Here is a 106,344-nt window from a genome sequence, read left to right on the forward strand (position 1 = left end):
TGGCCGAAACTTCGGACCATATCCTTTCAGGCGTGCGCGAGATGGTCTATCAGCGCTGCCTGCCGCTCGCGACGCGCAACCTGTCGCTGGCCCTGTCCAAGCATGACCCGCAAGCCGGGGTGCGCGGGGCGGCGCTTTTGATCCGCGAATGGGCTTTCGCGCCCGAGAACACCAAGGCGACGGTCAAGCGGCTGTTTGAAAACCTCCACCCTAAGCCCGCCCGCAAGGACGCCGAGGAGGCGAAGGGGCGCCCGCTGCCCACCGCCCCCTGAGGGGTCTCGCGCCGCGCCCCGCGATCCCCTCGGGCCTTACGCAAAGTTTTTAGCGTTGACGGATCAGAGCGCCTAAGCCGAGTTTTACCGGGCTACAGGCGGGGTGGTCCTGCCTGATCTGGGAGGATAGCACATGAAATTCAGGATCGCCGCTCTGGCGGGCGCCGCCACGCTTGCCATGATCGCAGGCTCGGCTTCCGCCGCCGATCTCGCCTGTCTGATCACCAAGAACAACACCAACCCCTTCTTCGTGAAGATGCGCGACGGGGCCGAGGCTGCGGCCAAGAAGGCCGGGATCGAACTGCAGGCCTTCGCCGGCGAGAAAGACACCGATGCGACGCCGCAGATCACCGCGATCGAGAATTGCGTAACCGCCGGCGCCAAGGGCATCCTGATCACTCCGGCCAGCGACTCGGTCGGCCCGGCGCTGAAAGAGGCGCGCGCCGCAGGGCTTCTGGTCATCGCGCTGGACACGCCGCTCGGCGACAAGGACGCGCAGGACATCACCTTTGCCACCGACAACTTTGAAGCGGGTCTGCTGATCGGCAAATGGGCCGCCGCCACGATGGGCGACACCTCCAAGGCCAAGATCGCGATGCTCGACATCAACAAGGACAATATCTCGGTCGATGTGGCGCGGGATACCGGGTTCCTCAAGGGCTTTGGCATCGAGGTGCCGGATCTGACCGTTCTGGGCTCTGAAACCGACCCCCGCGTCGTCGGCCATGAAACCTCCGAGGGAAGCCCGGCGGGTGGCCAGAAGGCGATGGAGACGCTGCTGACCAAAGACCCCGACATCAACCTGGTCTATACGATCAACGAACCGGCCGCAGAGGGCGCCTTCCAGGTGCTGAAAGCGGCGGGCAAGACCGCGCTGATCGTCTCGGTCGATGGCGGCTGCCCCGGGGTGGCCAACGTCAAGGCAGGCGTGATCGGCGCCACCTCGCAGCAATATCCGCTGAAGATGGCGGCCTTGGGCGTCGAAGCGATCGTGGCCTTTGCCAAGGACGGCACCAAGCCGGTGGCATCGAACGGCCTGACCTTCTTCAACACCGGGGTGAACCTGGTCACCGACAAGCCGGTCGCCGGGGTGGAGTCCATCGACACCGCCAAGGGCACCGAGCTGTGCTGGGGCTGATCTGACCCCGGCCAACGCCTGGTGGCCCGGAGTCCGCAACGGAAGGGCGCGGCAGGCCGCGCCCTTTTGCGCCTGCGCTGTCAGGGGCCGACGCGCCCGGGCCTGAAGCTGCGTCCGGGACCCGACGGAATGTGATCCCGCCGGGAACCAGCCGCAGTTTCGCGGGTTCTCAGCCTGTGGAACCGCAGGAAAGGCGCGAACATGGCCCGCAAGCTGCCAGCACCCTCTGACCCTTCCAAGGGGGCCTGCGTCCTTTGCCCCGCAGTCCCTGCGCGTTGGCGCGTCTGACCATGCTGCCCCCCACCTTCAGCCAACCCCCCCACGCCGGGCCGGTTGCGGCAGAGCGCGCCGCGATGGATGAGGCGGTGACCCGCGCACTTCAGGCGGCGCAGGACAGCGGCAAGGCTGGCATCGCCGCCGCGGTGCTGCGCGACGGGCAGGTCATCGCCACCGGAGAGAACGAGGTTCACCTCCATTCCGATCCAACCAGACATGCCGAAATGGTCGCCATCTCGCGGGCGGCGGCGACGCTGGACCGCACCGACCTGTCCGATTGCACCCTGATCTCGACCCTGCAACCCTGCGAGATGTGCCTGGCCGCCATGCGCTTTGCCAGGATCGGGCGGGTGGTCTTTGCGGCTGCCCAGGCCCATGTCGCCCCCAAATACTTCGTCTTTCCGACCCTCCAGATCGAGGATTTCGGCCGCAGCGGCGGTTTCTCCTGGGTTGGCGGTCTGCAGGAAGACCGGGTGCTGCACCTTTACGCCCAAGGTGCGGAATGATCGCCGGGCCCGCGCAGCGGCAGGGTTTCGCCTCTGGCCAGGACCAGCCGGCCGCCCCGACGCTTCCTTTCCACCGCGACGACCCCCATCAACCGCGCGAGGACCACGCCTTGGACAGTTCCGACATCTGCATCATCATGAACGCCGGAGCCGGCAAACAGGAGGCTGGGACCGGGCCCGATGGCGTAAAGGCCGCCTTCGCGGCGCTGGGCGCCTCGTGCACTGTGAAGCTGATCGAGGACGGCACGCAGATCGAAGCCGAGACCCGCAAGCTGCGCGATGCGGGCTTCAAGACCATCGTGGCCGGCGGCGGCGATGGCACGATCTGCGCCGTAGCCTCGGCCCTGCGTGGCAGCGATGTGGTGATGGGGATCCTGCCGCTTGGCACCTTCAATTACTTCGCGAGGTCGCTTGACCTGCCGATGGAGGTCGAGGCCGCGGCCAAGGTGATCGTCGAGGGCAGGACGCGCCCCCTGCGCATCGCCGAGATCAACGATCGCGTCTTTCTGAACAATGCCAGCCTGGGCGCCTATCCCGCCATTCTGGAGGTCCGCGAGGGCATCTACAAGCGCTGGGGCCGCAGCCAGATCGCGGCCTATTGGGCGGTCATCAAGACCCTGTCGACAGTGCGCGCGCCCCTGCGGCTGCGCATCACTGCGGATGGCGAAACCCGTGACGTGCACTCGCCGCTCGTCTTCGTGGTGAACAACGCCTACCAGCTCAAGGAGATGGCCGTCGAAGGCGCCGAGCTGATCGAGGAGGGCAAGCTGGTCGTCTTCATTGCACCGGACTGCAGCCGGTTTGAAATGCTGCGGTCGGCGGTGAAGATCGGCCTCGGCGGCGGCCTGCCCGATCGCAAGTTCGAAGTGCTGAGCGGCAGGCAGATCACGATCGAGGGGACCGGGCGTCTGGGCAACCGCCAACGCTATATCGCGCGGGACGGCGAGCGGGAGCGGATGGCCTCGCCCTTCAAGATGGAAGTCATCGAGGATGCGCTGACCGTGATCGTCCCCGAATCCGCCGCCGACAGACCGCGATGAGGCGGCTCGTTCATATCTCCGACCTGCATTTCGGGCGCGACCGAGCCGAATTGCTGGACCCGCTGATCCAGTCGGTGAACCGTCTGCACCCGCATTTGGTGGTGATCTCGGGCGATCTGACGCAGCGCGCCACAGCGGCGCAGTTCGCGGCGGCGGCCGGGTTCATTGCCAAGCTGCGCGCGCCGGTCCTGACCATACCGGGCAACCACGACCTGCCGCTGCACAATGTCTTCGTGCGGCTGCTGCGGCCGTGGCGCCGCTATCGCCGCTGGATCAGCCCGGATCTGGAGCCAAGCTTCGTCGATGACGAGATCGTCGTGGTCGGGGTCAACACCGTCAACCGCTTTGCCTGGCAGCAGGGCTGGTTCCGCACCCGCGCCATGCGCCGGATCGCGGCAGAGTTCACCAAGGCGGTCGATGACCGCATCCGCGTGGTGGTGGTGCACCATCCGCTTGAACAGAAATCCGACGACCACAAGAGCCTGATGCGCAATGCCTCGCTTGGGCTTCAGGCCCTGTCCGAGGCGGGGACCGATGTTGTGCTCTCCGGTCATCTGCACAGCTGGCGGGCCGACCCCTTCGCGACGGTGGAGGGCCGGATGTCGGCGCTGCAAGTGCACGCCGGTACCAGCCTGTCGAACCGGCTGCGCGGCGAGGTCAACGATTTCAACCTGCTGGAGATCGAGCCGCAGCGGATCAGCGTTCTGCGCCATGCCTATGACGACGCGAGCGCCAGCTTTGCCAGCGCCGCCGCAGTGACCTTTGTCGCAGGGCAGGGCGGCTGGATCCGGCAACCGCAATCCCCGGCCGATTGAGCGCGCGTCACGGCGCCGGGGCGAGTGTCCCGGCAGGCTCTGGCAGGGTTATGACAAGGCCCTGAAGATTGCGCTGATACAGGACCGTCACCGCCAAAATCGCCACAAGGGCGCAGAAGATCACCGCCCGGGAGGCGAAGCGCCGCTGCGCAAGGGTCAGCGTCGCCGAAGGCCCGAAAGCCCTGCCACGCAGCCCTTCGGTCAGGCCAATGCCGGCAAGGAGCCATAGCCCGCCGACCAGATAACCGCCCAGAACGTCGCTGAGGAAATGCTCGCCGAGGACAAGCCGACTGGCGCCCACCAAGAGGGCAGCCGTGGCACCGAAGGCTGCCGCGAGCGGCCGGGGCAGCAGCACCCTTTCGCGGATCAGCAGATAGGTCAGAAATCCGTACAGCACCGCGCTCGCCGCACTGTGGCCGCTTGGAAACGAGGCGCTGAGCTCGCGGTAGGTGGCAAACTCGGGCCTGAGCCGCGCGAAGTGGGTTTTCATCATCGTCACGGTGATCTGATTGGCCACAAGCGCCAGCCAGAGCCCCGGCAGATAAAACGTCCTGCGGTTCAGCACCATCAGCGTAGACGAGGTGGCGGCGATCAGGAAGACCACGCCCCAATAGCCAAAGGACGTGACCCAGGCGAAAAAGCGCACGACCCAAGGGCTGCGCATCTCGCGCAGGCGCTGGGCAATCTCCAGATCCAGCGGCACCATCAGGCAGCCGCTGGTGCACCCAAGCGCGAGGCTGGCCCGCCACAGGATCAGGACCCCGGTCAAGGCACACAAGGCCGCGAGGGCGATACCAAGAAGAAAGCCGCCCCTCCGACCGCCGCTGCTCTGCATCCGTCACTCCTTCTTTGCGAAACCGGCCTTGTGCGAAACCGGACCGGAAGCCACACGCGCCCGCCAGGTTCCTGAACGCGCCGCAAACGCTTGCGTCATCACAGCTGTGCCACGACGGATTCTTCGGGTGCAACGCCCGGGAAAGCAATACGTTCCCGCGCCAGTCCCTGACAGGACGTGGATGCGACCGCGGAGACCGGGGTCCATGCGGCCCGCTGGCATGGCTTGGGGCAGACCCAGGCCCTCTGGCGGCATATCCCCTTGAGCGCGGCCGCTGCCCGACTGGCCAAAGTGTTACCGTCCTCTTGATGTGGATCAATGCGTTCCCCGCCCGGCGGGGCCAGATTTCACGCTGAGCCGGGCCCTCGGGCCGTGGTGGTTGATGCCCTGCGGCGGTCAGTCTGGCCTTGGTCGCTTGGAAGAGGATGCAGAGGCATGGCCCGCGAATTCCGGCAAAATCGCTTTCCCATCGATGACCAATCCGCCTGGCAGGGCGCGCGCGTCGATCCCGGCCTGCGCCGCTACATGTTGCAGGTCTTTAACACCATGGCCGCCGGTCTCGCCGTCAGCGGGCTTGTCGGGTATCTCGCGGTGGCGAGCGGCCTCTACCAATACCTCGCCGGCACGCCCCTGATTTGGCTGGTTCTGCTGGCGCCGCTCGCGGTCGCTTTCTTCGTGAGCTGGCGGATCGAGCGGATGAGCGCGGGGGCGGCGGTGATCGCGTTCTGGCTCTATGCCGCACTCATGGGCCTGTCGCTGGCGGGGATATTTCTGGTCTACACCGGCACAGGCATCGCCCGCACCTTCTTTGTCAGCGCGGCCACCTTCGCCGCCATGAGCCTTTACGGCTATACGACCAAACGCGACCTCACACAGTTCGGCGCTTTTCTGGTCATGGGTCTGGTCGGGATCCTGCTGGCCAGCCTCGTCAATCTGCTTCTGCAGTCCACGGCGCTGCAATTCGCGATCTCGGTCATCGGGGTCGTGGTGTTCACCGGCCTGACCGCCTTCGACACGCAGCGCATCAAGGCGATCTACCTGGAAAGCGATCCGGGCGACATCTCGACCAAGAAGGCGGTGATGGGGGCCCTGACGCTGTATCTCGATTTCATCAACCTGTTCCTGATGCTGCTGCAGTTGAGTGGAGACCGGCGCAGGTAACCGGGCGGCGGCAAGGGAATGGGGCAACAAGGGGAAAAGGATGTTCGTCAAGGATGTGATGACAACGCCGGTGATCAGCATCGAGCCTTCTGCCATCGTGGCACAGGCCGCCCGTCTGATGCTGGCGCAACGGATCAGCGGCCTGCCGGTGGTGCGCCGCGACGGGGCGCTGGTCGGCGTGATCAGCGAAGGCGATCTGTTGCGCCGCAGCGAGCTTGGCACCGAGATCCAGCGGCCGCATTGGCTGGAATTTTTCGTCAGCCCCGGCAAGGCCGCGGACGAATATGTCCATGCCCATGGCCGCAAGGTGGATGAGGTGATGACGCGCGCGCCGGTGACGATCGAGCCTTCGGCCCCGCTGGAAGAGGCGGTGGAGATGATGACCCGGCAGCGCATCAAGCGGCTTCCCGTGGTCGGAGAGGGCAAGCTCGTCGGCATCCTCGCGCGCTCGGATGTGATGCGCGCCTTGGCGCGGGCGCTGCCGGGGGCCGGGGCTGTCTCCTCCGGCACGGGCACAGCCAGGGCCGTCAGCGACGCGCAGATCCGCGCCGATGTGCTTGCGGAATTTGCCAAGCAATCCTGGGGCCACAACCTGATCCGCGTCCATGTCGAGGGCGGTGTGGTCGATCTGAGCGGCACGATTCTGGACGAGCGCGAGCGCCTCGCCGCCCGCGTCGCGGCCGAGAATGTCCGCGGCGTGACCGCGGTGGTGGATCACCTTGTCTGGATCGAGCCGGTTTCCGGCATTGTCATCCTTCCGGCCGAGGACAACACGGCCGGGCTGGCCGCCGCCGCAAGCCACGGATGAGGCGATGGCGTGGAGCATGCGGCACAAGGCCTCGCTGATCGCGGTCATCAGCGCCATCGCGAGGCTGGCCGCGTCACCGCGACATCCGAAACCACCGCCCCATCGCGCACGGTCACGACCCGGTCGGTATGGGCGACAATGTCGGGTTCGTGGGTGAGGACCATGATGGTCACGCCGTGGTCGCGCTTCAGGCCTCCATGATTTCATGCGCGGTTCTGGTGTCCAGATTGCCGGTCGGCGCACTGGCGGAATGGAACAGCGGCAGCGCGACATCTTGGAGCGCGCTCGCCCGCGCCAGCAGGTTAAGACTCTGGAACCCGAGGCCCGGCTTCTGCCCGCGGCGGGAGGCAAGCTCCCGTTCGCTGGCCCTTGCGCCATTGACGCCGTTGAACAGGGAGGTGCGGCCGCCCTGGAATTCGATTAAGCGGCCGTCACGTTCCGCGACAGGACCGTGCCATCCAAGGGTAACACGATCTCAGTCTAGCCGAGATTGATCTGCGCCGCATCGTGCGCCGCCTTGCGCTGCGCAATGGTGGCCTGAGCGAAGTGGATTTGCGCCTGTGCCTCGCCATAGACGCTGAGCGCCAGGTCCGCAGCACCCCGGCTGGCCGCCTCCTGCCGGGCCAGTCTGGCGTTGCGATCCGACTTCAGCTTGGCATGGGGGAGGGTCGCCCGGTCCTTGGTCACCCTGGTGCTGAAATCATAAGACATGTCGCGCACCACGCGTGACGCACAGGTGCCGACCCTGAGGGTCAGGGTCGGGTTGACTGTCCGCGTGGCCGAGACCAACCGCGCCACCACGCCGCAGTCGACAGGAGCCGTCCTGAAGTTGACAGAAGGGCGCGTCCGCAGGGTCCACCAGCCAAGTGTGGCGGCGAGAAGCAGGATCAGTCCGACCGCGAAGAGCTACCGACCAAGGTGCACGCGGCGCCCGGCAGGCGCTGCGCGGGCAACTGCGGGCACCGGCCTCTGCGCCCCCTGCCTTTGCCCAGAGGATTGATCATTCTTGATCTTTCCGCTTCCTCGGCCCGGGCGAAAACAGATGCTCGCCGGTCTGTTGACCTTGATGTGCGTCGATCGGGCGACCTCCTGCCGCGCGACGCGGGTCCATCTGTTCGTGGCCCATCCCTTGGCGCCCTTCAAGGGGCGGCCGCAGGCTTTTGTGCGTTTCGCCCGCGGGGGCGAAATGCCGATAGAACCATGTCTTAAGGCCCTGAGTGAGGAGGAGATAGGCCGCCGTCATCCCCGCCAGCGCCAGCACCATGTGCCCCGGCAGCGGCACGAACCCGAACCACGCCCCGAAGGGGGAATAGGGCAGCCCCACCCCGACCGCCACCGCAGCAAGGGTCGTGGCGGTCAGCAGCGGATGGGGCCGGCTGCGGAAGGGCTGGCCGCGGGTGCGGATCACGAAGATGACCAGCGTCTGGGTGGCGAGCGATTCCACGAACCAGCCGGTCTGAAATATCGCCTCGCCGCCGTGGAACACCCAGATCAGGAGGCCAAAGGTCAGGTAGTCGAAAGCCGAACTCGCCGAACCGAAGACCAGCATGAAATTGCGCACGAAGCGCAGATCCCAGTGCCGGGGCCGCGCGATCATCACCTCGTCGACCCGGTCCAGCGGGATCGTGATCTCGGAGATGTAATAGATCAGGTTGTTGAGCAGGATCTGCACCGGAACCATCGGCAGGAAGGGCAGGATCACCACGGCGCCCGCCATCGAGAACATGTTGCCGAAGCTCGAACTCGTGCCCATCATCACGTATTTGAGGATGTTGGCGAAGGTCCGCCGGCCTTCGCGCACCCCTTCGGCAAGAACGCCCAGATCGTTGCGCAGCAGGATGATCGCCGCCGCCTCGCGCGCCACATCCACGGCGCCTTCGACCGACATGCCCACATCGGCCGCCCGCAGCGAGGGCGCGTCGTTGATCCCGTCGCCAAGATAGCCCACGACATGGCCCCTGCGGCGCAGGGCACGGATGATCCTGGCCTTCTGCGCCGGATTGACGCGGCAGAACAGCGTGACCTGCGCAAGGCGCGCCGACAGCGCCTCGTCCGACAGGGTGTCCAGTTCGGGGCCGGTCAGGATGCCTTTGATCGTAATCCCAAGCTCTTCGCAGACATGCTGCGTCACCCTCTCGTTGTCGCCGGTCACGACCCGGATCGCCACGCCCAGCTGCCGAAGTGCGGCCAGTGCCGCGCGCGCGCTTTCCTTTGGCGGGTCGAGGAAGGCGGCGAAGCCTGCGAAGGTCAGGTCGGCCTCGTCGGCCTTGCCGGCATGGCCGATGTCGGGCGCGACCTCGCGCCAGGCGACGCCAAGCACGCGGAACCCCGCGGCGCCAAGCTGTTCGAAGGTGGCACGCGCGAGGGCACGGGTGGTAGCGTCGAAGGGCTCCGCCTCGGTCTCGGGGCCGGACTGATACCGGGCGCACAGATCCAGCACGTCTTCGGGCGCGCCCTTGAGCACCAGAAACCGGCGGCCCGCACGTTCGGCCAGCACCGAGACGCGGCGGCGTTCGAAATCGAAAGGCACCTCGTCAATCTTCTTCCAGGCCCCGAGGTCGGCGGGCGCCCGGTCGAGGATCGCATCGTCGAGCGGGCTTTTCAGGCCGGTCTCGAAGGCCGCGTTGACATGGGCCCATTCCAGCACGCTGGTGCTGTCGGCGCCCCGGATGTCGATTTCGCGCACCAGACGGATGCGCGCCTCGGTCAGGGTGCCGGTCTTGTCGCTGCACAGCACGTCCATGCTGCCCAGATCGTGGATCGCGGGCAGGTGCTTCACGATGACATCCTTGCGCGACATCCGGATCGCCCCATGCGCCAGGGTGACCGAGACGATCATCGGCAACAGCTCTGGCGTCAGGCCGACCGCGAGGGCCATGGCAAAGAGGAACGAGTCGAGCAGCGGGCGGTGGAACAAGAGGTTGACCAGCAGCACGAAAAGCACCAGCAGGACGGTCAGCCGGACGATCATCAGACTGAAATCGCGCAGGCCGACCGCGAAGGCTGTCGGCGGTGGCTCTTGCTGCAGGCTTTGCGCGATCGCCCCGATCCGGGTATCGGCGCCGGTCGCCACCACAAGCGCCTTCGCCGTGCCGCTGACGACGGAACTGCGCATGAAGACGGCGGACGTGTCGTCGTCGCCCGGGCCATCGGCGCTTTTCTCGGCCGGGTAGGTCTCGCCGGTCAGGAGCGCCTCGTTCACGAAAAGGTCGCGGGCCGCGATCAGGCGGCAGTCGGCGGGCACCAGGCAGCCCGCCGAGAGGAGGACCACATCCCCCGGCACGAGCGCGGCGGCGGGGATATCGGTCTCAACCCCGTCACGCAGAGCGCGGACCTGCAGCGCCACGCGGTCCCGCAGCATGGCGGCGGCCGTGTCGGCGCGGCGCTCCTGCAAGAAGTCGATCAGGATCGAGACGACGACGATGGTCGTGATGATGACAAAGCTCTGCGGGTCGCGCGTCGCGGCGGACACTGCGGCGGCAAACAGCAGGATCAGGACAAGCGGGTTGCGAAACCGGGCGAGCAGGGCACCCAGCCAGCGGCTGCGCCGGGCATCCTCGATCAGATTGGGCCCGTGGACATCCGCCCGCCGGGCCGCTTCGCCCCGGGTCAGGCCGTCTTCCGATGCGCCCAAGCGCGCCAGCACCGCCGAGAGGGGGCCGCGCAAGGCGTCTGTCGGCGGCAATTGTATCTCTGTCTGGTGCGTCATTGGCAGTTTGTTCAAGGGCATCGCGGTTTCCTCGACGCGGGGGCCTGCACGGGGCGGGCAGCGCGGGGGTTCATGCCCACCTGACCGGGAGGCAGGGTGGCGGTGGGGGGTATCATGGCGTCACCTCCGACCTGATCTCACGCCGGGCCAGCCACAGACCCGGCACCATCGGCAGCCAGAACGTCATCCCGCGCAACAGCAGCGTTCCGGCGGCGGCGCTTTCCAGTGGCACCCCCAGCAGGGTCAGCATCGCCACCGAACCGGCCTCGAAAGCGCCCAGACCGCCGGGCATCGGCGCCACCGTGGCCGCAGCCGAAGCCGTCACCAAACCGGCATAGGCAACCCAGAACCCCAACTCCTGCCCCACGGCGCGAAAGATCAGCCAGAGCGTCAGGGCATCCAGAAGGAAGATCATGCCCTGCAGGGCCCAGGTCCGCAGCAGAAGTCCGGGGTCGCGCAGCAGATCGGTCGGCGCCTCGGCCAGCGTGTCCAGAAGTGCGGTCATGCCGCGCGACTGCAACAGGCGCACGGCACGCAGCCGGTCCCGCCAGCGCCGCAACAGAAGGACCGAAGCCGGAATGGCAATGGAGATCAGGGTCAGCACGGCCGTGGCGCCCAGGGCAGCCGGGTCCGCGTGGTGATACCAGGCAAGAACCGCAAGCCCGCCCAGCGTCGCCGTGATATAGGCCGCGAAGGCCGAAACCATGGCGGCGAGCATGACCGCCATGGCGGCTGGCCCCGGCAGTCCGCGCCGCCGCAGGCCCTCCATCATCAGAAGCGCGCCGCCGATCCCGCCGCTTGGCATCGCCTGATCGGTGAAGAGCTTCGCCACGCTCAGCGGCAGCAACGAGGCCCAGCTTCGGGCATGGCCGGCGCGCAGCGTGGCCACATGCCAGACGGCGGCCTCGCAACCATAGGTCGCCGTCTGCGCCAGCAGCGCGAGCAGCAGCCATTCCGGGCGGGCGGCCTCGGCCAGCGAGGTGAATTCCGTCACCTCGCCGAGGTGAAGGACAACGACGACGAACCCGAAGAAACAGAGGAGCCCAAAGCCCCAGGCGACGATCAGGGCGCGCTTCGATGTCAAAGCCGCGTCGTCGCGCCTTGCGGAAGGCCCGCTGGGTGGCTTTTGCGCCGGTAAAGGCGGTTCCATGGCCGAAGCGCCCCTTCTGCTGTTCCTGACTGGCGTCTCTGCCGATCCATCATCTCCGGTGGCCGGAGGGGCGGCAACTGACGTGATGCCGCAGAGGCGCGGTGACGGCGCCGGAAGGATGTCCTGTGGCGTCATGTTCGATCCCCCCGGCCTTTGCGCCCCGAGATGCGGCCGGATGGCCCTTGCAGGATGGCTTGGGGCAAGGGCGCGCTTTTGGGAATGATGTACGTCAATGCAAACCCAATGGGCGCAGCACAGGCGGTCGCGGTCGGGAAACGTCGATGTGTCACGGGGCGCGAGTCAAATTCCAAGCCAAGAAAGAGCTAAATCACGAAGAAGATCCTGGCCCCCATGGCTGCCTTCGCGCTGCTTGCTGGCACCGGCCTTGCATCCGCTGCGGCAGCCACCGTTACCGGCACGATCAAGTCGACGGACGCGGCCGCGCATACCCTCACCCTTGACACCGGCGTCGTCTACGTCGTCCCCGCCACCATCGTTATGTCGAAGATGAAGGCGGATGAGGAGGTGGAGGTCGTGTTCGACGTGAAGGTCAGCAAGAACGAGGCAACGAAGGTCACGCCCGCCAAATAGGCGCGATCAGGGTGGCGGGCGGTTTTCGGGCCGCCCGCCCGGCTTTGTTTCCCGGCATCAGTCTTTTCAGGTTCGGCTACCCCGCCAGCCCGGCGACCAGCGCGTCAAACACCAGGCTGACGCGGCGCACATGGCGCAGGTTCTCATGGGTGACCACCCAGGTTTCCTGCCCAAGGCGAAAGTCATCGGCCAGAACCGGCACAAGGTCGGGGTCGCGCCGGGCGATGGCGGTCTGGCAGACGCCGATCCCGATTCCGGCCCGGATGGCCGCCAACTGCCCGAGGTCACTGTCCGTCCGATAGGCGAAATCTCCGGGTTGCAGCGTCAGCCCCTGGGCGCGCAGGGCGGCGATCGTCGCCGTTTCGGTCTGGAACCCGATCAGCGCATGACCCTTCAGATCGGCCAGAGTTTGCGGCACCCCATGACGGGCGATATAGCTGCTGTGGGCGTGCAAGCCGTAGGAAATGCGCCCCACGGCCTTGGCCACCAGGGCGCCTTGCGCCGGGCACACCATGCGCAGCGCCACGTCGGCCTCGTGGCGCAAGAGATCGGCCTGGGCATTGGATAGGTCCATCTCGATGACAAGCCCGGGGTGACGCGCGCGCAAGGGCGCCAAAAGCCGGGGAAGCACCTCGACCCCCATAACCTCGCTGGCTGAGATTCTCACCACGCCCGCCGCCGCACCCGCCTCGGCCGAGGCGGTGCGGCCGAAAGCCTCCGCTGCGCGGGCCATGGTCAGGGCATGGGTCTGCAGATCAAGCGCGATGGCGGTGGGCAAAAGACCTGTGGGCGAGCGGGTGAAGAGAACCACGCCATGCGCGGCCTCCAGATCCTCGATCCGGCGGCGGATGGTGGGTTGCGCCAGGCCCAGGGCGCGGGCTGCGGCCGAGAGGCTGCCTTCGCGCAGGACGGCGAGAAAGGCGCGCTGGTGTTCCCAGTCGATCGGTTGGCTCATAAGATTTATACTAGTCGGCTGGAAGATATTGTCAATTTTATGCCAGGCGTGCAGCTGCGATGGTCCGGGGGTGCTGCGAGACAGCAAGCTAACCCTTGAAAAGAGACTGCAATGATCCTTTTGTCAGGTGCCACCGGCGCGGTGGGTTTTGAAATCGCCCAACGCCTTTCATCGGCGGGCATTCCGGCCCGCGCCATTGCCCGCAGTTCTGCCGCAGCCGCCAAGCTGGCCGCCTTGCCGCAGATCACGCCCGTGCTGGCCGACCTGGACGATCCGGCCTCGCTGGTCCCTGCGATGCAGGGCATCACCCGGGCATTCCTGTTGACCAATTCGACCGAGCGGGCCGAGGCGCAGCAAGGCGCCTTTGTCACCGCCGCGGCCCGCGCCGGGGTGGGGCATATCGTCAAACTTTCGCAACTGCACGCCGATGCGGCCTCGCCCGTGCGTTTCCTGCGCTATCACGCCGCGGTCGAGCAGGCGATCCGGCAGAGCGGGATGGAATACACCTTCCTGCGCCCGAACCTCTTCATGCAGGGGTTCCTCGCGATGGCGCCGATGGTCCGCGCCAAGGGGATGATCGTCGCGCCAATCGGTGCGGCAAGGATCAGTCTGGTCGATCTGCGCGACATCGCCGCCCTGGGTTTCGCCGCGCTGACGGAGCAGGGCCATGTCGGCAAGGTTCATGACATCACCGGGCCGGAAGCGTTGAGCCATGCCGAGATTGCGGCCTCCATCGCGGCCCTCACCGGCCAGAAGGTCCAATTCGCCCGGATCCCGGCGGAGGCGATGCTGCAGGCCGTGTTGGACATGGGCCTTCCGCAGTGGCAGGCCGAAGGGCTGATCGAGGATTACGCCCATTACGACCGGAGCGAGGCGGCAGAGGTCAGCCCGGATGTGGCCGCCGTCACCGGTCGCGCCCCGATCAGCTTCGGTCAGTTCCTGGCCGATCACCGGGCGGTTTTCACCCCGCACTGAGGCCCGGGCCCCAAGGGGGCCTAACGCCCGCGCATCCAGTGCTGCAGCTCGGCCTCGGCCTTTTCCAGCGCGCCGTAGTTCAGCAGTTTGCGCAGCATGGCCACGGTCACCGCCCTGGCGCGCAGGTTGTAAGGGCTGTCGTCGCGCGGGCTGTCGGGGGAGGGGTGGACGTCCAGCTTGCTGTAGATCTGCTGCAGACGGTTCTGTACCGACCGCAGCGACAGATGGCGGCGTTCGGAGATCACGCGGTCGGTCATGCCAAGGGCAATGTCCATCAGGATCTCGTATTCGGAATCGCTGAACCCCGAGGTCTGGGCGAAGCTGCGCTGCTGCATGCCGCGCACCTCGTTGTCGATCACGCATTGGTTCTCGATGAAAATGCTGCGCAGCGCCAGTTTCAGCCGCTCTTCCGAAGTGGATTTCAGCACATAGCCATAGGCCGCGCCATTGGGCACGATCCGGCTGACGCCGCGCACATAGGCCTCGTCGGCGTAGTTCGACCAGAAAAGGATGCGGGTGTCGGGCCGCTCGCGCCAGATCGTGCGGGCCGCCTCGATGCCGTTGCGGGCGTTCATCTGCAGGTCCATGACGATGAAGGCGGAACGGTGGGCGCGCGCCAGGATCTCGCCCTGCTGGCCGTTTTCGGCCTCGTGGATGGTGAGGCTTTCCGGCAAGGCGGCACTGACCTGCTCGCGCAGGAAAGAACGGTGCAGCGGGTCATCCTCGACGATCAGCACTTCCATGTCCGTCCTCTTCATTCTGCGATGGCCTGCAGGCCCGGTTGCGACGCCAGCGGCAGCACGATGCCCACGCTGGTGCCGCCGCCACCGATCCCTGTCGCCAGCGTGCAGCGCGCCGAGATCAGGCGCGCCCTTGTCTTCATGTTGTCGATGCCGCTGCCGATCCGGGTGCGCTTCTTGGTGATCCCCTTGCCATCGTCGCTGACGACAAGGGAAATCTGCCCCGCGATCGCCGCCAGCTGCACCGAGATCCGCCGCGCCTCGCCGTGGCTCACGGCATTGTTGATCGCCTCTTGTGCGATCCGGTAAAGCGCGATGCTGACCTGGGGTTCCAGGGCATCGAAAGCCCCTCCGGAATCGTCCTTCAACGTCCAGTGGATGCCCTGACCCGAGTCGCGGATCGCCCGGTCCAAGTGGTGTTCGATGGCATGGCAGAAGCCGAAGAGTTGCAGCAATGAGGGCTTGGCCTGTTCGATGATCTGCCGCAGATCCTGCATGCAAAGGTGCAGTCCCCGGGTGATCGGCTCCACCGCCTCGGCCGGCGCCGTGCCCTCGTGCGGAAGCCGTTCCAGAAGGCGGGTCAGCCGTGTCAGGTCGGCCAAGGTCTGGTCGTGCAGATCCATGCCGATGCGCTGGCGCTCGCTTTCCAAAGCTTCGGTCAGCTTCAGGGCACCCAGCCGCAGGCCCTCCTCGCGGGCGCGGGCCTCGGCCTCGATGATGGCGGAACGCTGCGCCTGTTCAGAGGCGCGCAGGGCGTAGAAATAGGGCGAGAGGAGATCGGCGATATAGCGGGCATTGCGGACATCCTCCGCCCCATAGGCCCCGGCGCGCTGCAAAGAGGCGCTGAAAGCGCCGATCACCTCGCCATGCACCATCATCGGCACATGGATGCGGGCGCGCAATCCGTGGTCGTGGATCGGCTTGTAAAACCCGCCGACGAACTGAAAACGCGGGTCGGTGCAGGCATCCTCGGTCAGAATATGGTCGACCGCGCCCTGCAGCAGCGCGCGGATTGGGCTGTTGGCGATGGGGGCATGGGGCTGCTTGCCCCAATCCGTCTCGATCCCGCTTTCATAGGCAGTGTGAAACAGCCCGTCGGCGCGCAGGATGCAGACATCCAGATGATCATGCGGCAGGATCTGCGCGATCTCGGTCGAGACCGCCTGGATCGCCGACTGGAAATCCAGCTGCCCCGCCAGAAGGCGCGAAATGCTGAACAGGTGGTCCAGCAAGGCCGTCGGGGATGTGTCGACCATCTTGCTATCCTCTGGGGCGTCTACCGCCGCACCTGCGGATCATGGCAGACAAGCCGCGGCGAGCCTACTGCTGCCGGTGCAAAGCGCTTGCGGGAACCCGCAGATTTTTGGGGGAAACCCGCAAATCCCCTGCCTGAAAAACCCTATACAGACTGGCCCTTCTGACCCATCCTGTTGGGACTGAGTGGAGGAACCTCAGCTTCAAGACAAGCAGAAAGCGGCCACCCGGCAGGGAAAGGCCATTACGGCTGCCTGCGCGCAGCACACCTAGGGAGAGAGACATGAATACCAGAACGATATTGCTGGCCTCGGCCACAATTCTTGCCGTGGCCATGCCCGCCTTGGCCGATACTTCCGCTAAAAAGATTGCCTTCTCCAACAATTACGCTGGAAACTCGTGGCGTCAGGCCATGCTGACCAGCTGGGAGAAAATCACCGGCGCGGCCGTGAAATCCGGGGTCGTCGCTTCCGCAGACGCCTTCACCACCGCTGAAAACCAGGCGACCGAGCAGGCTGCCCAGATCCAGAACATGATTCTGCAGGGCTACGATGCCATCGTGATCAACGCAGCCTCGCCCACGGCGCTGAACGGTGCGGTGAAAGAGGCCTGCGATGCGGGGATCACCGTCGTCTCCTTCGACGGCATCGTGACCGAGCCCTGCGCCTGGCGCATCGCGGTGAACTTCAAGGAAATGGGTCGCAGCCAGGTCGAATACCTCGCCGGCGTTCTGCCCAAGGGCGGCAATCTGCTGGAGATCCGCGGTCTGGCCGGTGTTTCGGTCGATGACGAGATCTCCGCCGGGATTGCCGCAGGTGTGGCTCAGTTCCCGCAGTTCAAGATCGTGGGTTCGGTCCATGGCGACTGGGCGCAGGACGTGGCGCAGAAGGCCGTGGCCGGCATCCTGCCCTCGCTGCCGGAAATCGTCGGGGTCGTGACGCAAGGCGGCGACGGCTATGGCGCGGCCCAGGCGATTGCCGCCACCGACCGCAAGATGCCGACCATCATCATGGGCAACCGTGAGGACGAGCTGAAGTGGTGGAAAGAGCAGAAGGACGCCAATGGCTACACCACCATGTCGGTGTCGATCGCGCCCGGCGTCTCGACCCTGGCCTTCTGGGTGGCGCAGCAAATTCTGGATGGCAAGACGGTGCCGAAGGATCTGACCGTGCCCTTCCTGCGCATCGACCAGGACAACCTTGAAGCCAACCTGGCCAAGACCCAGGCCGGCGGCGTGGCCAATGTCGAATACAGCCAGGAAGACGCGATCGCCGTGATCGCCGCCACCAAATAACCCGAACCCTCGTCGGCACGGGGTCTGCGCGCCCCGTGCCGGCAAACGAACCTGCCCCTTGCCCTCTCAGGGGGCAGGTTTCATTACCCCTGACAGACGGAAAGCCGCCATGACCCCGCCCATTCCCCTTCTGGAAGTCGCCAATGCCGCGGTGCGCTTTGGCGAAGTGCGGGCGCTGGACGGCGTGTCGCTGGCGGTGCTGCCGGGCGAGTGCATCGGTCTGGTCGGCCACAACGGCGCGGGCAAGTCGACCATCGTTTCGGTGATCAACGGCGGCCTGACCCCGCATCAGGGCGAGATCTTCAGCGACGGCACGCGGCTCCTCCCCTACGGGATCGGCGTGGCGCGCAGCCGGGGTCTGCGCTGCGTGTTTCAGGAACTGTCGCTTTGCCCGAACCTCAGCATCATCGAAAACACCCGCATCATGCACCGCAGCCTCGGCGGCATTGGCTGGCGCGCCCGGGCTGCGGGCATCATCGCCGCCAGCCTTGATACGGTCTTTCCGGGGCACGGCATTGATGTTTCCGGCCAGGTCGGCGCCTTGTCGATCGCCCAGCGCCAGATGGTCGAGATTGCGATGGCCTTTTCCGACCCCGGCCAGCCGCCGCGCCTTGTGATCCTGGACGAGCCCACCTCTTCGCTGGATGCGGGTCTTGCCGCCCAGCTTTTGGCCCATGTCCGGCGCTTTGTCGCGGCAGGCGGGGCGGTGATCCTGATCTCGCACATGCTGAACGAAATTCTCGATACCGCCAGCCGGATCGTGGTGATGAAGGACGGCAAGATCGTCGCCGAACGCGGGGCCGGTGGCTTTGACCACGCCGGTCTGGTCGAGGCGATGGGCAGCGCCTCCGCCCATCAGGCCGGGGCCCGCCGCAGCAGCCCCGCGACCGAGCCGGTTCTGGACTTGGCCTTGCCGCAGGGCCTGCCCTTCCGGGCCTGCAAGGGCGAGGTCGTGGGCCTCGCCGGTCTGGGCGGCCATGGCCAGACCCGAACGCTGCTGGCGCTGTTCGATCGCCACAGCCCGCAATGGTGGCCCCGCCGCGACCCTGCCGTGACCTTTGTCGCCGGAGACCGTCGCGAGAACGGCATTTTCGAGCTGTGGAGCATTCTGAAGAACATGACCGTGGCTTCCTTGGGGGATCTGTCGCGGTGGGGTCTGCTGCAGGAGGCCGCCGAGGCCAAGCGCGGCGCCGAATGGAAGGCCCGCATCGAGATCCGCACCCCCGACATGGAAAACAAGATCCTGTCGCTGTCGGGCGGCAACCAGCAGAAGGTGCTCTTTGCCCGCGCCCTTTCCACCCGCGCGCCTGTCGTGCTCATGGACGACCCGATGCGCGGCGTCGATGTCGGCACCAAGCGCGAGGTCTACGGCATGATCCGCGCCGAGGCCGAGGCGGGACGCACCTTTGTCTGGTACTCGACCGAGATGGAAGAAATGCAGCTCTGTGACCGCGTCTACGTCTTTCGCAACGGCGCCATCGTCGAGGAACTGACCGGCGACGCAATCAGCGAACAGAACATCCTGCGCGCCTCGTTCGAGGGCGCGGCCCAGGGAGCGGCCGCATGAGAATTTCGACCGACGCCCTGCGTCTCGCCGTCCCGGTGGCCTCGCTTTTGCTGCTTCTGGCCGGCGTCTTCTACCTGCAACCCCGCGCGATGAGCTACAATGGCCTCAACCTGTTGTTCAACCTTGCGGTGCCGATCGCTTTGGCCACCATCGCTCAGATGCTGATCATGGCGGTCAATGATCTGGACCTGTCGATGGGCACCTTCGTCAGCTTCGTCGCCTGCGTGGCGGCGACCTATCTGCATGACACGCCGCTGCTGGGGGCCGCGATCCTGCTCGGCGCCATCGCGGTCTATGCGGTGATGGGGGTGATCATCTACTTGCGCGACCTGCCCTCCATCGTGGTGACCCTGGGGATGAGCTTTGTCTGGGCGGGTCTGGCCGTGCTGCTTCTGCCGGCGCCCGGGGGCACGGCGCCGGAATGGGCGCGGGCGGTGATGACCTCCAAACCACCCATGGTGCCGATGGCGATTGTCGCCAGCGTGATCCTGGCGGTCTTCGCGCATCTCCTGATCATGCGGTCTTCCTTCGGGGTGCTGATCCGTGGGGTGGGCGGCAATCAACGCTCGGTGAGCCGCGCCGGATGGTCGATCGTGGCCGCACGGGCGGGGGCCTATGCCCTTGCCGCCAGCTTTGCCGTCGCGGCGGGCATCTGCCTTGTCGGCCTGACCACCAGTGCCGATGCCAATATCGCCCTGCGCTACACGCTTCTGTCGATTGCCGGGGTGATCCTTGGCGGCGGTGAGTTCACCGGAGGGCGCATCTCACCCGTGGGCGCGGTCATCGGCGCACTGACCCTGACGCTGGCGGGGTCCTTCCTGTCCTTCCTGCGCATCTCGCCGGATTGGCAGATCGGGGCGCAGGGCGCGATCCTGATCATCGTGCTGGCCTTGCGGCTGTCGCTGAACCTTCTGGAAAGCAAAGGCGGTCGGGCATGAAGGCGCTGTTTGCAAAGCCCTGGGTCTGGTCCTTTGTCGCAGCCCTCGCGGTGTGGTTGGCGACGATTGCCGTCACGCGAGGCGCCTCGACCGTGGGCCTGTCGCAGGCAGCCCTGACCTTTGCCGCCTTTTCCGTGCTGGTGGGCATCGGCCAGATGTTCGTGATCACGCTGGGCCCCGGCAACATCGACCTGTCGGTGCCGGCCACCATGACCCTGGCCGGGACGGTTTCGCTGAAATTCATGGACGGCCAGAACGATCTGATCCTGCAGGGGCTCGCCATCGCCCTTGCGGTTGGCGTCGCGGTCGGCATGCTGAACTATGCCCTGATCAAGGCGCTGCGCATCCCGCCGATCATCGCCACCCTGTCGATGAGCTTCATCGTGCAATCCGCCGCGATCTGGACCAACCGCGGTTTGCGGATCAAGCCGCCCCCCGTGCTGGCCGATTTCACGACGCTGACCACCTTTGGCATCCCGAACATCGCTTTGGTGGCGCTGCTGGTTTCGCTCGTGGCCTGGGTCCTCTTGCACCGCACGCCTTATGGCCGCTGGATCGCCGCCATCGGCCAAAGCCTGGCCGCGGCGCGGATGGCGGGCATCGCGGTGGACGGCATGCGCTTCGTGACCTACCTCCTCTGCGCCGTGCTGGCCGCGGCCTGCGGCTATCTGCTCGCCTGTTTCTCGGGCGGGGCGGCGCTCAACATGGGGACCGAGTACCTGTTGATGTCGATTGCCGTCGTGGTGATCGGCGGCACCGCCGTCGCAGGCGGCAACAGCAATGTGCCGGGCATCTGGGGCGCCTCGCTTTTCATGTTTCTGGTCGTGTCGATGCTGAACACCTATGGCCTTGGTGCCGGGGTGCGGCTGATCATGACCGGAGTCATCATCATCACCGTGATCTTGCTGGCCAGTGGCCGCAAAATCGGCGCCCGCTAGGACAAGGTATTGCCATGACTGCCCCGCTGTTTCAGATCGACGACCCGGAATTTTCGCGCCTCATCGTGGGCTCCGCGGCGCTGGAGGTGCTTCATACCGGGTGCCGCTGGGCGGAAGGCCCGGTCTGGTTCGACGACATGCAGTGCCTGTTGTGGAGCGATATTCCCAACCAGCGCATCCTGCGCTGGGCCGCCGACAGCGCGGGGGGCGGCAGCGTGACCACCTTCCGCCAGCCCTCGAATTTCTCCAACGGCCAGACGCGCGACCGGCAGGGCCGCCTGGTCACCTGCGAGCACGGATTGCGCCGCGTGACCCGGACCGAGGCGAACGGCAGCCTCACCGTCCTGGCGGACAGCTTTCAGGGCAAGCGCCTGAATTCGCCCAATGATGTGGTGGTGCATTCGGATGGCAGCATCTGGTTCACCGATCCGACCTACGGCATTCTCTCCGACTACGAGGGGTATCGCGGCGCGCCCGAGCAGCCCGTCCACGGCGTCTACCGGGTGGATGGCACCACGGGCGACATCACCCTCGTGGCGGATGATTTCTGCCAACCCAACGGGCTTGCGTTCTCGCCGGATGAGCGGGTGCTTTATATCGCGGATTCCGGGGCGAGCCATGACGGCAGCAAACCCCGGCACATCCGAGCCTTTGACTTGGACGAGGGCAAACTGACCAGGGACCGCGAATTTGCCGTGATCGACGCGGGCATCCCCGACGGCATCCGCAGCGATCTTGCCGGCAACCTGTGGTCCTCGGCCGCGGATGGCGTGCACTGCTTTGCCCCGGACGGCCACCGATTGGGCAAGATCCTGGTGCCCGAGACCGTCGCCAACCTGACCTTCGGCGGGCCGCGTCGCAACCGGCTGTTCATCACCGCCACATCCTCGCTTTACGCGATCTATGTCACCACCACCGGTGCGCAGCAGCCCTGACGGGGCCGACCTGCGGCGCGCCTCGCAAGGCGTCACACGGGGGGGCATGGCCGGCGCCCGTTAAAGCTACGTTCAATCTTTTGCCGTAAAGCTGGGGCGGAAGAAGGAACCCGCCCATGTCCGTCTATTCCGGCCCGCTCATCATTGCCGTTTTGGGAATGGCCACTCTGACCGGTTTGACCTTCGGGCCAAATGCGCAGTCACGTCAAATCGCCGTCCTGATCCCGCCCTGGCAGGTGGACGGGCTGAGCCGCGCGGCCGCGACCGGGCTCGCGATCATCGCCATGCATTGGCAGCGGCATGTCATTATCCTCGACACCGGGGGCGACCCCGGCGCCCTGGTGCGGCTGCGGCGTCAGGGACTGTGGCTGTTCGATGCAACCGGCACCAGCTTGTGCGGAACCTCAAAGGCAAGGATTTGACATGATCGTGACAATTGGCGATCTGCGGACACGCGCGCTTTCATATGCCGTCATCCTGCTCTGGGCCCATGTGCCATTGCTGGCTGCCCTGGGCTATGTCCTGAACGAGGACGGTTTGAGCTGTGCGGCCTTGCTGGCCGTCATTGCCGGCCTTGTCACCCTGCAGGTGCGGCGTCACGGTGCGGCGCTTTCGGTGCAGATGTCTGCGGCGGCCGGGCTTGCCGTTGCGGTTTCGGCGATCGTCTATCTGCTGCGCGGCCATGCCTGGCAGGCCGACAGCCACATGATCTTCTTTGCCGCCTTTGCGCTGACGGCGGTCTTTTGCGACTGGCGCCCCATCGTGACCTATGCGGCTGTGATCGCCGTTCATCATCTGGTGCTGAATTTCACCTTCACCGAAGCGATCTTCCCGGGGGAGGCCTCGGTTGGGCGGGTGATGCTGCATGCCTTCGTCCTCGTGGTGGAGGCCGTGCCCCTGATCTGGCTTTCCACTGTGCTGGGCCAGTTGTTCGCTTCTTCCGACGCCCTGGTGCGCGAGGCGCGGACCGCTCAGCAAGACGCGACGAGTGTCGCCGAAGCCCAGACCGCCGAGCGCATGGCCCTGGGGCAGGTGGTGAAATCCCTCGGCGGCGGGTTGAAGGATCTGTCGTCCGGCAATCTGACCCAGCCGATCGTGGCGGAATTTGCGCCGGACTATGAGCCGCTGCGCCGCGATTTCAACGCCGCGCTGGAAACCCTGTCGGGGACCATCATCCAGGTGATCGATTCCTCGCAAAGCATTCACGCCCGCTCGACCGAGATCAGCGGCGCGTCCGAGGATTTGTCCCGCCGCACCGAAAACCAGGCCGCGGCGCTGGAACAAACGGCGGCTGCGCTGGATGAGCTGACCAGTTCGGTCAAGCTGGCCGCCGATGGGGCGCGCGAAGTCGAAAGCATCGTGCGTGACGCGCAATGCAAGGCCGAGGAAAGCAAGCTCGTGGTGGAAGCCGCGGTGTCGGCCATGTCCGAGATCGAAACCTCATCGCAGCAGATTTCGCAGATCATCGGCTCGATCGACGATATCGCGTTTCAGACCAACCTTCTGGCGCTGAATGCCGGCGTGGAGGCCGCGCGCGCCGGCGATGCGGGCCGGGGCTTTGCCGTCGTTGCCTCCGAAGTGCGGGCGCTGGCGCAACGGTCGTCCGAGGCCGCGAAGGAGATCAAGAAACTGATCGGCGACTCTGCCCGGCAAGTCAGCCGCGGGGTCGATCAGGTTGGCAAGGCCGGCGACGCGCTGCACAACATGCTGGGCTCGGTCATCGGAATCTCCTCGCTCGTCTCCAACATCGCCGCGGCTGCCAGCGAACAATCCACCGGGCTGGACGAGATCAACCTGGGTGTGACGCAGCTTGATCAGGTGACCCAGCAAAATGCCGCGATGGTGGAGGAAACCACGGCGGCCAGCCTGTCCCTGCGCACGGACGCGTCCGGACTTGCCGAGATCGTTTCGATGTTCAAGGTTCCGCGCAAGGCCGCGCAGCCTGGCCGCAAAGCACCCGCCGCTGATCCGCGCGGCCGGCAGGGGACGGCGGTGGCTGCTCCGGAAGCAGGTGAGTTTTCCATCCTGCAGGACCTTCAACCCGCCAAAGCGGCCGGGGCGGGTCGAAGCCCGAAATGGCAGAATTTCTGAGGGCCAAAGATCTGCGAAACCAGCCTGCCGGTTGTCCCGACAGGCTATTGGTTCCTCCAAGGCTCAGTTCCGGCGCGGCTTTGCGGCCCCGCAGGGAGGCCCTTGCTTCTAAGGCCAGGCAAACGATGCCAGAACGGAGATCCGCCGGGCGCTGGGCCGTGAGGCGATAAGTGCAGCGAACCGCATGACGTCAGGCGATCATGTAGCCGCCATCGACCGGCATCGAGATGCCGTTCACCATGGCCGCCTCGTCTGACAGCAGGAAAAGGACCACCTCGGCCACATCCGCGCTTTCGGCAAAGCGGCCTACGGGGATGCGGTTCATCATGCCGGCGGCCTTGGCCGGATCGCTCCAGGCCTTCACGGCCATGGGGGTCAGCGTCACGGTCGGATGCACGCCGTTGACCCTGATGCCCTGCGGCGCAAGTTCCTTGGCCATCACGCGGGTCAGACCATCCAGCCCAGCCTTCGACGCGCAATAAGAGGCGTGGTCCGGGATGCCGACAAAGGCGGCCACCGAGGAGACATTGACGATCGCCCCCTTCTGGCCTCGCGCGATCAGGTCACGGGCAAATTCCTGCGCCACGATCATCGGGGCGCGGGTATTGACAGCGATCAGATGATCAAAGGCCTCGACCGTGGTGTCAAGGAAGGGCTGCAGCTCAGTGGTGCCGGCGCAGTTGATCAGAAGGTCGGCGGGCAGGGCTTCTTTGGCTGCGGCGCGGGTTGCCGCCGCATCGGCGAGGTCGACCTGAATCGCCGTGCAGCCCAGGGCGCGCAACTCCTCCACATCTCCGGCGCTGCGGGTCAGGGCGATGACATGGGCGCCCCTGGCCAGCAGAATCTCTGCCGTCACCCGGCCGATGCCCTTGCCGGCGCCGGTCAGGATCACTTTTTTGCCTGTGAAATCCATCGCTTGCTCCTCAGATTCTTTGGCCGGTCTTCTGGTCGAAGACATGGACGCGGCGGGTGTCGATGCGGAAGGGCAGGGTCTGGCCCGGCTCGGCGTCGATGCGGTCGCGGACCACGGCGTCGATCGGCACGCCACCGAGGCGACCGAAGATCAGCGTCTCCGAGCCGGTCGGCTCCAGCACCGAGACATCGACCGGCAGACCGCCCTCGCCGATGGCGATATGTTCGGGGCGCACGCCATAGGTCACGGCGCGGCCTTCCTGGTGGCTGGTTCCCTCCAGCGGCAGGTCGATGCCGGCCTCGGTGCGGACAAACTGGCGGCCGTCGCGGTTGACGATCTTGCCGGACAGGAAGTTCATCGCCGGGCTGCCGATGAAGCCCGCCACGAAAAGGTTGTTCGGGCGGTCGTAAAGGTCCAGAGGCTTGCCGATCTGTTCCACCCTGCCATCGCGCATCACGACGATCTTGTCGGCCATGGTCATCGCCTCGATCTGGTCGTGGGTCACATAGATGATCGTGGTCTTCAGGCGGCGGTGCAGTTCCTTGATCTCCACCCGCATCTGGACGCGCAGTTTGGCGTCGAGGTTCGACAAGGGTTCGTCGAACAGAAAGACCTGCGGATCGCGCACGATGGCGCGGCCCATGGCGACGCGCTGGCGCTGGCCGCCGGACAATTGCTTGGGGTAGCGGTCGAGCAGTTTGGTCAGGTCAAGGATTTCTGCCGCGCGGCCCACCTTGGTTGCGATTTCCGCCTTGGGCGCGCCCTTGATCATCAGGGAAAAGCCAAGGTTTTCCGCCACGGTCTTGTGCGGGTAAAGCGCGTAGGACTGGAACACCATCGCGATGTCGCGGTCCTTGGGCGGCACGTCATTGACCACCCGCGAGCCGATCCGCATCTCGCCGCCCGAGATCGACTCCAGCCCCGCGATCATCCTGAGCAGAGTTGACTTCCCGCAACCTGAGGGGCCGACCAGCACGACGAATTCGCCATCGGCAATCTCGACGTTGACGCCGTGGATGACCTTCGCCTCGCCATAGCTTTTCTTGACATCGGTGATTGTGACTTGCGCCATGGTCGGTTCCTTATTGCGGGAGTTCGATCTGCATCTTCACTTCGCCCTTGGGCGCGGAAGCGGCGATCTCGAAGGCATTGACGCTGTCGTCAAAGGCGAAAGTGCGGGTGATCAAGGGCTTGACGTCAATGGCGCCCGAGGAGAGCAGGCCCACGCAGCGCGGGAAGACATGGGCGTAGCGGAAGATATGCTCGACCCGCGCCTCGCGCACCATGGCCTTGCCGAGGTCATAGGTGAAGGGATCGACCGGAATCCCGACATAGACAACGCGGCCGCCGGGGGCGAGGGAGTCGAACACCCCGGTCGCGGCGCGCGGGTTGCCAGAACATTCGAAGACCACCTCGACGCCCCAACCCTCGGTCTCGCGCATCATCTGCGCGTGGGGATCGGATTTGACATTCAGCGCGGTGATGGCGGTGGAGAGGCTGGCGGCGATGGCCAGCTTGGTTTCATCAATGTCGGTGACATAGACGCGGGCGCAGCCTGCGGCCAAAGCGGCCAAGGCGGTGACCAGGCCAATCGGACCGGCACCAGAAACCAGCGCCACATCGCCCGGCTTGATCTGCGCCTTGGTCGCGGCATGGACGCCGACGGCCAGGGGTTCGACCATCGCGGCCTCGGCAAAGGAGACATTGTCGGGCAGTTTGAACGTGAAAGCCTCAGGGTGGACCACGGTGGGGCGCAGGATGCCATGCACCGGCGGGGTGGCCCAGAAGCGCACCGCGGGGTCGATGTTGTAAAGGCCAAGGCGGGTGGCGCGGCTGTTCGGGTCGGGAATCCCCGGCTCCATGCAGACGCGGTCGCCGACTTTGAGGGTTTTGACCTCGGCCCCCGCTTCGATCACGGTGCCCGAAGCCTCGTGGCCGAGGATCATCGGCGCGCGGACGATGAATTCACCGATGCCGCCATGGGTATAGTAATGCACGTCCGAGCCGCAGATGCCGACCGTGTGCATCTTGATGCGGACGTCGTGGGGGCCCATCGCCTCCTCCCGTTCGATCGGGAAATCGCGCAGGGACAGGCTCAGACGTTCCTCAAGAACCAGAGCTTTCATGTTGTTCCTCCAAAGGAATGTTTAGCCGCGCCACAGGATCAACACGCCCAGGATCAGGGCGAGGATGTGGGCGAAGATCAGGGGGATGGCGACTTCGATGAAGCGCAGCCAGAACAACTCCAGCGCCACGAAGAGGTAGATGCCGATGAAGAGCCGGTCGAACCAGTTGGTGACGATGGGCAGGAAGCCCTGGCGCTTGGGTTTGCGGTTCTCGGACGCGATTGATTCAGATACGGGCGATTCAGACATGGGGCGTTACTCCTTCACCGCGCCAAAGGTCAGGCCGGCGACGATATGGCGCTGCACGACGGCAAAGATCACAAGCGCCGGGATCAGCGTGATGATCGAGATCGAGGCCATCTTGCCCCATTCGGTGCCGGTGGTGGTCACATATTCCGACAGGCCGGTGGTGATGGTGCGGGCGTTGAAGCTGGTGAGGGTGGCGGCCAGCAGGAACTCGTTCCAGGCGAAGACCCAGGTCAGGATCAGCGTCACGGCAAGGCCGGGCTTGGCGAGCGGCCACATCACCTGACGGATCACCTGCCAGGTCGAGGCGCCATCGACGGTCGCAGCCTCGTCCAGTTCCTTCGGGATGCCGTCGATCGTGGGGCGCAGGGTCCAGATCGCGAAGGGCAGGTTGAAGGTGCAGTATAGTAGGATCATCCCGATATGGGTGTCGTAAAGCTTCCATGTCCCCCAGGTGAAGACCTGGGTGAAGAGAAGGAAGAAGGGCAGCAGGAAGACCGCCGCCGGGGCCATCCGGTTGGTGATGGTCCAGAAGAAGATATTCTCTTTCCCCGCAAGGTCATAGCGCGACAGGGCATAGCAGGCGAAGAAGGCCAGCGTGGTCACGAGGAAGGCGTTCCCGGTCGAGATGATGACCGAGTTCAGCATGTAGCGCCGCAGCGTCTCGTCGTGGAAAACCTCGACGTAATTGGTCCAGTAGACGGTGTCTAGCAGCAGGCTCGGCGTGGTGAACAGGTCCACCGCCGGTTTGACCGAGATGACGAAGAGCCAGTAGATCGGGAACAGGGTCAAGAGGCTGAGGGCGAGCCACATCACAAGCTGCAGCCAGGGGCGTTTAGCGGTCATAGCTCGGCAACCTTCTTCTGACGGGGGGCGACAAGGGCGACGTAGAGGATCCAGCACATGACCAGCGTGAGGTAGAGCACGATGACCGAGATGGCGGAGCCGTAGCCGTAGTCGGTTTTGGGAAAGACGATCTTCCAGATGTGCAGGCCAAGGTAGCGGGTGGCCGCCCCCGGGCCGCCGCCGGTCAGCATCCAGACCTCATCCACGGTGCGCAGGGCGTCCATCATGCGGATGAAGACGGTGGCGAGGATGGCGGGGCGGATCATCGGCAATGTGATGTGCCAGAAGATCTGCCGCCGGTTGGCGCCGTCGATCTGCGCCTGTTCGAAGGGATCTTTCGGCAGGGCGAGCAGGGCCGCCAGCAGGGTCAACGTGACGAGCGGCGTCCAGTGCCACAGGTCCATGATCACGGTCAGGACGAAGGCCACATTGGCATCGCGGCCGATGTTCATGTCATAGCCGAACCAATTGTGCAGGAAATGCGGGATGATCCCGATCGAAGGCGTCGTCATCAGCCGCCAGACCGAGCCGACCACGATGGGTGCCACGATCAGCGGCAGGGTGTGAATGGTGCGGAACACCGATTTGCCGGGGAAATCCTTCATCAGCAACTGTGCAAGGAAATAGCCCAGCACCACTTCGCTTCCGACGGCAAAGAAGGCGAATTTCAGGGTCAGGCCGACCGAGAGCAGGAATTCCTTGTCAAACACCAGACGGCGGAAGTTCGCGGCGCCGTTGTACACCATCTCATGGCTGGCCCCGAAGGGGTTCCACTGGTGGAAGGACACGAAAAGCACATAGATGAAGGGCACGATGCCGAAGGTGCCCAGGATCAGCAGAGTTGGGGCCAGCATCAGCCAGCCAGTCTTGTTGGAACGCATCGTCCCACCTCCCCGAAGGTCTGTTTCTTCCGTTCCGGCCAGCGATCTTTTGGGTGATCTTTTGCATGCGGGGGCGTTGCCCCATCCTGCGATGTCTCTTTGCCGGGGGTGCGAGGGCCGCCGCTGCTCAGGCGGCGGCCCCCGACTGTCTGGTCAGATTACTTGCGATACCCGAGGTTGGTCAGCTCTTCCTCGGCCTTGGCGGCCATCTGGTCAAGCCCGGTGTCCGGGTCGATTTCGCCCAGAAGGATCTGGTAGAAGATCGGCGCGGTCGCCTCGCGGACCTGGGCATGGAACGGGTAGGGAGGCGCACCCGCAAACAATTTGCCCTGATCTTTCAGCATCGTGTAGTAACCGCCCAGAGTCTTGTCCATCGCGACGACTTTCGGGTCGTCATAGGTCGCGGTGTTGGTGATCCGCGGTGCGGCGACGGCCCAATCGGCCTGCACCTCGTTCTGGCCGATGTATTCCAGGAAGAGGAGCGCCGCGTCCTGGTTCTTCGAGCTGACCGGCAGGCCGAAAGCGCCGCCGTCATAGTAGCCGATATAGCCCTTGCCCGCTTCGGCATCGGCCATCACGCCATCCGACAGGGGCGGCAAGGCGAAGCCGACCTTGTCCACGACCTTGGACTTGGAGGTGTCGGATTCGATCCAGGCGGCGTTTTCGCCATAGACCAGACCCTGTGCCGCACGACCCGCCGCAAAGGTGGTCGCAACTTCGGTCCAGGTCGAGGCCGAGCTTTCCGGCGCTGCGATGTCGCGCAGGTGCAGCCACCACTTCAGCGCCGCCTTGGCCTTGTCAGAGTTCATCTGACCGCCATGTTCCACCGTGGCGCCATAGTTGTTGTTGGCGTCGATGCCCCAGTTGTAGACGCCGAAGGTCGGCGCCACGGATTCGAAATATTCATACCAGGATGCCGCATGGCCGGTGTGGGCCTGCGCGGTGGAGCCCCAGAGCTCCATATTGTGATCCTTGCCCCACTGGGTGAAGAAGTCGGCAATCTCGGTATATTGTTCGTGCGTGGTGGCCGGGGCCAGGTCGTGGCCGGTCTTTTCCTTGAAGGCCTTCATGATCTCCGGATCAGTGAACAGATCCTTGCGGTAGAGATAGAGCTTGATGAAGGCTTCCATCGGAACGCCCATCAGATCGCCGTCGGCATTCTTGAAGTAGTTGGCGAAGGTGGTGAAATTGGCGTCGTCATAGGTCGGCGCCTTCAGCTCCGGCTTGTCCTTCAGGGATTTGGTGATGTCGGTCAGGAAGTTGCGATGCAGGTAGGCATAGATGATGTCCTGCTCGATATAGACCATGTCATAGATGCCGGTGCCGGCCTCCATGTCCTTGATCGCCTTGTCGTACATCTGGTCCCAGGAGGTCGTCTCGATCTCGACCTTGATGCCGGTCGCCTTTTCGAACTGCGGCGCCAGAACATCCTTGATGTACATCGACGGCGGCGAGCTTTCGGTGACGCCGTGCAGGGTCACACCCTTGTATTTCGCACCGGCATCCGACCAGAAGTCGGCATAGGCGGGCAGGGCACAGGTGGCCAGGGCCACGGCCATGGCGGTCAGACGAAATTTCATATTCAAGAACATCCACTCCTCCTTGCATGTTGATTGATTATCGTTTGCCCAGGGGCCATGCGGGTCCCAAGGGCAGGCAACCCAGACCCACCGCCCGCTGGTTTCCTCCCACGGTCGCAGTCTGGTTTCGCCATGCGGATGTCGGGGCTTTCCGGTTCAGGCCCTGGATCCGACGGCGTTCAAGGAGGTTATGCGAGCCGGTTTGACCCCGCCACGCGCAGTTTGCAGAGGACCTATACTTTTCCGCCTGCGACGGCGACGCCGGTCAAACCATCGCGGGTTTCGCGGAAGGGATCGATGCGGGCATCGGTGCCGATCTTCTGCGCGCTGCGCCGGTATTCGGACGGCGTGCGCCCGCAAACCTTGAAGAACTGGCGGTTGAAGTTGGCGATGTTGTTGAAGCCGACCTCGAAACAGATCTCCGTGATCGATTGGTGGCTTTGGGTCAGCAGGGTGCAGGCGGCGTAGACCCGGGTCAGAATCAGGTAGCGGGCAAAGGTGTGCCCGGTCTGCCGCTTGAACAGCCGCGAGAAGGCCTGAGGCGCCAGGCCGCAATGTTCGGCCACGGCGGCGAGGTCGATCGCGTCGGCATAGTTTTCCATCATGAACCGCATCGCGGAATCGAGCTCCGCCGGCAGGTCGGCCACCGCATCGGGGTTGCGGCGCGACAGGCGATGGCGCTCGGCCGGGTTGCGGGCCAGCGCCTCCATCAGGCGCAGGAACAACAGCACCCGGTCGGCGCCGCGTGCGCGGCCAATCTCGGCCAGAAGCCGTTGCCCGGCGAGGGCGGTGGCGCCCTCGAACAGCACGCCATAGGCCGCATCGTCGAAAAGGGTGCGCAGGCTGGCAAGCTCCGGGCAGAATCCGGCAACCTTTTCAGCCCATTCCGCGGTGAACTGGATCAGCATGTCACGGTTCTTCACCACCTCGCCGGGGGTGATGTTGCTGACCCAGTTGTGCGGCACATTGGGCCCGGTCAGAACCAGACAGCCCGGCTCAAAATCCCCCAGATAATCGCCCACCATCATGATGCCCTGGGTCGAGCGGGTCAGGTGCAATTCATACTCGGGATGGTAGTGCCATTTGGCCAGCGAGATCGGGTAATCATGCGTGAACCAACGGAAACTTTCGGTGGGCGGGCAGAGGATGACCTCGTAATCCGGGACGATCCGCAGGTTAGCTTTCATGATTCCCCCCTGAAGCCCGGCTATCCGATCCGGCCTGTCTTTGCCCGGATTGCGCAGCCCAAAACATCCCTCACGTCCTGCCCGATTCTTGTCTGTGGCGGGTCAGCAATTATGTTATTTGAAGTAACAAATTATGGGGTATCACGAAAAAGTCAATGTAGATTCAAAATTGCCCTGATTTAGTCCCGCCCAGTTTGTCGCTTTTGGCCCAATATCGGAGAATTATCCCGGGGGAACCCCTGATTCCGAGGCAGTCCTGCCCGCAGAGTGAACTTGACAGGGAAGGGGATTCTGTATTTGTATGTTTAAACAACATATGTATCAAAACTGGCGGGGAAGATCATGAATCGGCTTGGAATTCACTCCTTTGTCTGGACCGCGGGCACTACGCAGGAGGGGTTGGAGCGGGCGATGGAAGACTCCGCCGCCTGCGGCTATCGGTTGATCGAACTGGCCTATCTGCGCCCCGAGAAGTTCAACCTCGATGCGCTGGCCAGGCGCGCCCAATCGCTTGATGTCGATATTGCCGTGACCATGGGCCTGCCGCTTTCGGCTGATATATCGTCCGAAGACCCCGAAGCCATCCGGGCGGGTGAGGCGATGCTGGCCTCTGCCGTGGCTGCGGTGCGCGACATCGGTGGGTCAAAGCTCGGCGGTATTCTTTACTCCGCCCATACCAAATACAACCGCGCCCCCACCGACCGCGGCCGCAAGAACAGTGTGGCGGCCATTGCCAAGACGGCGGATATTGCCAAGGCCGCCGGCGTCGATCTGGTGTTGGAGGTGGTAAATCGTTTTGAAACCAATCTGTTGAACACCACAGCGCAAGGGTTGGATTTCATCGCCCAGACCGGATCCGATCACGTGCGCCTGCATCTCGACACGTTCCACATGAATATTGAAGAGGCCAATCCCGCCGCCGCCCTGCGGCTGGCCGGCGACAAGCTGGGTTATTTCCACATCGGTGAAAGCAACCGGGGCTATCTGGGCGACGGCACCATCAACTTTGACCTGATCTTCGACGCGCTGCTGGATATCAATTATGCGCGCGACATCACCTTCGAATCCTTCTCGACGGCGGTGGTGGACGAGGGTCTGTCGCTGGCTTGTGCGATCTGGCGCGACACCTGGACCGAGCAGATGCCGTTGGCGCAGCACGCCAAGGCCTTCATCGACCTGAAGCGCGCCGAAGCGCAGCGCCGCCGTACCACCAACGCCCGCCCCTAGGCAAAAGAGCGTTGCCTGCGGCGACAGAGGCTGATTTACAAGATCTGTCGCCAAAAGGGGAAGAAGTGCCAGACCTCACCAAAATCGCCACCACACCCGGACGGATCCGCCAGCGCAACGAATTGGCGGTGCTGCGCGCCTTGCTGGTGCAGTCCCGGCTGAGCCGCGCCGATCTGGCGCGTGAGCTGCGGATGAACCGGTCGTCGTCGGGCAACATCATCCTTGATCTGCTGGAAGAGGGGCTGGTGCGCGAGGTCGAGGAGGAAGGTCTGCGCAGCGCGGGCCGTGCCGGGCGCCCGGGCATCCTGCTGGAACTGGTGCCCGAGGCGGTCTGTTTTCTAGGTGTCGAGATCGGCGTGGAGCACATCGCCGTGGTCGAACTGGACCTGGCCGCGCGGGTCACCCGTGCGCTGCAAGTGCCGTTCGACAGCAAGGCGGCGGGGGTTGAAGCCGCGCTGTCGCAGGCGCTGCATCTGGCTTTCGCGCCGATGCCGCCGGAGACTCTGCGCCGTTGCGCGGGCTTGGGCATCGCGACGCCGTCGCAAATGGACCGCGCCGGGATGATCCGGCTGGCGCCGCTTCTGGGCTGGCGCGATGTCGATCTGGCCGGTCTGGCGCGGCAGTCCCTGCCAATTGCCGTGCCGGTGATGGCAGAGAATGACGCCAACGCCTTCGCCATCGGCGCCACCTATGGGCGCAACGTAGCGCGTAGTGGTGTGACTTTGCTGGTAAATATGGAAAACGGTGTCGGCGGTGGCATCCTGATCAATGGCCGCCTGTTTCGCGGCGGGGCTGGTCTTGCCGGCGAGATCGGCCATCTGCGAATGGGGCTCGACTCGCCCGGCACGCTGGAGGAGCAGATCGGCCTCTCCCGCCTGATGGAGCGCTACCGTGCCCTGACCCGGCGCACGCAGGCCGGCCTGGCCGACCTGTTGCAAGATGTCCGTGACCGTGAGCCGGGCGCCGTGGTGATCGCCGAGGATTGGGCCCGCGCGCTGGCCTTTGCCCTGTCGCAGGTCTGCCGCGTCATTGATGCCGATACGGTTGTGCTCGGCGGTTCGGTGGCGGCCCTTTATCCTCTGGTCTCCGCCCGCGTCCTGACCCATCTGCGCAGCTTTCACGACGACAATCCGACGGTGCCCGCGATCGCCGTGGCCGAAGGTCCGGAGTCCGGTGCGGCCTACGGGGCGGCCTGCATGCTGCACCAGCGCTTCCTTTCGTTGGAAAGCGATCGGCTGACCGCGTCGGAAGCGCCGGTCGAGGCGGAAAATCCAGCAGATATGTTGCGGTAAAGAACAAATATCAGTGGAAATCCGGAAACCATCTCGATATTGACGAGATTGGGGGATTCTGAACCTTTGCAAGCGCGGCAATTTCCTTGGCTTCCGCAGCAATTTGTTCTGCATCGCAGCGTTATAGGGCCTCGGGCCCGGGAGAGGATGGGGAAAACATGTCCGGCAGCGACCTCCCTCGCGGTCTGACCTCCGACGCACCGGACCTCCACGCTCTGGCCCCAGACGCTTTGGGCCCGACCGTGACGATCGGTGAGATTCTGGTCGAGGTCATGGCCACCGAACCGGGGCTTGGGTTTCTGGAACCAATCCAGCTGATCGGCCCGTTCCCCAGCGGCGCGCCCGCGATCTTCATCGACCAATGCGCCCGCATCGGCGGGTCCGCCGGCATCATCGCGGCGGTGGGCGACGACGACTTCGGCCGGGTCAACCTGAACCGGCTGCGCGCGGACGGGGCCGATGTCTCTGCGGTTGCGGTTCTGCCCGACTATCCGACCGGCAGCGCCTTTGTCCGCTATCGCCCGGATGGCGCACGGGATTTCGTTTTCAACATTGCCAGATCTGCGGCCGGTCTGGTCAGCCTGACGCCGCAGGCGCGGGGCTTGCTAGCGCGCGCCGGGCATCTGCATGTGATGGGATCGGCCTTTGCCATCCCGCACCTCTGGTCCATGTTGGAGGAAGCGATTCCGATCGTGCGCGCGCGGGGCGGCAGCGTCTCGCTGGATCCCAACCTGCGCAAGGAACTGCTGTCGGGCGGCCAGATGCGGGACCGTCTGGCCATGGTCGTCGGGCAGGCCCACCTGCTCCTGCCCTCGGGGGATGAACTCTTCCTCACCGCCGGGGTCGAAGGCGAGGCGGAGGCTGTTGCCGCCCTTTTTGCCCGCGGCGTTTCCGAGATCGTGCTGAAGCGCGGTGCTGCAGGTTCGACCTATTTCGCAGCCGATGGCACGCGGATTGACCTGCCGGCTTTCAAGGTGAGCGAGATTGATCCGACCGGCGCCGGGGATTGTTTCGGCGGCGCCTATGTCGCCTGCCGCCGCCTGGGGATGACGCCGGAGGCCGCGCTGACCTATGCCAATGCCGCGGGCGCCCGCAATGTGACGCGGCTTGGCCCGATGGAGGGCGCAGGCACCCGGGCCGAGCTTGACGTCTTCATTGCCGCCACGCCGAGGGGATTGTGATGCAGGTGCTGACAACTCTGGCCGAAGCGCACCGCAAGGGTCTGCCTTTGGGCATCACCTCGGTCTGTTCGGCCCATCCGGTCGTTTTGCGTGCGGCCCTGCGCCGGGGGGCAGCACATGGCACGCCGGTTCTGATCGAGGCGACCTGCAACCAGGTCAACCATCTGGGCGGCTATACCGGGATGCGGCCTGCGGATTTTGCCGCGCTCGTCCGCCGCATCGCCGGGGAGGAGGCGCTGCCGCCTCATCTTCTGATCCTGGGTGGCGACCATCTTGGCCCCAACCCCTGGCGGAAAGAACCTGCCGAAGAGGCGATGGCAAAGGCGGTCGAGATGATCGGTGCCTATGCCGCAGCGGGTTTTGGCAAGCTGCATCTGGATGCCTCGATGGGTTGCCAAGGCGAGCCTGAGGCGCTGGACGATACCACCACGGCGACCCGCGCCGCCCGTCTTGCCGCCGCCGCCGAAACCGCCGCGCGGAGCGCCGGTCTGCCGCCGCCGCTTTATATCATCGGCACCGAGGTTCCGCCCCCCGGCGGTGCCGATCACCTGCTGTCGCAGATTGCGCCGACCTCGCCCGCGGCGGCGCTGCAGACCGTCGCCATCCACCGTGAGACCTTTGCCAAGGCCGGGCTCTCCGACGCTTTCGCCCGCGTCACGGGCCTTGTTGTCCAGCCGGGGGTGGAATTCGGCAATGCCAATGTCATCCCCTATGACCGCAGCCGCGCTGGCACGTTGAGCGGCATCCTCGCCGATCTGCCCTTCGTTTTCGAAGCGCATTCGACCGATTATCAGGGTGCCACCCCGCTGCGGGCGCTGGTCGAGGATGGCTTTGCGATCCTGAAAGTCGGGCCGGAGCTGACCTTCGTCCTGCGTGAGGCGCTTTATGGGCTGGACCTGATTGCGAGTGACCTTTTGCCCGATTATGGCGACCGCCCGCTGAAGGCGGCGATGGAAGCCTTGATGCTGTCCGACCCCGGCGACTGGCAGCGCCATTATCCGGGGACGGCGGCGGAGCAGCGCGTGCTGCGGCATTTCTCTTATTCCGACCGGATCCGCTATTACTGGAACCGGCCGGAGGCGCAGCGGGCGGTCAGCCGCCTGACGCAGGCTCTGGCAGGCCAGCGCCTGCCGGTGACCCTGTTGCGCCAGCATCTGCCGACCCTCACGCGCTTTGCCGATGCGCCGCTTGACCCGCAAGACCTGCTCATCGCGGCGGTGGATGCCGCTTTGGCCCCCTATCATCTGGCCTGCCATCCGGCGCAGGCCGCAGCTTCAGTCTGAAGGAGACGACATGACGAAAGATTTGGACGGCAAGATCATCGCCATCACCGGCGCGGCATCCGGCATCGGCCTCGCCTGCGTGAAACGCTATCTGGCGGGCGGCGCCAAGGTCGTGCTGATCGACCGCGACGAGGCCGCTTTGGCCCGGATCTGCGCCGAGATGGGGCCGATGGCGGTGCCCGTGGTGGTGGACCTGCTGTCGCCTGCCAGCATCAACGGCATGATGCCGGCGATCCTCGCCAAGACCGGGCATCTGGACGTGTTCCACGCCAATGCCGGGGCCTATGTCGCGGGCGAGATCTGGCTTGATGATCCGGACACCTGGGACCGGATGCTCTACCTCAACATCAACGCGGTCTTTCGCACCGTGCAGGCGGTCATCCCGCACATGATCGAGCGGGGGACGGGCGACATCATCTGCACCTCCTCGATCGCGGGGCATACGCCGGTGGTGTGGGAGCCGATCTACACCGCGTCCAAACACGCGGTTACGGCCTTTGTCGCGACCGTGCGGCGCCAGCTGATCAAGCACAAGATCCGGGTGGCCGAAGTCTCGCCCGGCCCGGTGGAAACCGCTTTGCTGAAGGACTGGCTACCCGAACGTCTGGCCAAGGCCAAGGCCGATGGCGCGCTGATGGAAGCGTCCGAGATTGCCGAAGCCGTGGCCTTCATCCTGACCCGCCCGCGCACCGTGACGGTGCGGGACATCATCATCCTGCCCGCAAGCTTTGACATCTGATCCGGAGGAAATTCCATGTATCTGCAACGGTTTCGCGTCGATGGACAGACCGCCGTCATCACCGGCGGCGGGCGGGGCATCGGCTATGCCTGCGCCGAGGCTTTGGGCGAGGCCGGGGCGCATCTGGTTCTGATCGAGCCGGACCTTGCGATTGCCGAAGCGGCGGTCGCAACCCTGCGCGCCAAGGGTTTCGCCGCCGAGGCGATGCAGGCGGATGTCCGCGACGCTGCCCGCATCACCGCCTGCGCCGACGAACTTGCGGCGCGCGGCACCCCGGCGACCATCCTGGTGAATAACGCCGGCGTCGGCAAAAGCGGCATCGACTCGAAGGATTTGGGCGATGCCGACTGGCTCTGGATGATGGACGTCAACCTGAACGGCGTCTTCTGGTGTGCGCGGGCGTTCGGCAAGCATATGGTGGCGGCGGGCAAGGGCTCCATCGTCAACATGGGTTCGATGTCGGGCACCATCGCCAACCGACCGCAGCCGCAGACGGCTTACAACGTCTCGAAAGCGGCGGTGCATCACCTGACGCGGTCCCTCGCCGGGGAATGGTCAGGGCGGGGGGTGCGGGTCAACGCGGTGGCGCCGACCTATATCGAGACGCCGCTCGTCACCGCCATTCCGGAAAACGCACCGCGGATTCCGATCTGGCTGAACGACACGCCGATGGGGCGGATGGGGCAGGCGGACGAGGTGGCCTCGGTCGTCCTGTTCCTTGCCTCCGAAGCGGCCAGTCTGATGACCGGCGCGATCGTCGCGGTGGATGGCGGCTTCACGGTCTGGTAACCGGCGGAAGCGTTCTGGGGCTCCAACGCAGTTTGGGGCCTCAGCTTTGCTGGGTCGACAGGCTGCCCACCAGATTGGTCCGCTCCTTGCCGATCATCAGAACACCACTGTCGGGGGCGAAAAGCGCCGAGAGCGGCAGCATCGCGGCGCCGATCGGCGAGGCGTCGGGGCCAAACTGGCCGCAGACGATGGCGGGGGCCACGATGCCAATCGCGCTCATCTGGTTGAATTGCGCTTGGACGCGGGCGTGAAGCTCGTGGTGGATGGCGCGCGGCAGGATGCTGTCCAGGATGATCGCCTCGAGGTCGATCACAGCGGTGATGGCGATGATTGCCTCGGCCAGAGCGTTGGCGCAATCGTCGACCCATTCGTACACCGGACCCGAGGCATCGGGCGGCATCGGGTCAAGCTCGCGCACACGGGTGATCTCGATCCCGCGCGATTTCAGATGGTTGACCAGCACATAAATCGAGGCGCGATGCAGCAGGCTTTGGTAGCGCCCCGCATGAGCCGCCACCGAATCGAGCTTTGACGGCGACACCGGCAGCGGGCCGAGGGCGGCGCTGTTGCCATGCGGTCCTGCGTTGATCTTGCCGCCCTGCACCAGCCCGCCGCCGATGAAGGTGTCGATCGAAACATGCATGAAATCGCTGAAGCGTTGCCCCGTGCCCTGCAGCAATTCGGCCAGCGCCGCAGCGGTCGCGTCATTTTCGACGAAGACCGGCGTCTTGGCGTCCAGGGCAAAGAAAGTCGTCAGATCAATCGCTTCCCACCGCGCGCCCAGGTCTTCGGGAAAGCCGAGCTCATCGCTCCACAGGCCCAGAAAATAGGGCGAGGCGATGCCGAGGCCGACGATGGTGGCATCGCCAAGGCTGCCCACGATGCGGTTGAAGTTGTCCAGCACGGTATTGCCGGCCCTCCGCACCAGATCGGGGTCGGGATAGCGGTATTCATGCGATTCCCTTGCGCGGATCTCTCCGGCGAAATCGACAAGCACTGCCTCCAGTGCGCGGCGGCCGATCTTGATGCCGACGCTGTAGATCCGTTCGGGGGTCAGACGGTAAAGCGTCGAGGGGGTTCCGCGCTGGCCGAACCTTTTTCCAACTTGCTTTACGAAACCAGAGGCTTCCAGCCCGTCAACGATGACCGCCACGGCGGCGGGGGTCAGATGGGCGGCGCGGGCGAGGTCAGACTTCGACGCCTCCTTCATGCGGCGCAACGCATCAAGGACGAAGCGCTCGTTATACCGGCGCAGAGTGCTGGAATTGCTGCCTTTTCCTTTCATACCGCCATCTCCCCATCCTTGCCGGGCATTTTTTCGACCTTCTGGCACGGCCCTTGGCAAGTCGGCGCCTTTGCGCCTTCCGGCCAGACACTGCCTGCCCGCAGGGGGGATGTCAAATTTTCAGTTGCAATCCAATTTGTGTTCTTATAGCAAATTGAAAAAAGAAATACCTCTGGGAGGAGATATCTCGCTGATGGATCTGGGTGTTGGCACGGCGGGTTTTCTGGCCGAGGATCAGGTTGCGCCGATCGCTTTGGCGCAGGTCACCAAGGTGTTTGGCGGCACGGTTGCCTTGCGCGACGCCTCGTTCGAACTGCGCCGTGGCGAGGTTCTGGCCCTCCTGGGCGAGAACGGCGCCGGCAAAAGCACCTGTGTGAAGCTGCTGGCCGGGGTCCATGCGCCAAGCGAGGGCGGCGTGCTGATCGACGGCCGGCCCGTCACCTTCCGCTCGCCGCATGACGCGCAGGCGGCGGGGGTGGCGGTGATGCACCAGCATCCCGGCCTGTTTCCCGACCTGTCGGTGGCCGAGAACATCTACATCGGCCACATGCCGCGCGACCGCTTCGGCGGGATCGACAATGCCGCGATGATCGCTGGCGCCCGGCGGGTGCTGGAGACCGTGGGGCTTGAGGTCCGCGCCGATGTGCCGCTGGGCCGCTTGCGGATCTCTGAGCAGCAGCTGGTGGAGATTGCCCGTGCCCTGTCGCTCGATGCCCGCGTCCTGATCATGGACGAGCCGACCGCCGCCCTGTCGCAGCGCGAGGTGGAGCGGCTCTTCACTGTCGTGGCCGACCTGCGCCAGCACGGTGTGGCGATGATGTTTGTCGGCCACCGGATGGACGAGATTTTCCGCATCGCCGACCGGATTGCCGTTCTGCGTGATGGGCGCCTGATCGGGGTGCATCCGAAGGCCGAACTGGGCCGGGCCGCCGCGATCGCGATGATGGTGGGGCGCGAGGTCACCGACCTTTACCCCGAACGCAGCGCCACACCCGGCAAGATGATGCTGGAAACCCGAGGTCTGTCGCGCAGGGGCGCCTTTGCCGGGATCGATCTGCAGCTGCATGCGGGCGAGGTGGTGGGCCTTGGCGGCTTGGTCGGATCGGGCCGAACCGAGATTGCCCGCGCCCTGTTCGGGATCGACCAGCCCGACGCTGGGGAGATTCTGATTGACGGGCAGGTCATGCGCATCGGTTCGGCCAAGGCCGCGATGGAGGCGGGGATTGCCTATGTCTCGGAAGACCGGATGGGGCAAAGCCTCGTGATGGATTTCTCGATCCTCGACAATGCGGTGCTGCCCAGCCTTGATGCGGCGGCGCCGGGCGGGGTCTACAAGACCGAAAAAGCCATCAGTCTGGTTTCGGGCTGGCTGGAGCGGATGAAGCTGCGCTTTGCGGGCTATGACCAGCCGGTCAACCAGCTGTCGGGCGGCAATCAGCAGAAGGTCGTGCTGGCGAAATGGCTCCGCTCCGGTCCGCGGATCCTGATCCTGGATGAGCCGACGCAGGGCATCGACGTTGGCACCAAGGCTGAAGTCCATGCGATGATCGCCGATCTGGCGCGCGGCGGCATGGCGATCCTGCTGATCTCCTCCGAAATGCCGGAGCTGATCGGGAATTGTGACCGCATCGTCGTTCTGCGCGAAGGCCGCAAGACGGCCGAGTTTGCGCGGGGCGAGGCGACGCAGGAAAAGGTGCTGGAGGCTGCGACCAAAAGCAGCGAGCAGGAAAGCCACGCGGTGGAACTCGCGCAGGCCAAGCCGCAGAAAGGCCCCTTCGATGTCCTGAAACGGCGCGAGATCGGGCTGGTGGCGGCGATGCTCGCCATTGCCATTCCGGTGACGATCATCAACCCGCGGATGATCAGCGGGGCGAATATCACCGCCGTGTCGATGGATGCGGCGCTGGTGATCGTCGCGGCGCTGGCGCAGATGCTGGTGCTGATCACGCGCAACATCGACCTGTCGATCGCCGCCGTGATCGGGCTTGCGGCCTATATGGCGGCGAGCATGGTACAGGCCTATCCGGGGCTGGACCTTGTGGTGGGCCTCGCCACGGCTTGCGGCGTCGGGCTGGTCGCCGGGCTGATCAACGGGTTGGTGGTGACCAAGGGCAAGATCCCGGCGATCGTCGTCACCCTCGCCTCGATGTCGATCTTCCGTGGCTTCAACTCGATCTGGGCGGCAGGAAATCAGGTCAGCGCGGATGAGGTGACGACGCGGTGGCTGGCGATGACCAGCCTTCGGATCGCGGGCGTCCCCTTCATCGTGGTGATCGCGGCGGTCATTCTCGCGGCGGGCTATGTGTTCCTTTACCGCACCGCGACGGGGCGTGAATTGTTCGCCACCGGGTCCAACCCGGACGGCGCGCGGCTGATCGGCATTCCGGCGGATCGCCGGATCGTGACCGCCTTTGCGATTGCGGGTCTTCTGGGCGGGCTGTGTGGCGCGCTTTGGGCCTCGCGCTATGCCACCGTCGATGCCCGCGTGGCGCTGGGGTTCGAGCTGACGGTGATCGCCTCGGCGGTGGTCGGCGGTGTCGCGATCCGCGGCGGGGCGGGCACCTTGCTGGGCATCGTTCTGGGCGTCTTCACCCTGTTGATCATCAAGAACGGGCTGACGCTGGTCCGGGTCGATCCGCTGTGGCTGCAGGGCGTTTACGGCCTCGTGATCCTCGTCACCGTCGGGATTGACGCCTTCATCGTGCGCCGGGCGCAAAAGGCGCGGGAAAGGAAAATCGGATGACAGTCCTGCGCAAACTGGACTTCTGGGACATGCTGCTGGCGGGTGCCTGCCTTCTGGTGGTGCTTTACGCGGCGATTTTCGTGCCGAATTTCCTGTCGGGGTTCAACCTGTCGCAACTGGCGGCGAGCGCTTCGGAGAAGGCGCTGCTGATCCTGCCGATGGCCTTGCTGATCATCACACGCGAGATCGACCTCTCGGTCGCCTCGATGCTGGCGCTGACCTCGGTGGTTTTCGGCCTGTCGGTGCAGGCGGGGGTGCCGACCTTGGCCGCGATCCCGCTGACGCTGATCGCGGGTGGTGTGCTTGGCGCGTTGAACGGCTATCTGGTCACGGCTTTTGGCTTGCAGTCGCTCGTCGTAACACTCGGCACCATGGCCCTGTACCGCGGGATCGGCTACATCCTTCTGGGCAGCGGCTCGGTCAATATCCTGCCTGATGCCGTGGTCAATTTCGGCATCGACAATGTGCCGGGCACGCAGGTTCCCCTGACGATCCTGCCCTTTCTGGTGCTGGCCCCGATCTTTGCCTTTGCCCTGCAGAAGATGCCGATCGGCAAGCGCATCTATGCGATCGGCGGCAACCCCGAGGTGGCGCGCTATTCCGGGATCAACACCCGGGCGATGATCCTGCGGCTTTTCATCGTCTCGGGCGTCGTGGCCGGTATCGCGGGGATCGTCTACACCGCCCGGCTGTCGAATGCGCGGGCCAACAATGCGCTGGGGATGGAGCTGGACGTCATCACCATCGTGCTGCTGGGCGGGATTTCGGTCTTTGGCGGCAAGGGCAAGCTGACCGGCGTTCTGCTGGCACTCGTGCTGATCGCGGTGATCCGCAACGTGCTGGCGCTGAACCAGATTGGCGGCGACGCGCAGGGCATGATCATCGGCCTGTTGCTCATCGGCTCGCTTCTGGTTGGCAATTACTGGCGCTCTGCCCAAGAGCGCCTGCACAGATCGCGCTCCTTGCGCGGCACCAAGGGGTAAATTCGGGGCCCTGTTTTCAAGCCCGAAGTCAGTGGAGGAAGCAATGAAATCAATTAAACTCGGCCTGCTCACGTCCGTCGTGATGTTTGCTGCAGCGCCTTTCGCCTTTGCTCAGGAATGCGCAACCGCGCCGGTCAAGGTCGGCTTCCTGCCGAAACTTGATACCGACCCCTATTTCCAGGTCGCCAAACAGGGCGCCGAAGAAGCCGCCAAGGAAATCGGCGGCGAGGTGATCCAGGTGGCCCCCTCGCAGGCCACCGCCGAAGCGCAGATCGAGTTCATCAACAGCCTCGTGTCGCAAAAGGTTGGCGTGATCGCGATTTCTGCCAATGACTCCAATGCCGTGGCCCCGGCACTGAAGCGTGCCATGCAGCAGGGCGTTCGCGTCATCTCTTACGACTCGGACGTGGCGCATGATGCGCGGGCGGTCTTCGTCAATCAGGTCAAGGGCGACAGCCTGGCCGAGATGATGCTGGAAAGTGCCTTCGATCTCACCGGTGGCGAGGGCGAATTTGCCATCCTCTCCTCGACCCCCACCGCGACGAACCAGAACGCCTGGATCGACTTCATGAAGGCGAAGATGGCCTCCGAGCCGAAATTCGCCAAGCTGAAGCTGGTGCAGGTCGCCTATGGCGAGGAAAGCGAGCAGGTCAACCAGCAGCAGGCACTGGCGCTGGTGCAGGCCTTCCCCGACCTCAAGGCGATCATCGTGCCGGCCGGTATCGGCCTGCCCGCCGCCGCCCGCGCGCTGGAGGAAGCCGGCATGATGGGCAAGGTCAAGCTGACCGGCCTCGCCCCCGCCACGCTGATCGCCAAGTACATCTCCGACGGTTCGGCGCAGGACATCTGGTGGAATGTGACCGACCTTGGCTATCTGACCTATCAGACCGCCCAGGCGCTGGCGCAGTGCAAGATCACCGGCAAGGAGGGTGAGAAGTTCGCCGCAGGCCGTTTGGGCGACTACACCATCGGCAAGGATGGCGAGCTGGTTCTGGGGCCGGCCAAGATCGTCACCCCGGCGAACCTGAAAGAGTTCAAGTTCTGATCACAGGTTTCGGAGGGGCGGGTTTTGCCTGCCCCTCGTTTTCACCCAAGGACAAAGGGTCTGACTCCGATGAAAGTGCTGCTCGCGGGCGAGACGTTTCTGGCCACCTCTACCGTTGCGGCCGGGGGCGATACGATCACCAGTTCGACCTGGTCGAATGGGGCGCTGGCCTTCAATGCGGCGTTGAGTGCGGCCGGAATTGCCGTGACCCAGATCGGCGGCGAGCATTGCGGTGCGGGCTTTCCCCGCACGCTGGCCGAACTGGCCGCTTATGACGCGGTGATCCTTTCGGATGTGGGCGCCCTGACCCTGCTGGTCACCCCGGAGGCCCGGAGCGGCAAGGTCGGTCCCAACCGGCTGGAAGTGCTGAAGGAATATGTCGCAGGCGGCGGTGGCCTGATGCTGGCGGGCGGCTATATGGGCTTTCAGGGCATGTTCGGCACCGCACGTTTCGCCGATACCGCGGTGGAGGATGTGCTGCCGGTGCTTTGCCAGTCTTTTAGCGACGGGCTTGAGGTGCCCGAGGGGCTTGCCGCGACCCTGCTGGAGCCGTCCCACCCTATCCTTGCCGGCATCACAGAGCCGCTGCCGCCGATCCTCGGCCTCAACAAGTTGGCGTTTCGCGGCGACGACGCCTCGACCCTGCTTGCGGTCTGCAAATACCGCGGCAAGGACTGGCCGTTACTGGCCACCCGCCGTCATGGCGCGGGCCGCAGCCTGATCTGGTCCACCGACATCGGCCCGCATTGGCTGTCGCAGGAGTTTTTGGGCTGGCCGCTTTACGCCACCCTGATGGAGAATATCGTGACCTGGCTCTGCCGCAAGGATCGCGATGCGTAGGGGCACGCAGGCATGACAACGACGGCAACCGCCGTGGCTTTGGCCAACCCATGGTCCGACAATACCGCGGCCTCGGCGCTGATCGAACGGCTGGCCGGGCTGAAAGGCCGCCAGGTCATCGCCATCGCCGGTGCGCCCGGCAGCGGCAAATCCGCCCTCAGCGACCATCTGGCGCGGGCACTGAACCAGCGCCGCCCCGGTTTTGCAGCCATCGTGCCGATGGACGGCTTCCACTACGACGACGCGGTGCTGAAAGAGCGGGGCACCCTTTCCCGCAAGGGCGCACCTTACACCTTCGACGTGGGCGGGATGGCCTCGCTTCTGGCGCGGTTGAAGCAGAACACCGAGGCCGAAATCGCCGTGCCGGTCTTTGACCGCAGCCTCGAAATTTCGCGCGCGGGGGGGCGGCTGATCGCGCAAACGACACCCCTGTTGCTGGTCGAGGGCAACTACCTTCTGCTGGATCAGCAACCCTGGGCGCAGCTGCGGCCGCTCTACGACCTGACGGCTTTCCTCAGCGTGGCCATGCCAGAGCTGGAACGGCGGCTGGTGCGCCGCTGGCTCGACCATGGGCTGGACCCTGAGGCGGCGAGGAAGAAGGCGCGTGAGAATGACCTGGAAAACGCGAAACTGATCGTCGGCCACAGCCTCGCTGCGGATGTCATCCTGACCGAATGACTGCGCCGTGCGGAAGTGGCTTGCGTGCCGACAAATGCGATCCCCTGCGCGCAATGATCGTCGTGGCGGTGGATCCTCACGATATGACGGCCGCAAAGCGGCTGAAGCCAGGGGCGTGCAAGCCAGAAGCCCTAAAGCCCGGCCACATGCCGGGCCGCGGCAGCGGAGGCGGCACGGCAAGCCTGTTCCAGCCCGGCGCCGCAGGCAAGCTCGGCGGCCAGGGTGCCGATGAAGGAATCGCCCGCGCCGTGGCTGCTGATGACCTGGACCTTTTCGGCGGGCAGTTGCAGGCGCTCGTCATGCGCCCCGAAGGCGGCCAGCCCTTTGCTGCCGGCGGTCACGATCACGGTTTCAAACTGATCGGCGAGTGCCTTGGCCGCATCGGCGGCGCTGTGCAGGCAGCAAACCTGTGCGGTGCCCATCATCTCGGCCTCGACCGCGTTGACGACCAGCACATCGACCAGACGGCGGAATGCGGCGCCAAGGTCGCGGTAGGGGGCGGCGTTCAGCACGGTCGGGATGCCGCGCTGGCGCGCCTGGGTGGCGGCGGCAAGGTTGATCGCCTCGGGCACCTCGTTCTGCAGGACGAGAACCTTGACGCCATCCCATAGCGCCTCATCGGCCAGCGTCGCGGCGGCGATGTGCATATTGGCGCCCGAGACGATGGTGGCGGCATAATCGCCCGCACCGTCCTGGATGGCCACGCTCATCCCCGAGCCGACATCGGGCACGGTGGCGACATGACGGTCATCCACCCCGGCCTCGGTCAATTTCGCCCGCAGGAAGCTGCCGAAGTCGTCCGCACCCACGGCGCCGACCATCCGGCTTTGCGCCCCGGCCTTGGCCGCCGCAGCCGCCTGATTGCCGCCCTTGCCACCGAACTTCGGGTACCAGCGGCTGCCGATCGCGGTTTCGTCCTTGCGTGGAAGATGGTCGGCTTCGACCACGATGTCGTAATGCAGGCTTCCGACGGTCAAGACGATAGGCATCTCATTCTCACAATCTGCGTTTGGACTGCACGGCACGCATGGTGCGGTCAAGGTTGGTGTCGGCGGCCTTGCGGTTGCGTTGGGCCACCACGACGAAGAGGGCGTCGAGCAAGTTCAATTGGGCGATCCGCGCGGTGGCATTCTCGCCCAGAAGGGGTGAGTTCTGCGCGGTGGAACACAGGACCACATCGACCATCTTGGCCAGCGGGCTTTCGGGATAATTCGTCACGGCGATGGTGCGGGCGCCGTTCCGGCGCGCCATCTCTGCCGCATCCAGCACGGCGGCGGTCGAGCCGGAATGCGAAAATGCCACCGCCACGTCATCCGGACCGAGCAGGGCCGCCGACATCATCATCATATGCGCATCGTCAAAAACCGAGGTGCGGATGCCGATGCGCAGGAACTTGTGGCTGACATCGCGGGCAATCTGCGCCGATCCGCCCAGCCCGTAGAAATCGCGCTGTTTGGCGCGGGCCAGATAGTCGGCGGCGCGTTCGAAGGCCTCGAGGTCGAGGATGGCGAAGGTCTCCTCAAGCGCCTGCATGGCGGTGCGAAAGACCTTCTGGACGATCTCTCCCGCCGTATCCGCCGCAGCAATCTCGGCGTGCAGGTTGGCGGAATCCAGGCGGTAGTAATCGACCAGACCCTGGCGGAAGTCGCGGAAGCCGTCGAAGCCGAGCTTCTTGGCGACCTTGACCACCATCGCCTCGGACACCGCGGATTTCAGGGCAATCTCGCGCAGCGGCGTGGTCTCGTCGATGTCCTTGCGGGCCAGAATATCGGCGGCCACCTTGCCCTCCAGAGGCGTCAAGCTTGGCAGTTTCGTCCGGATTTGCGCGCCAATTGCCCTTGGATCACTCATGCATCGCCCCTATTTTCCACCACCCGCGCCCGATGCGAACCTGTCGATCAGCATGGCGACAATGATGATGATACCGGTGGCAAGCAACTGGTAGAAGGCCTGCACGTTCAGAAGGGTCAGGCCGTTGCGCAGCGTGCCCAGAATGATGCAGCCGATCAGCGTGCCGGGGATCGAGCCTCTGCCGCCCATCAGCGAGGCCCCGCCGATGGCGGAGGCCGCGATGGCATCAAGCTCCCAGAGCGTGCCCATCGTGGGTTCGGCAGCGCCCAGGCGGCCGATCAGGATCATCGCAGCGACGGCGGCCATGAAGCCCGAGATCATGTAGGCGCTGATCTTGGTCAGGACCACCGGAACGCCGGCGATGCGGGCGGCCTCGGGGTTGCCGCCGACGGCCATGAAATACTCGCCTAGCGGGGTCTTGTTCAGGATCACCCAGGCGACAAGCGCCAAGGTGCCGACGATGAGGACGGGGGTCGGCACGCCGCCCAGGGTGCCGTTCGTCAGGGCGCGAAAGCCGTCGGGCAGGCCAAAGATCGGCTGGCCGCCGGTGTAGATCAGCGCCAGCGCCCGGTAAAGCGACAGGCCGCCCAGGGTGACGATGAAGGGCTGCAACCCGCCCCAGGCAATCAGCGCGCCGTTGACGAAGCCGCAAGCCGCCCCTGCCGCCAAGGCGCCCAGCAGCGCCAGCGGCACCGGCACGCCGGCCACCATCATCGCGGCCCCAAGAATGGCGGTCAGCGCCGCAACCGGCCCGACCGACAGGTCGATCCCGCCCGAAATGATGACCAGCGTCATTCCAAGCGCGATGCAAGCGTTGATCGAGGATTGCTGCAGGATGTTCAGCAGGTTGGGCGCCGTCAGAAAGGTGGCGGACATCGAGGCGAACACCACCGAAATCAGGATCAGCCCGATCAGAGTGCCCGCATCACGGAAGCGGATGCTTTTCATAAGTCCAGACATGGGAACCTCAGGTGGATGGGATGGCGTGGCGGGCGATGTTCGCCTCGGTGATTTGACCCTGGCCGAGGGTGGCGCTGATGCGCCCCTCGCGCATGACCAGCACGCGGTCGGCCAGGCGGATGACCTCGGGCAGTTCTGAGGAGACGAAGAGGACGGCCTTGCCCTCTTTGGCCAGACGCTCGATCAGGTCGTAGATCTCGGCCTTGGCGCCGACGTCGATGCCGCGGGTCGGCTCGTCAAAGAGGAAAACCTCGGTCCCCGCGGCCAGCCAGCGCCCGATGATGGCCTTTTGCTGGTTGCCGCCAGAGAACGCGCCGATCGGCTTGTTGACATCAAAGGGGCGCAGGTTGACCTCGCGCATCAGCGCTTCGGAGCGAGCCTTGAGGGCGGCTTTCCGGATCAGGCCGAAGCGCGAGAAGGCACGCATCGCGGGCAGGCCGATGTTGCTGGTCACCGGGCGATGGCGCACGATGCCGTCGCGCTTGCGCTCTTCGGGGACCAGACCCAGACCAGCCTTGATGCGGGCGCGGGGGCCGCTGGCAATCACCTTGCCGTGGATTTCAACCTGACCGGCGTCTGCCGCGTCAACACCTGCAATCAGGCGCATCAGTTCGGTCCGGCCCGAGCCTACGAGACCCGCGATGCCAAGAACCTCACCGGCCTGCAGCTGAAAACTCGCATCCTGCACCGCCTGACCCCGGCTCAATCCCGAGACTTTCAGGATCGTCCGGTCGGTGGCGAAAGAGTGGTGCGTGGCATGGGCCAACTCGCGCCCCACCATCAGCTCGATCACCTGCGCGACCGGCGTGGCCGGGATCGGCACCCGCGTAATCAGGCGGCCATCGCGCAGGATGGTGGCCGATTGGCAGACCCGGAAAACCTCGTCCATCTTGTGGCTGACATAGATGATCGACACGCCCTGTGCCGACAGCTTGGCGATCACCGCCACCAGCTTTTCGAACTCGGCCGGGGTCAGCGAGGAGGTCGGCTCGTCCATCGCGATGATCCTGGCATTGGCGCGCAGGGCCTTGGCGATCTCGACGATCTGGCGCTGGGCGACGCGCAGGGTGCGGATCGGCGCCTTCACATCAATGCCGGGGTCCAGCGTGGCCAGAAGGCGCGCGGCCTCGGCCTCTTGCGCGGCGCGGGCGACGAAGGGGCCTTTGCGCAGGGCATGGCCGAGGAAGATATTCTGCGCCACCGTCAGTTCAGGCACCTGTTGCAGTTCCTGATGGATCATCGCGATTCCCGCTTCGGTGGCGTCGCGGGGCGAGGCGATGTGGACCGGAACGCCGTCCACCTCGATCCGGCCAGCGTCGGCACGCAGCACGCCGGAGAGGATGTTCAGCATCGTCGATTTGCCGGCGCCGTTCTCACCCAGCAGCCCATGGACCTCGCCAGGCTTAACGGTCAGGGCCACGCCATGCAGAACCTTGGTCGCGCCGAAGGACTTTTGCACGTCAGTCAGGGAAAGGCGGGTCATGATCTCATTCCATTGAAAAAGCCTGCCCGGGGGAGCATTCCGGGCAGGCCAGAGGGTCAGATCACTTCAGCAGGGCGGCGCGCAGGGCGGCCATGTCGGTCGTGGCATAGGTCGCGAGGTTGTCTTTGGTGATCAAGGCTTGCGGCGTTGCCACCACGCGCGGCAGATCCTGCCCGGCCATCAGGCGCAAGGCGACCTCCATCGCGATCTCGCCGGTCAGAACCGGGAAGCTGTCCACGGTGCCGGTCAGATCGCCCGCCTTGATCGCGGCATAGCCATCCGAGATCCCGTCGGTGCCGAAGACCGCAACCTGGTCTTTCTTGCCGGCAGCCTTCACCGCTTCGACTACGCCCAAAGCCATGCCGTCGTTGTTGGCATAAAAGCCGATCAGGTCGGGGTATTGCTGCAGGATGGTCGTGGCGGCGTTGAAGGCCTCTTCGCGGCTCCAGTTGGCCGGTACCGAGGCCACGACGTCGAACTTGCCGGCGGCCTTGATGGTCTCGGTGAAGCCGGCGGTGCGCTGGCCTGCGGCGTAGACGCCCGGCTGGCCCTCGATCACGGCCACCTTGCCGCCGTCCTTGCGGTTTTCGATGAACCATTTGGCAACGTTGACGCCGTTGCCCTTCTGCACGTTGCCGACATAGTGCTCGGCGGTCGGGATCACCGCGTCATTGACGTTCAAGACCGGGATGCCGGCTGCCTTGGCCTTTTCCAGCGCCGGGATCAGGTTGGCGTCGGTCTGGGGCGAGAAAAGGAGCGCCTTGAAGCCCTGGTTGATCAGGTCTTCCGCGATGGACAGCTGGCCCAACTGGTCGCCTTCATTGGCGGCGGCCTGATAGACCAGCGTGATGCCCAACTTGCCGGCGACATTCTGGTAACCCTGACCCAAGGAGCGCCAGTATTCGTTGGTCAGCGTCTTGGACACGCCACCGACCTTGGTCCCCGCGGGGATGGCCGGCAGTGGGCCGAACTTGGCGTCCAGCTCGGACCAGTCCATCCGGTTCGGCTCGCTGTCGGAATTCAGCGGGGCGAGGTCGGCATGGGCAGCACCCATCGACAGGGCGACAGCACCGGCGACGAGGGCGCCTTTCAGAAAGTGTTGCATTTGGATCCTCCCTTTTTCAACACGACTTGATGATTTTCAGTAAAGTCTAAAGCGTCATCGCCCCCTTGGCGGCGGCCAGGCGGGCGATGTCCTGGGCGATGACGGGGTCTTGCGCCGATTGCGCATGGGCGAGCCGGTTGTCGCCTTCCATGGCGTGAACTCCCGCCAGAAGGCGGCGGACGGTGCGGATGTTGGCGGCACATTCGGCCACCGGATCCAGACCCGAGGCATCGGGGAAGGTGTCAAAGTAGATCGCCCCGTCAAAGCCCGCGCGATGCACTTCGCGCAGCAGCTCCAGCGTGGCGAATTCATGGACCGAGGCGACCATCAGCCCGTCATCACGCTTGGCATAGCCGTCGTTGAGGTGCAGGCCCAGCAGTTTGCTTTTCCGCGCGATCAGGGCGGCGGCGAAGGCCGGCTGTTCGTCGGCGTAAAGCGAATGGGCGAAGTCGATGGTGACGCCAAGGTTCGATGCCCCCACTTCGGCAATCGCCAGAAGCGTGGTCGAGGCGTCATTCAGAAGGCTGTAAGACCGCGGCTCGTTCGGCTTATATTCTATTGAAATCATGCACTCAGGATCATGGGCGCAGACTTCGGCGATACCGGCGATCTCGGCTTCCCAAAGCGCGGTATAGTCGCATTGGAAGGCGTAGTCATAGCCGTCCTGCCCGAGCCACAGCGTCATCATCGGCGCCCCCATCTCCCGCGCCGCATCAATGCCGCGCTTGGTCAGGTCGATCGCCTCGCGCCGGACCGCCGGGTCGGGGTTGGTGAAGGCGCCGCGCTTGTAGGCCGGGTTGGTGTAGTAGCGCATCGCAAGGCCGCTGACCGAAAGGCCGGCGTCGCGCACCGCCTTGGCCACTTCGACGGCGCTGTCGCCGACATGATCGGGGTAGTTGAGGTCAAGCTCCGAAAGCCCCTCGACCGTCGCCGCGCGGGCCACCATCTGCTGCAGCGAGGGTTTGCCTTGCTGGTTCGGCCAATAGTCTCTGGCGTTGGATGCGAATGAATTGATCCGCGTGGCGAAGCGTTGTCCCAGCATGTGATTCTGCCCTCTTGCTTTACATTGCTTTACAAATATGCTATAAGTCGTAAAGTTGAGAAGTAAAGTGATTTTATGGAGGGGGCTGAGAACCCGAAGCGCCCCGCGCCTTCGGGCCGCCGCCGGCGCACTTGCGGTGGAACCGGCGCGGGGCCGCAAACCGGGCCGGCTGCGCCCCGCGCTCTGGTTGCGGGGACTGGTCCTGCGGCCCCAGTCTGATATGGAGAGGCAAAAGAGGAGAGCGCCATGGTGCATCTTTGGGTGCGCGCCGAACAACGGCCGCATGAGGAACGTGTGGGCCTGACGCCCGAGGGCGCCGAGGCCCTGATCAAGGCCGGTATCCGCGTCACGGTCGAGGAAAGCCATGTCAGGGCCATCCCGATCGACGGCTATCTGCGCGCGGGATGCGAGATCGTGGCCGAGAACCTGTGGCCCTTCGCCCCCGAGGACGCGATCATCTTCGGGCTGAAGGAACTGCCCGAGGATGGCACGCCGCTGACCCACCGCCACATCATGTTCGGCCATGCCTACAAGGGCCAGCCTGCGGGGCAGGTTCTGCTGACGCGCTTCAAGGCCGGCGGTGGGACGCTTTACGATCTGGAATATCTGGTGAACGAGAATGGCCGCCGGGTTGCGGCCTTCGGATATTGGGCCGGTTATGCCGGGGCGGCTGTCGCCCTGAAATGCTGGGCGGCACAGGCGCGGGGCGAGATCTGCGGGCCGGTCGCGGTCTATGGCGGCAAGGCGGAGCTTCTGGCCGATCTTGGCGCGGAACTGTCCGGGCTCAAGCGGCCTGACGCGCTGATCATCGGCGCCTTGGGTCGGGTGGGGACCGGGGCGACTGATCTTCTGACCGCGATGGGCTCTGCCGTCACCAAATGGGACATGGCGGAGACCGCCTCGGGCGGACCCTTCCCGGAAGTGCTGCAGCATGAGATTTTCCTGAACTGCATCCTCGCCCAGATGGGGTGCCCGGTTTTCGTGCCCGCCTCGGCCAAGACCGATGCGCGGCGGTTGACGGTGATCGGCGATATCGCCTGCGATCCGACCTCGGACTTCTCGCCAATCAAGGTCTATGACCGCGCCACCGACTGGGACGCCCCGGCGCTGCGCGTCGCGGACCATCCGCCGCTGGACGTGACCGCCATCGACAACCTGCCTTCGCTTCTGCCGGTCGAATCCTCGCAGGATTATGCCGCCCAGCTTTTGCCTTCGCTTCTGACGCTGGCCCAACTGGATGCCGGCGTCTGGGGCCGCGCCAAGGCGGAGTTTGACCGCCATCTCGCCTTTATCTGAGGAGAACGACATGACAATTCACTGGTGTGGCACGGGCCTGTCCTCGGCGCCGGGATTGCGGCGGCTGATTGAGGCGGGCCACAAGGTCGTGGTTTGGAACCGCACGGTCGAAAAGGCCGTCGAGGCGGTGGGCGACCTCACGCAAGACATCCGCCCCTATGCGCTCGACGCGCTGACGGCGGCGCTGGAGCCGGGCGATATCGCAATTTCGATGCTGACGGTCGATCACCATGTGCCGATCGCGATGGCTTGCCTGGCCAAGGGGGCGCATTTCGTCTCCTCCTCCTATATCTCGCCCGAGATGCGCGCGCTGGACGAGGCGTTTCGCGCCAAGGGTCTGGTTTCGATCAACGAATGCGGGCTGGACCCGGGCATCGACCATCTGATGGCGCATGACCTGGTGGCGCGCTACCGCGCCTCGAAGGGCTATGACGCGCGCAACATCCTCAGCTTCGTGTCCTATTGCGGCGGCGTGCCGAAGATCCCGAACCCGTTCCGCTACAAGTTCAGCTGGGCGCCTTTGGGCGTGCTGAAGGCGCTGCGCTCGCCCTCGCGGTCCCTGCGCAACTTCTCGGAACTGCGGGTGGCGCGGCCCTGGGATGCGATCACCTCTTACGACGCCCCCTTGCCGATCCCGGAAAGCTTCGAGGTCTATCCGAACCGTGACAGCTATCCCTTCATGGAGGATTACCGCTTCGACAAGGCCTGGCAGGTCAAGGATTTCGTCCGCGGCACCATCCGCCTGAACGGCTGGGCCGAGGCCTGGACGCCGGTCTTCCGCGAGATCGAGACGCTGGAGGGTCCCGCGGGCGAGGCGCGGCTGGCCGAGATGGCGGCAGAGTTCGTCAAGGAGAACTCCTATGCGCCGGGCGAGCCGGACCGGGTGATCCTGTTTGTCTCGCTGAAAGCCGAGCGTGAGGGGCGGATCGTCTTCCACGAGACCTGGGCGATGGATGCCTGGGGCGACCAGCGCGGCACGGCGATGGCGCGGCTGGTGTCCTCGCCCGTCTCCTTCGCGGTGGAATCGCTTCTGGCGCATGAGATCCCGGTGGGCGTGCATGCCGCCCCGCATGACCCCAAGCTGATCGCCAAGTGGTTGGGGCAGGTGCGCGGCCTGGCACAATATATGGAACGTATCGACCATATCGCCTGAAATCGCCGAAGCCTCCTGCCTTGGGTGACAGGGCGGGGGGCTTTCGCTATGCTCTGATCGAAATGACCCGGAAACGGGCAAGAGGCAGGGCAAGGCAGCATGGCCGAGGGCCGCGAACAGACGCGCACATCAGGCGGGTGGCGTGACCGCTGGCTGCTTTGGCGCGCGCGCAAGGCGCATGTCGCCAAGGACTTCCTGAGCCAGCCCGAACCCCGCACCATTGGCCTATATGCCCGGGGCAAGCAGCTGGTCGCGGGCAATTTCATCTCGGGGGCGACGGTGATCGAAAGCCCGGGCGTGCCGATCTGGGATGTGCCCTTCGCCGACCCCGCCCTGCACAACGAAGCGCATGGCTTTGTCTGGCTGGAAGATCTCGCGGCGCTGGGCGATGCGCGGGCGCAGGACCGGGCGCAGGACTGGACCTTTGACTGGATCACCCGTTTTGGCGCGGGCAAAGGCGCGGGCTGGCAGGCCAATCTGATCGGCCGCCGCCTGATCCGCTGGATCAACCACGCGCCGATGCTGATGCAAGACACGGCGGCGGACAAGACCACGACCCTGTTGGCCAGCCTGTCCACCCAGCTGCACTTTTTGGCGCAGCGCTGGCAGACCGCCGCCCCCGGCCTGCCGCGGATCGAGGCGCTGACGGGCCAGCTTGTTGCGGCGCTGGTTCTGGAAGGCATGGGGCATCACGTTGAACCCGCCCAACGCGGTCTCTCTGCCGAGGTCGAGGCCGAGATCGACATGGGCGGCGGCATCGCCACCCGCAACCCCGAGGAACTGCTGGAGATTTTTACCCTTCTGACCTGGGCCGAACAGGCGCTGGGCGAGGCGGGGCGCCGGGCTGCGCCGGAACATCTGGCGGCGATCGAAAGGGTGGCTCCGGTGTTGCGCGCGCTGCGCCACGCCGACGGCGGCCTTGCGCGCTTTCACGGTGGYGGGCGCGGGGCCGAGGGGCGGCTGGATGCGGCGCTGGCCACTGCCGGGGTGCGACCGATGGCCTCTGCCGGGATGGCCATGGGGTTTGCCCGGCTGACCGGCGGGCGCACCACGATCATCCTGGACGCCGAGCCGCCGCCTTCCGGGCCTTTGGCCCATGCCTCGACCAACGGATTCGAACTCACCTCCGGGCGGCGTCCGGTGGTGGTGTCTTGCGGGTCGGGCGCGGCCTTCGGGCTGGAATGGCGGCAGGCGGGGCGGGCGACGGCCTCGCATTCGACGCTGGCGATCGAGGGTTATTCCTCCTCGCGCCTTGGGCGCAGCGGGGCGGGGGAGTTTGTCGAGCGCGCCGATGTGACGACCCTGCGCGTCTTGCCGGGGGAGAATGGCGCGGGCGTCCACATCGCGCAGGACGGCTGGTCGAAGACCCATGGCCTCAGCCATATCCGCGACCTGATGCTGACCAATGACGGCCGTCACCTGAAAGGCATCGACCGTCTGGCCGCGATCAATGCCGCCGAAAAGCGCCGCTTTGAACGGGTGATGAGCACGAGCCGCGAGCAGGGCGTGAAGTTCGCCGTGCGATTCCATATCCACCCGGATGTCGAAACCCGTCTGGACATGGGCGGCACCGCCGTCTCGCTCGCGCTCAAAAGCGGTGAAATCTGGGTGTTTCGCCATGACGGCAGCGCGCGGCTTGCCCTTGAACCGACCATCTACCTGGAAAAGACCCGGCTCCGCCCGCGCGAAAGCCTGCAAATCGTGCTTTCCGGCCTGGCACAGGATTTCGACACCGAGTTGGGGTGGACCTTGGCCAAGGCACAGGATACTCCGCTGGCCATCCGCGATCTGGAGCGGGAGGATCCCGCCAGCCAGATCTGACATCTTGCGAGGGAGTTCCGCCATGACAAATCTCGTCCCGATTGGCCGCGCGTTGATTTCGGTTTCGGACAAATCCGGCTTGATCGAGCTGTGCCGGGTTCTGGCGGGCTATGGGGTCGAACTGATCTCGACCGGGGGCACCTCGATCATGCTGCGGGCCGCAGCACTCAAGGTGCGCGATGTGGCCGAGGTGACCGGCTTCCCCGAGATGATGGATGGCCGCGTCAAGACGCTGCACCCCAATATTCACGGCGCCTTGCTGGCCCTGCGCGATGATGACGAACACCTGTTGGCGATGGCGGCGCATGGGATCGAACCGATCGACCTTCTGATCTCCAACCTCTACCCCTTCGAGGAAACCGTGGCCAAGGGCGCCGACCACGCCACCTGTATCGAGAATATCGACATCGGCGGCCCGGCGATGATCCGCGCGGCCTCGAAGAACCACCGGTTCGTGACGGTGATCACCGATACCGCCGACTACGCGGCCCTGATCGACCAGCTGAAGGCGAATGACGGGGCGACGACCCTGGCCTTCCGGCAGCGGATGGCGCTGACCGCCTATTCCAAGACGGCGGCCTATGATGCGGCGGTGTCGTCCTGGATGGCGGGCGAGCTGAAAGAGCCTTTCCCACGCAACCGGGCCTTCGCCGGCAAATTCGCCCAAGGCATGCGCTACGGCGAAAACCCGCACCAGCGCGCGGCCTTCTACAGCGACGGCACGCAACGCCAAGGCGTGGCCACGGCCAAGCAATGGCAAGGCAAGGAACTGTCCTACAACAACATCAACGACACCGACGCCGCCTTTGAACTGGTGGCGGAGTTTGCCGGGCAGGGGCCCTCGGTCGCGATCATCAAGCACGCCAATCCCTGCGGTGTCGGCAAGGGCGCCACGCTGCGCGAGGCCTATCTGCGCGCCTATCAGTGCGACCAGACCTCGGCTTTTGGCGGGATCGTGGCGCTGAACCAGCCTTTGGACGCGGAAACCGCGGAAGAAATCGTCAAGATATTCACCGAGGTCGTCATCGCCCCCGGCGCCTCGGATGAGGCCAAGGCGATCTTCGCCACCAAGAAGAACCTGCGCCTCTTGACCACCGCAGGCCTGCCCGACGCCAAGGCGCCCGGGCTGGCCTTCAAACAGGTGGCGGGCGGCATTCTGGTGCAGGACCGCGACTTTGCCGGGATCACCGGCGCCGACCTGAAGGTCGTCACCAAGCGCCAGCCGACCGAGGCCGAGATGGCCGACCTTCTGTTCGCCTGGACCGTGGCCAAGCATGTGAAATCGAACGCCATCGTCTATGTGAAGGATGCCGCCACCGTGGGCATCGGCGCGGGCCAGATGAGCCGGGTTGATTCGACCCGGATCGCGGCGCGCAAGGCGGGCGACATGGCCGAGGTTCTGGGTCTGGCGCAGGCGCCGACCGTGGGCTCGGTCGTGGCCTCGGACGCGTTCTTCCCTTTCCCGGATGGCTTGCTGACGGCGGCGGAGGCGGGGGCTACGGCGGTGATCCAGCCCGGCGGCTCGATGAACGACGACAAGGTGATCGCTGCGGCGGATGAAGCCGGCCTCGCCATGGTCTTCACCGGCCAGCGGCATTTCCGGCACTGAGATGAAACTCCCCACCATCCCGCTTGTGGCGCTTTGYGTGCTGGCTCTGGACCAGATCACCAAGATCGCGGTGGTCTTCGGGCTCGATCTGGTCAACCGGGTCGAGATTGACGTGCTGCCGCCCTTCCTCGTCTTCCGTATGGCCTGGAACTACGGGATGAACTTCGGCCTTCTGGCGCAGGGGTCGGACATCGGGCGCGTGCTGCTGATCGTGGTGGCTTTAGTGATCTCGGCCTGGGTCTGGATCTGGGTCCGGCGCGAGAAATCGGGCTGGCGGGCCGAGGTGGCGGCGGGCCTGCTGGTCGGCGGGGCGCTGGGCAACGTGATCGACCGGATCCTTTATGGCGCGGTGGCGGATTTTCTGAACATGTCGTGCTGCGGCATCGACAACCCCTTCGCCTTCAACGTGGCCGATGTCGCGATCTTCTTCGGCGCCCTGGGTCTGGTTCTGTTTACCGGTTTTGCGGGCGGCAAGACGCCCAACAAGATCAAGCCACGCCGAAAGACCCCGTGACGAGGCCGCGTCTTTGCGTTAAGCCCTGTCAGGACGGCAAGATGGATACAACGGTGCAAGGGTCGGGCGGAATGCGGAAGGCACGGATCGGTCTCGCAATGGCGGGCTTGGCACTGGTGGTGCTTGCCGCCTGCGGGGGGGGCAATCGCACGCCACATCTGTACAACCTGCGCTCGACCACCGATGGCCCGGACGAGTTTTCCTTGCTTCCGCCGAAGGCATTGGCCTTGCCGGCTGACCTTACCGCGCTGCCGGAACCCACACCGGGCGGCAGCAACCTGACCGACCAGCACCCGATGGACGACGCCGTGGTGGCTCTTGGCGGCAAGGTCCGTGCGGCGGGCGGCATTCCCGCCTCGGACGCCGGTCTGGTGAACTATGCCGACCGTCACGGCGGTACCGCCAATATCCGCGAATCAATGGCCGCCGACGATCTGGCGCGGCGCAAGCGCCACCCCGGCAAGCTCTTGGAACGGGCCTTTGGCCTGACCACTTATTTCGCGGCCTACAAGGACATGTGGCTGGATTCCTACGCCGAGCAGGCGCGCTGGCGCGCGGCTGGCGTCCCCACGCCCTCCTCTCCGCCACCGGAAAAGCCCAAGCGCTAGGCGTGCGGCGCTAAGCCTCTGAAATCGGCGCGCTTCACCCCATGTCACAACCGCGTGGCTTGGGGTTGCGCCTGCCCCCTTCTGGGATAGCTTGGTCCCAAGCAGGAGGTCGCGATGGTTACAATTTCAATGCGTAGAGGGTTCGACCTCATCACCCGGTGCAAGGTCTGGTATGGGGCGGCGCTGGCGCTGGCACTGACGAGCGGTGCGGCGCTGGCCGACAAGGTCACGACCTTCACGCTCGACAACGGCATGGATGTCGTGGTGATCGAGGATCACCGTGTACCGGTCGTCGTCCACATGGTCTGGTACAAGATCGGTGCGGCCGACGAGAGCCCGGGCCATTCCGGCATCGCGCATTTTCTGGAGCATCTGATGTTCCAGGGCACCAAGGAAGTGCCGCCCGAGCAGTTCTCGAAGATCGTGGCGGCGCAGGGCGGGTCGGACAACGCCTTCACCACGCCCGATTATACCGCCTATTTCCAACGCGTTGCGGCCGACCGGCTGGGTCTGGTGATGAAGCTGGAAGCCGACCGGATGCACAACCTGAACCTCACGGAAAAGGATGTGGACACCGAACGCCAGGTCATCCTCGACGAACGCAACGAACGCACCGACAGCAACCCCGGCGCGCTCTTGAACGAACAGATGAGTGCGGCGCAGTACATGAACCATCCCTACGGCATCCCGGTCATCGGCTGGCGCCACGAGATGGAGCAGCTGAGCCGTCAGGACGCGCTTGACTTCTACCATGCCAACTATGCCCCGAATAACGCCATTCTGGTCGTGGCGGGCGATGTGAAGCCTGAAGAGGTCCTGGCGCTGGCCAAGAAGAACTACGGGCCGATTCCGCCCTCGGACAAGATCCACCCGCGCATCCGCCCGACCGAGCCGCCGCAACTGGCCGAACGCCGCCTGGTGCTGGCCGATACCCGCGTGGCCCAACCCTATGTCGTGCGGACCTACCTCGCGCCCGAGCGCAACCCCGGCGACCAGAAAGAGGCCGCGGCCCTGACCATGCTGGCACAGCTTTTGGGAGGCAGCCGCACGAACTCGGTTCTGGCGCGGGCTTTGGAGTTCGACCAGAAGCTCGCCACCTATACCGCCGCGACCTATGATGGCGTGTCGCTGGACGTGACCACCTTTGGCCTTGTCGTGGTGCCCGCCGATGGCGTGAGCCTCGGCGATGCCGAAAAGGCGATGGACGGCGTTTTGGCCAAGTTCATGAAGGATGGCGTGGACCCCGACGAATTCGCCCGCATCAAGGCGCAGGTGAAGGCGCAGCAGATCTACGACCGCGACAATACCCAGGGCCTCGCCCATGATTACGGCATGGCTCTGGCCTCGGGGCTGACGATCAAGGACGTGCAGGACTGGCCCGCGACGCTGGAGGCCGTCACCGCCGAGGACGTGATGGCCGCGGCGAAAAAGGTGCTCGACAAGCACGATGCCGTCACCGGCTGGCTGACCACAGAGGAGACCGCGCAATGACCTTCGCTTTCAGGATCAAATCCGGGGCCCTGGCGCTGCTCGCCGGATTTCTGCTGCTGGCCTTGCCCGCAGGTGCCGAGATCAAGATCCAGGAAGTCACCTCGCCCGGTGGCATCAAGGCTTGGTTGGTGGAAAACCACGACATCCCCTTCACCGCCCTCTCGATCCGCTTCAAGGGCGGCACATCGCTCGATGCGCCGGGCAAGCGCGGCGCCACCAACCTGATGACCGCCCTGATCGAAGAGGGCGCCGGCGATCTGGACAGTCAGGGCTTTGCCGCCGCCCGCGATGCGCTGGCCGCCGACATCGGCTTTGATTCCGATCAGGATGGCGTCGGCGTCTCGGTCCGCGCCTTGACCGAGAATCGCGACAAGGCGATGGACCTGCTGCATCTCGCCCTGACCAAGCCGCGCTTTGACCCCGACGCGGTGGAGCGGGTGCGCGGCCAGGTTCTGCAGGGCCTCTCCGCCGACGCGAAAGACCCCGATGCGATTTCCGGCAATATCCTGCGCCTGCAGGCCTTTGGCACGCATCCCTATGGCACGGTCGGTGACGGCACGATCGACAGCGTCAAGGCTCTGACCCGCGACGATATCCTTGCCGCCTATCATGGCGCCATCGCCCGCGACCGGATCTATGTGGCGGCTGCCGGCGATATCTCGGCTGCCGATCTTGGGGTGCTCCTGGACAAGCTGCTCGGGGATCTGCCGGCGACCGGCGCCCCGCAGCCCGGCGATGTGGTGGCCAGCACCAAGGGCGGCATCACGGTCCAGCCCTTCCCCGGCCCGCAAACCGCGATCAGCTTCTATCAGGGCGGCGTGAAGTTCGAGGACAAGGACTATTTCGCCGCCACCATCCTGAACGAGATTCTGGGTGGCAACGGCTTCTCCTCTCGGCTGATGAACGAGGTGCGCGAAAAGCGCGGTCTGACCTATGGCATTGACACCTCGCTGGCCAGTTTCGACCATGCCGAGGTCCTGCAAGGTTCAGTCGCCACCGCCAATGCCAAGGCGGCGGAGACGATCCAGGTCATCCACGATGTCTGGGCCGATGTCGCCGCCCATGGTGTGACCCAAAAAGAGCTGGATGATACCAAGACCTACATGACCGGCGCCTATCCGCTGCGCTTTGACGGCAACGGCAGGATCGCCTCGATCCTGGTGGGGATGCAAATCCTCGGCCTGCCGCCGTCCTACCCCGAGACCCGCAATGCCAAGGTGGAGGCGGTGACCCTCGCCGATGTGAACCGGGTGGCGAAGTCCTTGCTGACGCCGGACAAGCTCAGCTTTGTCGTGGTGGGCGATGCGCCGGGGGTCAAAGCCTCGAAGTGACAGAATCTGTGGAAGGGCGGCGGGTGACCTGCTAGACTTGGTGGCATGAACAGCCCCGCCCCCCATATGACGTTAGATACAGCCGAGGCTCGTCCTGTGATCCGCCTGCTGGATGAGGCCGCGATCAACCGGATCGCTGCGGGGGAGGTGGTCGAAAGGCCGGCCTCCGCCGTCAAGGAACTGGTCGAAAACGCGCTGGACGCCGGGGCGCGGCGGATCGCGGTGGACTATTCGGCCGGCGGCAAGCTGTTGATCCGGGTCACGGATGACGGCTGCGGCATGTCCCCCGATGATCTGCCCCTGGCGGTGGCGCGGCATGCCACCTCGAAAATCGACGGCTCCGACCTTCTGAACATCCACTCCTTCGGCTTTCGCGGCGAGGCTTTGGCGAGCCTTGGTTCGGTGGGCCGGCTGACCCTGACCTCGCGCGTGCAGGGCGGGGAGGGAGCGAGCCTTGCCGTCACCGGCGGCCGCATCGGCGCGGTGCGCCCCTCGGGCGCCGCCAAGGGTACGGTGGTCGAACTGCGCGACCTGTTCTACGCCACCCCCGCGCGGCTGAAATTCCTGCGCAGCGATCGGGCCGAATCCTCGGCGATTGCCGATGTCCTGCGCCGTCTGGCCATGGCCGAACCCCATGTTGGCTTCACCCTGTCCGAGGTTTCCGAGGGCGAACCGCCTCGCACCATCCTGCGTCTTGATCCCGAGAACGGCGATTTCTTCAATGCCCTGCAGCGCCGCCTGACCCGCCTGCTTGGCGCCGATTTCACCGCCAATGCCCTCAAGATCGAGGTCGAGCGCGAGGGTCTGACCCTGTCCGGCTACGCTGCCCTGCCGACCTATTCGCGCGGCTCCTCGGTGCAGCAGTTCGTTTTCGTCAACGGCCGCCCGGTGCTGGACCGCATGCTGCTGGGCGCCCTGCGCGTGGCCTATATGGATGTCCTGTCGCGCGACCGGCATCCCGCCGCCGTCCTCAACCTGATCTGCGATCCCGAACGCGTCGACGTTAACGTTCACCCCGCCAAATCCGAGGTCCGTTTTCGCGAACCCGAGGCCGCCCGCAGCCTGATCATCACCGGCCTGCGCACCGCGATCAGCGGGGCAGGGCACCGCGCCTCTTCAACTGTGGCCGATGCCACGCTGGCGGCCCTGCGCCCCGAGCCGCGCGTCTACCAGATGGACCGCCCCTCCGGCCTCAGCCTCTCTCGCGCCTTCACCTTTCAGGCGCCGGACCCGGTTGGCGGCGGTTTTGCCGAAGCCCCGGTGGCACGGGTGGAGGTGGTTAACGAACCCGCGGTTGAGGTTGAGAATTTCCCCTTGGGCGCTGCGCGGGCGCAGGTGCACGAGAATTACATCATCGCCCAAACTGCCTCTGGCATGGTCATCGTCGACCAACACGCCGCCCATGAACGCCTGGTCTACGAACGCCTGAAACGCCAGATGGACGAGACGGGGATCAAGGCGCAATCCCTGCTGATCCCCGAAATCGTTGAACTTTCCGCCAGCGATGCCGCGCGCCTGCTGGAGGCTGCGACAGATCTGGCAGTGCTTGGCCTGACGGTGGAACCCTTTGGCGGGACCGCGGTGGCCGTCCGCGAGACGCCCGCGATCCTCGGCAATGTCTCGGCCAGGGCGCTGTTGCGCGACGTGCTGGATGAACTGGCCGATCAGGGTGATGCGCCCACTTTGCGGGCGCGGCTCGATGCCATCCTCAGCCGGATGGCCTGCCACGGCTCGATCCGGTCCGGCCGTCAGATGCGCGCGGAGGAGATGAACGCCCTGCTGCGCGAGATGGAAGCGACCCCGCTTTCCGGCCAGTGCAACCATGGACGACCGACCTATGTGGAATTGAAATTGGCTGATATCGAACGATTGTTCGGCAGGCGATGATCACCCTCTTCGGCCAGACCTATCCCTGGAGTGCACCAGAGATTCTGATCCCCCTTGGTGGGGTGGTGTTAATCCTTTTCGTCCTTCTCCTGGTGCTCCGCGCCTCAGGCCGGGTGTCACCCCTGCTGATGCAGGAAATGTCCTGGCTCTCGCAACGCGTGCAGGGCTTGTCGGAAGGGCAAGAGCGCTTGGCGGGCGGCCTTCACCACGTTTCCGAAGCGCAAAGCCTGTCGCAAACCGCGATGATCCAGATGATGGAAAACCGGCTGTCGGAGGTGCAAAGGTTCATGGGCGAGTCGCTGCAAGGCAACTCGGTCCGCACCGCCCGCAGTCTGGGCGACTTGCATCAAAGGCTGGAAACCATCGACAAGGCACAGGCCAACATCGAGAAGCTTTCTGGCAATGTCTTGAGCTTGCAGGATATTTTGTCCAACAAACAAGCGCGCGGCGCTTATGGCGAGATCCAGTTGCACGACATCGTGGCCAAGGCGTTGCCCGCAGATGCCTATACGATGCAGGCGACACTCTCCAACGGCAAGCGCGCCGATTGCCTGATCCATCTGCCCAATCCGCCGGGTCCATTGGCCATCGACGCCAAGTTTCCACTGGAGGCTTACGAGGCCCTGCGCCGTGCCGAAAATCCGCGACAGATACAGGAAGCCAACATGTTGTTGAAGGCGGCGGTGCGCAATCACATCAGGGCCATCTCGGACAAATACATCATCGAGGGCGAGACGGCCGATGGCGCGATCCTGTTTTTGCCCTCGGAAGCGGTTTATGCCGAGCTGCACGCGAATTTCCCCGAAATCGTTCGGGAAGGCTTCGCAGCCCGGGTTTGGATCGTCTCGCCCACCACCTGCATGGCGACATTGAACACGATGCGGGCGATCCTCAAGGACGCGCGGATGAAGGAACAGGCCGGTGCGATCCGCCGCGAACTGGGCGAGCTTTACAAGGATATCGAGCGTCTGTCGGACCGCGTCGGCAACCTTGATCGGCATTTTGGCCAGGCCTCTAAGGACATCGAAGAGATCCGCATCAGCGCCGACAAAGCCGGAAAACGGGCGCGTCGGCTGGATAACTTTGACTTCGAGGAGATTGCCTTGCCTGTCATCCCGCCGCGTGCCGCCGAATGATCCGCCATCTGAACGCCAGCAATTTCAAAGAGATGCCCTGGGCCAATGGCAAGGGCACGACGGTCGAGATGCTGCGCATCGACGCGGGCGGGCAGCTGATGTTGCGGCTGTCGCGTGCGGCGGTGGTGGAGGACGGCGCCTTCTCGCTTTTCCCGGGGATCGAGCGGAATCTCACGGTTCTGTCTGGCCCTGGCTTTGATTTGGTGGGCGAGGGGATCTTGTTGCATGCCACGCCACTGCGGTCGGTGGCCTTTGCCGGGGATGTGGCGATTAGGGCGGAAAAGGTTACCGAACGATCGGAAGATTTCAATGTCATGACCGCCCGCAGCCTGCCGCTGCCCGAGGTGCGGGTGGCGCGGGGCGGGGCGATGACCGGCCCGAGTGTCGTTTTGGCGCTTGAGTCGGGCATGATCGGCGGGCATCTTGTTGCGCGCCATGATCTGCTGGTCTCGGATCAGGACCTGTATCTGGAGGTGCCGGCCATTGTCGTGACCTTTCCAGGGTGGCCAGACCGGATCTGGTCCGATCTGGCCTGAGTGTTCAGCAATACCGTTCGATCGCCTGCAGCTGATGGTCGCCGTAACGGTCACCGGAGGCGAAGCCGGGCGGCAGGATACGGTCGATTTCGGCGAGGTCCTCGGCCGTCAAGGTCAGGGCTGCGCCTTGGGCGATCTGCCGCAAATGCGTTGCCGAACGGGTGCCGGGGATCGGGATCAGGTGATCCCCCTTTGACAGAATCCAGGCGAGGGCCGTGGCCGGGGTTGACCAACCGCGCGCGGCGCAAAAGGCGCGGAATGCGTTGATTTTCAGGATGTTTGCCGTGAAGTTCGGCTCCATGAAGCGCGGGTTGGAGATGCGGAAACCGTCGGTGGGCGCCTCCAGCGGTTGATCGCCCAGCATGCCGCGGGCCAGCGGTGAAAAGGGGATGAAGGCAACGCCAAGCGCCTTGCACGCCTGAATCAGGCCGAGTTCGGGTTGCCGTGTCCAAAGCGAATACTCGTTCTGTATCGCGGTGCAGGGGTGGATGGCATGGGCGCGGCGCAGTGTGTCGGGGGCCACCTCCGACATGCCATAGCCGCCGATCTTGCCCTCTTCGATCAGGCGCGAGAGCGTGCCGATCACCTCTTCCAGCGGGCGGGCGTGTTCGCGGCGGTGGATGTAGAACAGCTCGACATGATCGCGGCCCAGACGGCGCAACGACAGGTCCAGCTCGGCCCGCAGATGGTCTTCCGCGTTGCTCACCCGGCGCGGCGTCGTGTTCATGATGCTGGCCTTGGTCGCGATGGTGACCTGCGGCTTACGTGACGCAAGCCATTTGCCGATCACATCTTCGGACACGCCCATGCCGTAAATGTTTGCCGTGTCGATGAAATTCATCCCCTCCTCCAGCATGGCATCCAGACAGGCGAAGCTTTCTGCCTCATCTGTCGCACCAAAAATGCCGCCGAAGGACATGGCGCCCAGGCCGATGGCAGACACCTGCGCGGTGCCGAGTTGACGGGTTTTCATAGGCTTCTCCTGAAAGGGGGAGGGCAATAGACGCTCGCGAATCGGTTGGGTCAAGGGGCTTTCGTCAGGCGAAAGCCGCTTCCAGCGCGACCTCGACCATCTTGCCGAAGGAACGTTCGCGTTGATCGGCGGGCAGGGCCTCGTGGGTCAGAACGTGGTCTGAAATCGTCAGGATGGCCAGGGCGCGGCGCCGGTAGCGGGCGGCGAGGTGGTAAAGCTCCGCCGCCTCCATCTCCACACAAAGGGTGCCGTGGCGTTGCAGCTGTTCCGAATGGTCCGGGCGTTCGTCGTAGAATGTGTCGGAGGAGTAGATCCCGCCGACATGCACCGGCACGCCGATCCTTTGCGCGGCCTTGTGGGCGGCGCAGAGCAGGTTGAAATCGGCACAAGGGGCGAAGTTCAGCTCTTTGAAGATACTGCGCGAGGGCGAGCCGATGGTGGACGCGGTCTGCGCCAGAACCACGTCGCGCACCTTCACATGGTGCTGCAGTGCCCCGGCGCTGCCAATGCGAATGAGCGTTTGGCAACCGTAATCCTGGATGAGTTCATTGGCATAGATCGACAGCGAGGGCATCCCCATGCCAGAGCCGTGGATGGTCACCCGATGCCCCTGCCAGAGGCCGGTATAGCCGAGCATGCCGCGCACCTCGTTCACCAGGACCGGATTTTCCAGATAGGTTTCGGCAGCCCAGCGGGCGCGGTAGGGGTCGCCCGGCAAAAGGACGGTTTCGGCAATCTCGCCGGGCTTGGCACCGATGTGAAAGGTCATGTCGCGCTCCTGTTTGGCGCAACCTAGCCAGCGACATCGGTGAAGGCCAGTCGTCTCAGCAGGCGGGGTGGGCCGCCTGCGCCGCAAAGTTTTCGGCGTTGAGACAGAAGGTCGCCTCGGCCGGAACGGCCAGCGCGCCCTTCGCCAGGACATGGGTGCATTGGTTGCGCGCACGGCAGGAACCGCAGGTGGTCAGAAGGCCCAGATAGGCCTCGTGGTTCATGTGGATCTCGGCGTCCGACAGGCCGAAGACGGCGGCCATATGGGAAACCCGCTCCGAAATGTCGCGCGGCATCCGGGCAAAGGCCTGAACCTGATCGCGCGACATGCCCAGATCATCAAGATCGCGTTCGCTGAGCGCGTTGATTTCCTTGACGTCGTGCCACCGCTCCAGCAGCGCCTTGATCCGTTCGAACATGTCCGTCTCCTTCATTTTGAGGCGACAATGACGGATCGACGCGGCACGCGCTTTGACATGGCGCAAATCAGGCGGCGAGGTCTCCCGGTTCTGCGAGGTCCACGATGTCTGTCATGATCCGGTTCAGGTCGAAATCCTTGGGCGTGTAGATCGCGGCCACGCCAAGGGCCAGAAGCGCTTCGGCATCGGCGTCGGGGATGATGCCGCCGATGATCAGCGGGATCTGCAGGTCGGTGGCGCGCAAGCCGTTCAGCACGTCCTGAACCAGGGGCATGTGGCTGCCCGACAGGATCGACAGGCCGATGACATGGGGGTTCTCCTCTAGCGCCTGGGCCACGATGTCGGCCGGGGTGTGACGGATGCCGTCGTAATGGATGGCCATGCCGCAGTCGCGGGCGCGGGCGGTGATCTGCTCGGCCCCGTTGGAATGGCCGTCGAGGCCCGGCTTGCCGATCAGCAGTTTCAGCCGCCGCCCCAGCCGGGTCGAGACGGCATCGACCGCAGCGCGGATGGGCTCCAGCCCTTCGGTGCGGTTGGAGGGGGATTTCGACACGCCGGTCGGTGCGCGGTACTCGCCAAAGGCGGCGCGGATGGCGGCGCCCCATTCGCCGGTGGTGACGCCAGCCTTGGCGGCGGCGATCGAGGCGGGCATGATATTCTCACCCGACATGGCCGCCTCGCGCAGGTGCAACAGGGCGCGGTTGACCGCCACCCCGTCACGTTCGGCCCGCCAGGCATGCAGGCGGGCGATCTGGTCAGCCTCGGCCGCCGGATCGCATTCGAGGATGGCCGAGATGCCAGAGGTCAGCGGCGAAGGCTCGGCCTCGCGCCAGCGGTTGACGCCAACCACCACCTGCTCGCCACGTTCAATCCGGGCCAGCCGTTCGGAGTTCGCCTCGACCAGACGCGATTTCATATGGGGGATGGCGGCCACGGCCCCGCCCATCGACTCGATCGTGGCCAGTTCTTCCTGGGCTGCGGCTTTCAGCGCCGCGACCTTGGCGGCAATCGCGGGATTGTCGTCGAAGATATCGGCATATTCCAGAAGGTCGGTTTCGTACGCGAGGATCTGCTGCATCCGGAGCGACCATTGCTGATCCCAGGGGCGCGGCAGGCCCAAAGCCTCGTTCCAGGCGGGCAGCTGCACGGCGCGGGCGCGGGCGTTCTTCGACAGGGTCACGGCCAGCATCTCGATCAGGATGCGGGCGACGTTGTTTTCCGGCTGCTGTTCGGTCAGGCCCAGCGAGTTGACCTGCACGCCATAGCGGAAGCGGCGGTGGCGTTCTTCGGTGATGCCATAACGGGTCTGGCACAGTTCGTCCCACATCTCGACAAAGGCGCGCATCTTGCAAATTTCGGTGACAAAACGGATGCCCGCGTTCACGAAGAAGGAAATGCGGCCGACCATCGCGGGGAAATCCGCGGGCGTGACCTTGGCACGCAGATCATCCAGCACGGCGATGGCGGTGGCCAGCGCATAGGCCAGCTCCTGCTCTGGCGTGGCCCCAGCCTCCTGCAGGTGGTAGGAGCAGACGTTCATCGGGTTCCACTTCGGCAGCGCCTTGGCGGTATAGGCCGCGACATCTGTAATCATCCGCAGAGAGGGCGCCGGCGGGCAGATATAGGTGCCGCGCGACAGGTATTCCTTGATGATATCGTTCTGCACCGTGCCCTGCAGGGTGGAGATATCGGCGCCCTGTTCTTCCGCCACCGCGACATAAAGCGCCAGCAACCAGGGGGCGGTCGCGTTGATCGTCATCGAGGTGTTCATCTGGCCCAGCGGGATATCGGCAAACAGCGCCCGCATGTCGCCCAGATGGCTGACCGGCACGCCGACCTTGCCGACCTCGCCGCGCGCCAGGATGTGGTCGCTGTCATAGCCGGTCTGGGTCGGCAGATCGAAGGCGACCGAAAGCCCGGTCTGCCCCTTGGCCAGGTTGCCACGATAAAGCGCATTCGAGGCCGCAGCGGTCGAATGGCCCGCATAGGTGCGAAACAGCCAGGGGGAGTCTTTCTGCGTCTGCATCTTTGGCCCTCGTGAATCATCATCGCAACTTTCTTGCGTCAAGTGCGGCATATCAGCAAGTTTTGGCAAGTGTCAATTCGCTGCATCGCGGCGGAAGCTGAATTTGCGCGGGCTGCGACACCGTGGCATGGTCGCGCCATGACGCAGAATATTCCCGTGCCGCTTTGGCTGCTGATCCTGATCCTGGCCTTTGCCGCGACCTCTTTCGCCTCGAATTTTCTTTTCCCGTCCGTGCGTTGGTTCTTTCGCCGCCGGATGGAACGCTGGCTGGCGCGCTTGAATGAAAAGCTCGACCGGCCGATCGACATCGTAAAACTGGCCGAGCGGCAGGACCGGATTGCCCGGCTGGTCTATGACCCTCATGTGCTGGCGGCCGTCACCGAACACGCAGCAGAGGGCGGGATTCCCCCCTCGGTCGCCTTTCAGGAGGCAAGGGCCTATGCGCGCGAGATTGTGCCCGGCTTTTCGACCACGCTCTATTTCGGCGTGGCGATCAGGCTGGCCAAGGCGCTGACACGCAAGCTGTATCGCGTCCGCTTCGGCAAGATCGAGGGGATGCTGACCCGCGTCGACCCCAAGGCCACGGTGGTTTTCGTGATGAATCACCGGTCGAACATGGATTATGTGCTGGTGACCTGGCTGGTCTCCGGTCAGTCCTCGATTTCCTATGCGGTGGGGGAATGGGCGCGGATCTGGCCGTTTTCCTACTTTATCCGGGCGATGGGGGCTTATTTCATCCGGCGCGGCTCGCGCAACGCGCTCTATCGCCGGGTGCTGGCGCGCTATGTCCAGATGACCACGGCGGAGGGGACCAGTCAGGCGATCTTCCCGGAAGGCGGGCTCAGTCTGGATGGCAGGGTGGGGCCGGCCAAGCTGGGGCTTCTGTCCTATATCCTGACCGGGTTCGACCCGGCGGGGCGGGATGTGGTCTTCGTGCCGGTCGGTCTGGCCTATGACCGGGTGCTGGAGGATGGCGTCCTGACCGAGGCTGCGGCATCTGGCACAAGGCGATTTCGGCTCAACCCGTTCAAGGCGCTGGGGTTTGGCGGGCTGGCGCTGCTGCGGCTCGCCTTTGGCCGCTTTCGCGGCTTTGGCACGGCGGCAGCGGCTTTTGGTCCGCCGATCTCGTTGAGGCAGCACCTGGCCGAGGTGCCCGATGGTTCGACCGAAGCTTTGGGCGCGCGGCTGATGGCGGCGATCGTGCAGACCGTGCCCGTGGTGCCGGTGCCGCTGATCGCTGCGGCCTTGCAGGACGGTGCCGGTGGCCGTGCCGGGGTCGAGGCGCGGACCGCCGCTCTGATTGCCCGGCTGACCGAAGCCGGGGCCGAACTGCGGCTCGCGCCGCAGGGTCTTGCCGCCACGGTGGAGGAAGGGCTGCACAGGCTGATCGCGCGGGGCATCCTCACGCAAGACATGGTTCCGGTTGTGGAGAAGCGCCCCCTGCTCGCCTTCTATGCCGCTTCCGTCCTGCAAAGGCTGGAACATTCCCCTCACGCAGACGTGACAAGAGTTGATTAGCGCCGAGCCGGCTTCTAGCCTCGCCCGACCGGCATTGTGCCGGGAAGAGAAGGAGGAACTCTTGTAATGAAACTTGCTACTGCATTGCTTTGTGGGTTGAGCGCCTTGACCCTGACGGCCTGCGTCGAAGACGGTTCGACCTCGTCCGCCGATCGCCATGTGACCATTGTCAACAACACCAACCTTCCGATCACCCGTTTTTACGGTTCCAACGCCGGTGCGAACACCTGGGAGGAGGACATCCTCGGTGCGGACGTTCTGCCCTCGGGCAGCTCGGTGAATATCAATTTCGATGACGGCTCGGGCTATTGCACCTTCGACTTCAAGGCCGTCTTTTCGAACGGCCAATCGGTCGTGCAGACGAATGTCGATGTCTGCACCACGACGAGAGTGATCTTCTAGATCGGCTCGCTGCAACGCGGCAGACATAAAATTACAAAAGGGCGCTCAGAAGTATTGCAATCTTGCGCGCAACTTTATATCCCAGAGGCATCCCGCCCGTGATTCTGCGGTGCGGCATGGCTCTGGGAGGCCCCGATGGCACTCGATACGCAAAATCCGCTGGCCTATGACGCGCCGGTGAAAGATCTCTACGCCCTGGGCGAAATGCCGCCCCTCGGCCATGTGCCGGCGCAGATGTACGCCTGGGCGATCCGTCGCGAGCGGCACGGCGACCCGGACAAGGCGATGCTGGTCGAGGTCGTGGATACCCCCACCATCGACGCGCATGAGGTGCTGGTGCTGGTGATGGCCGCCGGGGTCAACTACAACGGCGTCTGGGCCGCGCTTGGCACGCCGATCAGCCCCTTTGACGGCCATGGCGCGCCCTTCCACATTGCCGGATCGGATGCGGCGGGTATCGTCTGGAAGGTGGGCGACAAGGTCAAACGCTGGAAAGTCGGCGACGAGGTGGTGATCCACTGCAACCAGGACGACGGCGACGACGAGGAGTGCAACGGCGGCGACCCGATGTTCTCGCCGAGCCAGCGGATCTGGGGCTACGAGACGCCCGACGGCTCTTTCGCGCAATTCACCCGGGTTCAGGCCCAGCAGCTGATGCGCCGCCCGGCGCACCAGACCTGGGAGGAAAGCGCCTGCTACACGCTGACGCTCGCCACCGCCTACCGGATGCTCTTCGGCCACAAGCCGCATGAGCTGCGGCCGGGGCAGAACGTGCTGGTCTGGGGCGCCTCGGGCGGTCTTGGCTCCTACGCCGTGCAGCTGATCAACACGGCGGGCGGCAATGCGATCGGCGTGATCTCGGAAGAGGACAAGCGCGATTTCGTCATGGGGCTGGGGGCCAAAGGCGTCATCAACCGCAAGGATTTCAAGTGCTGGGGCCAGATGCCCAAGGTGAACACGCCCGAATACAAGGAGTGGTTCAACGAGGTTCGCAAGTTCGGCAAGGCGATCTGGGACATCACCGGCAAGGGCAACAACGTCGACCTAGTCTTCGAACACCCCGGCGAGGCGACCTTCCCGGTCTCGGTCTTCGTGGTCAAGCGCGGCGGCATGGTGGTGATCTGCGCCGGCACCACGGGCTATAACCTGACGCTCGACGCCCGCTACCTCTGGATGCATCAGAAGCGGGTGCAGGGCAGCCACTTCGCCAACCTCAAGCAGGCCAGCGCCGCCAACCAGCTGATGATCGAGCGCCGTCTCGACCCGTGCCTCTCGGAAGTCTTCAGCTGGGCGGAAATCCCCGCAGCCCATATGAAGATGCTGAAGAATGTCCACAAACCGGGTAACATGGCGGTGTTGGTGCAGGCCCCCCGTACCGGCCTGCGGACGTTCGAGGATACGCTGGAGGCCAGCCGCTCTCGCTAGACGTATTCAGATCAAGAACAATCTGTTGCACGTCCAATGGGTTATTGCGGTCGGCACGGGAGGATAGCATGAAGGCGGCATTTAATTTGAATGCCACCTTTCCTCGGAGCGTCGATGGGTTACGATTGGATTTTTGATGTGTTGGCGGATCTGAGGTCTTTCGCACAGGCGAATGGCATGACCGGTCTTGCTGCCAAGGCCGACGAGGCCATGAAAGTCGCGGTTGAGGAGGTGGCTGCCCAGAAGGGCACGCCACCGAAAGGACCGCCACGCCGAACCGGGACGACGCATTAGGCCACTAATACGGCTGTTCCACACCAGAGCTATGGCACAGGACGGCGCACTGGCCTAAGGTTGGTGCATGTCGCAAGTTCCCGCTCTCACCTTCTCTGACGATCAGGCCGAGGCCTATGATCGCGTCGCAGCCGACCTTCTGGCCATGGGGGTGGACCTTGCCGAAGGGGTTCTGACCCCGCAGGCCGAGGGCAAAGGCTCGGTTCTGGCCATCCTGGGCAAGGCGGGGTCGGGCAAGACCATGCTTCTGGCCAGCCTCTACCGCGCCTTGCGCGAGGCGGGGATGGACATCGTCTCGGGCGATTATGAGGGAAGGCGGCGCAAGGATCGCCGCACGCTGGCGGTTCTGGCGCCAACCAACAAGGCCGCTTCGGTCCTCCGCCTGCGCGGGGTGCCCGCCACCACGATCCACCGCATCCTTTATACGCCGGTCTATGACCCGCAATATGAACTCATCGCCGAATGGCTGGCAGGGCAGGCCCCGCGCCCCAAGGTCGAGGGTCTGACCGAACTCGCGCTCGACCGCGCTCATGCCTTTTACCAGCAAGTGCCGTCCATACCCGGCGCGCTGGCGGCGGCGGGCCTGCGCGGAAGCGATTTCATCAAGGGCTGGAAGCGCCGCGAAGAGCCGCTGGATGTGGGCTTTGTCGATGAAAGCTCGATGCTGGATGCCCGACAGCTCGACGATTTGCGCGAAATCTTCCCGACGCTGGTGTTGTTCGGCGACCCGGCCCAGCTGGCCCCGGTCGGCCAATCGGGCGAGATGGTGTTCGACAAGCTGGGCGACAGCCGGAAGATGGTGCTGAGCCGCATTCACCGCCAAACCCAGGACAGTCCGATCCTCGACCTCGCCCATGCCTTGGGCGACGACAGCCTGCGCTTTGATGATTTCGAACAGATGGTGCAGGACGCCGCCCGCCGCGACGAGAGGGTGCAATGGGCGGAACGCGTCTCCTCGGACCTGATGGCGCGCAGCCCGGTGCTGGTCTGGCGGAATGTAACGCGGATCAAGCTGATCCAGGCCTTCCGCAACGCCCATGGCGCGCCGGAAGACGCCCTCTTGCCGGGTGAGCCGCTGATCTGCGACGGTATCGAACTGCCGTTGAAGCACCGCAAGAAGCGGATTGATCTGGAGGCGCGCGGTCTGATCAAGGGCGCGCAGGTCATCTACATCGGGCCGGGCAAGAAGGATGGCTTTGCCAAGCTGCACGTGGTGGGCGCCGAAGACCCACAGGTTTCGGCCGCCTGCATCATCAAGATCGAAAAGCCGGATGAGGAAGAGCCCTTCATCCCCTCCGCCGCCACCATGGGGGCGGCTTTCCTGCATGGCGCGGCGGTGACGATCCACAAGGCGCAGGGCTCGCAATGGGAGGACGTGCAGGTCTTCGCTCCCGACCTTTGGGCCGCGGCGCAAGCTGGCCGCAGCGAAGCGGGCATTCCTCTGTGGAAGCGCCTCGCCTATGTCGCGATCACCCGCGCCGAAAAGCGCCTGCATTGGGTGGTGAGGAACCGCCTCGCCCTGCCGAAGACGCCCCTGGGTGTCTCGGACCTCGTGGTGCGGCCGGTGCCCCTCACGCTGCAGGGGCTGGAAGAGGAACAGCCGGTCGGCTAGGCTGGCCGCAATCAGGAGAAAGCCATGATCTGCGTCTTCGTCCAGTTCCGTTGCACCCCCGGCAAGACCTATGCCGTCGCCGACGCCATCTATGACCGCGAGGTTGTCAGCGAGCTTTATTCGACCAGCGGCGAATATGACCTGATCGCCAAGATCTATATCCCGGACGAGGCCGACGTGGGCCACTACCTGTCCGAACGCCTCTTCGACATTCCCGATATCGTGCGCACCCTGACCACGATGACCTTCAAGGCCTTCTGAGGCCTAGTTGCAGCTGCCCATCGCCTGATCAAAGGCCTTGGTCGATTTCTGCAGATGGCCGGAGTCGATTATGATGGGCCGGAACGGCGGGGTTTCCTGCACCGCGGGCTGGACTTGCGTCACGAGGTAGCAGCCCTCGAACACCGTGGCCTTGCCAGCGGTGCTCGTGGCGCGCAGGGCCACTGGCACCTGCGAATGGATCGAACCTGCCGCCCCATCCGACATGACCTTGCCAAGGCGAATCTCGACATGGTCGGTGTCGCCATAGCCTGCCGCGAAGCCTTTGAAATCGGGGGCGGATTCGGGCCGGAAATAGCTCCAGCCACGCAGATATTCGTGCCGGTTGATCGCATTATAAAGCGAGCGGACCACATCGGCGGCGGAAGAGCGGTTGTCGGAATAGGCCGGCTGGCTGGTCTGTGCGGTTGCCTGGGCAGCGATCAGTGCCAGAGCACAGGCCGAGACGAATTTGCGCATGGCATTATCCTTTTCTTCTGCAGTGGCTTAACGGCCAGACGGCGCGCCCGGTTCCCCTAAAGCCAGTCGCCCCGCCGGCTTCCGACGGCGGCACTGACCGTCGCATGGCCGTCACGCTCCAGCAGGCGGTCGAGGCCGCGCGCAAGGTCGGCGGCCAGCGAAAGCCCCTGATAGACCATCGCGGTATAGATCTGCACGGCAGACGCCCCGGCGCAGATCTTGGCATAGGCCTGTTCTGGCGTCGAAATGCCGCCGACGCCGATAAGAGGAATCCGCCCATCGGTCAGGTGCGACAGTTGCGCCAGGATCCGGGTGGATTTTTCAAAAAGCGGCGCGCCGGACAAACCGCCCGCCTCGCCCCTGTGGGGTGATGTCAGACCCTCGCGCGACAGGGTGGTGTTGGTCGCGATGATGCCGGACAGGCCCGAGCCAAGCGCCACCTCGGCCAAGGCTGCCAGATCCTCGGGCGTCAGATCGGGCGCGATCTTCAGGAAGATCGGGATCGGGCGGGGCAGGGTGGCGCGCACCTCCATCACCCCGGCGAGCAGCGCCGCCAAAGCCGCCGGCCCCTGCAGATCGCGCAGCTTTTCGGTATTGGGAGAGGAGACATTGACCGTCGCAAAATCGGCATGCGGACCGCAGAGCGCCAGCACCTTGGCGAAATCGGCCGCCCGATCGGTCGAGGTCTTGTTGGCACCAAGGTTCAGGCCGACCGGCACCGGCCCGCGTTTTCGGGCGGCAAGGCGGGAGGCAATGACCTCGGCCCCCTCGTTGTTGAAGCCAAACCGGTTGATCGCAGCGCGGTCCTCGGTCAGGCGGAACAGGCGCGGCTTGGGGTTGCCGGGCTGCGGCAGCGGCGTGGCGGCCCCCACCTCGACAAAGCCGAAGCCGGCACGGGCCAGCGAGGCCAAAGCCACGGCATTCTTGTCATAGCCGGCCGCCAACCCCACCGGGTTCAGCAAATCCAACCCGGCGAGCCGGGTCGCAAGACGCGGGCTGGTCACCGGGCCGGGCTGCGGCGCCAGGCCCATCCGCAGGGCGGACAGCGACAGCCCATGCGCCGCCTCCGGGTCCACCCGGTGCAGCAGGGCAAGACCCAAAGCCTCGACCGGCTTCAAAACACGCCCTCGGGGAAGATATGGCCGGTGGCGCCCAGGGGCAGGCTCTTGTCCCAGATCACATCCGCCCGGATCAACGCCCGGTAGAGATGCGGGAACAGCGCCCCGCCGCGCGAGGGCTCCCATTTCAGATCCGGCCCGAGGTTGTCGCTGTCCAGCGCCAGAAGGACCAGATCGCTTTCGCCGGCGAAATGCTTGGCGACGGTCTCAGCCACCTGGGCCGCGGTGGAGAAGTGGATATAGCCGTCCTGCAGATCGACCGGCGCGCCATGCGTGGCACCAGAATCGCGGAAGGCCACCCATTCGCTGCGGCGAAAGACTTTGTAGATCAGCATCTTAATTCTCCTCACACAGGCGCGGCGCAAGGCCGCACGGCAGACCGGAGGCTGTGATCCCGCCTGCGACATGCCGATCAAGGATGGTGACGATCATCGCGATCTCCTGAAACTGATCAAAGGGTGATGCCTCAAGCGCGGGTTCTGGTCAACCAAAGGCCGAAGTCGCGGCCCGTCATCGGCTTGTCGCCGAAATGGCGCAGGTTGCGCGGGCCGCCTTTGACAGACTCGGGCCGCCAAGCGCAATGTGACGCCACAACCTTATGGGGAGATGTCCAATGACCATTTCAAAATTCCTTGTCCCGGGCGCGATTTGTGCGCTGCTTGCCACCTCGGCACTGGCGGAGCCGGTCAAGATCACCCTCCTCGGCGTGGGCGACATCTACAACTTTGCCGGTGACGGCAAACAGGGCGGTTTCGCCCGGCTGAACGCGGTGGCCAAGGCGGAACGCGCGGCCAATCCCAACACTTTGTATCTTTTTGACGGCGATATGCTGTCGCCCTCGCTGCTTTCGGGCTTCGACAAGGGGCAGAACACGATCGAGCTGACCAATATGGTGCCCTTCGACCTCGCCGTGCCGGGCAACCACGAGTATGACTTCGGCCCGGCGAACTTTGCCGAGAAGATGAAGGCCTCGAAATACCCCTGGGCCGCGATCAACATCGCCAACAAGGACGGCTCGCCGATCGAGGGTCTGGGCGGCGTCATGGTCAAGGAAGTGGCCGGGCTGAAGATCGCGCTGATCCCGGTGGCGCAGGATTCTTCGCCCGAGGTCGCCAATACCGGCGATCTGGTCTTTTCCCCCACCGTTGACTCCGCGATTGCTGCGGCCAAGAAAGCGCGGGCCGATGGCGCCGATCTGGTGGTGGGCGTGGTGCAGACCGACATCTACAACGACCTGAAACTCATTCATTCCAAGGCTTTCGATGTCATCCTGTCCGGCGATGACCACAATTACGCGACCTACTACGACGGGATCACCGCCTATGTCGAAACCTCGCTGGATGCGCGCCAGCTGTCGCCCATCGACCTGATGGTCGACGTGAAAGAGAAGGACGGCAAGCGCACCGTCAAATGGACCCCGACCTTCCGCTTCATCGACACCGCCACCGTGACGCCGGACCCGGAAACCCAGGCCAAGGTCGATGAATACCAGAAGGGCCTGGACGAACAGCTGAACGTCGTGATCGGCAAGACCGAAACCGCACTCGACAGCCGCCGCAACGTGGTGCGGGCCGAGGAATCGACCATGGGCGACCTGATCGCCGACGCGATGAAGGCCGCGACCGGAGCCGATGTCGCGATCATGAACGGCGGCGGCATCCGCGCCGACCGCACCTATGACGCCGGTGCCACCCTGACCCGGCGCGACATCTTGACCGAACTGCCCTTCGGCAATGTCACCGTCCTGACCGAGATCCCGGGCAGCCAATTGCTCGCCGCCTTGGAAAATGGCGTCAGCCAGGTGGAAAAAGGCGCCGGCCGCTTCCCGCAGGTTTCGGGTATGACCGTGGTTTACGACCCTTCGGCCGAACCGGGCAAGCGGATCACCGAGGTCAAGATCGCGGGTGCCGCGCTTGAGCCGGACAAGCTCTACAAGGTTGCGGTCAACGACTACATCCTCGGCGGCGGCGATGGCTATACCGCGCTGGGCGGCGGCAAGATGATCACGGACACCGGCGCCGGGGCGCTGGTGGCCAGCGACGTGATGGCCTATGTCGAAAAGACCGGCACGGTGAAACCCACGGTCGAGGGTCGCATCAAGCCCATCGGCCAATAAGCGCAACTGGGGGCGGCGCAAGCCCCCCTAACCGCGAATAAGCGCGATATCAGAGGCTTGCAGGTCGGTCGCCCCCAGAACATGGGCGATCGCATGGCCGTTGACGAAGATCGAGGTGCCAGAGCCGTCCTTCATCGGCTCTGTCGTCACCGTGGTTTCCGCGGGTTTGATAGCAGTCATCCCCTCGTTCGCGTGGTGGGTCGTGTAGTCGATAAAGATCTTGTCCTGCGCCGGGTCGTAATCGGTGATCTCGGCCGGGTGGCCGTGTTCGACATCCCAGCTGACGTGGAACGCATCCGCGCCCTTGCCGCCGGTGCCCACGTCGTCGCTGCCAAGGAAGAGCGAATCCTTGCCAAGGCCGCCGTGCAGATGGTCGGCCTGATGATCCTCGATGACGAAGGAGAAATTCCCCGGTTCGTGCTGCACGGTGTAGCCATGCAGGCTGTCATTGCCGCGATTGCCAAAAACGGTGTCCTGCCCGGCGTCGAAGCTGACGAGATGGTCGTTGCCGGCATGACCGATCAGCCTGTCGTCGCCGCCGTTGCCCTCCATCAGGTCGCTGCTGTCCGAACCGTGGAGCGTGTCATTGGCCTCGCCGCCGAAGACCTTGCCGATGGTCCCTGCCGCGGGCGCCTTGACCGCGGCTTCGCCTTGCACGCCGGGTTTGCCCGCAGCCTCCTCCGGGGTCGGGTGGCTCTGGGCGGTGGCTTCGGGATCCCCGGTCGTGTGGCCACCAGTCTTGTGGTCCCCCGTCGCATGGTCGCCGCCGTGATGGTGCCCCTGCGGAGGGGTGCCAGCTTCGGAATGGTGAGGTTTGAGGTGTTCTGCCGGAGAGCCGCCTTCATGCGCGCCATCTTCTTCCGTCGCTTGGGCTTCGGCCTTGTCGGTATCGGAGTGGCCTGCGCCCTTGTCGCCGGCGTGATCCTTGGCGTGATGCGCGCCAAGATCGGCCCAAGGATGCGCCGGGGCGGAGTCTGAAGCGGGCTGATCGTCCGGTGCGGCATGCGCGGCGGGCCAGACGTCCCGCGTACCATGTTCCGGCGCGGTAGGGTGCGCCGATCCGCCCAGCCGACCGTCATCCTCGTGTCCAGCATGCGGGCTCTCCTGCGGAGGGTCAGGCTCATCCAGCAGGGAGCCATGCGGCCCGGCAGGGTTGTGCTCCTCCTCCGTGCCGCTGTGCTCCTCCTCATCGCCGTGATGTTCGGACTCCTTCGGTTGATCGTCGATATGTTCCATCAGGGCCGTGGCCGCAAAGCCAAGACCTGCCATCAAAAGCAGACCCAACATGATCGCTCTCCCACCAGTACACCCGATCGAAAGGGTAAGCGGCGGGCCTTTACAGACTGCTAATTTGGGCCGGGCCACCGCTTCGCGATGACCTCAAGTTCTGGAAATTCCGTCGAAAATGCGAGCTAAACAAAGATCTTCGAGGCGCGGGGGATCTCCTCGGCCGTCTTGGGCGGCGACTGCGACCAGGCCGAGCGCAAAAGTTCAAAATTCTCGCGGTCCTTGCGGTAGACCTGATGGATCCGGTCGCGCAAACCGGCATCAACCACCTGAGTCTTCAGCTCTTTCGAGTTGCTGGCATAGCGTTCCAGCTGGCCGAGGATCTGCCCGATCTCCGGCACGACCTTGCCCAGAAGCAGTGTCAGATTGGCGTCCAGCCCGTTCAGCATCAGCACTTTCATGTCAAAACCGCGGATCGTGTCCATCCGGTAATGCTGCGGCGTCCAGTGCGGGTTGCGGCCGATCTCGTTGCCCTGCGAGAGGTTCTCCTCGATCCAGTCGATCAGGATATGGCAATTGCGGCGGTGATCCTCGGGCGTTTTCGGCTCCACATGCAGTCCGTGGTGATCGTGCAGCGTGCGGCGCAGCGGCACGAATTTGCGGTAGCCCTCGCCCACCACCTTGTCGGAGTAAAGCGAGAGGAACCGGTCGATCGGATCGCGCAGGATGACGAAGCTGTAGTCCTCGGCGCGGACGGCGGCGAGGTCGAGGTCAAAGTCGGCGGCGCGGGCGAAATCGCGGGTCTTTTCATGAATGCGCGGCGGGTTGGCATAGTTTGTGCCATGATCCAGCCGCCAGAGCAGGTTCTTGACGAAGGTGCAGCCGCATTTGGGGATGACCAGATAACGGATTGGAAAGGTGCGGGCGGAAAGCAGGCTCTCCAACCGCAATGCTTGCGTCCCCATGCGTCAGATCCTCTTTCTTTTCCGTATCCTGGCGTTCAAATTCTTGCGCGGCAAGACGGTCAGCCGCTGTGGTGTTCCCGCCAATAGCGGTCAATTTCGACTTGATAAAGGCGCAGACCCGCCTCCAGTGCGGCCGCGAGACGCGGATTTTGGCGGTAGTGGTCTATCAGGGCGGCAACCTCGTCGGCGTAGCGCAGGATCGTGTCATCCGCGACATTGCCCGAGGACATGCGGTGGAAATATTCCTCGGTGTGGCGGTCGTTTGCCTTGCCTTTCGGTGCCGCCCCGCGCCCTCGGTCGCGCCGCAGCGCAAAGGAATCCGCCGTGCGGGTGATATAGTGGTTGATCTGCGCCAGGCGAAAGCTGTCGACCCGTGGTTTGACGGTGCGCAGCGTCCCGAACTCGATGTGCTCCGCCGGCATCTCTTCGACCCAAAGCCCGCCCGCAAAGCTCACCTGTAGTGGGGCGCCGGGTTGATGTTCATAGGGGTGGTGGTTGCTGAAGGCTTTCCAGGCGGCAGGTCTGCGAAACAGGCTTTTGACCAGCCCGACCCCGCTCACCGTGCGCAGCCTTTGCGTGAACCGCCGAGAGGAGGGCTCGTCCGCCCAGGCCCTGTGCCCCCCCGCGCCGAACACCGCCCAGTTGATCAGGATCAGATCGGTTTCTGGCGCCTGCGCCAAGATCAGGTCGGCGACGCGACCCCGCCCGACATGGATGTTGAGCAGCTCGTCCGCATCAAGGATCATCAGCCACGCTGCCGCATCCACCCCAAAGCGGCGGCGAATCTGGGCATAGGCGTGGTGCTGGGCCGTCACCTTGGGCGGTGGCTTGCAGGGCAGGTGGCGAATCACCCCCATGGCGTCCAGCGCATCGAGGATCTCCGCCGTGCCATCGGTGCAGTCGTTCGAGGCGATCAGGATCTCGTCAAAGCCGGCCACCTTGTGATGGGCGACAAACTCCAGCACGAAAGGCGCCTCGTTGCGGAAGCTGGACATAAGCACGGTCTTGCCGGCCATCACGGTCTCATCCGGCACAAGACCCTCCCTCTGCGCTGCGCGGCCAGAGTAGCAGGACTTGCCCCCCGCGCAAGCCGGCCGCCCGGGGCCAATTGCCGCTTTACAGGCCGGCCCCGGTCTTTTATCACCGCGCGCATGATCATGCGCTGCATCCCCTTTCAGCTGCCCCGACGCCGACGCCTGACCGCGTAAGCGCCCGATCTGTCGTGGCCCGTTCATCTTCTGGTGCCACATCCCCCGACCAGACCCCGCCGCCTGCTTTTGGCACCCAACTTGGGCTATTCTCACAGGAGCTGACCCATGATCACCCCCGTTCTGCCGACTTATAACCGCGCGCCCATGGCCTTCGTCAAAGGCGAAGGCTCCTGGCTGACCGCCGAAGATGGCGCGCGTTACCTCGACCTCGGCGCGGGCATTGCCGTGAATGCGCTGGGCCATGCCAATCCTGACCTGGTGGCGGCCCTGACCGAACAGGCGGGCAAGCTCTGGCATGTCTCCAACCTCTACCGGATTCCGGAGCAGGAAAAGCTGGCCGAGGCGCTGGTCGCCAAGACCTTCGCCGACACCGTGTTCTTCACCAATTCCGGCACCGAGGCGGCCGAACTTGCGATCAAGATGGCCCGCAAATACCACTACGAAAAGGGCCAGCCGGAGCGGATCGAGATCCTGACCTTCGAGGGCGCCTTCCATGGCCGCTCCACCGGGGCCATCGCGGCCGCGGGGTCCGAAAAGATGGTCAAGGGCTTTGGCCCACTGATGCCGGGCTTTCGCCAGCTGAAATGGGGCGACCACGACGCGATCCGCGCTGCGATCACCGACCAGACCTGCGCCGTGATGATCGAGCCTGTGCAGGGCGAGGGTGGCATCCGCATCGTTCCGGATCAATGCCTTAAGGGCCTGCGCGACCTTTGCGACGCGACCGGCACTCTGCTGATTTTTGACGAGGTGCAATGCGGCATGGGCCGGTCCGGCAAGCTTTTCGCCCATGAATGGTCGGGAATTGCGCCCGATATCATGATGGTGGCCAAGGGGATCGGCGGCGGCTTCCCCCTCGGCGCCGTGCTGGCCACCGAAGATGCGGCGCGCGGCATGGTCGCGGGCAGCCATGGTTCGACCTATGGCGGCAACCCCCTGGCCTGTGCGGTTGGCGCCAAAGTGATGGAGATCGTCTCGGACGACGCCTTCCTGGCCGAGGTCAACCGCAAGGCCGCCCTGTTCCGCCAGGGGCTGGAAAGCCTCGTCGCCGGCCACCCCAAAGTCTTTGAGGCGGTGCGCGGCGAGGGGTTGATCCTGGGCTTGAAATGCGTGGCAACCAATACCGATATCGTCAAGGCGGGCTATGCCCAAGGCCTTTTGACCGTGCCGGCCGCTGATAATGTGATCCGGCTTCTGCCCGCGCTCAACATTCCTGATGGCGATATCGCCACGGCTCTGACCCTGCTGGACAAGGCCGCCACCATGGTCGAGGCCGCCTGATTCCACAGCCAATCTGTCCGCGAAGCCCTGCGCCTTTCTGCAGGGCTTCGCTTTTTCCGCGTTCCGCCCTATGTTCGGGGCAACCGAAGGAACCATGACCATGCTGCTGCACGATCCGCTCTTCCTCTTTGCCACGGCGCTTTGCCTTGTCGTGCTGGTCATCTTGCTGATCGGCATCGGCACCTTCGCCAAGGGCGGAGAGTTCAACCGAAAATACGCCAACAAACTCATGCAGTTGCGGATCGCGGCCCAGGGTCTGGCCGTGGTGGCCATCCTGATCTTCGCCTGGGTCAAATCCCATGTCGGAGCGCCGTGATGGTCGTCCTGTCGAAGATCTACACCCGCACCGGCGACGCCGGGCAGACCGCCCTTGGCAACGGCGCAAGGGTTGCGAAATATGATTTGCGGGTCACGGCTTACGGCACGGTGGACGAGACCAATGCCACGGTGGGCATGGCCCGGCTGCATGGCATGGATGAGCCACTGGCCCGCATCTCGAACGACCTTTTTGATCTGGGCGCAGATCTGTGCACGCCAGATCTGGAGGGCGACGCGACCGCCCCCTATCCGCGCCTGCGCATCATCGCGGCCCAGACCGACCGGCTGGAGGCCGAAATTGATGCGATGAACGCCGGTCTCGAACCGCTTCGCAGCTTCATCCTGCCCGGCGGCTCGCCCCTGGCAGCACAACTGCACCTCTGCCGGACCACCTGCCGGCGGGCCGAACGCCTGACCGTCGAACTCGCCGCCCATGAGCCGGTCAATCCGGAGGCGGTCAAATACCTCAACCGTCTGTCCGACTGGTTCTTTGTCGCCGCCCGGGTCGCCAATGGCGGCGCGGATGTGCTTTGGGTTCCGGGGCTTACGCGGGGCTGACAAGGCCCAAGCGACCAACATGAACGTGCCGATCCTCTTTTCCCTCCGTTCTGGTGGATTGCTTCCAGCGTCAGGTCCGCGGAATCCATGCCTCCCGTGGCCTGCCGCCTCAGACTAGCGCGCTGATTCGTAAGATCTGGTTAAGGCCGCTCGGATCCCACCGGGCCCTGCGACAATTTTCGTGGCGTCCCTGCGACAAACCCCGTCGATTTTGGCCTGTTGCAGCGCAGCAAGACGGTTTAAACACCCGTTCGAGAGTTTGCCGCGGCCTTTTGGCCCCCTAATGGAGATTTGCGCGATGAAGGTTCTAGTGCCTGTCAAACGTGTGATCGACTACAACGTGAAGGTTCGCGTGCGTGCGGACGGGTCCGGTGTCGATCTTGCGAATGTGAAGATGTCGATGAACCCCTTCGACGAGATCGCGGTGGAAGAGGCGATCCGTCTGAAGGAGAAGGGGATTGCGACGGAAGTCATCGTCGTGTCGATCGGCGTCAAGCAGGCGCAGGAGACCTTGCGGACCGCTCTGGCGATGGGCGCCGACCGTGCGATCCTGATCGAGGCTACCGCCGACGTGCAGACCGATATCGAGCCCCTCGCCGTGGCCAAGCTTCTGGCCGCCGTGGTGGCCGCCGAGGCGCCGGGTCTGGTGCTTTGCGGCAAGCAAGCCATTGACAACGATATGAATGCGACGGGGCAGATGCTTTCGGCACTGCTCGGCTGGGCCCAGGGCACCTTCATTTCCGAACTGGCCATTGCCGACGGCAAGGCCACCGTGACCCGCGAAGTCGATGGCGGGTTGCAGACCATCGCCGTGACGCTGCCGGCGGTCTTGACCGTCGATCTGCGTCTGAACGAGCCGCGCTACGCCTCGCTGCCCAACATCATGAAAGCCAAGGCAAAACCGCTGGCGATCAAGACCCCGGCCGACTTCGGCGTCGATGTCGCCCCGCGTCTGACCGTCTTGAAAACGGTGGAGCCTGCGGGCCGCAAGGCCGGCGTCAAGGTCGGCTCGGTGGACGAGCTGATCGCCAAACTCAAAGACGAAGCAGGGGTGCTCTGATGGCCGTTCTTCTGATTGCCGATGTGAATGACGGCCACCTTGCGACCGACGCCGTGGCCAAGACCCTGGCCGCCGTGACCACGCTGGGCGAGGTCCATGTGCTGGTGGCGGGCACGGGCGGCGATGCGGCGGCGGCCGAGGCTGCGACCCTGCAAGGTGTGGCCAAGGTCCTCTTCGCCGACGACCACGCCTATTGCCACGCCATGGCGGAAGCCATCGCGGCCCTGGTGGTAGGGCTTGCAGGTTCCTACAGCCATATCTGTGGGGCCTCGACGGCGGCCAACAAGAACGTGCTGCCCCGCGTGGCGGCGCTTCTGGACGTGATGGTCCTGTCGGATGTGACCGCCGTGATCGACGCCGAGACCTTCGAGCGCCCGATCTATGCCGGCAACGCCATCCAGACCGTGAAGTCCTCGGATGCGACCAAGGTCTTCACCGTGCGGACCGCGGGCTTCACCGCCGTCGGCGCCGGCAACGCCGCCGCGGTCGAGAAGATCGGCGGCCCGGGCGCCAATGCGCTCTCCGCCTGGGTCGAGGACCGCGTTGCGACCTCTGACCGGCCCGAGCTGACCTCGGCCGGCATCGTGGTCTCGGGCGGCCGTGGCGTCGGCTCGAAAGAGTCCTTCGACCTGATCGAAAAGCTGGCCGACAAGCTGAACGGTGCCGTCGGTGCCTCCCGCGCCGCGGTGGACTCAGGCTATGCCCCGAACGACTGGCAGGTCGGCCAGACCGGCAAGGTCGTGGCGCCGAACCTCTATGTCGCGGTCGGCATCTCGGGCGCGATCCAGCATTTGGCGGGCATGAAGGACTCCAAGGTCATCGTCGCGATCAACAAGGACGACGAAGCCCCGATCTTCCAGGTCGCCGACTACGGTCTCGTCGCCGACCTCTTCACCGCCGTTCCCGAGCTGATCGAAAAGCTCTGACCTCTCCGGTAGGATGGGCAATCTGCCCATCTTCCCTAAGGCGGGCCGCAAGGCCCGCTTTTTTGTTGCACCTGTTGGGCTGGCAGCCCGCGCCCCGCTTTGTTAAGCAGCGCCATGCGTGAGACCCTGCCCGAAATCCTGACCCGCCGCGTTGCCGAAGGCGCGCTCAAGCCCGATCCGCAGCAGATGGCGGTGGCGGAGCACCTTGAGCCGCTGCGCCTGTGGCTGGAAACCCATGCCGCCCGCCGCACCGGGCTGATCGCGAGCCTGTTTGCCAAGGCGCCGGTGCCGCCCAGGGGCCTCTATCTCTGGGGCGGGGTGGGGCGCGGCAAGTCGATGCTGATGGATCTTTTCACCGAAGCGACCGAGATCACCGCCAAGCGCCGGGTGCATTTTCACGCTTTCATGCAAGAGGCGCATCACGCGATCCATCTTGCCCGGCAGAAGGGGCTTGAGGACCCGCTGGCGCCCTTTGCCGCCGGCATCATCCAGGATCTGCGCCTCCTCGCCTTTGACGAGATGCAGATCACCGACATCACCGATGCCATGCTGGTGGGCCGCCTGTTTGAAAAGCTGCTCGCGGGGGGCGTGGTCATTGTCACCACCTCCAACCGCCCGCCGGAGGATCTCTACAAGAACGGCCTCAACCGCGAGGTTTTCCTGCCCTTCATCGACCTGATGAAGACAAAGCTCGACGTGGTGGAGCTGGAAAGTCCCGAGGATTACCGCCAGCACCGCCTGGCCGGCGCCCAGGTCTATTTCTATCCCGCCGGCAAATCCGGTCCGGCGATTGATGCGATCTGGCGCGACATGACGGCGGGGGCGCAGGTCGGCGTCCTGCATCTGATGGTCAATGGCAGGCAGGTCGAACTGCCGCGCTTTGCCAATGGCGTCGCCCGCGCCAGTTTCTGGGAGCTTTGCGCCAGGCCGCTGGGGGCGGCCGACTACCTCGCCATTGCGGGCGCGGTCCGGGTGCTGATCCTGGAGGATATCCCTCAGCTTTCCGCCTCGAACTACAACGAGGCCAAGCGGTTCGTGACCCTGATCGATGCGATCTACGAGGCGCATGTCCGGCTGATCTGTTCGGCCGCCGATATCCCCGAGCGGCTGTATATCGAGGGCGCCGGTTCCTTTGAATTCGCCCGCACCGCCAGCCGCATTCGCGAGATGCAGGATGCGACCTGGGGTGCGGACAGACCTGCAGACTAAGCCGGACTCCCGGCAAAGCTTGGGCTTGCGGCAAGTCCGCTCCGGCCTTATACGCCCCCGGTGGCGTTCCGTGCCACGAGAATCAACAAGAAACGCCGCGTTGCTCCTGTCCGTCGCAGGTGGGGGCCTTCCGGCAAAGGAGAATGCGACATGAAACTTCATGAACTCGCCGACAACGCGGGCGCTGCCAAAAAGCAAAAGCGTGTGGCCCGTGGTCCCGGTTCGGGCAAGGGCAAGACTGCTGGCCGTGGTATCAAGGGTCAGAAATCCCGTTCGGGCGTCGCTCTGGGCGGCTACGAAGGCGGCCAGATGCCGCTGTATCGGCGTCTGCCGAAGCGTGGCTTCTCCAAGCCGAACCAGAAAGAATTCGCCGTCGTCAACCTGGGCCTGATCGAGAAATTCATCGGTCTGGGCAAGCTGGACGCCTCGCAACCGATCACCGAAGACGTTCTGGTGGCTGCTGGCCTGACCAAATCCAAGCATGACGGCATCCGCGTGCTGGCCAAGGGCGCCATCACCTCGAAAGTCACGCTGGTCGTGACCGGTGCTTCGGCCTCTGCTGTCGAAGCTGTGACCGCTGCGGGTGGCACTCTGACCGTGGCTGCGGCGCAAACCGCTGAATAAGGGATTGTGAGCGGTTCAAGGACCGCTTACATCTTCCGTGTTTTCCCGCGCCGCCGACCGGAGAACCCCGGCTCGGCGGCGTTTTCACAGAACTGAACGGAGAAGGTCCGACCATGGCATCCGCAGCAGAGCAAATGGCGGCGAACCTGAGCTGGGGCGCATTGGGCAAGGCAACCGACCTGCGCCAACGCATCCTGTTCACGATCCTCGTGCTCATCGTCTACCGTCTTGGCACCTATATCCCGGTGCCCGGCATCGACGGGACGGCGCTGAAGAACTTCATGGACGGGCAGGGACAGGGCCTTGGCGGCATGCTGTCGCTCTTCACCGGCGGCGCCCTGAAGCGCATGGGCATCTTCGCCCTCGGCGTCATGCCCTATATCTCCTCCTCGATCATCATCCAGCTTCTGGCCTCGATGATCCCTTCGCTGGAACAGCTGAAGAAAGAGGGCGATCAGGGCCGCAAGAAGATCAACCAGTACACCCGTTACGCCACCGTGGGCCTTGCGGCCTTCCAGGGCTGGGCCATCGCGGCCTCGATCGCGGCGGGTGGTCTGGCGCACAACGCCGATCTGTTCTTCAAGGTCTCCTGCGTGATCACGCTGGTCGGCGGCACCATGTTCCTGATGTGGCTGGGTGAGCAGATCACCGCGCGCGGCATCGGCAACGGCGTCTCGCTGATCATCTTCACCGGGATCGTGGCCGAGATCCCGGGTGCCCTGGCCCAGTTCCTGAGCCAGGGTCGTTCGGGCATCTTCCCCTGGTGGGTGATCGTCGGCGCGCTGGTCCTTGTGGTGGCGGTCATCGCCTTTGTCGTCTTCATGGAGCGCGCGCTGCGCAAGATCCATATCCAGTATCCCCGCCGTCAGGTCGGCATGAAGATCTACGACGGCGGCTCTTCGCACCTGCCGATCAAGGTGAACCCGGCGGGCGTGATCCCGGCGATCTTCGCCTCCTCGCTTCTTCTGCTGCCGACGACGCTTGCCACCTTCTCGGGCGCGCAGACCGGCCCGATCATGTCGACCGTCCTTGCCTTGATGGGCCCGGGCCAGCCGCTCTACCTGGTGTTCCAGGGCGCGATGATCGTGTTCTTCGCCTACTTCTACACGGCCAACGTCTCCTTCAAGACCGACGAAGTGGCCGAGAACCTGAAGAACCAGAACGGCTTCATCCCCGGCATCCGTCCCGGCAAGAAGACGCAGGACTATCTCGATTATGTGGTGAACCGCATCCTCGTTGTCGGTTCGGCCTATCTGGCGGCGGTCTGTTTCCTTCCGGAAATCTTGCGCACGCAATTCTCGATCCCCTTCTACTTTGGCGGCACTTCGGTGCTGATCGTGGTGTCGGTCACTATGGACACGATCAACCAGATCCAGTCGCATATGCTGGCCCACCAATACGAAGGCCTGATCGAGCGGTCTCAACTGCGCGGACGCAAGCGCAGCACGACCCCCAAGGCGCCCGCGCGGCGCTGAGGCAATTCGCCACCGCGACGCCGGAATGGAAATGTGCCATTCCGGCGTTGCGCTTTGACGCAGACCAAAAAAGGGAGGGACCCAACCCATGAGCAACATCATTCTTCTTGGCCCGCCCGGTGCCGGCAAAGGCACGCAGGCAAAGCGTCTGGTGGACGAGCGGCAGATGGTCCAGCTCTCCACCGGCGACATGCTGCGTGAAGCCCGCACTTCGGGCACCGAGATGGGCAAGAAGGTGGCTGCGGTCATGGATGCGGGCCACCTGGTGACCGACGAGATCGTCATTGGCCTGATCGACGAGAAGCTGGCCCAGGGCGCGCCCGGCGGCTTCATCTTCGACGGCTTCCCGCGCACCCTGAAGCAAGCCGACGCCCTGGGCGAGCTTCTGGCCAAGCGCGGCCTGAAGCTCGACGCCGTGATCGAGCTTGCGGTGGACGACCGCGCGCTCGTGCAGCGCATCATCCGCCGCGCCGAGGAATCGCAGGCTGCGGGGCAACCGGTGCGGGCCGACGACAATCCGCAGGTCTTTTCGGACCGTCTGCGCGAGTATTACAAGAAAACCTCGCCGCTTCTGGGCTATTACTATGCCAAGGGCCAGCTGGTTTCGGTTGACGGGATGGCCGATATGGCCGCCGTCGCGACCGCGATTTCGAAAGTTCTTGACAAGTGACGAAATGGGCCTTGCGGCCCTTGACGCCTGTCTGAAAAGCCCATATTGCACGGCGTCCCGCTGCGGAATCACTTCGCGGCGGGTTATCGTTTCTGAGGCTCGAGCCTCGGGTTGTGAAAAAAGGTTCTGGCAAGACGGAACCGCAACGTAAAGGAAATCACGCGTGGCACGTATTGCTGGCGTTAACATCCCCACCCAGAAGCGGGTTCCGATCTCGCTCCAGTACATCGCCGGCATTGGCGCCCATAATGCCGAGCTGATCTGCGATGCTCTCAAAATCGACCGCGCCCGCCGCGTCAACCAACTGACCGACGCCGAAGTGCTCGCGATCCGCGAATACATCGACGCCAACTTCACGGTTGAAGGCGACCTGCGCCGCGAAGTCTCGATGAACATCAAGCGCCTCATGGACCTTGGCTGCTACCGCGGCCTGCGTCACCGCAAGGGTCTGCCGGTTCGTGGCCAGCGCACGCACACCAATGCGCGCACCCGCAAGGGCCCGGCCAAGCCGATCGCCGGCAAGAAGAAATAAGAGGGGCGCACAGATATGGCACGCGATACCACCAAGGCTTCGGCCCGTACCAAGAAGAAAGAGCGCAAGAACATCGCCGCTGGCGTTGCTCACGTGAACTCGTCCTTCAACAACACCAAGATCCTGATCTCCGACGTGCAGGGCAACGCGATCTCCTGGTCGTCCGCCGGCACGATGGGCTTCAAGGGTTCGCGCAAGTCGACCCCCTATGCCGCCCAGATGGCTGCTGAGGATGCTGGCAAGAAAGCGCAAGAACACGGCGTGAAAACGCTGGAAGTCGAAGTTCAGGGCCCGGGTTCGGGTCGTGAATCGGCCCTGCGCGCCCTGGCCGCAGTCGGCTTCAACATCACGTCGATCCGCGACGTGACCCCGCTGGCACACAACGGCTGCCGTCCGCCGAAGCGCCGCCGCGTCTAAGCTATTCACAATAAAGTCGGGCCGTGCCTTCGCGCGCGGCCCGATTTCGTCGTTTCAAAGATCCTCGGGCGTCGTCTGCCGATCGGACCATGGGCAGAGGGCAAGTATGGAGGCGAAAGCATGATCCACAAGAACTGGCTGGAACTGATTAAACCGCAACAGCTGGCTGTCAAAGCCGGCCCGGATGCGCAGCGGACCGCGACCCTGGTCGCCGAACCGCTGGAGCGTGGCTTCGGCCTGACGCTCGGCAACGCGCTGCGTCGCGTGCTGCTCGGCTCGCTGCAAGGCGCGGCCATCACCTCGGTGCAGATCGACAACGTGCTGCACGAATTCTCCAGCGTTGCTGGCGTGCGCGAAGATGTCACCGACATCGTGCTGAACCTGAAGGGCGTGCGCCTGAAGATGGATGTCGAGGGCCCGAAGCGCCTGTCGATCTCCGCCAAAGGCCCGGGCGTTGTCACCGCCGGTGACATCTCCGAAACCTCGGGTATCGAGATTCTGAACCGCGAACATGTGATCTGCCACCTTGACGATGGCGCCGACGTGTTCATGGAACTGACCGTCAACACCGGCAAAGGCTATGTCGCTGCCGACAAGAACCGTCCGGAAGATGCGCCGATCGGCCTGATCCCGATCGACGCGATCTTCTCGCCGGTCAAGAAAGTCTCCTACGAAGTGCAGCCGACCCGCGAGGGCCAGGTGCTGGACTATGACAAGCTGACGCTGAAGGTCGAAACCGACGGCTCGCTGACCCCGGATGACGCCGTGGCTTACGCCGCGCGCATCCTGCAGGACCAACTGGCCGTCTTCGTCAACTTCGAAGAGCCGGAGTCGGCCGGCAAGGGCGTCGAGGATGCAGGGCTGGAATTCAACCCGCTCCTGCTGAAGAAAGTCGACGAGCTGGAACTGTCGGTCCGTTCGGCCAACTGCCTGAAGAACGACAACATCGTCTACATCGGCGATCTGATCCAGAAAACCGAAGCCGAGATGCTGCGCACCCCGAACTTCGGCCGCAAGTCCTTGAACGAAATCAAGGAAGTGCTGTCGGGCATGGGCCTGCACCTGGGCATGGAAGTCGAAGACTGGCCGCCGGAAAACATCGAAGACCTGGCCAAGCGCTTCGAAGACCAATTCTGATCCTGGGGCGGGGGGCATCCCCCGCCTTGCGAAAATGCCCGCCCGTGCGGGGAATGACTGGGCGAAAGCCCCAAGGAGAGTGGGACCAAGCTTAGGTCCCGCCAGACAAAGCAAAACAAGGTTTTAGGAGAATACCATGAACCACGGCTCCGGCTACCGCCGCCTTAACCGCACCCACGAACACCGCAAGGCGATGTTCGCGAACATGTGCGGCTCGCTCATCGAGCATGAGCAGATCAAGACCACCTTGCCGAAAGCCAAGGAACTGCGTCCGATCATCGAAAAGCTGATCACGCTGGCCAAGCGCGGCGACCTGCACGCCCGTCGTCAGGCGGCTTCGCAGCTCAAGCAAGACCAATATGTCGAGCGTCTCTTCGCGATCCTCGGGCCGCGCTACAAGGAACGTCAGGGCGGCTACGTCCGGGTTCTGAAAGCCGGTTTCCGTTATGGCGACATGGCGCCGATGGCGATCATCGAATTCGTGGATCGCGATCCCTCGGCCAAGGGCGCTGCCGACAAGGCCCGCGTCGCGGCTGAAGACAACTACGAATCCTGATCTGCCCTTACCGGCATATCACCTGGGCCCGCACCGCAAGGTTGCGGGCCTTTTCATTTGGGCAGCCCCTCTGGCCCTCCGCCACCACTGGGCGTAACCTTGACCCATGGCTGATCTCTTCGACTCCCCCTCCACCGCCCCCGAGGCCCCGCGCCCCCTGGCCGACCGTCTTCGCCCGCGTACCCTGTCCGAGGTCATCGGCCAGGCCCACGTCCTGTCGCCCGATGGCCCCTTGGGCTCGATGCTGGCCGCGCACAGCCTGTCCTCCTTGATCCTCTGGGGCCCGCCCGGCGTCGGCAAGACCACCATCGCCCGCCTCCTGGCCGCCGAGACCGATCTGAACTTCGTCCAGATCTCCGCCATCTTCACCGGCGTCCCCGACCTGCGCAAAGTCTTCGAGACCGCCAAGATCCGCCGTCAGAACGGGCAGGGGACGCTCCTGTTCGTCGACGAAATCCACCGCTTCAACAAGGCGCAGCAGGACGGTTTCCTGCCCTATATGGAGGATGGCACCATCCTCCTCGTCGGGGCCACCACCGAGAACCCCAGCTTCGAGCTGAACGCCGCTCTGCTCTCCCGCGCGCAGGTCATCGTGCTGGAACGCCTGACGCCCATCGACCTCGAGCGCCTCGCGCAGCGGGCCGAGAAAGAGCTGAACCGCGCCCTGCCGCTCGACGGTATGGCGCGCGAAACCCTGATCGAGATGGCCGACGGCGACGGCCGCACCCTCCTGAACTTGATCGAGCAGATCATGGCCTGGCGCGTCGACAAGCCGCTGACCGGCGCGCAACTCTCCACCCGGCTGATGCGCCGCGCCTCGAAATACGACAAGAGCGGCGAGGAGCATTACAACCTGATCTCCGCCCTGCACAAATCGGTGCGTGGCTCGGACCCCGACGCCGCGCTCTACTGGTTCGCCCGGATGCTCGAGGGCGGCGAGGACCCGCGCTTTCTGGCCCGCCGCATCACCCGCATGGCGGTGGAGGATATCGGCCTCGCCGACCCGCAGGCGCAAGAGATCTGCCTCGCCTCCTGGGCCACCTACGAACGCCTGGGCAGCCCCGAAGGGGAACTGGCCCTGGCGCAGGCGCTGGTCTATCTGGCGCTCGCCCCCAAATCCAATGGCGTCTACATGGCCTACAAGGCCGCCCGAGCCGCCGCGCGTGAGACCGGATCGCTGCCGCCGCCGATCCACATCCGCAACGCGCCAACCAAGCTGATGAAGGAACTGGGTTATGGCGCCGCCTATTCCTATGACCACGATCAGGAAGACGCTTTCTCGGGCCAGAACTACTTCCCCGACGGCATGAAACGCCCGGTCTATTACGCGCCGCCCGAGCGCGGCTTTGAACGCGAGTTGAACAAGCGGATCGACTATTTCGCCAAGCTGCGCGCCAAACGCCAGGCAGACTGATTTTCTGCGAAAATCAGGTTCACGAGTCTTCTGCGAAGACTCATCGCCAAACTGAATTTTCGCAGAAAATTCGAAGCCGCGTTTCTTCGCAGAAGAAACGACTCGCAGCAATGGTTGACAATTCCGCGCCCCGCGCCCAAGGAAACCTGATGATCTGGATTCTGACCCAAGTCGCCATTGGCGGCGCGCTCGGCTCTGTGCTGCGCTATCTGACCGTGTTTGCGGTGGGGGCGCCCTTGGCCACGCTCATCGTCAATATTCTGGGCAGCTTCGTCATGGGTGTGCTCTCGGTCCTCCTCTTCCAGCGCGTGCATCTGTCGCCCCTGCTGATGACCGGGGTTCTCGGCGGCTTCACCACCTTTTCCGCCTTCTCGCTGGATTCGTTGCGACTCTACCAATCCGGGCAGCCGGGCACGGCCTTGGCCTATGTCATGGCCTCGGTCGCCTTCTCTCTCCTTGCCGTGGCCTTGGGCGCGGCCCTCACCGAAAGGGTCCTCGCATGAGCGCCGTTCAACTGATCACCGTGACCGAGGACGAGGGCGAACAGCGCCTCGACCGCTGGATCAAACGCAAATTCCCGCAGATCACCCAAGGAGCGGTCGAAAAGATGTGCCGCACCGGGCAGCTGCGGGTGGATTCTGGCCGGGTCAAGGCCTCGGACCGCATCCTGCCGGGCCAGACCGTCCGCGTGCCCCCGCTGCCCGATGCCGCGGCGCCGGAATACGAACCTGACGGCAAGATCTCGGCCGCCGACACCAAGATGATCCAGAACGCGGTCCTCTGGAAGGATGAGCATATGATCATCCTGAACAAGCCAGCAGGCCTCGCCTCGCAGGGCGGTTCGGGCATGGGCGAACGCCATGTCGACGGCCTGGCCGAGGCGCTGAAGTTCGGCTACAAGGACAAGCCCAAGCTGGTGCACCGGCTCGACAAGGACACCTCCGGCCTGTTGATGCTGGCCCGCACCGACCGTGTGGCGCGCCGCCTGTCCGAGGCGCTCCGCCACCGCAACACCCGCAAGATCTATTGGGCCCTGGTCGCCGGTGTGCCTAACCCGAAACAGGGCTCGATCAAATACGGGCTGATGAAAGCTCCCGGTGGGCGGGGCGAGGGCGAGAAGATGCTCTGCGTCCATCCCGCCAAGATGGCCGATTTTCCCGATGCCAAGCGCGCCCAGACCGATTTCTTCACCCTCTGGTTCCTTAGCACCCGGATGTCCTGGATGGCGCTGGAGCCGGTGACCGGCCGCACCCACCAGCTGCGCGCCCATATGGCCGAAATCGGCCACCCGATCGCCGGCGACGGCAAATACGGCGGCTCGGCGGCCGAGAACATGGGCGACGGCTGGGGCGCCGGCATTGGTGGCGATGTCAGCCGCAAGCTGCACCTCCACGCCCGCCAGCTCACCGTCGAACATCCGGTGACCGGTGAGATCATGACCTTCGTGGCCCCCTTGCCCGACCACATGGCCAAGACCTGGAAGATGCTCGACTGGAACGAAAAGGACGTTCCCGCCGATCCGTTCGGGGGCAAATAATGTCGCAATGGAAGCCGAAACGGTTCTGGAAGGCCGCTCAGGTCGCTCAGGTCGAGGGCGGCTTTGCCGTGCTTCTGGACACCCGCCCGGTCAAGACTCCGGCCAAGGCCAGCCTGATCCTGCCGACCGAGGGCCTCGCGGCCCTCGTGGCCGCCGAATGGGACGCGCAGCACGGCCTCGTCAACCCCGAGACCATGCCCGCCACCCGGATGGCGAACTCCGCCATCGACAAGGTGATCCCGCAATATGAAGAGGTCGCGGGCCTTCTGGGCGCCTATGGCGAGACCGATCACCTCTGTTACCGCGCCGAACGGCCCGCCGCCCTGATCGCCCGCCAGGCTGTGGCCTGGGATCCGCTTCTGGACTGGGCCAAGGCCGAGTTCGACGCCCCACTGGTCGCCACCAAAGGCGTCGTCCATATCCAGCAACCCGCAGAATCCCTCGCCCGCCTGCATCAGGCGGTGCGCGACCTCGGGCATTTCCGGCTCGCGGCGATCCATGACCTGATCTCGATCTCGGGCTCGCTCGTCCTGGCCTTCGCCGTGGCACGTGGTCGTCTGTCCGCCGACGAGGCCTGGCAGATCTCGCGAATCGATGAGACCTGGCAGATCGAGCAATGGGGCGAGGACGAGGACGCAGCCGCGATTGCGCGCCTCAAGCATGAGGCCTTTGTCCAGGCGGCCCGCTTCTACGCGCTCTGCGCGTAAGACAATTTCAACGTGTCCGCCGGAATGCTGCACAAGTTGCGGGCAGACGGTATATTTTCATTCAATTTCCCCCTTTCCAACCGCTTTGGGCTTAAACACTTGACCTTTTAAAGGGCAATGTCAGATGATGAACGACACTGGTGGTGCGCTCCATCGGGTACTGCCCAAAAGGCAGGCAACGATAATCATCCCCTCAACGGGGATTTCAGGGAGAACGATGTATGAAGAAAACCGTATTTTTCAGCACTCTGGCTGCGAGTGCCATGCTGGCGGGTATTGCCGCTGCAGGGACGCTGGATGATGTGAAGGCGCGTGGCGTGCTGAACTGCGGCTCGAACACCGGTCTGACCGGATTCGGCGCACCGGATGCCAACGGCGCTTACCAAGGCTTTGACGTTGACCTGTGCAAGTCCATCGCCGCTGCGGTTCTGGGCGACCAAACCAAGGTGAAATACGTTCCCACCACCGGCGAGACCCGCTTCACCGCGCTGGCTTCGGGCGAAGTGGACGTTCTGGTCCGCAACTCGACCTGGACCTTCTCGCGCGACACCGACCTCAAGTTCGATTTCCCGGCTGTGAACTACTATGACGGCCAGGGCTTCATGGTGAAGAAAGAGCTGGGCGTGTCTTCCGCCAAGGAACTCGACGGCGCCACGATCTGCATCCAGACCGGCACCACGACCGAGCTCAACCTGTCGGACTTCTTCAAGGCCAACAACATCAAGTACACTCCCGTCACCATCGCGGATGACAGCGAAGGCCAGCGCCAGTTCCTCGCCGGGGCTTGCGACGCCTATACCACCGACGCTTCGGGCCTGGCTGCCACCCGCGCGACCCTGCCGAACCCGGATGACTATGTGATCCTGCCGGAAATCATCTCGAAAGAGCCGCTCGGCCCGGTCGTGCGCCATGGCGACAACAACTGGGGCGATATCGTCCGCTGGACCTTCTTCGCGCTGCTCGTGGCCGAAGAAAAAGGCATCACCAAAGCCAATATCGAAGAAGTCGCCACCTCGACCCAGGACCCGGAGATCAAGCGTCTCCTCGGCATGGAAGGCGACATGGGCAAGATGATGGGCCTGGACAACGAATGGGCCAAGCGCGCCATTGCCGCCAACGGCAACTATGGCGAAATCTTCGAGGCCAATATCGGCATGTCCACCCCGATCAAACTGGCCCGCGGCCTGAATGCGCTGTGGACCCAGGGCGGTCTGCAATACGCTCCGCCCTTCCGCTAGGGCTTGATGGGCGCGCCGCAAGGCGCGCCCGTTTCTAATTGACGCCTGCCGCACCCGGCTTTGTCGGGGGCATAACCGGAAAACCGGACCCAAGGCGCACAGGGGGAAAATATGACACTGGCGAACGACATGCCGAAACCCGGGTTTCGGCTGGGGATGCTTATCTACGACACAAGGTATCGGGCCATCACCATTCAGGTGATCGTGCTGATCCTGGCACTGCTTTTCACCGGCTGGCTGGTCGAGAACGTGCGCTCCAACCTCGCCCTGAAGGGCAAGGACATTGATTTCAGCTTTCTGTTCCGGCGTGCCGGCTATGACATCGATCAGCAGCTGATCCCTTACAACAGTGACATGACCCATGGCCGCGCCGCGATCATCGGCCTCCTGAACACGCTTCTGGTGGCGGGTCTGGGCTGTGTGCTGGCGACCGCGCTCGGGGTGGTTCTGGGCGTGCTGCGCCTGTCGAAGAACTGGATCGTCTCGCGCCTGATGGCGCTTTATGTCGAGCTGTTCCGCAACGTGCCGCTGCTGTTGTGGATCATCCTGGTCTATGTCGTCCTCTCCGAGACGCGGCCGCAGCCCAAGGATTTCAAGATCGTCGGCGGCGTGTCGAAGGCGAGCATGAACCTGTGGGATTCGGTGGCCATCACCAACCGCGGCGCCAATATCCCGGCACCTCTGCTGGACCACCCCCTGCCGGTGATCAGCTGGTTGCCGATCAGCACCTCGGCCCTGGCGGTCATTCTGGTGATCGTGGGCTCGATCCTCGTCAACCGCCTGATCCTGCGCCGCGCCAAAGCCGTGCAAGAGGCGACCGGCTTCCGCCCGACCACCTGGTGGAAAAGCCTGGCCGTGCTGTTTGTGCCGGTGATCGCTTTGCTGGTCGGCATGGGCTTCCATCTGGAATATCCGGTGATGGCGGGCTTCAACTTCAAGGGCGGCCTCAGCATCGCGAATTCTTTCACCGCGCTGACCATCGCCCTGACGCTCTACTACGCCGCCATCGTGGCCGAGATCGTCCGCTCCGGCATCCAGGCCGTCAGCCGGGGCCAGTCCGAGGCGTCCTACGCCCTGGGCCTGCGCCCGGGCCGCACGATGAACCTGGTGATCCTGCCGCAGGCCCTGCGCATCATCATCCCGCCGATGATCTCGCAATGGCTGTCGCTCACCAAGGACACCTCGCTCGGCATCGCGGTCAGCTATCTTGACCTGCGCGGCACGCTGGGCGGCATCACGCTGAACCAGACCGGGCGCGAGCTGGAATGTATGCTCTTGATGATGCTGATCTATCTGATCATCAGCCTGATCATCTCGTCCTTCGCGAACTTCTACAACGCCTCCGTGAAACTGAAGGAGCGCTGAGATGCAATATGTTCGTACTCAGATGCTGCCGCCCCAGGCCCCCCCGGGCAAGGAAAGCGGTGCGGTCAAATGGATGCGCGAGAACCTGTTCTCGAGCTGGCTCAACGCGATCCTGACGGCAGCGTCCATCTTCGTGATCGGCTGGCTGGCGATGACCTCGCTGCCCTGGCTCCTCCACGGTGTCTGGAACGCCAAGTCGCTGGGCGAGTGCCGCAGCATCATCGCCGAGAACTACGGCGCGGGCGCCATCGGCGCCTGCTGGGCGGTGATCCACGAACGCTGGTATCAGTGGATCTACGGCTTCTACCCGCCCGAGATCTACTGGCGCCCGATCTTCAACTTCGGCCTGATGTTCGTCGCCATGGCGCCGATCCTTTACGGCGACAACCCGCGCAGTGCGACCAAGCTGGTCGGCTGGACCGTGGTGCTGACGGTGATCGGGCTGGCGCTGGCAGCGGGGCCGACCTGGCTGTTCATCGTGCTCGGCCTCCTGCTCGCCGGCTGTTTCTGGCTCGCCACCATCGCGCCGAAGCGCCTGCTGCCGATCACGGTGATCTACCCCTTCGCCACGGTCTTCCTGCTCTGGGGCGGCTCGGTCTGGGGTCCGGCGATGGCGATGCTGGGCTTTGTGATCCTCGGCCTCGTCTACCGCATGCTCAGCCCGCGCCTCGGCGTGGTGATGGGCACCTCCATCGGCGCGGTTGTGGCGGTGATCTGGTGGGTGGCGCTGCAATCCTATGTCTCGGGCTGGCTGCAATCCATTGCCCCGCTGGATATCGAAAGCGTCGCCTCCGACCAGTTCGGCGGCTTCCTGCTGGCCTTCGTGATCGGGGTTTCGTCGATCTCGATCTCGCTGCCCATCGGCATCCTCCTCGCCCTCGGGCGGCAATCGAACATGTTCCTGATCAAGACGCTCTCGGTCGGCTTCATCGAATTCGTCCGCGGCGTGCCCTTGATCACCATGCTCTTCACCGCCTCGCTTCTGCTGCAATACTTCCTGCCGCCGCAGACCCAGTTCGACCTGATCCTGCGCGTGATCATCCTCGTGACCCTCTTCTCGGCCGCCTATAACGCCGAAGTGGTGCGCGGTGGCCTCGCCGCCCTGCCGAAAGGCCAGTACGAGGCGGCCGACGCGCTCGGCCTCGACTACTGGCAGGCGCAACGGCTGATCATCATGCCGCAGGCGCTCAAGGTCTCGATCCCGGGCATCGTGTCCACCTTCATCGGCCTCTTCAAGGATACCACCCTGGTCTCCTTCGTCGGCCTGCAGGACCCGCTGCGCGGCATCACCGCGATCGTTCGTGCCGACATTGCGTGGAAGGGCGTCTACTGGGAGCCCTACATCTTCGTCGGCGCGATCTTCTTCGTCACCTGCTACGGCATGTCCCGCTATTCCATGTATCTTGAGCGCAAGCTCAAGACCGACCACCGATAGGAGCCCCCGATGGCTGAACCCGCTATGAAAATCTCCGACGAAGTGGCCGTGCAGATCACGGGCATGAACAAGTGGTACGGCACCTTCCACGTGCTGCGCGACATCAACATGACCGTGCAGCGCGGCGAGCGGATCGTGATCTGCGGCCCCTCGGGCTCGGGCAAATCCACCCTGATCCGCTGCATCAACCGGCTGGAGGAACACCAGCAGGGCGATATCATCGTCGACGGGACCGAGCTCACCTCGGACCTCAAGAACATCGACAAGATCCGCTCCGAAGTCGGCATGGTGTTCCAGCACTTCAACCTCTTCCCGCACCTCACGATTCTGGAAAACCTGACCCTCGCCCCGATCTGGGTCCGCAAGATCCCGAAGAAAGAGGCGGAAGAGACCGCGATGTACTTCCTCGGTAAGGTGAAGATCCCCGAGCAGGCGCATAAATTCCCCGGCCAGCTGTCGGGCGGCCAGCAGCAGCGCGTGGCGATCGCCCGCTCGCTCTGCATGAAACCGCGCATCATGCTGTTTGACGAGCCCACCTCGGCGCTTGACCCGGAAATGATCAAGGAAGTGCTCGATACCATGATCGAGCTGGCGCAGGAGGGCATGACGATGCTCTGCGTGACCCACGAGATGGGCTTTGCCCAGGCGGTGGCGAACCGGGTCATCTTCATGGACCAGGGGCAGATCGTCGAGCAGAACGAGCCGAAAGAGTTCTTCAACAACCCCAAATCCGACCGCACCAAGCTGTTCCTCAGCCAGATCCTCGGTCACTAGGTGAAGCGCTGGCACAAGGTGGTTGTGGCAGGATTTGCCACCTTTTCCTTGTGCGCGGCCGCTCTTTTCATCTTGCTATACGGGGCAATGCGGCTCGTATGGCACGACTATCCGTTCATGGGACAAAGCTTCACGCCAGAGAAATGGGCGGAAGCTGGAAACTGCGACGGGCTTACGGACTTTCAATGCGTTGAAAAGCAGTCTTCATGCCCTCGCGGACCGATGGTTCGAAGCTTGATCCGGCAGGATCTCCAACCGGGAACGGACCTCACCAAAGTGCTTACGCTTCTTGGCCCGCCCGAAGGCCATCTCAATCCTCTCGGCGAGGGTGGCCTCCCCGGTGGTGACGAGAGCTGCCCCACGTGGTCTCTCGGCATGTGCAGCGGCATGAAAATCGACTACGATTCTCTTTATGTGTGTTTTGACAGTTCGGCACGGGTCGTCAAAGCCGGCCACATACAGCACTGATCTCGCGGACATCCGTGGCTGCGACCGGATATGGCGGTTCCTTTCTCAATTACCGACAACGAAACAAAAAGGGCGCGCCATCGGCACGCCCAACCCTTCGTTAGTTCCTAGGTGAGGGGAGCCTCAGAACGAATGCTTGAGGCCGAAGGCAATCGAGAACTTGTCGTTCTTGTAGCCGCTGCCCGAATCCTTCCAGCTTTTCCCGATATTGACATAGGCCGCATTGCTGCCGTTCAGCGCATAGGTCAGGCCGGTTGCGATCTTCGGTGTCTTCCAGTCGCCGCGGAAGGCGTCGCGGTAGCGCAGGCTGACCACGTTCCACGTCAGTTTGGGCGAAATCCTGTAATCCGCATTCAGCCCCAGCGCGTAGTAGGCCTCCGCCGCTTTGCTATCGTCGGGATCGACCCTTGGCTCGTCCCCGAAGGCATAGCCCAGCGTCACCGAGGGGGTCAGGGACCAGGCCTTGCCCATCTGGACCCTGTAGGAGGCGCTCACCTCCACCAGATTGCCGGTCGAGGAGGGGCTCTTTGCATTGGCCTCACGCGTGATCACATAGAGCGCGCCACTGACGTTCACGCCGTTCGGCAAGGGTTTGGACAGGCTGAGCCGTGCCACCGTCGTCGCCTGATCCCCACGGCTGAAAGCCCCGGCGATGCTGGCGGCATAAAACTCCGGCGTGATGTCGAAGCCCAAGGTGATGCCCGGCCGCGTCGCCGCAGCTGGCGCCACGTTCTTCGGCCCCTCGGCCTGCGCGGAGCCTGCCGAAAGCACTAGGATGGCGCCCAAAGCGCCGCCAATGACAGATTTGCGCATCACGACAAAGCTCCGTTCCAGCCGATCCTTCAGAGATCGAATCGTGCAGGAGCGGCTGGCAAAGGTCAAAAGAGCGGTCGTGAGATCGCGTAAGGCCCTGCGGCCTCATAGCGGGATGGACAGATCAGCCTGTTGATTTGTCATGCTTTCCATGCCCGGGTCGGCTGACGCGGTCGGGACGAGGCGCAAAATGGGTCAGCCTAGGAGTTGGCGAGGATCTCGCTCGGCACGACGAAATCGACCGTGGCGCCCTGGCCAAAGCCGACATCGGCCCAGCTTTCGGCGTTGAAGTCGCAGACGAGGGTGGCGCCGGTCGGATAGCGGTTGAAATCCTCGTGCAGCGGCGGGCGGGCGGCCAGCCGGGCCGCGAATTCCGCGATGCCGGGGTTGTGGCCGATCATCATCACACAGTCCGCCGTCGCATGGCGCAGGACCGCCAGCATCACATCCGGCCCGGCATGGTAAAGCGCCGGTTTCAGATGCAGGATCGGCGTGCCGGGCAGGGCAGGGGCCAGCCCCGACCAGGTTTTCCGGGTGCGCGCCGCATCCGAGCAGAGCACTTCGCCCGGCACATAGCCGCGCGAGGCAAGCCAGGTGCCAAGCTCGGCCGCTGCCGCCTTGCCGCGTTCGTTCAGGGGCCGGTCATGGTCCGGGGTGGCCGGGTCATCCCAGCTGGATTTCGCATGCCGCGTGAGAATTAGGCGCTTCATCTGTGGAACTGCCTCATATGATAGGCGGATTGGACCCCCATCCTTGCATAGCCAGAGCCTGCGGGGCAAGAGCGGCGCACAAGGCACCCGCCATTCAGGCAGTCCGCCCCCTCCGCCCGGTCGAGATGGGCATGGCAGCGCGGCACGTCATAACCCGCTCCGGTCAGGGCAACGGCGGGGCAGGCGTCAAGGCAAGGCGCAGGGCAGGTGTCACAGGGGCGCGCCACGGCCTCGGGCAGGTCGATGACCTCCTTCAGCGCCAAGGCGCCGCGAAAGCTGACCATCAACCCCTGTGTCGCATGGACCAGCAACCGTACCGGGCTGTCCCAGACCCGCCCGCTGCGCAGCGCCCATTGGTAAAACGGCTGATAGGGCGGCCCGCCAAAGGGAAACACCGCCTTGGCCCCGAGATCGCAGGCCACCCGGCCAATCACCCGGCGCGACCAGCGGTCCACCGGATCCGGCCCGCCCCATTCCGGCTGCGCCTGCAGATGCGGCCAGAACCCCGGCTCCCGCGGCCCCAGCAGCAACAGGCTGCGCGTGCCCTTCGGGAAGCCTTCCTCGCCCTCGGCCACGGCGAACCCGCCCAGAACCTCTAGGCAATGCGGCTCAAGCAGGGCCTGAACCGCGGCAAGGCTCACCGGCGCACGCGCGGCTTCACCCGCGGTTCGGTCGAGCGGATCTGGCTGCCGGCGCCATGGTCGGTGAAGAGCTCGACGATTGAGGCATTGGACAGCCGCCCGTCCAGAATCGTCACCGCCCGCACCCCCTGCTCCAGCGCCATCAGCGCGGTTTCGGTCTTGGGGATCATGCCGCCGGCAATCGTGCCATCGGCGATCATCGCCTTGATCTCATCCGGGGTGATATTGGTCATCACCTCGCCCGCCGCATTCTTCACCCCCGCCACATCGGTCAGCAAAAGCAGCCGGTCGGCCTGCAAGGCCCCGGCAATTGCCCCGGCCGCGGTGTCGCCATTGACGTTGAAGGTCTCGTTATCCGCCATGCCGGTCGCCACCGGCGCCACCACCGGGATGATCCCGGCGTTATAAAGATCGCGCAAGACCTGCACATTCATCTCGACCGGACGCCCGACATAGCCCAGTTCGGGGTCATCGGCGACACAGACCATCAGGTCGTCATCCTTGCCCGAGATCCCCACGGCCCGCCCGCCGGCGTCCATGATCGCCTGCACGATCCGCTTGTTCACAAGGCCCGACAGGATCATCTCGACCACCTGCACCGTCGCCTTGTCGGTCACCCTTTTGCCGCGCACGAATTCCGACTTGATGCCCAGCTTGGTCAGCATCTCGTTGATCATCGGCCCGCCGCCATGCACCACAACCGGGTTCACGCCGACCTGCTTCATCAACACGATATCGCGGGCGAATTCCGCCATCGCGGCATCATCGCCCATGGCATTGCCGCCGAATTTCACCACCACAACCGCGCCGGAAAAGCGCAGAAGGTGCGGCAGGGTCTCGGACAGCATCTTGGCGGTGGTCTGGGCGTTTTCGCGGCTCACGGTCTGGGTCTGCATTTTGAAACTCCGGGGTTTCATCCCCATTAAGACCTTTGCGGCGCTCTGCCAAGCGGTCTAGACTGGCGCCATGACATACCAGAAAACCATCGTTCTGACCGGCGCCTCCCGCGGCATCGGCCATGCCACCGTAAAGCGCTTTTCCGCCGAGGGCTGGCGGGTTCTGACCTGCTCGCGCCAGCCCTTCGACCCCCGCTGCCCCTGGCCGGGCGGCGAGGAGAATCACATCCAGATCGACCTCGCCAGCCCCGACAAGACCATCGCCGCGATCGAGACCATCAAGTCCAAGCTGGACGGCAAGCTCGACGCTCTGGTCAACAACGCCGGGATCAGCCCCAAGGGCCCGGGCGGCGCGCGCCTGTCGACCCTGACCACCGACCTGCGGACCTGGGGCCAGGTGTTTCACGTCAATTTCTTCGCCTCGATCGTGCTGGCGCGCGGCCTGATGGACGAGCTTTCCGCCGCCAAGGGCTCGGTCGTCAACGTGACCTCGATCGCCGGCAGCCGGGTGCATCCTTTCGCCGGGGCTGCCTATGCGACCTCGAAAGCTGCGCTGGCGGCGCTGACGCGCGAGATGGCGCATGACTTCGGCCCGATGGGCGTGCGGGTGAATGCGATTGCCCCGGGGGAGATCGAGACGGCCATCCTGTCACCGGGCACCGACAAGATCGTCGAGAAGCTGCCGATGCAGCGCCTGGGTCAGCCGCGCGAGGTGGCCGATGCGATCTGGTTCCTCTGCTCGGACCAGTCGAGCTACATCTCCGGCGCTGAATTGCAGGTCAACGGCGCGCAGCACGTCTGACCGGGGGCGCAGTTTTTCTGCGAAAAACTTGGGAACGAATTTTCGGCGAAGGGTCTTGACTAGGAGAGCGGGTTTTCGCGGCAGATTTTGAGCAGGATCCTGGTCAGGTTCTTGCCGCGATTGTTGTATCTGAACTCGCATTCCTTGAGGTGCAAGGGGAAGGTTTTGGGGCTTAGGCCGCGGAAGCGGGCGAGGCGGGTTTTGGCGTAGCCCCAGAAGGCCTCGATGCCGTTGATATGGACCTCGCCACGGGCGAATTCGTCGCGACCGTGGTCGACGCGGACATGGGCATAG

General features: G+C 64.5%; 104 protein-coding genes (1 of these 104 cut by a window edge). 66 read left to right on the forward strand and 38 right to left on the reverse strand.

The window, feature by feature from the left end; translation table 11 throughout:
• From AC1DVR_RS03745 to AC1DVR_RS03765, 5 genes are all read left to right on the forward strand, one after another.
• Positions 1–272, forward strand: partial view of an ROK family protein gene (locus AC1DVR_RS03745; protein ID WP_477999182.1) — the 3' portion only. It extends 997 nt beyond the left edge of the window; the window shows 272 of its 1,269 coding nt (coding positions 998–1,269); its start codon lies beyond the left edge, outside the window; its stop codon occupies positions 270–272.
• A 133-nt stretch (positions 273–405) separates the two neighbouring features.
• Positions 406–1,410, forward strand: a complete 1,005-nt coding sequence (locus AC1DVR_RS03750; RefSeq protein ID WP_477999183.1) for a substrate-binding domain-containing protein — start codon at positions 406–408, stop codon at positions 1,408–1,410.
• Positions 1,411–1,700: 290 nt separating this feature from the next.
• Positions 1,701–2,192: a nucleoside deaminase gene (locus AC1DVR_RS03755; RefSeq protein WP_477999184.1), complete on the forward strand. Its 492-nt coding sequence runs from the start codon at positions 1,701–1,703 to the stop codon at positions 2,190–2,192.
• Positions 2,189–3,232 (forward strand): diacylglycerol/lipid kinase family protein, encoded by a 1,044-nt coding sequence (locus tag AC1DVR_RS03760; RefSeq protein WP_477999185.1) that lies wholly within the window; start codon positions 2,189–2,191, stop codon positions 3,230–3,232. Before AC1DVR_RS03755 ends, AC1DVR_RS03760 begins: the two co-directional genes overlap by 4 nt.
• Positions 3,229–4,047, forward strand: coding sequence for a metallophosphoesterase family protein (locus tag AC1DVR_RS03765; protein ID WP_477999186.1), 819 nt, complete (start codon positions 3,229–3,231; stop codon positions 4,045–4,047). Before AC1DVR_RS03760 ends, AC1DVR_RS03765 begins: the two co-directional genes overlap by 4 nt.
• A gap of 7 nt (positions 4,048–4,054) precedes the next feature.
• Here the strand turns inward: AC1DVR_RS03765 and AC1DVR_RS03770 are convergent, their stop codons facing one another.
• Positions 4,055–4,882 (reverse strand): phosphatase PAP2 family protein, encoded by an 828-nt coding sequence (locus tag AC1DVR_RS03770; RefSeq protein ID WP_477999187.1) that lies wholly within the window; start codon positions 4,880–4,882, stop codon positions 4,055–4,057.
• A 435-nt stretch (positions 4,883–5,317) separates the two neighbouring features.
• On the opposite strand from AC1DVR_RS03770, the gene AC1DVR_RS03775 reads away from it, so the two are divergent.
• Together AC1DVR_RS03775 and AC1DVR_RS03780 are read left to right on the forward strand one after the other, a co-directional pair.
• Complete coding sequence (locus AC1DVR_RS03775; RefSeq protein ID WP_477999188.1) at positions 5,318–6,043, forward strand: Bax inhibitor-1/YccA family protein; 726 nt, start codon at positions 5,318–5,320, stop codon at positions 6,041–6,043.
• A 40-nt stretch (positions 6,044–6,083) separates the two neighbouring features.
• The gene (locus tag AC1DVR_RS03780) at positions 6,084–6,851 is read left to right on the forward strand and encodes a CBS domain-containing protein (protein ID WP_477999189.1); all 768 of its coding nucleotides are present in this window, start codon (positions 6,084–6,086) and stop codon (positions 6,849–6,851) included.
• 47 nt (positions 6,852–6,898) lie between these two features.
• Here AC1DVR_RS03780 and AC1DVR_RS03785 read toward each other — a convergent pair whose 3' ends face one another.
• The 4 genes from AC1DVR_RS03785 to AC1DVR_RS03800 form a co-directional block, all read right to left on the reverse strand.
• Positions 6,899–7,024, reverse strand: coding sequence for a hypothetical protein (locus AC1DVR_RS03785; RefSeq protein WP_477999190.1), 126 nt, complete (start codon positions 7,022–7,024; stop codon positions 6,899–6,901).
• Positions 7,025–7,331: 307 nt separating this feature from the next.
• Positions 7,332–7,652, reverse strand: a complete 321-nt coding sequence (locus AC1DVR_RS03790) for a hypothetical protein (RefSeq protein ID WP_477999191.1) — start codon at positions 7,650–7,652, stop codon at positions 7,332–7,334.
• A gap of 199 nt (positions 7,653–7,851) precedes the next feature.
• Complete coding sequence (gene mgtA / locus AC1DVR_RS03795) at positions 7,852–10,536, reverse strand: magnesium-translocating P-type ATPase (protein ID WP_477999192.1); 2,685 nt, start codon at positions 10,534–10,536, stop codon at positions 7,852–7,854.
• A 136-nt stretch (positions 10,537–10,672) separates the two neighbouring features.
• Entirely contained in the window at positions 10,673–11,644 is a 972-nt protein-coding gene (locus AC1DVR_RS03800) for a lysylphosphatidylglycerol synthase transmembrane domain-containing protein (RefSeq protein ID WP_477999193.1), read from the reverse strand.
• A gap of 417 nt (positions 11,645–12,061) precedes the next feature.
• Here AC1DVR_RS03800 and AC1DVR_RS03805 point away from each other — a divergent pair, with 417 nt between their 5' ends.
• Complete coding sequence (locus AC1DVR_RS03805) at positions 12,062–12,301, forward strand: DUF1344 domain-containing protein (protein WP_477999194.1); 240 nt, start codon at positions 12,062–12,064, stop codon at positions 12,299–12,301.
• Between the two features lie 76 nt (positions 12,302–12,377).
• Here AC1DVR_RS03805 and AC1DVR_RS03810 read toward each other — a convergent pair whose 3' ends face one another.
• On the reverse strand, positions 12,378–13,256 hold the full coding sequence (locus tag AC1DVR_RS03810) for a LysR family transcriptional regulator (protein ID WP_477999195.1): 879 nt from the start codon (positions 13,254–13,256) through the stop codon (positions 12,378–12,380).
• Positions 13,257–13,367: 111 nt separating this feature from the next.
• On the opposite strand from AC1DVR_RS03810, the gene AC1DVR_RS03815 reads away from it, so the two are divergent.
• Positions 13,368–14,231: an SDR family oxidoreductase gene (locus AC1DVR_RS03815; RefSeq protein WP_477999196.1), complete on the forward strand. Its 864-nt coding sequence runs from the start codon at positions 13,368–13,370 to the stop codon at positions 14,229–14,231.
• A 20-nt stretch (positions 14,232–14,251) separates the two neighbouring features.
• Here the strand turns inward: AC1DVR_RS03815 and AC1DVR_RS03820 are convergent, their stop codons facing one another.
• Together AC1DVR_RS03820 and AC1DVR_RS03825 are read right to left on the reverse strand one after the other, a co-directional pair.
• The gene (locus tag AC1DVR_RS03820; protein WP_477999197.1) at positions 14,252–14,974 is read right to left on the reverse strand and encodes a response regulator; all 723 of its coding nucleotides are present in this window, start codon (positions 14,972–14,974) and stop codon (positions 14,252–14,254) included.
• A gap of 11 nt (positions 14,975–14,985) precedes the next feature.
• Positions 14,986–16,227, reverse strand: coding sequence for a GAF domain-containing sensor histidine kinase (locus AC1DVR_RS03825; RefSeq protein ID WP_477999198.1), 1,242 nt, complete (start codon positions 16,225–16,227; stop codon positions 14,986–14,988).
• 281 nt (positions 16,228–16,508) lie between these two features.
• Here AC1DVR_RS03825 and AC1DVR_RS03830 point away from each other — a divergent pair, with 281 nt between their 5' ends.
• From AC1DVR_RS03830 to AC1DVR_RS03860, 7 genes are all read left to right on the forward strand, one after another.
• A complete protein-coding gene (locus tag AC1DVR_RS03830) occupies positions 16,509–17,519 on the forward strand; it encodes a substrate-binding domain-containing protein (protein WP_477999199.1) in 1,011 nt (336 codons plus the stop codon).
• 109 nt (positions 17,520–17,628) lie between these two features.
• Positions 17,629–19,086, forward strand: a complete 1,458-nt coding sequence (locus AC1DVR_RS03835; protein WP_477999200.1) for a sugar ABC transporter ATP-binding protein — start codon at positions 17,629–17,631, stop codon at positions 19,084–19,086.
• A complete protein-coding gene (locus AC1DVR_RS03840) occupies positions 19,083–20,024 on the forward strand; it encodes an ABC transporter permease (RefSeq protein WP_477999201.1) in 942 nt (313 codons plus the stop codon). Before AC1DVR_RS03835 ends, AC1DVR_RS03840 begins: the two co-directional genes overlap by 4 nt.
• Complete coding sequence (locus AC1DVR_RS03845) at positions 20,021–20,962, forward strand: ABC transporter permease (protein WP_477999202.1); 942 nt, start codon at positions 20,021–20,023, stop codon at positions 20,960–20,962. Before AC1DVR_RS03840 ends, AC1DVR_RS03845 begins: the two co-directional genes overlap by 4 nt.
• Positions 20,963–20,976: 14 nt before the next feature.
• Positions 20,977–21,897, forward strand: coding sequence for an SMP-30/gluconolactonase/LRE family protein (locus tag AC1DVR_RS03850; protein ID WP_477999203.1), 921 nt, complete (start codon positions 20,977–20,979; stop codon positions 21,895–21,897).
• 116 nt (positions 21,898–22,013) lie between these two features.
• Positions 22,014–22,319 carry a hypothetical protein gene (locus AC1DVR_RS03855; protein WP_477999204.1) on the forward strand — a complete coding sequence of 102 codons (306 nt, stop codon included), beginning with the start codon at positions 22,014–22,016 and terminating at the stop codon, positions 22,317–22,319.
• A gap of 1 nt (position 22,320) precedes the next feature.
• Positions 22,321–23,988: a methyl-accepting chemotaxis protein gene (locus AC1DVR_RS03860; RefSeq protein WP_477999205.1), complete on the forward strand. Its 1,668-nt coding sequence runs from the start codon at positions 22,321–22,323 to the stop codon at positions 23,986–23,988.
• Positions 23,989–24,178: 190 nt separating this feature from the next.
• On the opposite strand, the gene AC1DVR_RS03865 is transcribed toward AC1DVR_RS03860, so the two are convergent.
• The 8 genes from AC1DVR_RS03865 to AC1DVR_RS03900 all read right to left on the reverse strand — a co-directional run bounded on the left by AC1DVR_RS03865 (position 24,179) and on the right by AC1DVR_RS03900 (position 31,767).
• Positions 24,179–24,901, reverse strand: coding sequence for an SDR family oxidoreductase (locus AC1DVR_RS03865; RefSeq protein ID WP_477999206.1), 723 nt, complete (start codon positions 24,899–24,901; stop codon positions 24,179–24,181).
• Positions 24,902–24,911: 10 nt separating this feature from the next.
• Positions 24,912–25,973 carry an ABC transporter ATP-binding protein gene (locus tag AC1DVR_RS03870; RefSeq protein ID WP_477999207.1) on the reverse strand — a complete coding sequence of 354 codons (1,062 nt, stop codon included), beginning with the start codon at positions 25,971–25,973 and terminating at the stop codon, positions 24,912–24,914.
• Positions 25,974–25,983: 10 nt separating this feature from the next.
• Complete coding sequence (locus AC1DVR_RS03875; protein WP_477999208.1) at positions 25,984–27,027, reverse strand: NAD(P)-dependent alcohol dehydrogenase; 1,044 nt, start codon at positions 27,025–27,027, stop codon at positions 25,984–25,986.
• Positions 27,028–27,048: 21 nt separating this feature from the next.
• Positions 27,049–27,276, reverse strand: coding sequence for a DUF2160 family membrane protein (locus AC1DVR_RS03880; RefSeq protein ID WP_477999209.1), 228 nt, complete (start codon positions 27,274–27,276; stop codon positions 27,049–27,051).
• Positions 27,277–27,282: 6 nt separating this feature from the next.
• Positions 27,283–28,119 carry a carbohydrate ABC transporter permease gene (locus tag AC1DVR_RS03885; protein ID WP_477999210.1) on the reverse strand — a complete coding sequence of 279 codons (837 nt, stop codon included), beginning with the start codon at positions 28,117–28,119 and terminating at the stop codon, positions 27,283–27,285.
• A complete protein-coding gene (locus AC1DVR_RS03890) occupies positions 28,116–29,000 on the reverse strand; it encodes a carbohydrate ABC transporter permease (RefSeq protein WP_477999211.1) in 885 nt (294 codons plus the stop codon). Before AC1DVR_RS03890 ends, AC1DVR_RS03885 begins: the two co-directional genes overlap by 4 nt.
• A 158-nt stretch (positions 29,001–29,158) precedes the next feature.
• Positions 29,159–30,592: an ABC transporter substrate-binding protein gene (locus tag AC1DVR_RS03895; RefSeq protein WP_477999212.1), complete on the reverse strand. Its 1,434-nt coding sequence runs from the start codon at positions 30,590–30,592 to the stop codon at positions 29,159–29,161.
• 221 nt (positions 30,593–30,813) lie between these two features.
• Positions 30,814–31,767, reverse strand: coding sequence for a helix-turn-helix domain-containing protein (locus AC1DVR_RS03900; RefSeq protein WP_477999213.1), 954 nt, complete (start codon positions 31,765–31,767; stop codon positions 30,814–30,816).
• Between the two features lie 342 nt (positions 31,768–32,109).
• Between AC1DVR_RS03900 and AC1DVR_RS03905 the strand changes: the two genes are divergently transcribed.
• From AC1DVR_RS03905 to AC1DVR_RS03930, 6 genes are all read left to right on the forward strand, one after another.
• The gene (locus tag AC1DVR_RS03905) at positions 32,110–32,994 is read left to right on the forward strand and encodes a sugar phosphate isomerase/epimerase family protein (protein ID WP_477999214.1); all 885 of its coding nucleotides are present in this window, start codon (positions 32,110–32,112) and stop codon (positions 32,992–32,994) included.
• A gap of 65 nt (positions 32,995–33,059) precedes the next feature.
• The gene (locus AC1DVR_RS03910) at positions 33,060–34,286 is read left to right on the forward strand and encodes an ROK family protein (RefSeq protein WP_477999215.1); all 1,227 of its coding nucleotides are present in this window, start codon (positions 33,060–33,062) and stop codon (positions 34,284–34,286) included.
• 158 nt (positions 34,287–34,444) lie between these two features.
• On the forward strand, positions 34,445–35,467 hold the full coding sequence (locus tag AC1DVR_RS03915; RefSeq protein WP_477999216.1) for a tagatose kinase: 1,023 nt from the start codon (positions 34,445–34,447) through the stop codon (positions 35,465–35,467).
• Positions 35,467–36,750: a class II D-tagatose-bisphosphate aldolase non-catalytic subunit gene (locus AC1DVR_RS03920; RefSeq protein ID WP_477999217.1), complete on the forward strand. Its 1,284-nt coding sequence runs from the start codon at positions 35,467–35,469 to the stop codon at positions 36,748–36,750. Before AC1DVR_RS03915 ends, AC1DVR_RS03920 begins: the two co-directional genes overlap by 1 nt.
• Positions 36,751–36,760: 10 nt before the next feature.
• Positions 36,761–37,489, forward strand: coding sequence for an SDR family oxidoreductase (locus tag AC1DVR_RS03925; protein ID WP_477999218.1), 729 nt, complete (start codon positions 36,761–36,763; stop codon positions 37,487–37,489).
• A gap of 15 nt (positions 37,490–37,504) precedes the next feature.
• Complete coding sequence (locus AC1DVR_RS03930) at positions 37,505–38,278, forward strand: SDR family NAD(P)-dependent oxidoreductase (protein ID WP_477999219.1); 774 nt, start codon at positions 37,505–37,507, stop codon at positions 38,276–38,278.
• Between the two features lie 40 nt (positions 38,279–38,318).
• Here AC1DVR_RS03930 and AC1DVR_RS03935 read toward each other — a convergent pair whose 3' ends face one another.
• Positions 38,319–39,563 (reverse strand): ROK family transcriptional regulator, encoded by a 1,245-nt coding sequence (locus tag AC1DVR_RS03935; RefSeq protein WP_477999220.1) that lies wholly within the window; start codon positions 39,561–39,563, stop codon positions 38,319–38,321.
• 193 nt (positions 39,564–39,756) lie between these two features.
• On the opposite strand from AC1DVR_RS03935, the gene AC1DVR_RS03940 reads away from it, so the two are divergent.
• The 5 genes from AC1DVR_RS03940 (at position 39,757) to AC1DVR_RS03960 (ending at position 45,852) form a co-directional block, all read left to right on the forward strand.
• Complete coding sequence (locus AC1DVR_RS03940; RefSeq protein ID WP_477999221.1) at positions 39,757–42,306, forward strand: ATP-binding cassette domain-containing protein; 2,550 nt, start codon at positions 39,757–39,759, stop codon at positions 42,304–42,306.
• Positions 42,303–43,289, forward strand: a complete 987-nt coding sequence (locus AC1DVR_RS03945) for an ABC transporter permease (RefSeq protein ID WP_477999222.1) — start codon at positions 42,303–42,305, stop codon at positions 43,287–43,289. The genes AC1DVR_RS03940 and AC1DVR_RS03945 overlap by 4 nt, the downstream gene beginning before the upstream one ends.
• Before the next feature lie 43 nt (positions 43,290–43,332).
• Positions 43,333–44,334, forward strand: coding sequence for a rhamnose ABC transporter substrate-binding protein (locus AC1DVR_RS03950; RefSeq protein ID WP_477999223.1), 1,002 nt, complete (start codon positions 43,333–43,335; stop codon positions 44,332–44,334).
• A 69-nt stretch (positions 44,335–44,403) separates the two neighbouring features.
• Positions 44,404–45,174, forward strand: a complete 771-nt coding sequence (locus tag AC1DVR_RS03955; protein ID WP_477999224.1) for a glutamine amidotransferase — start codon at positions 44,404–44,406, stop codon at positions 45,172–45,174.
• Between the two features lie 12 nt (positions 45,175–45,186).
• Positions 45,187–45,852, forward strand: a complete 666-nt coding sequence (locus tag AC1DVR_RS03960) for a nucleoside triphosphate hydrolase (protein ID WP_477999225.1) — start codon at positions 45,187–45,189, stop codon at positions 45,850–45,852.
• A 131-nt stretch (positions 45,853–45,983) separates the two neighbouring features.
• Here the strand turns inward: AC1DVR_RS03960 and AC1DVR_RS03965 are convergent, their stop codons facing one another.
• The 6 genes from AC1DVR_RS03965 to AC1DVR_RS03990 all read right to left on the reverse strand — a co-directional run bounded on the left by AC1DVR_RS03965 (position 45,984) and on the right by AC1DVR_RS03990 (position 52,293).
• A complete protein-coding gene (locus AC1DVR_RS03965) occupies positions 45,984–46,841 on the reverse strand; it encodes a PfkB family carbohydrate kinase (RefSeq protein WP_477999226.1) in 858 nt (285 codons plus the stop codon).
• Between the two features lie 7 nt (positions 46,842–46,848).
• The gene (locus tag AC1DVR_RS03970) at positions 46,849–47,703 is read right to left on the reverse strand and encodes a MurR/RpiR family transcriptional regulator (RefSeq protein WP_477999227.1); all 855 of its coding nucleotides are present in this window, start codon (positions 47,701–47,703) and stop codon (positions 46,849–46,851) included.
• Positions 47,704–47,712: 9 nt separating this feature from the next.
• Entirely contained in the window at positions 47,713–48,663 is a 951-nt protein-coding gene (locus AC1DVR_RS03975; RefSeq protein ID WP_477999228.1) for an ABC transporter permease, read from the reverse strand.
• A 7-nt stretch (positions 48,664–48,670) separates the two neighbouring features.
• Positions 48,671–50,146: a sugar ABC transporter ATP-binding protein gene (locus tag AC1DVR_RS03980; RefSeq protein ID WP_477999229.1), complete on the reverse strand. Its 1,476-nt coding sequence runs from the start codon at positions 50,144–50,146 to the stop codon at positions 48,671–48,673.
• 61 nt (positions 50,147–50,207) lie between these two features.
• On the reverse strand, positions 50,208–51,251 hold the full coding sequence (locus AC1DVR_RS03985) for a sugar ABC transporter substrate-binding protein (RefSeq protein ID WP_477999230.1): 1,044 nt from the start codon (positions 51,249–51,251) through the stop codon (positions 50,208–50,210).
• Positions 51,252–51,297: 46 nt separating this feature from the next.
• Positions 51,298–52,293 carry a sugar phosphate isomerase/epimerase family protein gene (locus AC1DVR_RS03990; RefSeq protein WP_477999231.1) on the reverse strand — a complete coding sequence of 332 codons (996 nt, stop codon included), beginning with the start codon at positions 52,291–52,293 and terminating at the stop codon, positions 51,298–51,300.
• A 246-nt stretch (positions 52,294–52,539) separates the two neighbouring features.
• Between AC1DVR_RS03990 and AC1DVR_RS03995 the strand changes: the two genes are divergently transcribed.
• From AC1DVR_RS03995 to AC1DVR_RS04045, 11 genes are all read left to right on the forward strand, one after another.
• On the forward strand, positions 52,540–53,589 hold the full coding sequence (locus AC1DVR_RS03995; RefSeq protein WP_477999232.1) for a saccharopine dehydrogenase: 1,050 nt from the start codon (positions 52,540–52,542) through the stop codon (positions 53,587–53,589).
• 10 nt (positions 53,590–53,599) lie between these two features.
• Entirely contained in the window at positions 53,600–54,742 is a 1,143-nt protein-coding gene (locus AC1DVR_RS04000) for a saccharopine dehydrogenase family protein (protein WP_477999233.1), read from the forward strand.
• A 99-nt stretch (positions 54,743–54,841) separates the two neighbouring features.
• Positions 54,842–56,563 (forward strand): heparinase II/III family protein, encoded by a 1,722-nt coding sequence (locus AC1DVR_RS04005; protein ID WP_477999234.1) that lies wholly within the window; start codon positions 54,842–54,844, stop codon positions 56,561–56,563.
• Between the two features lie 22 nt (positions 56,564–56,585).
• Entirely contained in the window at positions 56,586–58,172 is a 1,587-nt protein-coding gene (gene purH, locus AC1DVR_RS04010) for a bifunctional phosphoribosylaminoimidazolecarboxamide formyltransferase/IMP cyclohydrolase (RefSeq protein WP_477999235.1), read from the forward strand.
• Position 58,173: 1 nt separating this feature from the next.
• Positions 58,174–58,686, forward strand: a complete 513-nt coding sequence (gene lspA, locus AC1DVR_RS04015) for a signal peptidase II (RefSeq protein ID WP_477999236.1) — start codon at positions 58,174–58,176, stop codon at positions 58,684–58,686.
• Between the two features lie 41 nt (positions 58,687–58,727).
• A complete protein-coding gene (locus AC1DVR_RS04020) occupies positions 58,728–59,294 on the forward strand; it encodes a DUF3035 domain-containing protein (RefSeq protein WP_477999237.1) in 567 nt (188 codons plus the stop codon).
• Between the two features lie 129 nt (positions 59,295–59,423).
• The gene (locus tag AC1DVR_RS04025) at positions 59,424–60,785 is read left to right on the forward strand and encodes a M16 family metallopeptidase (protein WP_477999292.1); all 1,362 of its coding nucleotides are present in this window, start codon (positions 59,424–59,426) and stop codon (positions 60,783–60,785) included.
• A complete protein-coding gene (locus AC1DVR_RS04030) occupies positions 60,782–62,116 on the forward strand; it encodes a M16 family metallopeptidase (RefSeq protein WP_477999238.1) in 1,335 nt (444 codons plus the stop codon). Before AC1DVR_RS04025 ends, AC1DVR_RS04030 begins: the two co-directional genes overlap by 4 nt.
• A 45-nt stretch (positions 62,117–62,161) precedes the next feature.
• Positions 62,162–64,003 carry a DNA mismatch repair endonuclease MutL gene (mutL, locus tag AC1DVR_RS04035; protein ID WP_477999239.1) on the forward strand — a complete coding sequence of 614 codons (1,842 nt, stop codon included), beginning with the start codon at positions 62,162–62,164 and terminating at the stop codon, positions 64,001–64,003.
• Positions 64,000–65,139, forward strand: a complete 1,140-nt coding sequence (locus tag AC1DVR_RS04040; protein ID WP_477999240.1) for a DNA recombination protein RmuC — start codon at positions 64,000–64,002, stop codon at positions 65,137–65,139. The genes mutL and AC1DVR_RS04040 overlap by 4 nt, the downstream gene beginning before the upstream one ends.
• The gene (locus tag AC1DVR_RS04045; RefSeq protein ID WP_477999241.1) at positions 65,136–65,675 is read left to right on the forward strand and encodes a HutD/Ves family protein; all 540 of its coding nucleotides are present in this window, start codon (positions 65,136–65,138) and stop codon (positions 65,673–65,675) included. Before AC1DVR_RS04040 ends, AC1DVR_RS04045 begins: the two co-directional genes overlap by 4 nt.
• Positions 65,676–65,679: 4 nt before the next feature.
• On the opposite strand, the gene AC1DVR_RS04050 is transcribed toward AC1DVR_RS04045, so the two are convergent.
• From AC1DVR_RS04050 to AC1DVR_RS04065, 4 genes are all read right to left on the reverse strand, one after another.
• Positions 65,680–66,648 (reverse strand): aldo/keto reductase, encoded by a 969-nt coding sequence (locus AC1DVR_RS04050; protein ID WP_477999242.1) that lies wholly within the window; start codon positions 66,646–66,648, stop codon positions 65,680–65,682.
• Positions 66,649–66,712: 64 nt separating this feature from the next.
• Positions 66,713–67,417, reverse strand: a complete 705-nt coding sequence (gene deoD, locus AC1DVR_RS04055) for a purine-nucleoside phosphorylase (RefSeq protein ID WP_477999243.1) — start codon at positions 67,415–67,417, stop codon at positions 66,713–66,715.
• Positions 67,418–67,472: 55 nt separating this feature from the next.
• Complete coding sequence (locus AC1DVR_RS04060) at positions 67,473–67,835, reverse strand: DUF6455 family protein (protein WP_477999244.1); 363 nt, start codon at positions 67,833–67,835, stop codon at positions 67,473–67,475.
• 67 nt (positions 67,836–67,902) lie between these two features.
• Positions 67,903–69,861 (reverse strand): methylmalonyl-CoA mutase family protein, encoded by a 1,959-nt coding sequence (locus tag AC1DVR_RS04065; RefSeq protein WP_477999245.1) that lies wholly within the window; start codon positions 69,859–69,861, stop codon positions 67,903–67,905.
• A gap of 138 nt (positions 69,862–69,999) precedes the next feature.
• Between AC1DVR_RS04065 and AC1DVR_RS04070 the strand changes: the two genes are divergently transcribed.
• The 5 genes from AC1DVR_RS04070 (at position 70,000) to AC1DVR_RS04090 (ending at position 75,373) form a co-directional block, all read left to right on the forward strand.
• Positions 70,000–71,379 carry a 1-acyl-sn-glycerol-3-phosphate acyltransferase gene (locus AC1DVR_RS04070; protein ID WP_477999246.1) on the forward strand — a complete coding sequence of 460 codons (1,380 nt, stop codon included), beginning with the start codon at positions 70,000–70,002 and terminating at the stop codon, positions 71,377–71,379.
• Between the two features lie 66 nt (positions 71,380–71,445).
• The gene (locus AC1DVR_RS04075; protein WP_477999247.1) at positions 71,446–71,781 is read left to right on the forward strand and encodes a hypothetical protein; all 336 of its coding nucleotides are present in this window, start codon (positions 71,446–71,448) and stop codon (positions 71,779–71,781) included.
• 135 nt (positions 71,782–71,916) lie between these two features.
• A complete protein-coding gene (ccrA, locus tag AC1DVR_RS04080) occupies positions 71,917–73,206 on the forward strand; it encodes a crotonyl-CoA carboxylase/reductase (protein WP_477999248.1) in 1,290 nt (429 codons plus the stop codon).
• A gap of 361 nt (positions 73,207–73,567) precedes the next feature.
• Positions 73,568–75,112, forward strand: coding sequence for an ATP-dependent DNA helicase (locus AC1DVR_RS04085; RefSeq protein ID WP_477999249.1), 1,545 nt, complete (start codon positions 73,568–73,570; stop codon positions 75,110–75,112).
• 24 nt (positions 75,113–75,136) lie between these two features.
• The gene (locus tag AC1DVR_RS04090; RefSeq protein WP_477999250.1) at positions 75,137–75,373 is read left to right on the forward strand and encodes an Lrp/AsnC family transcriptional regulator; all 237 of its coding nucleotides are present in this window, start codon (positions 75,137–75,139) and stop codon (positions 75,371–75,373) included.
• Positions 75,374–75,376: 3 nt separating this feature from the next.
• Here AC1DVR_RS04090 and AC1DVR_RS04095 read toward each other — a convergent pair whose 3' ends face one another.
• Genes AC1DVR_RS04095 through AC1DVR_RS04105 form a run of 3 tightly spaced genes read right to left on the reverse strand, consistent with a single transcriptional unit; the run spans position 75,377 to position 77,303 of the window.
• The gene (locus AC1DVR_RS04095) at positions 75,377–75,850 is read right to left on the reverse strand and encodes a hypothetical protein (protein ID WP_477999251.1); all 474 of its coding nucleotides are present in this window, start codon (positions 75,848–75,850) and stop codon (positions 75,377–75,379) included.
• Between the two features lie 56 nt (positions 75,851–75,906).
• Positions 75,907–76,968: a quinone-dependent dihydroorotate dehydrogenase gene (locus tag AC1DVR_RS04100; RefSeq protein ID WP_477999252.1), complete on the reverse strand. Its 1,062-nt coding sequence runs from the start codon at positions 76,966–76,968 to the stop codon at positions 75,907–75,909.
• Positions 76,965–77,303 carry a DUF952 domain-containing protein gene (locus tag AC1DVR_RS04105; protein WP_477999253.1) on the reverse strand — a complete coding sequence of 113 codons (339 nt, stop codon included), beginning with the start codon at positions 77,301–77,303 and terminating at the stop codon, positions 76,965–76,967. The genes AC1DVR_RS04100 and AC1DVR_RS04105 overlap by 4 nt, the downstream gene beginning before the upstream one ends.
• A 278-nt stretch (positions 77,304–77,581) precedes the next feature.
• Between AC1DVR_RS04105 and AC1DVR_RS04110 the strand changes: the two genes are divergently transcribed.
• Positions 77,582–79,084: a bifunctional metallophosphatase/5'-nucleotidase gene (locus AC1DVR_RS04110; protein ID WP_477999254.1), complete on the forward strand. Its 1,503-nt coding sequence runs from the start codon at positions 77,582–77,584 to the stop codon at positions 79,082–79,084.
• 27 nt (positions 79,085–79,111) lie between these two features.
• On the opposite strand, the gene AC1DVR_RS04115 is transcribed toward AC1DVR_RS04110, so the two are convergent.
• The 3 genes from AC1DVR_RS04115 to AC1DVR_RS04125 form a co-directional block, all read right to left on the reverse strand.
• A complete protein-coding gene (locus tag AC1DVR_RS04115) occupies positions 79,112–80,371 on the reverse strand; it encodes a calcium-binding protein (RefSeq protein ID WP_477999255.1) in 1,260 nt (419 codons plus the stop codon).
• A 125-nt stretch (positions 80,372–80,496) separates the two neighbouring features.
• Positions 80,497–81,276, reverse strand: coding sequence for a sulfotransferase family 2 domain-containing protein (locus AC1DVR_RS04120; RefSeq protein ID WP_477999256.1), 780 nt, complete (start codon positions 81,274–81,276; stop codon positions 80,497–80,499).
• Between the two features lie 59 nt (positions 81,277–81,335).
• The gene (locus AC1DVR_RS04125; RefSeq protein ID WP_477999257.1) at positions 81,336–82,310 is read right to left on the reverse strand and encodes a glycosyltransferase family 2 protein; all 975 of its coding nucleotides are present in this window, start codon (positions 82,308–82,310) and stop codon (positions 81,336–81,338) included.
• 282 nt (positions 82,311–82,592) lie between these two features.
• On the opposite strand from AC1DVR_RS04125, the gene AC1DVR_RS04130 reads away from it, so the two are divergent.
• The 21 genes from AC1DVR_RS04130 to AC1DVR_RS04230 all read left to right on the forward strand — a co-directional run bounded on the left by AC1DVR_RS04130 (position 82,593) and on the right by AC1DVR_RS04230 (position 101,720).
• Positions 82,593–83,768 (forward strand): acetylornithine transaminase, encoded by a 1,176-nt coding sequence (locus AC1DVR_RS04130; protein WP_477999258.1) that lies wholly within the window; start codon positions 82,593–82,595, stop codon positions 83,766–83,768.
• A gap of 103 nt (positions 83,769–83,871) precedes the next feature.
• The gene (locus tag AC1DVR_RS04135) at positions 83,872–84,084 is read left to right on the forward strand and encodes a twin transmembrane helix small protein (protein ID WP_477999293.1); all 213 of its coding nucleotides are present in this window, start codon (positions 83,872–83,874) and stop codon (positions 84,082–84,084) included.
• Positions 84,084–84,644, forward strand: a complete 561-nt coding sequence (locus tag AC1DVR_RS04140; RefSeq protein ID WP_477999259.1) for a cob(I)yrinic acid a,c-diamide adenosyltransferase — start codon at positions 84,084–84,086, stop codon at positions 84,642–84,644. Before AC1DVR_RS04135 ends, AC1DVR_RS04140 begins: the two co-directional genes overlap by 1 nt.
• Positions 84,645–84,942: 298 nt before the next feature.
• Entirely contained in the window at positions 84,943–85,704 is a 762-nt protein-coding gene (locus AC1DVR_RS04145) for an electron transfer flavoprotein subunit beta/FixA family protein (RefSeq protein ID WP_477999260.1), read from the forward strand.
• A complete protein-coding gene (locus AC1DVR_RS04150) occupies positions 85,704–86,630 on the forward strand; it encodes an electron transfer flavoprotein subunit alpha/FixB family protein (RefSeq protein ID WP_477999261.1) in 927 nt (308 codons plus the stop codon). Before AC1DVR_RS04145 ends, AC1DVR_RS04150 begins: the two co-directional genes overlap by 1 nt.
• Before the next feature lie 114 nt (positions 86,631–86,744).
• Positions 86,745–87,839 carry a cell division protein ZapE gene (gene zapE, locus AC1DVR_RS04155; protein WP_477999262.1) on the forward strand — a complete coding sequence of 365 codons (1,095 nt, stop codon included), beginning with the start codon at positions 86,745–86,747 and terminating at the stop codon, positions 87,837–87,839.
• Positions 87,840–87,989: 150 nt separating this feature from the next.
• Positions 87,990–88,463 carry a 50S ribosomal protein L15 gene (rplO, locus tag AC1DVR_RS04160; protein ID WP_477999263.1) on the forward strand — a complete coding sequence of 158 codons (474 nt, stop codon included), beginning with the start codon at positions 87,990–87,992 and terminating at the stop codon, positions 88,461–88,463.
• A 113-nt stretch (positions 88,464–88,576) separates the two neighbouring features.
• Complete coding sequence (gene secY, locus AC1DVR_RS04165; protein ID WP_477999264.1) at positions 88,577–89,938, forward strand: preprotein translocase subunit SecY; 1,362 nt, start codon at positions 88,577–88,579, stop codon at positions 89,936–89,938.
• A gap of 88 nt (positions 89,939–90,026) precedes the next feature.
• Entirely contained in the window at positions 90,027–90,608 is a 582-nt protein-coding gene (locus AC1DVR_RS04170; RefSeq protein WP_477999265.1) for an adenylate kinase, read from the forward strand.
• A gap of 163 nt (positions 90,609–90,771) precedes the next feature.
• Complete coding sequence (rpsM, locus tag AC1DVR_RS04175; protein ID WP_477999266.1) at positions 90,772–91,140, forward strand: 30S ribosomal protein S13; 369 nt, start codon at positions 90,772–90,774, stop codon at positions 91,138–91,140.
• Between the two features lie 15 nt (positions 91,141–91,155).
• Complete coding sequence (rpsK, locus tag AC1DVR_RS04180; RefSeq protein WP_477999267.1) at positions 91,156–91,557, forward strand: 30S ribosomal protein S11; 402 nt, start codon at positions 91,156–91,158, stop codon at positions 91,555–91,557.
• Between the two features lie 120 nt (positions 91,558–91,677).
• Complete coding sequence (locus AC1DVR_RS04185; RefSeq protein ID WP_477999268.1) at positions 91,678–92,694, forward strand: DNA-directed RNA polymerase subunit alpha; 1,017 nt, start codon at positions 91,678–91,680, stop codon at positions 92,692–92,694.
• 136 nt (positions 92,695–92,830) lie between these two features.
• The gene (rplQ, locus tag AC1DVR_RS04190; protein WP_477999269.1) at positions 92,831–93,250 is read left to right on the forward strand and encodes a 50S ribosomal protein L17; all 420 of its coding nucleotides are present in this window, start codon (positions 92,831–92,833) and stop codon (positions 93,248–93,250) included.
• A gap of 106 nt (positions 93,251–93,356) precedes the next feature.
• Entirely contained in the window at positions 93,357–94,664 is a 1,308-nt protein-coding gene (locus tag AC1DVR_RS04195; protein ID WP_477999270.1) for a replication-associated recombination protein A, read from the forward strand.
• A gap of 149 nt (positions 94,665–94,813) precedes the next feature.
• Positions 94,814–95,167: a fluoride efflux transporter FluC gene (locus AC1DVR_RS04200; RefSeq protein ID WP_477999271.1), complete on the forward strand. Its 354-nt coding sequence runs from the start codon at positions 94,814–94,816 to the stop codon at positions 95,165–95,167.
• Positions 95,164–96,201: an RluA family pseudouridine synthase gene (locus AC1DVR_RS04205; protein WP_477999272.1), complete on the forward strand. Its 1,038-nt coding sequence runs from the start codon at positions 95,164–95,166 to the stop codon at positions 96,199–96,201. The genes AC1DVR_RS04200 and AC1DVR_RS04205 overlap by 4 nt, the downstream gene beginning before the upstream one ends.
• A complete protein-coding gene (locus AC1DVR_RS04210) occupies positions 96,201–96,908 on the forward strand; it encodes an ATP12 family chaperone protein (RefSeq protein ID WP_477999273.1) in 708 nt (235 codons plus the stop codon). Before AC1DVR_RS04205 ends, AC1DVR_RS04210 begins: the two co-directional genes overlap by 1 nt.
• A gap of 221 nt (positions 96,909–97,129) precedes the next feature.
• A complete protein-coding gene (locus AC1DVR_RS04215; RefSeq protein WP_477999274.1) occupies positions 97,130–98,146 on the forward strand; it encodes an amino acid ABC transporter substrate-binding protein in 1,017 nt (338 codons plus the stop codon).
• A 111-nt stretch (positions 98,147–98,257) separates the two neighbouring features.
• Complete coding sequence (locus AC1DVR_RS04220) at positions 98,258–99,511, forward strand: amino acid ABC transporter permease (protein WP_477999275.1); 1,254 nt, start codon at positions 98,258–98,260, stop codon at positions 99,509–99,511.
• A gap of 1 nt (position 99,512) precedes the next feature.
• Positions 99,513–100,946 (forward strand): amino acid ABC transporter permease, encoded by a 1,434-nt coding sequence (locus tag AC1DVR_RS04225; protein ID WP_477999276.1) that lies wholly within the window; start codon positions 99,513–99,515, stop codon positions 100,944–100,946.
• A gap of 9 nt (positions 100,947–100,955) precedes the next feature.
• Positions 100,956–101,720: an amino acid ABC transporter ATP-binding protein gene (locus AC1DVR_RS04230; protein WP_477999277.1), complete on the forward strand. Its 765-nt coding sequence runs from the start codon at positions 100,956–100,958 to the stop codon at positions 101,718–101,720.
• A gap of 591 nt (positions 101,721–102,311) precedes the next feature.
• On the opposite strand, the gene AC1DVR_RS04235 is transcribed toward AC1DVR_RS04230, so the two are convergent.
• The 4 genes from AC1DVR_RS04235 to argB form a co-directional block, all read right to left on the reverse strand.
• Entirely contained in the window at positions 102,312–103,004 is a 693-nt protein-coding gene (locus AC1DVR_RS04235; protein WP_477999278.1) for a hypothetical protein, read from the reverse strand.
• Between the two features lie 197 nt (positions 103,005–103,201).
• A complete protein-coding gene (locus AC1DVR_RS04240; protein ID WP_477999279.1) occupies positions 103,202–103,711 on the reverse strand; it encodes a SixA phosphatase family protein in 510 nt (169 codons plus the stop codon).
• Positions 103,708–104,352 (reverse strand): ferredoxin, encoded by a 645-nt coding sequence (locus AC1DVR_RS04245; RefSeq protein ID WP_477999280.1) that lies wholly within the window; start codon positions 104,350–104,352, stop codon positions 103,708–103,710. The genes AC1DVR_RS04240 and AC1DVR_RS04245 overlap by 4 nt, the downstream gene beginning before the upstream one ends.
• Positions 104,349–105,248, reverse strand: a complete 900-nt coding sequence (gene argB, locus AC1DVR_RS04250; protein WP_477999281.1) for an acetylglutamate kinase — start codon at positions 105,246–105,248, stop codon at positions 104,349–104,351. The genes AC1DVR_RS04245 and argB overlap by 4 nt, the downstream gene beginning before the upstream one ends.
• A gap of 70 nt (positions 105,249–105,318) precedes the next feature.
• Between argB and AC1DVR_RS04255 the strand changes: the two genes are divergently transcribed.
• A complete protein-coding gene (locus AC1DVR_RS04255; RefSeq protein ID WP_477999282.1) occupies positions 105,319–106,050 on the forward strand; it encodes an SDR family oxidoreductase in 732 nt (243 codons plus the stop codon).
• Between the two features lie 59 nt (positions 106,051–106,109).
• Here the strand turns inward: AC1DVR_RS04255 and AC1DVR_RS04260 are convergent.
• Positions 106,110–106,344 (reverse strand): transposase (locus tag AC1DVR_RS04260; protein WP_477999283.1); only part of this gene is annotated, 235 nt, incomplete at its 5' end.

The organism is Rhodobacter sp. P2_H5 (assembly GCF_056403335.1).

Coding starts and splice junctions, on each gene's coding strand:
- AC1DVR_RS03940 (WP_477999221.1), top strand. CDS start 39,757: ATGGATCTGGGTGTTGGCACGGCGGGTTTTCTGGCCGAGGATCAGGTT.
- mutL (WP_477999239.1), top strand. CDS start 62,162: ATGAACAGCCCCGCCCCCCATATGACGTTAGATACAGCCGAGGCTCGT.
- AC1DVR_RS03770 (WP_477999187.1), bottom strand. CDS start 4,882: ATGCAGAGCAGCGGCGGTCGGAGGGGCGGCTTTCTTCTTGGTATCGCC.
- AC1DVR_RS04110 (WP_477999254.1), top strand. CDS start 77,582: ATGACCATTTCAAAATTCCTTGTCCCGGGCGCGATTTGTGCGCTGCTT.
- AC1DVR_RS03890 (WP_477999211.1), bottom strand. CDS start 29,000: ATGCGTTCCAACAAGACTGGCTGGCTGATGCTGGCCCCAACTCTGCTG.
- AC1DVR_RS04200 (WP_477999271.1), top strand. CDS start 94,814: ATGATCTGGATTCTGACCCAAGTCGCCATTGGCGGCGCGCTCGGCTCT.
- AC1DVR_RS04120 (WP_477999256.1), bottom strand. CDS start 81,276: ATGGGGACGCAAGCATTGCGGTTGGAGAGCCTGCTTTCCGCCCGCACC.
- AC1DVR_RS03995 (WP_477999232.1), top strand. CDS start 52,540: ATGGTGCATCTTTGGGTGCGCGCCGAACAACGGCCGCATGAGGAACGT.
- AC1DVR_RS04150 (WP_477999261.1), top strand. CDS start 85,704: ATGGCCGTTCTTCTGATTGCCGATGTGAATGACGGCCACCTTGCGACC.
- AC1DVR_RS03760 (WP_477999185.1), top strand. CDS start 2,189: ATGATCGCCGGGCCCGCGCAGCGGCAGGGTTTCGCCTCTGGCCAGGAC.
- AC1DVR_RS04170 (WP_477999265.1), top strand. CDS start 90,027: ATGAGCAACATCATTCTTCTTGGCCCGCCCGGTGCCGGCAAAGGCACG.
- AC1DVR_RS03780 (WP_477999189.1), top strand. CDS start 6,084: ATGTTCGTCAAGGATGTGATGACAACGCCGGTGATCAGCATCGAGCCT.
- AC1DVR_RS03820 (WP_477999197.1), bottom strand. CDS start 14,974: ATGGAAGTGCTGATCGTCGAGGATGACCCGCTGCACCGTTCTTTCCTG.
- AC1DVR_RS04030 (WP_477999238.1), top strand. CDS start 60,782: ATGACCTTCGCTTTCAGGATCAAATCCGGGGCCCTGGCGCTGCTCGCC.
- AC1DVR_RS04095 (WP_477999251.1), bottom strand. CDS start 75,850: ATGCGCAAATTCGTCTCGGCCTGTGCTCTGGCACTGATCGCTGCCCAG.
- AC1DVR_RS04070 (WP_477999246.1), top strand. CDS start 70,000: ATGACGCAGAATATTCCCGTGCCGCTTTGGCTGCTGATCCTGATCCTG.
- AC1DVR_RS04000 (WP_477999233.1), top strand. CDS start 53,600: ATGACAATTCACTGGTGTGGCACGGGCCTGTCCTCGGCGCCGGGATTG.
- rplO (WP_477999263.1), top strand. CDS start 87,990: ATGAAACTTCATGAACTCGCCGACAACGCGGGCGCTGCCAAAAAGCAA.
- AC1DVR_RS03930 (WP_477999219.1), top strand. CDS start 37,505: ATGTATCTGCAACGGTTTCGCGTCGATGGACAGACCGCCGTCATCACC.
- AC1DVR_RS03955 (WP_477999224.1), top strand. CDS start 44,404: ATGAAAGTGCTGCTCGCGGGCGAGACGTTTCTGGCCACCTCTACCGTT.
- AC1DVR_RS03945 (WP_477999222.1), top strand. CDS start 42,303: ATGACAGTCCTGCGCAAACTGGACTTCTGGGACATGCTGCTGGCGGGT.
- AC1DVR_RS03915 (WP_477999216.1), top strand. CDS start 34,445: ATGTCCGGCAGCGACCTCCCTCGCGGTCTGACCTCCGACGCACCGGAC.
- AC1DVR_RS04205 (WP_477999272.1), top strand. CDS start 95,164: ATGAGCGCCGTTCAACTGATCACCGTGACCGAGGACGAGGGCGAACAG.
- AC1DVR_RS04045 (WP_477999241.1), top strand. CDS start 65,136: ATGATCCGCCATCTGAACGCCAGCAATTTCAAAGAGATGCCCTGGGCC.
- AC1DVR_RS03950 (WP_477999223.1), top strand. CDS start 43,333: ATGAAATCAATTAAACTCGGCCTGCTCACGTCCGTCGTGATGTTTGCT.
- AC1DVR_RS03830 (WP_477999199.1), top strand. CDS start 16,509: ATGAATACCAGAACGATATTGCTGGCCTCGGCCACAATTCTTGCCGTG.
- AC1DVR_RS03835 (WP_477999200.1), top strand. CDS start 17,629: ATGACCCCGCCCATTCCCCTTCTGGAAGTCGCCAATGCCGCGGTGCGC.
- argB (WP_477999281.1), bottom strand. CDS start 105,248: ATGCAGACCCAGACCGTGAGCCGCGAAAACGCCCAGACCACCGCCAAG.
- AC1DVR_RS03840 (WP_477999201.1), top strand. CDS start 19,083: ATGAGAATTTCGACCGACGCCCTGCGTCTCGCCGTCCCGGTGGCCTCG.
- AC1DVR_RS03815 (WP_477999196.1), top strand. CDS start 13,368: ATGATCCTTTTGTCAGGTGCCACCGGCGCGGTGGGTTTTGAAATCGCC.
- AC1DVR_RS03905 (WP_477999214.1), top strand. CDS start 32,110: ATGAATCGGCTTGGAATTCACTCCTTTGTCTGGACCGCGGGCACTACG.
- AC1DVR_RS04115 (WP_477999255.1), bottom strand. CDS start 80,371: ATGTTGGGTCTGCTTTTGATGGCAGGTCTTGGCTTTGCGGCCACGGCC.
- AC1DVR_RS03855 (WP_477999204.1), top strand. CDS start 22,014: ATGTCCGTCTATTCCGGCCCGCTCATCATTGCCGTTTTGGGAATGGCC.
- AC1DVR_RS03980 (WP_477999229.1), bottom strand. CDS start 50,146: ATGACCCGCCTTTCCCTGACTGACGTGCAAAAGTCCTTCGGCGCGACC.
- AC1DVR_RS04255 (WP_477999282.1), top strand. CDS start 105,319: ATGACATACCAGAAAACCATCGTTCTGACCGGCGCCTCCCGCGGCATC.
- AC1DVR_RS04195 (WP_477999270.1), top strand. CDS start 93,357: ATGGCTGATCTCTTCGACTCCCCCTCCACCGCCCCCGAGGCCCCGCGC.
- AC1DVR_RS03825 (WP_477999198.1), bottom strand. CDS start 16,227: ATGGTCGACACATCCCCGACGGCCTTGCTGGACCACCTGTTCAGCATT.
- AC1DVR_RS03985 (WP_477999230.1), bottom strand. CDS start 51,251: ATGCAACACTTTCTGAAAGGCGCCCTCGTCGCCGGTGCTGTCGCCCTG.
- AC1DVR_RS03975 (WP_477999228.1), bottom strand. CDS start 48,663: ATGTCTGGACTTATGAAAAGCATCCGCTTCCGTGATGCGGGCACTCTG.
- AC1DVR_RS03960 (WP_477999225.1), top strand. CDS start 45,187: ATGACAACGACGGCAACCGCCGTGGCTTTGGCCAACCCATGGTCCGAC.
- AC1DVR_RS03845 (WP_477999202.1), top strand. CDS start 20,021: ATGAAGGCGCTGTTTGCAAAGCCCTGGGTCTGGTCCTTTGTCGCAGCC.
- AC1DVR_RS04040 (WP_477999240.1), top strand. CDS start 64,000: ATGATCACCCTCTTCGGCCAGACCTATCCCTGGAGTGCACCAGAGATT.
- AC1DVR_RS04105 (WP_477999253.1), bottom strand. CDS start 77,303: ATGCTGATCTACAAAGTCTTTCGCCGCAGCGAATGGGTGGCCTTCCGC.
- AC1DVR_RS04130 (WP_477999258.1), top strand. CDS start 82,593: ATGATCACCCCCGTTCTGCCGACTTATAACCGCGCGCCCATGGCCTTC.
- secY (WP_477999264.1), top strand. CDS start 88,577: ATGGCATCCGCAGCAGAGCAAATGGCGGCGAACCTGAGCTGGGGCGCA.
- AC1DVR_RS04020 (WP_477999237.1), top strand. CDS start 58,728: ATGGATACAACGGTGCAAGGGTCGGGCGGAATGCGGAAGGCACGGATC.
- AC1DVR_RS03885 (WP_477999210.1), bottom strand. CDS start 28,119: ATGACCGCTAAACGCCCCTGGCTGCAGCTTGTGATGTGGCTCGCCCTC.
- AC1DVR_RS04240 (WP_477999279.1), bottom strand. CDS start 103,711: ATGAAGCGCCTAATTCTCACGCGGCATGCGAAATCCAGCTGGGATGAC.
- AC1DVR_RS03750 (WP_477999183.1), top strand. CDS start 406: ATGAAATTCAGGATCGCCGCTCTGGCGGGCGCCGCCACGCTTGCCATG.
- AC1DVR_RS04225 (WP_477999276.1), top strand. CDS start 99,513: ATGCAATATGTTCGTACTCAGATGCTGCCGCCCCAGGCCCCCCCGGGC.
- AC1DVR_RS04140 (WP_477999259.1), top strand. CDS start 84,084: ATGGTCGTCCTGTCGAAGATCTACACCCGCACCGGCGACGCCGGGCAG.
- ccrA (WP_477999248.1), top strand. CDS start 71,917: ATGGCACTCGATACGCAAAATCCGCTGGCCTATGACGCGCCGGTGAAA.
- AC1DVR_RS03775 (WP_477999188.1), top strand. CDS start 5,318: ATGGCCCGCGAATTCCGGCAAAATCGCTTTCCCATCGATGACCAATCC.
- AC1DVR_RS04220 (WP_477999275.1), top strand. CDS start 98,258: ATGACACTGGCGAACGACATGCCGAAACCCGGGTTTCGGCTGGGGATG.
- AC1DVR_RS03895 (WP_477999212.1), bottom strand. CDS start 30,592: ATGTTCTTGAATATGAAATTTCGTCTGACCGCCATGGCCGTGGCCCTG.
- AC1DVR_RS03970 (WP_477999227.1), bottom strand. CDS start 47,703: ATGAGTGATCCAAGGGCAATTGGCGCGCAAATCCGGACGAAACTGCCA.
- rplQ (WP_477999269.1), top strand. CDS start 92,831: ATGAACCACGGCTCCGGCTACCGCCGCCTTAACCGCACCCACGAACAC.
- AC1DVR_RS03850 (WP_477999203.1), top strand. CDS start 20,977: ATGACTGCCCCGCTGTTTCAGATCGACGACCCGGAATTTTCGCGCCTC.
- AC1DVR_RS04145 (WP_477999260.1), top strand. CDS start 84,943: ATGAAGGTTCTAGTGCCTGTCAAACGTGTGATCGACTACAACGTGAAG.
- AC1DVR_RS03755 (WP_477999184.1), top strand. CDS start 1,701: ATGCTGCCCCCCACCTTCAGCCAACCCCCCCACGCCGGGCCGGTTGCG.
- AC1DVR_RS03935 (WP_477999220.1), bottom strand. CDS start 39,563: ATGAAAGGAAAAGGCAGCAATTCCAGCACTCTGCGCCGGTATAACGAG.
- AC1DVR_RS03805 (WP_477999194.1), top strand. CDS start 12,062: ATGGCTGCCTTCGCGCTGCTTGCTGGCACCGGCCTTGCATCCGCTGCG.
- AC1DVR_RS03925 (WP_477999218.1), top strand. CDS start 36,761: ATGACGAAAGATTTGGACGGCAAGATCATCGCCATCACCGGCGCGGCA.
- AC1DVR_RS03860 (WP_477999205.1), top strand. CDS start 22,321: ATGATCGTGACAATTGGCGATCTGCGGACACGCGCGCTTTCATATGCC.
- AC1DVR_RS03810 (WP_477999195.1), bottom strand. CDS start 13,256: ATGAGCCAACCGATCGACTGGGAACACCAGCGCGCCTTTCTCGCCGTC.
- AC1DVR_RS04215 (WP_477999274.1), top strand. CDS start 97,130: ATGAAGAAAACCGTATTTTTCAGCACTCTGGCTGCGAGTGCCATGCTG.
- purH (WP_477999235.1), top strand. CDS start 56,586: ATGACAAATCTCGTCCCGATTGGCCGCGCGTTGATTTCGGTTTCGGAC.
- AC1DVR_RS04085 (WP_477999249.1), top strand. CDS start 73,568: ATGTCGCAAGTTCCCGCTCTCACCTTCTCTGACGATCAGGCCGAGGCC.
- AC1DVR_RS03920 (WP_477999217.1), top strand. CDS start 35,467: ATGCAGGTGCTGACAACTCTGGCCGAAGCGCACCGCAAGGGTCTGCCT.
- AC1DVR_RS04060 (WP_477999244.1), bottom strand. CDS start 67,835: ATGTTCGAACGGATCAAGGCGCTGCTGGAGCGGTGGCACGACGTCAAG.
- AC1DVR_RS03865 (WP_477999206.1), bottom strand. CDS start 24,901: ATGGATTTCACAGGCAAAAAAGTGATCCTGACCGGCGCCGGCAAGGGC.
- AC1DVR_RS03880 (WP_477999209.1), bottom strand. CDS start 27,276: ATGTCTGAATCGCCCGTATCTGAATCAATCGCGTCCGAGAACCGCAAA.
- AC1DVR_RS04050 (WP_477999242.1), bottom strand. CDS start 66,648: ATGAAAACCCGTCAACTCGGCACCGCGCAGGTGTCTGCCATCGGCCTG.
- zapE (WP_477999262.1), top strand. CDS start 86,745: ATGCGTGAGACCCTGCCCGAAATCCTGACCCGCCGCGTTGCCGAAGGC.
- deoD (WP_477999243.1), bottom strand. CDS start 67,417: ATGACCTTTCACATCGGTGCCAAGCCCGGCGAGATTGCCGAAACCGTC.
- AC1DVR_RS03870 (WP_477999207.1), bottom strand. CDS start 25,973: ATGGCGCAAGTCACAATCACCGATGTCAAGAAAAGCTATGGCGAGGCG.
- AC1DVR_RS04025 (WP_477999292.1), top strand. CDS start 59,424: ATGCGTAGAGGGTTCGACCTCATCACCCGGTGCAAGGTCTGGTATGGG.
- AC1DVR_RS04090 (WP_477999250.1), top strand. CDS start 75,137: ATGATCTGCGTCTTCGTCCAGTTCCGTTGCACCCCCGGCAAGACCTAT.
- AC1DVR_RS04210 (WP_477999273.1), top strand. CDS start 96,201: ATGTCGCAATGGAAGCCGAAACGGTTCTGGAAGGCCGCTCAGGTCGCT.
- AC1DVR_RS03965 (WP_477999226.1), bottom strand. CDS start 46,841: ATGCCTATCGTCTTGACCGTCGGAAGCCTGCATTACGACATCGTGGTC.
- AC1DVR_RS04075 (WP_477999247.1), top strand. CDS start 71,446: ATGAAACTTGCTACTGCATTGCTTTGTGGGTTGAGCGCCTTGACCCTG.
- rpsK (WP_477999267.1), top strand. CDS start 91,156: ATGGCACGCGATACCACCAAGGCTTCGGCCCGTACCAAGAAGAAAGAG.
- AC1DVR_RS04185 (WP_477999268.1), top strand. CDS start 91,678: ATGATCCACAAGAACTGGCTGGAACTGATTAAACCGCAACAGCTGGCT.
- AC1DVR_RS03875 (WP_477999208.1), bottom strand. CDS start 27,027: ATGAAAGCTCTGGTTCTTGAGGAACGTCTGAGCCTGTCCCTGCGCGAT.
- AC1DVR_RS03765 (WP_477999186.1), top strand. CDS start 3,229: ATGAGGCGGCTCGTTCATATCTCCGACCTGCATTTCGGGCGCGACCGA.
- AC1DVR_RS03990 (WP_477999231.1), bottom strand. CDS start 52,293: ATGCTGGGACAACGCTTCGCCACGCGGATCAATTCATTCGCATCCAAC.
- AC1DVR_RS04065 (WP_477999245.1), bottom strand. CDS start 69,861: ATGCAGACGCAGAAAGACTCCCCCTGGCTGTTTCGCACCTATGCGGGC.
- AC1DVR_RS03900 (WP_477999213.1), bottom strand. CDS start 31,767: ATGAAAGCTAACCTGCGGATCGTCCCGGATTACGAGGTCATCCTCTGC.
- AC1DVR_RS04230 (WP_477999277.1), top strand. CDS start 100,956: ATGGCTGAACCCGCTATGAAAATCTCCGACGAAGTGGCCGTGCAGATC.